Here is a 115,343-nt window from a genome sequence, read left to right on the forward strand (position 1 = left end):
ATGAGTGCTCGGGGCCCTGACCTTCGTAACCGTGAGGCAATAACATTACCAAACCATTACCACGCTGCCATTTAGTTTCGGCGCTGGCAATATACTGGTCAACAATGATCTGCGCACCGTTAAAGAAGTCGCCGAATTGGGCTTCCCAAATGGTTAAAGCGTTAGGGTTTGCCAGCGCGTAACCATATTCAAAACCTAAAACACCATACTCAGATAATAAAGAGTTATAGATGCTTAGTTTAGCGTCTGGATTAATGGCAGCAAGCGGTGTAAATTCATCTTCCGAATCAACCAGCGTTAATACCGCATGGCGATGCGAGAAAGTACCACGTTTTACGTCTTCACCGCTTAGCCTGATAGGATAACCTTCTTTTAATAAAGTTCCATAAGCAAGCAACTCGCCCATAGCCCAGTCAAATACCTTGGTTTTGTTTACCATGGCGCTGCGGTCTTCAAAAAGCTTTTCAATCTTTTTGAAAAACTCTTTATTAGGAGGTAATACAGTTAGTTTATTACCTATTTCCAATAACTCCTCTTCGGCTACAGAAGTATCAACAGCTCTTACTAACTCTTTGTGACTTGCCAGGTGCAGGCCGCTCCAGGCACCTTCAAACATGGCGATGGTATCGGTAAACCTTTCTTCTGATTTTACTTCGTCGAGTTTTTGCTGTAACTCATCTTTAAAGGCTTTTTCGATGCCTTTCAGGTACTCAGCATTAATGCTGCCTTCGTCAATCAGTTTCTGATTGTAGATTTTAAGCGGGTTAGGGTGCGCATCGATGGCCTTGTACAACAATGGCTGGGTGAATTTAGGCTCATCAGCTTCATTGTGGCCATAGCGGCGATAACAAAGGATATCGATAAAAACATCCTCATTAAATACCTGCCTGTATTCCATAGCCAGGTTTACAACGTAAGCCAAAGCTTCAACATCGTCACCATTTACGTGGAAAACCGGCGAAAGCACAGTTTTGGCAACATCAGTACAGTAAGTACTTGAACGCGCGTCTTTATAGTTAGTGGTAAAACCTATCTGGTTGTTGATAACCAGGTGAATGGTACCACCAGTGCGGTAGCCATCCAGTTTTTCCATTTGTAAAACTTCATATACGATACCCTGACCGGCAATTGAAGCATCACCATGGATCAGGATCGGAGCGATCTTTGAATGGTCGCCGCCATATTTAAAGTCGATTTTTGAACGGGTAATACCCTCAACAACCGGATCAACAGCCTCCAGGTGCGATGGGTTAGGGCAAAGGCTCAGGTGAACTTTTTTGCCGCTTTTGGTAAGTACGTCGGTTGAAAAACCTAAGTGGTATTTCACGTCACCACCAAAAGGTGATTCAGAATCGTAATTTTTACCTTCAAACTCAGAGAATACCTCTTTATAGGTTTTCTCCATGATATTGGTCAACACGTTCAAACGACCGCGGTGCGCCATACCAATGATGAACTCTTCGATACCCAAGTCGGCACCTTTTTTAATTACCGAGTCCATTGAAGGGATCAGCGCTTCCGCTCCTTCTAACGAGAAACGTTTTTGACCAAGGAATTTGGTGCCTAAAAAGTTTTCGAAAGTTACGGCTTCGTTCAGTTTGCTAAGCATTTCCTTCTTTTCATCAAGTGTGAAAGAAGGTGTATTGCGGCGGCTTTCCATCCGCTCTTCAAACCATTTTATTTTAATAGGGTTGCGGATGTATTTATATTCCGTACCTATTGAACGGCAGTAAGTATCCTCAAGCAACTGGCGGATATCGCGTAATTTGGCAGCGCCTAAACCAACTTCAACACCAGCGTTAAAAACGGTGTCAAGGTCTGCATCGCTTAAACCAAAAGTTTCAAGCTCTTTGCCTGGGAAATAATGGCGGCGTTCGCGAACCGGGTTTGTTTTTGCAAACAAATGCCCGCGCGAGCGATAACCATCTATCATGTTTAATACGTTGATCTCCTTTAAGAAATGTTCAGGAGTTGCTTCGCCAACAGCAGACGGCGCAATTGCGGCAGAGGCGTCAGTGTCTTTACCAAAATCAAATCCTTCAAAGAATTTTTGCCATCCGTAATCAACCGATTCCGGTTCCTGTTTGTACTGTTCGTATAGGGAAGATATGTAGGCAGCGTTTCCGCTATTTATATAATTGAGACGATCCATGTGAAATTGTCTTTAAAACGGTACAAAAGTAAGCATATACCCCTATATACTTCATAATTAATTGTAAAGAAATTTAACCACTATTAGGCTTATTTTATCTTTTGGGGTGAAAACTCAAATTATGGCTTGTTGTTTTGCTTTAGATAGAAAATATTTTGATGCGGATAATATTTAGGCGCTAACCAGGTCTCCTGCCTCATCTATAGACGATGGTTGCCAGGTGTTAACAAAATCGGTTTTGGCTTCAAGCTCTTTAGGAAGCTTGGTGGCAATGGCGTATTTGCTTTCTTTGGCATCATTAACACCGGCAATAAATGCCCAGTTGCCCCAGTTGCTGGCCGGCGAGTAATCAATCAGCTTTTCTTCAAAGTAAGCGGCGCCCTGGGTCCAGTCGGCCTTGAGGGTATTTACAAGATAGCCGGCAACTACCTGGCGGTTTTGATTGCAGATAAAACCGGTAGCGTTAAGCTCATGCATGGCGGCATCTATCAGCGGCACGCCTGTTTCGCCATTTTTCCATTTCTGGAGCAGTAGCTCAGCATCGGGCGCGAGGTCCTGCACTTCATCTTTGGCTTTGATGAATTTTTGCCCGTGCTTTTTAAACATGAACCTGAAATAATCGCGCCAAAGCAGTTCAAGCTTTAACAAGTTACCATTGCTGCCATACTTCTGAATTTCCCAGTAAACCTGACGTGGCGAAATACAGCCTATGGAAAGCCATGGAGAAAGTTTTGAAGAAAACTCGGTACCATTGCGACCGTTTTTTTGTTTTACAGCGATATCAAGTTGCGAAAAGTACTTATGCATTTGTACCAGCGCGGCAGTTTCACCTCCCTGGAAATATTCGGCAGCACGGGGGTCATCAACCGGCTCGGTTAAGCCTAACTGCTGCAAGGTTGGTAATTCACCCGCATCTGTAATTTCAGGAACGCTGATATGATCAGGAGTTGGCACGCATGAACGAACATTGCTGTCGCGCTCCACTTTCTTTTTAAAAACCGCGAAACTGTCGGGAATATCTTTTATCGGGAAAGGAAGATCTTCCTTATGGTACATGGTATGGCCGATAAAATGCTTGAGGTTAAGCCTCATTTTCCACAGGGCCGCTTCAACCTCTTCAGAAATGTTGGTTTCTTCATAAGCCACTTCACGGTGATGGTAAACCTCATTTACGTGATATTCTTCGGCAAGCTGCGGGATCACATCGGCAGGGTTACCAATGCGGATCATAAGTTCGGCACCAAAGCCCTGTAAGTTTTTCCGGAGATCGGCAACGGCTTCCAATAAAAACCTTGCCCTGAAGCTCCCTGTTTTTGGTGCGCCACTTGATGTGGGCTGAAAATAATAAGGATCGAAACAATAAACCGGCAGTACTTTATCAGCCTTGCGAACAGCTTCTAACAAAATTTCGTTATCGTGAATACGCAAGTCATTTCTAAACCAAACCAGAATAGTTCTATCACTCATAGTTAAACAGGGGGTTAACTGAATAATGCAGTATGCAAATTTGCAATTTATTTGCGTTTTATGCACATTTTGCCACAACATTATGACACCATCCAAACATTTAATTATTTTATTAAACTAAGTAAAAAGCTTTTAGCCGACTAAAATAATTAAGCCCCGAAGGTATAATTGTGTAAATATACGTAATTGCATCCAACTAAGTTATACCACCTAACCCCATAGCTGTCACCCATCAACCCTTAAATGAACCCCGCCTTATTGATCAGATTTGATCTTAGCCCGGATAACAGAATCTTTTTGGACAGGGGTAAGCTTGTAATTGAATTGAAACAACGCACCTTCAAAATCACCGTACGATGGATTGGGAATAACAATATACCTGCTGCCAAATTCTTTTTGGAGCTTTTGGGTGGTTATTGTCCTGTTATCCTCCCCTGGATGGTTATCATACAGCATATCGAAATCGGGCAGGTTGTCGCCGCAAAGCAGCAGGATACGATGTGTTTTTAAAACATTAAGTCTTCGTGCTTCCTTACTGGATGTTGTGGTTTTCAGTAGTAAATGCTCATCGTCGGCAAAAGGCAGGTTATACAATTGCAGATTTTTTAGTGTACTTGCCCGCTCGTTTTCGTTACGGTTGGTGATGTAAAATATGGTAATACCTTTTGATGCCGCGTATTTAAAAAAGGCAGGCGCACCGGGTACGGTATCGGCTATGGCTTTATCTGTCCACTGTTTCCAGGTGGCGTCGCTGTAATCTAAATTTTGCAGGGCGCGGTGCGCATCATAAGGACTGTTATCCAGTAAGGTTTCGTCAATGTCGGTGACAATGGCCAGCGGTTTATCGCCGGGATTTTTAATACCCTCATCAACCCTAAGCCTGGCTATATTATAAGCTTGGAAGCACAATGCCTTGTATTCTGCCGCACGTTGTTGCCATAATGAAGCCCAAATTTTACCGTCATTAGTAATACTGGTATTTGAACCGGTAGTTTTTTTAACTGATGAGCAGGCGCTGAATAATAACAGACCTGAAAGTAAATAGCTATAGCTTTTTTTCATGATGGTTGATTAAAAATGCTGTCGGTGTGGAGGGATTGTCATCCTGAGCTTGTCGAAGGACGCGCGCAGAGGCCCAACCCGCTATGCTTCGACTGGCTCAGCATCACACCCGTTTTTTATTATGTCATATAAAGCCTGTCGAAGACCCGTGCGGTGGGGCCTGCCCACTATGCTTCAACAAGCTCAACATGACAAGTCACCTTATAACAACTCCGGTTTTATTTTATCCTTAAACTCCTTGGCAAATTTATTGAGTTTTGGCTGGATAACAAACGCGCAGTATGACTTGTTAGGATTATCGTTGAAATAATTCTGATGGTAGTCTTCGGCGCTGTAAAACTCAGTTGCCGGGGTTATTTCGGTAACAATAGGATCGTCAAAAACATGCTCGTTAGTAAGCGTTTTGATCATTGCTTCTGAAGCCTGTTTTTGCTCATCATTATAATAGAAAATAGCCGAACGGTATTGTGTGCCTACATCATTGCCCTGACGGTTTAGCGTTGTTGGGTTATGGGTTTTAAAGAAAACCAGCAACAATTCATCAAACGAAATCACATCGGCATCATATTCCAGGTGGATCACTTCGGCGTGGCCGGTAGCGCCTGTGCAAACCTGCTCATAAGTTGGGTTTATAACCTTACCACCCATATAGCCTGAAGTTACTGATGTTACACCTTTAAGCGATTGGAAAACGGCTTCGGTGCACCAAAAGCAACCGTTGCCGAAAGTTATTTTTTGAATGTTCATATATCCCGTTTAGTCAAAAGTAATGCCTGTTTAAACGGTTAGGTATGAGGGTGATTTGAATATGTCAATTAAATTACCAAACTTAGTGTTTAACCTTATATTAAACCTATTAATTATGAAAATTGCAGCATTAATTGCCCGTCTTTTGCTGGGCCTCATCTTCGTGGTGTTTGGTTTAAACTTCTTTTTCCAGTTCCTGCATATGGCCCAGCCGCCTATGACAGATAAAGCACAGGCTTTTAGCGGCGGATTGTTTGGTTCGGGCTATTTTTTTCAGTACATGAAGGTAATAGAAATAACAAGCGGTTTTTTCCTGCTCATTAATCGCTTTACCGCATTATTTGTATTGGTGCTGCTTCCTATTTCGCTTAATATTTTCCTGTTTCATGCCATTTTGGCACCGGCAGGTATTCCCGTTGGATCTGCCGTTATAATTTTACAAGTATTTCTGTTGTTTGCCTACCGTAAATATTATACCAGCATTTTTACGGCAACGCCAACGGTATGATCAGCCATCTCATTTAACGATAAAAAAATATGTCATTGCGAGCGAAGCGTGGCAACCGCACGGAGGCAGGGCCACCCTGTATAGTATGCGATTGCTTCGTTCCTCGCAATTGACATGATTTAAGTTTTTAACTCATTACGCCATTTCCCGTTCAAAAATCTCCTGGATCATGCCCACCTGTTCTGCGTAGATGGATTTTTTGCGTGTACCGAAATACAGTGTATTTTCTATCTTATTATATCCTTCCCAAAGCAATTTGATATTGCCGCTATCGCGTTCCTTTTTGGAAAGAAAGTCGGGGATTACCGCTATGCCTTTACCATCGCTCAGGCAGCGGATAATGGAACCCATGTTAGGCACAATAAAGTTGGGCTTAAAATCGGGGCGTTTGCCAAAGTTGATATGCCAGAAGCGTCGGAGATGTTCCATATCGCCCGATGAACCGTACCAGGTTTGTGCCTTAAGCCAGGTTTGGATCTGGTTGAGGTTTTTAGTTTTTAGTAATTCGGTAAACTCTTCGGTTGGGGTTTGTGCCCCGGCCAGCACCACTATCCGTTCTTTAAAAAACGGTTTATACTCCAGGCCTTTATAGTCGCCCTTATGAGGTGTCACAATCATATCAAGGATACCGCCGTCCAGGTCGGCCAGCATTTCGGGGTATTCGCCAAATTTGATGATGACGTTAAAAGGCAGCGTAGGCAGATAGGATTCAAGCGTAAACTGAAAAGTTTCAAAGCACATCCCTATACTTATGGTGGGCACATCCTTTTCGGTGCTTTTGTGGAAGTGCCGCTCGGCTTCTTCCAATTTGCTGATAGACTCCTGGATGTAATTGTACAGGATCTTTCCTCGTTCGGTAGATACCATTTTGCGCGAAGTACGATCAAACAGTTTATAGCCTACATAACTTTCCAATGAGCTTAAATGCAGACTCACCCCCGGCTGGGAGATAAACAAGGCCTCGGCCGCCCCGGTTAGCGAACCGGTTTCATATATCGCCTTAAATGTGCGGAACCATTCAAAATTAACCATAGCTAATCTATTATAATTATAATACAAAAGTATAAATTATACTATTTTAATAGTAGATGATCGGGCCGTAATTTTGACAAGAATTAAAACACGAAAATAAATGAAGAATATATTTGTAATAAACGGCGGACAGATCTTCGGTCACTCCGGCGGAAAGTTTAACAAAACATTATTAGATACCACAGTACAATATTTTACTGAACATCCTGATTTTGAAGTACGTTCAACCGATGTTAATCATGCGTACGATGCTATGCAGGAAGCAGAAAACTATAAATGGGCCGATATCATTATTTACCATACTCCAGTTTGGTGGTTCCAGGTGCCGCATGCTTTAAAAAAATATATAGATGAGGTTTTTACCGCAGGTTACCAAAACGGTATTTACCGTAGCGATGGTCGTACAGCCGAAAATCCGGGTATTAACTATGGAACCGGTGGGCTGATGCACGGCAAAAAGTATATGCTTACCACCTCATGGAATGCCCCGGTTACAGCTTTCACGCTGCCTGGTGAATTTTTTAATGAGCACAGCGTTGATGAAGGACCAATGTTTGGTTTTCACCGGATGAACGCCTTTACCGGCATGCAGCAATTAGACAGTATCCACTTTTATGATGTAATGAAAAACGCTAATATCGAGGAAAACCTGCAACGCTACCAGGAGCATTTAAATAATCTATTTACTCAAAACAACCCAAACCATGAAAATTTACTTAACAGCCTTAGTGAAGTGTAAGGCCGGCACTACCGCCCAAATGAAAGAGTTTTTGGATAAGCTGGTAGCAGCATCCCGCCAGGAAGAAGCCTGTTTACAATACGAACTGTATCAATCAACAGCAGACGAAACCCAGTTTATTTTCCATGAAACCTGGGCCAGTCAGGAAGGGCTTGATGAGCATGTTAAGCGCGAACATTTTCAGTTATTCAGCCGGCAGATAACTGATGTTATAGATGGCCCGCTGGCGGTATATAAAACCGATAGGGTTCATTAAAGACACTTATTAACAAAAACGGCCTCGATGAAAATCGGGGCCGTTTTTGTTATTTAAATATGGATTAAAGGCGCTGTAGGCACTACCACCAACCGCAAGAAATGAAAATTCAAGATGTTTGTGTTAATTCCTTTTCTTTTTGGCTATTATTTATAATTTAGTGTCGAAAATACAATTAATCCAAACTGATATTATGTCATCAATAAAACCCCATGGTGCTAAGGTTTACCTGCGCGCGTGCCTGCTTGCTATGCTGATGCTGGCCGCCCTGAAACCTTTTGCCCAAACCCGGCAGAAACTTGATTTTGATAAAAGCTGGCGCTTTAATCTCGGCGCTGTTGAAAACGGTGAAAAAACAACGCTTAACGATAGCAAATGGCGCACGTTAAACCTCCCGCATGACTGGAGCATTGAGGGCACCTTTTCAAAAGATAACCCCGCCACGCCCGAAGGTGGTGCTTTGCCCGGTGGTATAGGCTGGTACCGTAAAACATTTACCGTTCCGGCTTCATCAAAAGGTAAACTGGTTTATATTGATTTTGATGGCGTATATCAAAAAAGTGATGTTTGGATCAATGGTCATCACCTTGGCTTCAGGCCAAACGGTTATATCTCGTTCAGGTATGAACTTACGCCTTTCTTAAATTTCGGTGGTAATAATGTTATTGCTGTTAAGGTTGATAACTCGGTACAGCCAAACTCACGATGGTATTCGGGATCGGGGATTTATCGTAATGTGTGGCTGGTTACCACTAATAAAACCGCTATTGATCATTGGGGCACTTATGTAACCACAACTGATGTTAGCAGTGCTTCTGCCAAAGTAAATGTGCAGGTGCAATTACATAATTACCAAACGAAACCCGGACTACAGATAAGCACCAAACTTTATGATGCTGCCGGTAAGCCGGTATCATTGGGTGGCGATGCTTTATCTGCCGCACAAAGTAAAGACACATCATTAACAATAACTAATACACTAACAGTTAAAAATCCGGTACTTTGGTCGGTAGAGCGCCCTTACTTATACAAAGCCGTTACCCAGCTGCTTGAAGGCAAAACGGTATTGGACGAGTATACAACAACTATAGGCATCCGCTATTTTAACTTTGACGCGGATAAAGGTTTCAGCCTGAATGGCAAACCAATGAAGATCCTGGGCGTATGTGATCACCATGATCTGGGTAGCCTTGGATCGGCCTTAAACAACCGCGCCCTTGAGCGTCAGTTACAAATGCTGAAAGCAATGGGTTGCAACGGCATCCGTACATCGCACAATCCTCCGGCACCCGAACTGCTTGACCTTTGTGATAAAATGGGCTTTATTGTGATGGATGAAGCATTTGATTGCTGGGAGTGGAAAAAAGCTACTTACGATTATCACCTGTTTTTTAAAGAATGGCATAAACGTGATTTGGAAGATCAGATCAAACGCGACCGCAATCACCCGAGCGTTATGATCTGGAGCATCGGTAACGAGATCCCTCAACAAGCAGATAGCAGCGCGTTACGTATCGCTCCGGAGCTGGCGGCCATTGTTCACAGTTTGGATAAAACCCGTCCGCTTACTACGGCAAATGACCGTCCGGATACTACCAACAAGATCGTTAAATCCGGTGCTATCGACCTGGTTGGTTATAACTATCACGAATTTGATTATGCCAAATTTCATGACCGTTACCCAGGCAAAAAATTCATAGCCACCGAAACTACCTCGGGCTTAGAAACAAGGGGATATTATGAAATGCCATCAGACAGTATCCGTGTATGGCCTACCAGCTGGGATAAACCTTTTGTAAGAGATGGCAACAATGTTTCGGCATATGATAACACCCGACCACCTTGGGGCTCAACACATGAAATGACCTGGAAGATCATGAAAAAGTATGATTTCCTTTCGGGAATGTACATCTGGACAGGCTTTGATTACCTTGGCGAACCAACGCCGTATTCATGGCCGTCGCGCAGTTCATACTTTGGTATTATTGATCTGGCAGGTTTCCCTAAGGATGTTTACTATATGTATCAAAGCGAGTGGACAAACACACCTGTACTGCATATTTTCCCTCATTGGAACTGGGAGTCGGGTAAAATGATCGATATCTGGGCATATTACAACAATGCCGATGAAGTTGAGCTTTACCTGAACGGTAAATCGGTAGGGATCCAAAAGAAAAAAGGTGACGACCTGCACGTAATGTGGCGTGTAAAATATGAACCAGGTACGCTTAAGGCTGTATCGCGTAAAAATGGCAAAACAGTTTTAACCCGCGAAATTCATACCGCCGGCGCTCCTGCTAAAATTGAACTGATAGCAGACCGTTCACAAATTAAAGCTGATGGTAAGGACCTGTCATTTGTTACCGTGAAAATATTAGATAAAGACGGTAATGTTGTGCCCGATGCCGATAATAAAGTAAACTTTAAAATTAATGGCGAAGGCTTTATAGCAAGCGTTGATAACGGCGATCCTGTTAGCCATGATCCGTTCAAGGCAGATTATCGCAAGGCGTTCCATGGCCTTGCACTTGCTATTGTTCAGGCTAAAGAAAAAGCCGGTACTATAACTTTGACTGCATCAGCCGATGGCTTACAAAGTAAAACCTTGGTGTTGACGGCCAAATAATCGTGTCGTAATTAGTATCACATAATAAGAAACGCCATTGCGAGGTACCTTGCAATGGCGTTTCTTATTTACGAATTTTCAAAAACTTCGTAAGTCTCAATTTGGATAGGCAAACTTAAGCCTTTTTAAAGCCCATGATCTTGATATTACTTACCAAAACCTTTGAACCATTTTTATATTGCATTGGTGCACTGATGTACAGATTTTTAGCAGTTGTGGGCATAAAGGCCATGGTATCGGCCAGTTTGGTTTGATCAAGATAAACCACCATGCGGTCGCCGTCAACAACTAAAGAAACATGCATTTTGCGGTTAGTAAATGTGGTTAAATCAAAGGTGCTGTTGAGGTATTTACTCAGGAACTCGCTGTTTATAGATACATCATCATTGTTATAATATTTTAGCGTAACGTAAGCGCCACCACTACTGATATAATCACGAACGCTGTTATCAGTTACAAAGCCAAAATTTACCGGATAGATATCGCTTATTTTATCAGCTGCCGCAAGGATGTCAAATTCAACAGTGAAGTGTTTTGGATAAAAAAGCTGTTTGGTGAATTTGTAGGTAGCGTTATCGGCAAGGGCCAGCCATTTGCCGCTTTCCCCGCCAACAGAAACTATCGTGGCGGACCCATTGGTTTTAAACGTTTTGGCCGAAGAACCTACCGGGATCCCCGAAAAATCTTCGGCAAATAATACGGTATCTCCCGCAACAAAATCAAATCCCGAGTTAATAATTACCTTATTGCTTTTAGGTGCGCCGGAGGTTGATGAGGAGGAAGAAGATGATGGTGATGAGGTTTTTTTATCAAAAGCATCGCTGGCTTTTTGAGCGGCTTTGTCTTTTGCTTTTTGCAGTAAGCTTCCAAATTGTGCGTTAGCATTAAAGCCCGTGACTAAACCAGCTATGGTTAATAAGCTGAGCAGGAGTTGTTTGTGCTTCATATAGATATAGTGTTTAAGTTTCAATTGCAATAAACAAAGAATAAAGTAAACTGTTTGTTAATTTTATTCACAATTGTTATACAATAGTTAATATATCTATTGCTGAAGGTAATGCACAATTTAAAGAGAGCCCAATCTTAATCATGAAGCCTGAGCCCGTCCAGTGCTTTATCAACCTTTTTGCTTTCGCCATATACAACAAATTCCAACCAGATCAAGGTCTGCATCGGTGTGGCGGGCAATTTCCGAGAGATTGTCCGTTTCATTTTTTGTCGCGAACAATCTCTGGGTATAAATGCCGATGTGAAGCCCTCTCTCTTTAGCCCGGTTAAAGGCCCGCTGTAGCTGAGCATCGGTATCTGCCTTATAAACAAGCACCGGGTATTTCATAAAGGGCATATAATTATTCCCCGATGCTGTGATAAGTTCGGCACCATGTGTATCGGGATGGGCAATAGCAACAGAGCTGGCTAAAAATGCAGTAACGTTAAGCTTTTGCCACGCTGCCAGTTGGTCTTTAATTACGATAGCTATTTTTATCTGGTTCATATCGTTAAACGGTAACTATTTCAATTCAAGCTCCATTTGAATATTGGCGCGTTCGTAAGGTGATGGCCTGCCCGCTACTTTAACAAAGCCCAGTTTATGATACAGGCTGATAGCCGGTTTTAAAATGGTATTACTTTCCAGGTAAAGCTTATGGCCACCAAGAGCTTTTGCTTTTTCAATAATAGCCTGCCCTAATAAAAAGCCTATGTTTTTCCCCTGTGCCTTTGGCGATACCGCCATTTTAGCGAGCTCAAAATCATAATCCGGATCATCCATTTTTAATAACGCGCATACACCAACCGGCTCATCGTTATAAAGGGCTACCAATATAAGGCCGCCGTTATTGATGATATAGCTGTCGGCATTGTCGAGGGCTTTATAATCGGCTTCTTCCATTTTAAAGTATTTGGAGATCCATTCTTCGTTCAGCGCTTTAAAAGCTTTGGCGTAGTGTAGCTCGTAGGGTACTATCTGTACTTTGTTGCTTTCCCTGATCTTTTGATGTTCCTGTACCCTGCGTAACAATGATTTTTGTTCGAGCAGATATTCCCATTCTTCAATAGCTTTCCACAAGTCGTGATTGGCCTGCGAAAGAATTTCTTCTACGGCGCCGGTAACATCAGCATATTGGTCTTTGATTTTTACAGCGGCATCAAGTCCTTTGGCCGAAAGGCTTACCATATTGCGGCGGCCATCGGTTTTATCTTTTTTCTCCACAACAAAGCCGTTCTTCACCATTTCGGCAATGATCTTACTTACAGAAGGGTGGGAGTGGCCAATTTCTTTGGCAATTGAAGTAATGGTAAACTCTCCGCCGTCCTGCAATACGTAAAAAACCGGGAACCATTTAGGCTGAAAATCGATATCATATAAATTGTAGATCCTTGCCGCGTCTTCACCAACGGTTTCGGTAAGCATCCTGAGCCGGCTGCCGATAGCCATCTTTCCTACTTTATTAAAAAATTCCATAAAAATAAGTAACTAATTATGTAACTGATTACGCAAATATATAATGTTGATTTAAAAAATGCAATAGCTAACTATAAATCAATGTCATCGGCAATTCATAAATGCCGGTAAAGCGGAAAGTTGGGCTAATTGCCATTGGAGATCTATAGCTATTATCGCTATTCGAGGTCAAAGACCTCGAATCCTTATGCATGTAGTTTGTAACTACATGTATAAGGCCAGTTCCATTTTTAATCCTGTAGTTGCAAACTACAGGCATAGTCGTCCGAAGTCGGGAGACTTCGGACAGCGTACAAAAAGTAAAAGCCGGGCTCATGAGCCCGGCTTTTACTTTTCTATATTGTTTTAGCTGTTATGCTAATGCTTTACCCATTAAAGGATCGCTGAAACTTGATTTTCCTGTTTCTACGCGACCGGCAAAACGTTTGGCGAATTTTTCAAAGCCATCAATCTTTGTACTAAAATCATACCAGCCATGACTTTTGCTTAGGTTCAGGGCAATGGTTGTGCTTGCTCCTGCTTTCACAGCAACTTTATGATCGCCGGTTTTATAGCCGTGGTCTGTTATGGCTATATTTTGTGCTTTGCTGGAATGGTTGGTAAGCTTCAAACTAACATTCCCCGTTAGCTTACCGTTAACCTGCTCATATTCGGAAACAATATCCACCAGCGGATCGGCCGCATTGCCCTGGTATTCGCGGAAGAAACCGTTAGGGCCATAGGTACGCAAATGGTATTCGCCATTCTCAAATTCATGTAAAGGCCAAACATCGGCAAGGGTATCTCCAGCTTTAACGGTATAGGCCCAGGTGCGCAGGTCTTCCATTTTTTGCGGATCGTTCATGGTTGCGTATTTGCCGGGAGCATATACGTTAAATGGCGAACCTAACGCGTTTGAGCCAAATGCCTTGTTACTTGCATTAAATTTGATCTCAAACGATTTTTTATCAGCGCTCAGTTTACCATCGGCATACAGTTGGTAAGGCAGGGCCGATGACGGTTTAATACCTTTTTCCTGCTGAGGCATATATGGCGACGAATGCGGATCTTTATTGATCTGGGCGATCTCATCGGCAGTAAGCAATTTATAGTCTGACGGGAGTTTTTTGAATTGCGCTTTGTGAATGCTTTCTAAAAACGCCTCCCTTGCAACAAATTCGGGGTTTTCGATCTTCTCGCCGTTATACGGACGGAAAACGCTTGAAAGGTCACCACAAACCGTACGACGCCATTCGCTGATGTTAGGCTCAGTTACTTTTTTGCCTGTTTTGTGGCTTAAAAAGTTTTCTAAAAATTGTAGTGTCGAGGTATGGTCAAACACCTCTGAGTTAACCCAGCCGCCTCGGCTCCACGGCGAAGCAACTACCAGCGGAACACGAAAGCCTAAACCTATTGGGCTTTCGCGATCAAACACTTCGGGGAAGTTATTGCGGGCTTTTTCCTGTTCTAACGTAACAAACTCAACGCTTGGGTCAATTCCTGCTGATACTTTACCTGTACCCGGTTTATGAGGGTTTGGAGCGGTAAATGGCGGAACGTGATCGAAATAACCGTCATTTTCATCATAAGCTAAAATGAAAACCGTTTTTTTCCAAACATCAGGGTTTTGTGTAAGGATGTCTAAAACTTCGGATACGTACCATGCACCATACCAGGCCGAGCTTGGGTGGTCAGAAAAATGTTCAGGAGCCGATAACCAGCTTACTGTAGGTAACTGACCGCTCTTTACATCCGCACGGAACTGGTGCAGCACGTCGCCTTTGGGTACTAAAACTTCGCGCTCGGTACCTTCATCATTGTATTTTAACGGGCTCAGCGTACGATAATGCGGATCGTTAGTATTGGTTACAAAACCTTTTTGGTGCAGGTTTTTTTCGCGCTGCGACAGGCCGGCAAACTTGTTAGGATCAAGGCTTGCCATATCCTTTTTGGTGTTTTCGAGGTCGTGCTGTTTTTGCTTAAGCTGTTTTTGCAAATGGTCTATATGCGCATCGCCGGCAGGCAAAGCGGCAATTTGCTTTTCTACGGCAGCTATCTCATCCGGCAAAACAGTTGATTTTTTTTGCAGATGGGCTATGTGTTTATCGTACAGTTTAATGTTGTACTGGCCAAAAAACTCCAGCGGGTTATCCTGGAAGTTAGATAACCACGGATCTTCTTCGCCCTCTAAACCGGTATCAATGGCAATTTCATTCTGGTAATGTTTCCATGATATGTTATGATCTTCCAAACGCTCGGGGAAGGTGGCCCAGTTCAGGGTTCCATAATCCATATCATCGTTCCAAACGTGAGCGAGCGAATTTTCATGCTGCTCTGCGCGGATGGTACCACTCCAGAAATATAACCTGTTAGGGTTGGTACCTGTTAACGACGAACAAAAATTTTGATCACAAACGGTAAAGGCGTCGGCAAGAGCATAGTAAAATGGGATATCCTCACGGTTGTGGAAACCCATGGTTAAGGGCATGTTGGAGTATTCCTTAATACTGTTGCGCTTAACATTAAGCCATTGATCAAATTTGCCATCGTTACGGGCATTAACCTGGTTGCCCCACGAATGTGGCAATGAGCTCATCCAGGTTGCTTTGGTGTTTTTAATATCAAGGTGGAAAGGAGCATAGGTTTCGCCTTTTTTGTTTGATTGCAACCAAACTTTGTTTTTGTTAGGCAGATCAATAGCCCGCGGATCGTTATAACCACGTACCCCTTTAAGCATCCCGTACGTATGGTCAAACGAGCGGTTTTCCTGCATCAGGATCACGATGTGCTCGGCATCCATATAGGTGCTGCCCGGTGCCGGGTTAATGGCCATCGCTTTTTGAATAGACTCTGGTAAAACACTGGCTAAACCAGCTGCTCCGGTTAATAACGCTGCTTTTTTAAGAAAATCTCTCCTTGAATCAGACATGTGTATCTTTTATTTAATTCATGGTCTATGGATGATAGATCATGGTGTTTTTAGTTTTTGGGTCAATGGGTGATGATCGGTAAATCCCAGTTGTTTTTAGGCCTTCAAGATATAGCAAAGTTTTTAAAATCTATGATCCATGAACTATCAACTATGACCTAATTATCTTTCCGCTGCGCGATCACCTGTTCGCAAAGGCCAAATGATAACGTCATACCGTTACCTCCCAGGCCGTTAATCACGGTAACTCCGGGCTCAATATCCACTATCAGTTCGGATGCGCCGTTGGTCATTTTAGGGTAGATACCGTGCCATGACTGCAGCATTTTCCAGTCTTTAAAATTGGCGAACGTATGTAAGTATTCGATTATTAAATTATTAATAAATTCTTTGTCGAAAGGGTCATGAACCAGGCCATATTCGTGCGAATCGCCGATGGTAAGTTCGCCGCTGCCATTTTGTGATACCATTACGTGGATACCCCATTTCAGATGCGTAGCATATTGATCTTCATAGCGTTTTCGCAAGGCCGGTAATGATGCCGCCGCCTGAAAGCCAGGGTAATGGATCATAGATAAACCACCGCATAATGACGGGCCAATGCGCCATTCATCGGGTTGGGTAACCAAACGCATCATTTGCAGTTTGCATTTAGTGATCTGCGTTTGGGCGAACAGCTCTGGATATAATGTTTCAAAATCGGCGCCACTGCAAACGTAAATCTCGTCGGCTTCCCAGCTTCTGGTGCCCGAGCTTACTTTGGGATGTTCGATACGGCTGATGGCGGTGTTCCAGTGAAATTCAACACCAAACTTTTCGGCAAGGTATTGAGCTACCTGCCCAACAGCCACGCGCGATTCAATGATCATTTCATCGCTGCTCCACAACGCGCCTTTTAAACCATCGGTATTTACTGCTGCTGATTTGTGTACGGTAGCCCCCGGATCAAGCACCGCGCAATCACGGTATTTGTGATTTACCTCAACATATTCTTCAATTGCCTGCAATTCATCATCGTGATAGGCAAGGTGTAATGAGCCAACTTCATCATGCCAGATCCCGGCTTCGGCGCAAACTGTTTTCCAGATGCTTTTTGATAACATGGCGCGTTCGTACATTGGGCCGGTAGCCTGGCCAATGGGCCATACCATACCAAAGTTACGGATGGAAGCGCCCACCGCACGTTCATTGCGCTCAAATACGGTTACTTTATAGCCACGAACGGCCAGCGCACGAGCAGTAGCTAAACCTACTATACCTGCGCCAATGATGATTGCACTCTTGTTATTGTTCATTATATTGTTTCATTAGGTCATTGTGTCATTGGTCATTTTTTGACTTTGAACTCATGACTGTGGACTTATCGCCTGAAAATTTATCTGTTCTTCGTTGTCTTCACTTAACTTTTTTTTATCACGAGCGGCACTTTGTAAAAAGTACACGAGCGATAAAATACCGCAAATACCTCCAACCAGGGCCACAATCATTACGCCTTCCTGAAAAAAGGTTCCCCAGCTTATGGTTGGGCGGCCGAGTTCTTTTACCAGTAAAATGCTTACGCTGCCCAGGTAACCCATCGAATCGGCAACGTACATGATGAAGCCTACATTACTTTTATAGTGGAACGAGGCAATCATCCTTTCAAAAAATATGGCGTTATAAGGTACGTAGCCCAGGTAAAGGCCAAGGCCAACACAGGTCATCCATAAAGTTGGGCTTATCATTTTAAAGGTAAACATGATGGTTGATATACCTACCAGCACACATCCGCCAATGATCATCAGGTGGATGATACTAAAGGCGCGTAAGTTTTTACGTACAAGGATGAGCAAGCTCATAGCTACAAGCACTACCAATGAAATTTTAATATCGGTAGTAGTAAAAATGCTGTTATCCTTAATGCCCAGGCTGGCCCAGATCTCTACCTCAAAATTATCGCGCACATCGCGCATGATGGTGAGCAGCACATAAACGATGAGCGTAAGTATAATGCCGGGTAAAAAACGAATAATGAATTGTTTACGCTCGGCGGCATTCATTGGCGTGCGTTCGGCGCGTAAACGTTTATCCTCGGCAGTAGGCTGGGGGATGAGTTCCATGCAACCTACAAAAAACAATAGTGGTAATGCAAATACAGCCCCGGTTAAAAAAGGCATGTAGTATTCATTTACGTGAAAGCTGCTTATTAAAGTACGGCCGGTTGTTTTCACAAAGCCCGACGCGAAAATGAGGCTGATAGATAATACCGACGCCATAAATTCGGTTGAACGGCGGCCTTCAAGGTAACCAAACACAAGGCCCCAGATCAGGCCCAATGGGAAACCGTTAATAAAAAGAAAGGCGATATTCCAGGGGGCGGGCACAAAGGCAAAGGCAAGGAGGGCGGCCCACGCAATACCTATCAGGGTTAAAATATAGCGTGCCCGGGTTTTGCTGTTTACCTCGGCTATAAATTTTATGCCGTAAAACTTACTGCTCATATAGCCTATAACCTGGGCTATAACCAGCCAAACCTTATAATCTACATGAAAATACTCATGACCTGTAAAAGTAGCCGCTGCAAAGGCCTTACGAAATGCATACATGGAAGTATACGTTCCGAAAGCCGAAACCGCTGCCAGAACTGAAATTAATGCATAGGGCCATTGGGCTACTTTTGCACGTAAACTTTCAACCAGTTTCATACAGCTAACACTAATTTTATGCTCATAAAAATAAATATAATTGTTTAGCAATACTAAACTTTTTTTATTAAGATTAAACTAAATTAGTGTTAAGGTTTGGTTAAGGGGGAGGTTGTTAGTTGATTAGGTTGATTAGGTGAGTAGTTTATTTTATCTGTAAATCAGATGCCCCAAATGCATATATCTGTAATCTTCGCTATAATAACCATTCACTTAATCAACCTAAGTAACCACTCACTAATCTACTTCTTCTCCTCAAAAAAATAGACAACAAGCATACTGGCTGTGGTGTTTCCCGTATTTTTTGGCGTATGTGGTATCCTACCGTCAAAAAGCATGCTATCTCCCTGGTTAAGGGTTATAAGATCATCATCAAACTGGTATGCTATCTCGCCCGATAATATATATTTGTATTCAAAAGCTTCAGTTTCAACAAGCGGACGCGTAGCATTTGGCTCAAGCTCAAGTATTACTATATCAACAGTACTTTGGCTTATTGATTGTGTAAAAATACGCTGGTAGTGAAAACCATCGGCATGTTCTTTTTCAAAGTGATCATATTCGTGTTTCCGTTTTACCAAAACAGGCATGTGATCGCTTTTTGAACGCATGTCTTTAAAAAACTCGTTCAAGTCTATTTCCAGGGCTTTAATAATATCTATTAATACGATAAGCGAGGGAATGGTGCGGCTGTTTTCAATTTGTGAAATGAGGCCTTTACTTACGTTGGCCCTTACGGCAAGTTCCTGTACGGTTATATTTTTGTCGCGGCGGCGTTCTTTTATCCGGTTACTGATCTGTATCAGTATGTCTTCTTCCATTATTTGTATTGTTATAGCAGGTTATTCGCTGCGCAAAGTAATTAATAGGTGTAGTTATCCAAAATGATTTTTTTGTTACCACTAACATTACTACTTTCTTTTTACGAACAAAAAACGTCTGGGTTTAAGTTATTCGCTGATTATTACCTGTGTTAACAAATTCTTAAATGTAAATACATGTGCCTATAATTCACAAACATTTAATATTTTAATAACCTTTATCCTGTTTATTTGCACCTGAAAAATTTTAAGATATGGCACCATCTCAATATAATCCGAAAGCTGTGGTTGACGAAGTATTTTCGTTATACGAAAAATTTGGTGACGCCGATTATATAGGAGAGCCTGTTTCCCAACTGGAACATATGTCGCAGGCTGCCGCCCTGGCCGAAGCCGAGGGTTATGACGACGAAGTGGTGCTTGCCGCATTTTTCCATGACATAGGCCATCTTTGTGCCGATGCCGAAGAAGCGGGCAGCATGGATGGCATGGGCAATGTTGATCATGAACGCCTCGGTGCCGACTACCTGCTTGAGCGCGGTTTTTCTGAAAGGGTTGCTAACCTGGTACAAGGCCATGTAATTGCCAAAAGATACCTTACCTACAAATACCCCGAATATTATAACCGTTTATCTGATGCCAGCAAAGCAACCCTCGAATTTCAGGGCGGTGTGATGACCGCTGAGGAAGCTGCCGAGTTTGAACTGAACCAGGATGCAGAGCTTATCATCAGGTTACGCTACTGGGATGACATGGCAAAAGAGACACACGTGCCTGTAAATAATATAGATCACTTAAAAGCTATGGCCCTCGCACATCTGCAAGTGGTAAATGAATAAATAACATATTAAGTTTTTGTGACTAATATATAACCTGTTTGTTACAAAAATCGCCTGCTTAACACAGGGTGAACATCAAGTTAAGTATAGCTTAATATTAAATTGGTTTACTAATAATAAACAAAGTTTAGTATTGCTGTATGAAAAACTCAAATATTTCACCCTTAAACTTTAGCAGATGAACAAGATTTACCAGAGATTAAGAGCCGTAATAACGGTTTTATTATTTTGCGTAGCTCCATCTATCTTATTCGGACAAACCAAAATAAGCGGTACTGTTACCGATGACAAACACCTGCCACTGCCGGGCGTAAGTGTAAAGATCAAAGAACAAAACAAAGGCACTGTTACTGATATTGAAGGCCATTACAGCATTACTGCAACTGCCGGTCAAACACTTATTTACTCGTTTGTTGGTTATGCCCCTGTTTATGTAGTGGTTGATAACAAAACAACTGTAAACGTAAGCATGATTGGCGACAGTAAAGCACTGAACGAGGTTGTTGTAACCGCGTTAGGTGTTAAGAAAGAAACCCGCCGCATTGGTTACTCAACACAATCGGTAAGCGGCGCCGATGTTACTACTGCCCGTGACCCTAACCCTATTACAGGTTTAACAGGTAAAGTAGCCGGTTTATCAGTAGGCCCATCTGCCGAGTTACTGGGTAATCCTTCTGTATTGATCAGGGGTAACTCAGTTACTTTATACGTAGTGGATGGTTTCCCTATTAATACTGATACTTATAACATCAGCCCTGATGATATCGAAACTTATACCGTGTTAAAAGGCCCATCGGCTGCGGCACTTTACGGTAGCCGTGCACAAAATGGCGCGATTTTGATCACCACCAAAAAAGGCGAGAAAAACAAAAGAGGTTTAACTGTTGATATAAACAGCAGTACCGTTATGAATACCGGTTTCCTTGCATTCCCCCGCACTCAAAACACATTTGGCCCGGGCGAAAACACCTTTTATACCTTTGTTGACGGTAAAGGTGGTGCTCCAGGTGGTGTGGATAGCGATTACGACGTTTGGGGCCCTTATTTTGCAGGCCAGCTGATCCCTCAGTACGACAGTCCTGTTGTCAATGGCGTACGTCAGGGTACTCCATGGGTTGCGCGTGGTAAAGACAACCTGAAAAACTTCCTGAAAACTGGTTACCAAACCAATAACAACATTTCATTAGGTTCGGTTGGTGAAACTTATGTAACCCGTTTTTCGGTTTCACAACAACACCAAACAAGCTATATCCCTTCTCAATACCTTGATATAGCCAACGCTAACTTCTACGGTCAGTTCACTCCGTCAAAACGCTGGAAATTTGAAGCAAACGTTGATTTCAACAGACAATCAACTGATAACTTCCCAGACGTACAGTACGGTCCTAACAGTATCATTTATAACATTGCTGTATGGACTGGTGCCGATTGGAATATCAACGCACCTGATATCAAAGCCATCTGGCAGCCAGGTAAAGAAGGCGTACAATCGGTATTTGCTGAGTACACCCGTTACCATAACCCTTACCTGTTAACTGAAAAATGGACCCGTGGTCATTACAAAAATGACATTTACGGTTATTTGTCAGGTAACTTCAAGATCAACGATAACTTAAACGTTACTTTACGTTCGCAAATTGATACCTATAATATCCTGCGTACTGAAGACCTGCCATTTTCGGCCCACCCTTACGGTCGTGAAGGTAACCAGGGCGATTACCGCGAAGACCGCCGTAACTTGTTTGATAACAACACCGAGTTATTTGTTAACTACAACTATACGATCAAAAACTTTGTGAACTTATCAGGTTTAGTTGGTTCAAACCTGCGCAGCTTTAACTATAACTCAAGCTGGACTTCGACAGATTATTTGAACGTACCTGAAGTTTATGCTTTCAGCAACTCAAAAAATGCTGTACAGTCAACCAATTTCTCATCACAAGAACGTGTATTAAGCGGTTACTACTCAATTGACGCTACATTTGGTAAATATGCTACCTTATCAAGCACAGGCCGTATCGATAAATCATCGGCTTTCCAAAACGTAACTACTTATTATTATCCAAGTATATCTGCAGCAACGGTGATCTCTGATTACGTTAAACTGCCAGAGATTATTTCATTCTTAAAAGCAAGGGCATCTTACTCAACAGTAAAAGCTGATGCTTCAAGCGCTACAATTGGCCCTGCTCCTTTTAACGCTATTTCGGTTTACGGCGGTTCAACAACTACCAGTAACCCTAACTCAAACCCATTATTCTTAAACCCGCTTGGTTACGGTAGTACTTATAACTCACCTTATAATGGCCCAAGCTATCAGCTTAATCCGTTTTACTTAACCAGCAAACCATATAACAGCCAGCCGGCAGCTTCTGCATCTGACTTTTTATATCAGCCAAACATCAAAACTTCAACCCGTGTTAACTACGAAGAAGGTTTCGATATCAAATTCCTGCAAAACCGTTTAGGTTTATCGGCTACAACGTTCCAATATATTGACGGTCCGCAGATTTTGGCTAACTCAATATCAACCGCTACCGGTTACACCACTTTATACCTGAACGCTTTAAAAACCAAGAAAACCGGTTACGAGTTTTCATTAGAAGGTACACCTATTAAAAACCTTGGTGGTTTTGGCTGGAATGTTTTGGTTAACGTATCAACATTTAAAGATATTTACGAAGAGTTACCTCCAAACCAGCAGACTTACCAAACCTTCTTCAAAAAAGGCGACCGCGTAGATAAATTATATGGTACCGCTTTTGCAAGAACTCCTCAGGGTCAAATCATCAACGATGCTGCAGGTAAACCATTAGCATTACCTGTTCCACAGTATTTAGGTAATGAAAATGCAAAATACCAGTGGAGCTTTGCCAACAAACTACATTACAAAAACATTAATTTCGGTTTCCAGTTTGATGGCTCGGTTGGTGGTGTGATCATCGACTATATGCACAACAAAACCATGCGTGGTGGTTCAAACATCGAAACTGCTACAGGTGCTTTGGGTGATGCCCGTTATAAAGACTGGCAAAACTTTGGTAAAGCAGGCTATAACGGCAGCTACGTAGGCGAAGGTGTAACCGTATCAAACGGCGCGGCTATTAACTATGACCCTGCTACTGGTAAAATCACCAACTACGGTGCTTTGCAATATGCTCCTAACAAGCAAACTGCGCTGGTACAGGATTATGTAAGTAAATACTACAATGTTGATGAGTCAAACCTCATGAGCAAAACCTTCTCAAAACTTCGTGAAGTAACAATTGGCTATGATTTTCCTAAAACATGGCTTGATAAATCATTTATCAAAAAGGCATCGGTATCAGTTTATGGCCGTAACCTTTTATACTTCTACGGAGACAAACGCTTCAAGGATGTGGATTTAGATCAGTATAACTATGCTACTTCTTCAACTGTATTGCAGTCGCCTACAGTACGTAGCTATGGTTTTAACTTAAATGTATCATTCTAATAAAACATACGATTGATTATGAAAAAGATATTTAGAATTTTAATACTGCCGGCGTTTGCATTGCTAACAGTAACCGGATGTAAGAAAAGTTTTGAGGACCTTACCAAAAATAATAATGTGCCAAGTGTTGTGCCTGCATCATTATTATTTAACGGTGTCCTTAACAAAATGGCCGATTTGCCGCAATCAAACAACGAGATTTATGGCCAGTATTATATTTATAACTATGATTACTATGGTAACAACCGTTATGACGGCTTTGCAAACGGCGGCGACAATTACTACAATACGTTAAAAAACGTAATTGTAATGGAGCAGCGTGCTGCTGCAACCGGCGGTGCCGCAGTAAACCCGTACGAAGCTTTGGGTAAATTTTTCAGGGCTTACTTCTTCAGTAAAATGAGTCTGGAAGAAGGTGATATCCCAATGACCGATGCATTGAAAGGTTTGGATAACCTTACTCCAAAATATGATACGCAAAAAGATGTAATGGTACAGTGTCTTGCATGGCTTGAGTCGGCAAATACCGATATGGCTGCACTTATTGCTAACCCGAATGCAGGTGGTACAGGTGTTGGTGCCGCATTATCAAACGATATTTATTTTGGTAATGATCTTTCAAAATGGCAAAAAACAGTAAACACTTTTCACGTAAGGTTATTGCTTGAATTGAGCAAGAAAACTGCTGATATTGATATTAAAGGTCAGTTTGCTGCTATTGTTGGTAACCCAACTAAATACCCGTTGATGAGCAGCAACGATGATAACCTGCAATATAAATTTGTAGCGCCAAGCAACTATTATCCTCAAAACCCTGATAACTTTGGTCAAAATGGTTCAAGGCAAAATTCATCGGCTACTTATGTTGGTTTACTTACCAGCTTAAAAGATCCGAGGGTTTTTGTTACTGCCGAGCCTTCACGTTACCTGGTTGATACCCTGAAACAAAGCCCAACAAGTTTTGATTCATTTGTTGGCGCCGATCCGGGCCTTGACCTTGGTGTAATGTATAACAACGCAACTTTACAGCGTTATTCATTCATCAACCGTAAACACTTCTATTCAACTTATATCGGTGAGCCAAGCATCCAGATCGGTTACCCTGAACTGATGTTCAACATTGCCGAAGGTATTAACCGCGGTTGGGCTTCTGGTAATGCTGAAACTTATTATGTTAACGGTATCCAGGCATCATATCAGTTTTATGGCCTCCCAACAGTTGCCGGCCCAAGTATATACTCAGCTTATTTTTACAGGCCAGGTGCAACCAAAGGCCCTGCCGATCAATCAAGCTATGACGTGTTCCCGGTTACTGTAAACTGGACAACCTATTACGCACAACCAACAGTGAAATATGCTGATGGTACAACTGGCCTTACCCAGATCCTGCAGCAAAAATACCTTGCTATGTTCCGTCACTCGGGTTTAGAGGCTTATTTCAACTACCGTCGTACCGGCGTGCCAAACTTTACTACCGGTCCGGGTACAGGTAATAGCAGCCGTATCCCTAAACGTTTCGAGTATCCAACATCAGAGCGTACAGTTAACGCTACAAACTATAACGCTGCATTAACCGCTCAATTTGGCGGCAGCGATGACATTAATGGTGTTATGTGGTTGCTTAAATAACCACAGCTTATACGTTTTAATTAATCTGCATAAAGGCCCCGCTAATCTGGGGCCTTTATCATTAAATACAACAACTATGAAAAAAGCTATTTTATTTACGTTATTCGCTATGTGTTTTTCGGCGTTATATGCCCAGCACAAAACACAAAATGTAGTTATCGTTACTATCGACGGGCTGCGCTGGCAGGAAGTTTTCCGCGGTGCCGATTCGGCCATTATCAATTCAAAAGATACTCAAGATAAAAACGCTGCCCGTAAAAATTTCTGGACAGATGCGTCTGTAGATCGTCGTAAACTGCTGATGCCTTTCTTTTGGAGTACTTTAATTGAAAAAGGTCAGCTTTATGGTAACCGCGATTTGGGTAGCAAAGATGAAGTGGCTAATCCTTATCATTTTTCATACCCGGGCTACAATGAAATATTTACCGGTTTTCCTGATAAAAGGATGAATACCAACGATGGTATCTATAACCCAAACATGAATGTGCTTGAGTTTTTGAACAAACAAAAAGGCTTTGAAAACAAGGTAGCAGCATTTGCATCCTGGGAGCGTTTTTCGCAGATCCTGAGCCCGAAGCGCGCCAATATTTTGGTTAACGCTGGTTTTATGCCGCTGGAAGTTGCTGGTATGAACGATCGCCTGAAACATCTGAATGAGTTACAGTTGGAGGTGCCGCGTTACATCAGCGATTCAACCCGGATCGATTTCCTGACGTTTGAGTTTGCCAAAAACTATATGATGCAATACAAGCCGCGTGCCCTGTATGTTTCATTTGACGAACCGGATGATCTGGCCCATGCAGGTAACTACGGATTTTACCTTGACCGTATCAAACAGGAAGATGGTTTTATAAAGCAACTTTGGGATTACATCCAATCGGAGCCTGCTTATAAAAACAAAACTACATTGATCATCACCTGCGATCATGGCAGGGGCGACGAGCCAATGAAAAAGTGGCACGATCACGGATCGGACGTGGTACATTCAGAACAAACCTGGTTTGCCGTTATTGGTCCGGATACCCCGGCTTCAGGCGAAATGAAACAAGGCGAAACAACCTATCATAAACAACTGGCCCAAACTATAGCCGGTTTATTAGGCTTTGATTTTAAGGCTGCTGCAGGGCACGAAGTGGGTGATGCTATTGGGAGCGTTACCGGAAAAAAATAAATTAACATGCGTTTTCAATTATTAACAATTTTGGGTTTACTGTGGCTGCTTCCCGGTGATGGATGGCAGCCTAACCCGGCCCCTGTTTCAAAGCATAAATTTATTGTTGCCGCTCACCGTGGAGATCATGTCATTTATCCCGAAAACACCATAGAGGCGTACAAAGAGGCCATAAAAAATGAGGCAGACTATGTAGAGATTGACCTGCGTACAACCAGGGATGGTGAGTTGGTAAGCATGCACGATGGCAGTATTAACCGTATGACGGATGGCAAAGGTCAGCTAAAAGATTTTACCCTCACCGAGTTATTGCAGTTGAAGGTAAAGAGTAAGGATACTACGAGTAAAGAAGTATACCGGATTCCAACCTTTAAGCAGATCCTGCAGATGTGTAAAAACAGGATAGGTATTTATCTTGATTTTAAAGCTGCCGATCCTGAACAGGCCTATCAGATGATCAAAGAATATGGTATGGAAAGGCAGGTATTGGTTTATATTAACAGCGCTTCCCAATTTACGGGCTGGCGTAAAGCCGCCCCCAAAATGCCGCTGATGTTAAGCCTGCCGGACAGTGTTAAAAATACCGTCGGCGTGAAAAATTTCATTGAACAGTACCATCCTGATATTCTTGACGGATCTTATAACCAGTACACCAGTGATATGGTAAACTTGGCCGGGGAGTACCACATCCCGGTTTGGCCAGATATCCAAAGTGCAGGTGAAGGTCCGGCAGATTGGAACAAAGCCCTCGCCGCAGGCTTGAAAGGTTTGCAAACAGATCATCCAGCGGCATTGGTGAAATTTTTGAGGGAAAAGGGGCTGAGGTAAAAATAAGTGTAAGTATAAATCATGTCATTGCGAGCGAAGCGTGGCAATCGCACGGAAGCAAAGTCGCCCTGTATAGCATGCGATTGCTTCGTTCCTCGCAATGACATTTATGTTTATTTCTTAACCTTCATTTAACACGGCGAGGCTACCTTTGCAATAAAATAATAGCCTATGACCTCGCGCCGCGAATTTTTTGGCACTGCCTTAACAGGTGTTGCCGCCTTAAGTCTTCTACCTGCCGTTAACAGTTTTGCTGCCGAAAATAACCGGTACAGCCGCGCTACCAAAGCCAAACTAAAATTAAGATTTGCTTTGGCATCTGATATCCACTACGGTCAGCCGGAAACTGATTTCGCTTTACATACCGGTAACATGATTAAATGGCTTAACGAGGATCATAGCAAAAACCACCTGGATTTTGTGATCGTAAACGGCGACCTGGTGCACAATCGTCCGGATCTGCTCCCGGAGATCAAAGCCAAATACCTTGATAAATTGAATGTTCCTTATCATACTATCCCCGGTAATCATGACTTTGCCGATGCTACAGTTTGGAAAAACGCTTTCGGCTACGAGGATAAATACACGGTAGAATTTGGTGATATCGCTTTTGTTCTGGCTCACACAGCTGATACTAAGGGTATCTATACCTGCCCCAATAATGCCTTCCTTAAAGCATCGTTAGATAAATTTACTGATAAGAAGATCGTTTTTGTTGTGCTGCACATTCCGCCTACCAAATGGGTTAAGAATGATGTATTTGTTGACTGCCCCGAAACTATCCAGTTGTTACACGCTTATCCTAATGTAAAAGCGGTATTTCATGGCCACGATCATTTACTGGATGGCGTGCGCTACACTGATAAATTGCCCCACTTTTTCGACTCGCACATTGGTGGCGATTGGGGTACTGATTATAAAGGTTACCGCATTGTTGAAGTGGATGAGCAAAATGCCATCTACACATATCAGGTAAACGCCAGCCAAAACCCAGTGTTAAACTCGGCTAAACTGTAGTAGTATTTCGAATTTCGGAATTTCAATTTCGGATATTTGTATGGTGAAGAAGGCACAAGTTAGCCCTGCCCAGACCATCGCACAAAACTTGCGCCAGTGAGAGCCAGTGAGAGGTCACCCTGAGCCTGTCGAAGGGTTGCGCGTAGAGGCCTCACCCACCATGCTTCGACAAGCTCAGCATGACACCTTTTTTTTGTTACTACAACAGAGTTGAAGATATTTATTTCTCCACCGGGTATTTCAACTCTATTTGCTCCCGGGCCTTATCTATCATGGCTATCATTTGCCGGGATAGTTCATGCGGGAGTATTTGGCTTTCGGTTTTACCTTGTTTAATGAGCTCGCAAAAATGGATGATCTCATAGTTAAGTCCTCCGGAGGTGAATGGCTCATCAAGTTGTACCGTGCGGCCGTCGAGGTAGCTGATAGTTGCCTTTGCAGGGTTCCACCAGTTTTTGTGGATGGTTATGTGTCCCAGTGTGCCCACTATTAACGCGTCGCCTTTGCCGTGCATATCAAAGCCACAGTATAATTGCGCGTATCCGTTTTGGTGCAGTGTTTGGAAAATGGCAAACATATCAATTCCGGTTTCGCCAAACCTGCCCATGGTTTGGATATCCTGCATGGGGCCGAGCCAGTCGAGTGCTAAAAAAGCTTCATAAATAGCGATTCCCATCAGGCTGCCGCCAACAAGTTCGAGGTTATAATTTGGATGATCGGGTGGGCAATCGGCCACGGCTGATCCAGCGCGAACATATCCTACTGGTCCGATGGGATCATTAGCCAGGTATTCCTTCAGCTTGCCATACAGCGGGTAAAATGGAGGTTTCATTCCTTCCATAAAAAGCAAGCGGGTTTGCCGGGCAACAGCAAGCACCTCATCCAGTTCGGTAAGGTTAACGGTTACCGGTTTCTCGCAAAGCACATGCTTGCCTGCTTTAAGGGCTGCGATACTGTAAGCGGAATGACTGTCGGGAAGTGTAGCTATATAAACAGCGTTGATATCGCTTGCAAGCAATTCTTCAACACTTCGGCAAGCAATGCCACCATATTGCGCAACAAAGGCATCAACGGTTTCGGGCCTGCGCGAATAAGAAGCCACAAGTTCCACATCCGGAACAGCTGCAAAGCCCTGCATAAACCTGTGCGCTATACGCCCGCAACCTATAATGCCCCATTTTATCATAGTTCTAAGTCTGAAGTCTATTTATGATCGTCATTGCGATGAACGAAGCAATCCCTGGTTAGCAGGGCCGCCTTGTACAGTTCGCGATTGCTTCGTGCCTCGTAATGACGTCTTTTTAGTTAATTATCGAAAATATAGCTTTAAATGCAAAAGTCCCGAGTAAATAATGTTTTATTACCTACTCAGGACTTTTAGACTTAAGACTCTCGACTTAGAACTTAAGGCTTCCGATTTATTGATATTGGATATAAATCGGGTATGGTTTGTATCTTGATAAAACCTCCTCTGGTGTTAACATATGATGAGGAGCTTTTTTGATATCATTTTTATAAAACAATTTAAAGCCTGTAAACTGAACTGGCTCCTGGTTAATGAAGTAACGGTAAGTGCCGGTTTTCAAATCAGGTTCGCCCCAACCGTCCATATCCATTACCAGCTGAATTTCAGGATGTAACTTAATGTTTTTATAGTTAGTAACCATCTTTTTGGTAAAGCGGTGAACGATAAGGATCTTTGGCGGTAAGCCGTTTTTCTTAACAATTTTGGTAAGGTAGTCTGATACATAGTTGATATCATCTGCATCATAGGTGCCTATCTTTCTGCCCGGGTGGGTACCGTCTTTCATTGAAAACTCAGGGTCCATACCGAAGTGTACCTGTGGTAACTCAAGGTATTTTTCAAGCAATGGCAACTCAGCACGGATGTTGCTTAACGCAACCTGAACGTCTAAGAAAACGATAGCATGAGCTTTTTTAGCCAACACCAACACACTGTCAATTTGTTTAAATGGCATACGGTAACGGAACTTTCCGTCTTTACCGCCATCGCCCTGGGCAACTACTGCAATATAATGCAACGCTGGTTGAACAGGCGTTTTAGGATCGGCTTTTTCCCAATGTTTTACTTCACCTTTCAATTTGGCAAGCATTTCGTTTGGCGGTAATTCGCCCAAAATACCCATCTTCTTTGAATAAAGGTTACCATAAAAAGCAACTACACGCTTAAATGGCAAAATAGCACCACCTATTGGATAAGGCGTATTTTTAACAGGCCACCTGCCGCTTGTATCACCATGGGCGTTGAATTTCATCAACGAATCGTACAGTTTTTTATCGATAGGAGGGTAGGTAGATTTTTTAACGCTTAAGGTATCTGCTGCCTCGGCCTGGGCCGAATCACCTTTAACTGCAGCGGCGGTTTTTTTACCGTCTGTTTTGGCACTGTTGCCATTTTGTGAGCAGCTGTTTAAAAGCAAAGCTGCCGACGCCACAAATGTAGCGGATAGTACAAGCGTTTTTAATTTCATTTTTTTAACGTTCAATATAATGCAGGTGTATGTGAGGCTTATTTAATTAAATTAATTTCCAGCCACTTATATAGCAGCAATTGTGTTGGTTCGGTTGCGGCCAAAGATAGATATTGGAAATTAATTACTTTTAATTTTATGAAACTTTCCAAAAACGCCTAAAGGCAGCTTTGGTCCGGCTGTGGCCTGCAGGTAAAGCTCGCCAATTTCGAGGTTTTGTACCTGCGGGAACGAGCTTTTAATGAGGTTTTCAACTATTACAGATGAGAAGCCAAGTGAGTAAGTATTCAGGATCAGGAAGTGCTCTTCAGGGTCGAGCAGTTGGGTTACGTCACGCATCATCTCGGTGATATTATCTTCCAGTTTCCATTTTTCGCCGTTAGGTCCGTTGCCATAAGCCGGCGGATCAAGGATGATTCCGTTATATTTTTTACCGCGTTTCAATTCGCGTTTGACAAACTTCAAAGCATCTTCAACTACCCAGCGTATATCTTTAAGCCCCGAAATTTCTTGGTTTTCGTTGGCCCAGGTTACCACTTGTTTTATCGAATCAACGTGGGTAGTATCGGCACCTGCCGCCCTTGCAATTAAGGAAGCACCGCCAGTGTAGGCAAACAGGTTAAGTACTTTGGGCTCGGGAGTTTTAAAGCGTTTTACATTTTGGCTGATATAATCCCAGTTCACAGCTTGTTCGGGGAAAATGCCAACGTGTTTAAATGAGGTAAGCCCCAGTCTGAATTTAATAGCCGCTTCTTTGTTTTTGTATTCGATATGCCAGCGGTCGGGAGTTTTAAGATCTTTTTTTACCCACTCGCCGGTAGTTGCCGAACGGCCTTTAAATTTAATATGATGTAAGCGCTGCCACTCAGAAGCGGGCAGGGTTTTGTTCCACACCGCCTGTGGTTCCGGGCGGATTAATATGGTGTTCCCAAAGCGTTCCAGCTTTTCAAAATCGCCGCAATCAATCAGTTCGTAATCTTTCCAGTGCGTTGGGGTAAGTAGTTGGATCATTCTTATTCAGTTTGCAGTATGCTGTTGGCAGTTTGCACGCCCCAGTCAATAAATTGGTTGCAAATATAGTTATTATAAATACATGCAGATAACTCTGCACATGCTGCTTACTGCCACTGAAAACTGCCAACTATAAAGAGGCCTTCGCTGCCCTCATGAACGGACTGGCAAATACAAAGTTGTTAAGTTCTTTGTTATCGGTTTTAGCTATTTCTTTATTTGATCCTTCCCACCACTTTTTGCCCTGGTGCAGGAAAATAATATGATCACCAATACCCATTACCGAGTTCATATCGTGGGTTACCACTACGGTTGTAATGCTGTATTCCTGCGTAAGTTCGGAGATCAGTTCATCTATCAGGATAGAAGTTACAGGGTCAAGGCCTGAGTTAGGCTCATCAACAAATAAATATTTAGGCTGCATGGAAATGGCGCGGGCAATACCAACACGCTTTTTCATACCGCCAGATAATTCGGAAGGATATAATTTATTTTTGCCTGTAAGATTAACCCTCTCCAGGCAAAAGTTGGCACGGTCAAGTTTTTCGCTTTTTGATTGATCTGTAAACAGGTTAAGCGGAAACATGATGTTTTGCTCAACGGTCATGGAGTCAAAAAGGGCCGAGTTTTGAAAAAGCATACCTATCTGGGTGCGGATAGGGACACGTTGCTCGAAATTCATATTGGTGAAATTTTCGCCATCAAAAATCACCTCTCCCTTAGTTGGTTCATGCAGGCCTACTATACACTTAAGTAAAGTGGTTTTACCGGAACCGGAACCGCCGATGATCAGATTGTTTTTTCCAGGCTGGAAAGTTGCAGTTATGCCCTTCAGAACTTCGTTTTCACCGAAGGTTTTATATACGTCTTGTATTTCGATCATAGTAACAGGCGTGAAATGATAAGGTCACAGAATAGGATCATGATACAGCTCCACACAACCCCGCGCGTTGCTGATTGGCCAACCTCAAGTGATCCGCCGTTAACATAAAAGCCCTGATATGAGCATATTGATGTAATCACAAAACCAAAAGATATCGCTTTAACGGCACAAACCGTTGCTATTACAGGGTTAAATCCATCAGTAAGCCCTCTGAGGTAATCATTGGTTGATACATCATTTGATGCCCAGCAGGCAATATAGCCACCGGTTAATCCTAATCCTACAGATACGATAACCAGCAAAGGGATCATGGTAACCCCTGCAATAATTTTGGGTGATATCAAATATCCCGGCGCATTTACGCCCATGATCTCCAGCGCGTCTATCTGTTCGGTAACGCGCATGGTACCAATTTGCGATGCCATGGCCGAACCTACACGGCCGGCCAGTACCAGCGCCGATATAGTTGGACTAAATTCCAGTATAGTTGAATCGCGGGTAATGCCGCCTACTACTGTTTTCGGGATAAAATCGCTGATAAGCTGGAAGGCGGTCTGGATGGTAGCTACCGCGCCAATAAAAAGCGAAATGATAGCAACAATGCCCAGCGAGCCAATACCCACCGAAACCATCTCTCGCATGATCTCGGCCCAGTATACACTGAATTTTTCGGGTTTCCTGAAACTTAAACGCAGTAAAAGTATATATTTTCCTAAGCTATGAAACATGCAGATGTATAAAAAATCGGTTAAAAATACGCTTTTTACCTTTAAGCCTAAATGGTCAGGTGTTAAAACAAGTCATTTAAATTCAATTTTATAAGCGCTTCAATTATTCTGCTTACGTAAATTGCGGGCATAAAGCTTCAGTAACTATAAAAATTAATTTAAACAATATGAAAAACGTACTCATCACCGGTTCAACTAAAGGCATGGGCCGCTCAATCGCAATTGCTTTTGCTAATGAAGGATTAAACGTGGCAATTTGTTCGCGGAATGAGCAAGAATTATTAACTTTTAAAGATGAGTTGGAACAAATTGATCCGGGAGTGAAGGTTTTTGCTATGAAAGCCGATGGCAGCAAAAAAGCCGAATTGTTCAGATTTGCCGCGGCCGCCGAGGCTGAGTTCGGTTTTATTGACGTTGTGGTTAATAACCTGGGAACGTATATCCCTTCAAGTATATTGGATGATAAAGAAGATACCCTCCAGATCCAAATGAATACTAACTTAATGCCTGCCTATGAACTGTACCGCTATTTTGGCAGAACCATGGCAAAAGCAAATAAAGGACACTTCTTTAATATATGTTCGGTAGCAGCTATAAATCCTGTTCCACAAGCGGGCAGTTATACTGTAACAAAATATGCGCTGTTAGGTCTAACAAGAGTAATGAGGCTCGAGATGCAGGAGCATGGTGTAAAAGTTACTGCCGTAATACCCGGATCAACGTTAACGGATTCATGGAAAGACGCGGTGGTGGATAAAGATACCATGGTGCTGCCCGAAGACATAGCGTCGGCAATCATCAATATTTACAGAATGAGCCCCGGAGCCAATGTCGACGAAATCATCATCAAACCTGCGCCGGGCCAGTTATGATAAATCAACTTTAAACATAAACGAACATAAATTATGGAAAAGAAACTTCATCGCGATGAACACCGAAAGGTAATAGGCGGTGTTTGCGCGGGCCTTGCCGAGCATTTCGGCACGGATGTGGCAGTTATCAGGGCGATATTTTTAGTAACGCTTATTTTAAAAGGCTTCAGCTTACCTATATATATAGTATTGTGGATAGTGCTGCCAAAAAAGGGCTACAATTTTACACCGGGTGTTGACTATAGGGTGCCACCACAGGATAACCCTTTTATGAATGATCCTAAATTTGGCGGCCAGCCTTTTAATCCTCCGCCATTTGTAAATCCGCCTAAAAAACAGGCTTCAACAGTGGGGCTGATATTTGGCGTGGCCATGATCCTTTTGGGTTCGGTGTTCCTGCTTAACGAGCTTGACCTGATGCCCGATTGGGATTTTGAAAACCTTTGGCCTGTAATGCTGGTAGGTGCCGGCATAGCACTTATTGTTTCCGGAGCAAAGAAACAGCCCTGGGAAAAACAAAACTGGCATGCTAACGAGGTAACTGATGTTCCAGAGGCAGAACCTACTAAAGACGAGACAGAAACTAAAGATACACCTCCAACTATATAATATTATGAAAAGCGATAAACTTGTGCCAGGCGCTATCCTGGTGTTGTTGGGAGTAGTATTCCTGCTGGATAACTTCCACGTAATAAATTTCGACTGGATGAACATCCTGTACCTGTGGCCTATATTTTTAATTATGGGCGGTATCAGCCTGGTGTTTGCCGGCAACCGGTCGCCACTGGCTACCATCCTGAAACTTGCAGTAGTAATTGGCTGCTTTGCCCTGCTGGTATTTGGCAACTTTGGTAAACGCTACCACTTTTGGCCAAACGCCTGGACCTTTCACAGCGACGATTATAATGATGATAACGACAGTGATGACAGCGATACCACAAATACCGACCAGGGTGTAGTAAAAATTGGCGGCGATAAAACTTTTAGGGAATCGTACTCGGCCGATATTAAACATGCCCGCCTTAATATCAGCGGTGGCGGAACCATATACAATTTAGCCGACAGTACTGCCGATTTATTCAGTGCCCAAACGCAGGAGCTTTATGGTAAATACACTTTTAACCACAGTAAAGATGATTCGGTGTATGTGCTTAACCTTAATCTGAAGAATAATAAAGGTTTTCATTTTGACTCAAACGACCGTAAAAACAATAAAGCCGACATCAAATTAAACACAAATCCGGTGTGGGATATTGATGTAACTACGGGCGCGACAGATTTAAATTTTGATCTTTCAAAATTCAAAATAAAAACCTTATCTTTAAAGGGCGGAGCAGCATCATTTGATGTGAAGCTCGGAGCCCCTGTTGGAAGCACAAATGTAGAGGTTTCAACCGGTGCATCTGAGGTTATTATAAGCGTTCCGAAAGACGCTGCCTGCCGTATCACATCCAATACCGGCCTCTCATCAAATGAGTTTGCGGGCTTTAGTAAAAAGAGTGATAACGACTACGAAACCGATGGCTTTGATGCCGCTAAAAACAGGATCCTGATACACATGAGTGGCGGTATCTCTGATTTTAAAGTAAACCGATATTAACCTAAATCCTGAGTAAAAAGATACCGGGACATAATACAACAATAATGAATTGCCATCCGCTCCATCAATTTGATGGAGCGTTTTTTTTGTACCATATTGTAGCGGTGATTCAGGTTTTTGTCATTTAAGGCAAGGCGGGGGGGAAAAAGTGTTAAATTGAAAACCTTTGGAACAAAAAATAAGTTTAATTTACAGCACAAATAATCTACTATGAAATACCAATACCTTATATTATCTGCATTACTATTTTTAGCCTGTACTGTAAATGCCCAGACCACTGTAAAAGGCACCGTTGTTGAATCGGGTAAAAACAACAAACTGGGTGATGTTTTTGTGCGCGACAATCAAAACAGGCAAATGACGCTTACCGATAGTAAAGGTAATTTCAGCATCCGTACCGAAACCGGCCATACGCTTGTTTTCAGCTCTCCCGGGTATGTATCAGATACCTTATACGTTACCGATTTTACCAACAAGAAAATAGAACTGGTTGCCCAGACCATCGCATTGAGGCAGGTTAACATCAGCGCCAAACGTGAAGCATTTGATGCCCATAAAGAATATCCTGAAGTATACACCCGCGCCAAAGTTTATCCGCTTTCACCTACCTCGTGGTTTAGCAAGGAAGCCAAGGATGCCCGCCGTTTGAAAAAATATTTTAAGCACGAAGAAGAAGAACGCCATGTTGACGAAGTATTCACCATGAACTATGTGCAAAGCATTATCCCGCTGCGCGGTCAGGAACTGGAGAATTTCATGACCCTGTACAGGCCATCATACGCGTTCATCAAAAACAACAATGGCCCGTCGTTGGCGGTTTACATCAACGATTCGTACAAGAAATACCAGGCTTTACCTGCCGATAAACGTACTTTGCCCGATTTGAAAGAATAGTTTTTGGATGGATGGCTTTTAAAAAAGGTTAAAAATAAGAAAGCGTCATTGCTGTAACGAAGCAATGACGCTTTTTGTTAATGGCTTAATCAATCAGCCCAGACGCTGATATCATTATTGATGATCTTTTGATAAAGCAGTTCGATCTGGCTTTTCAGGATACGGTCTTCTGATAGTGGGGGCAGGTTATCGATATCAAAATACTGCACATCCAGCACATCAAAACCTTTATTGATCTCCGTAGTAACAGCTTTGCAGTAAAATACCATTTTATATACATAAAAAGGCTGTGGCGGGTGCGGGTGCATTTTTTTATCAAATACAGCCAGTAACCTGTCGGCAGTTACCTGCAGACCGGTTTCTTCCCAAAACTCTTTGATAATGGTTTCTTTGGGCGTATAGCCAATATCGCCCCAGCCACCTGGCAACGACCATTTGCCATCACCACTTTCACGGGCCAGCAGAATCTTATTATCCGGCGAAAGCAGGATTCCCCTTAAATCAACTTTGGCGGTAGGGTAATCTGCAGCTTGTGGAAACAACAGGTTAATGGTTTCGGTGCCGTAGCCGCTAACCTCCTCAAACATTTTAGTGCTTAGGTGCTGCAGTTCCTGGTAGCGTTCAATATCATATTCGTTTTTGGCGTACAACAGGCCGGTATCAGCAACAGAACGTAGTTGGGTTATGAGGGAAAGTAGATTGGTGTTGGGCATAAAGTATGATCAAATTATGTGATTGTGAGGAGGAACGACGAAGCAATCGCACGGATGCAGAGCAACTCTGTGCAGTTCGCGATTGCCACGCTACGCAATGACATGGGTGTATAATTCCGAAATCAAACTATCCTCTGCCTAAAAGCTCGTCAAGTTTGTTGCGTTCGGTTTGGAGTTCGCGGGCAAGTTTCTTTTCTTTTTCGTTGGCTTTGGCCTTGAAAGCTTTGTATTCTTCGTCAAGCTCTTCGTAAAGTTTGATGCGGTATTTGGCTTCGCGGCTGTGAGCACCTGAGCGGGCTATCACTATAACGGCAACAACACCAAAAACAATTACCAGTCCCCACATCACCAGGTTGTAGGTTGCCTTGGTAAACGGAATACCCAGCAAGCTGATCTCATCGCGCTTAGCATTTGATTCGTTGAGGGCCTGCTCTTTATTATTGGCATCAGATTTAAGGCTTTCAACATTTTTACCCTGTTCGGCAAGACTGGCTTTTGCTTCTTTAAGCTGGCGACGCTCGGTGTTAAGGGTATCTTTCATGTTTTTCCACAGGGCGGCAACCAGCGGCTGCTGATAGTGGTATAATTTGCTGAGCAGGTATTGATACTGCCCGTTGAGGCTTTTATCTTTTTGCAGGGCCGAGTCGGCAGCTGTTGCCCTTGGCTGTGCGTAATAAGTTGGCTTAGCAGGTGCCGGGGGCGTTACTGCCGGGTTTTTAAGTGCTGCCGGGCTCGATTTTACAATGGGCGGAATAGCATTAGGCTTTAAAGTAGCGGGCTTCTTTTTGGCAGTAGTGTCCTGAGCAAAGGTTGCTGTAACACTGCCCGTTATCATCGCTATTAAAACCGTTATCGTAAGTAGTAAATGCTTGTTCATCAAGTGTAAAATTAGGTATATGCTATTAACAAAACAGGATATATACGGTTTTTATTATATACATACTGCTATTTTGAGGCTAAAATAAGCTTTCGTACGTAATTAACCTACTCATAGTTATATTAGCGGCATGAATATAGGTATTATTGGTTTGGGCGATATGGGCCGTCTGTACGCGAAGGCTTTCGCCAAAGCAGGTTACACAGTTTCGGGCTGCGACCTGCCCGCCAACCGCGAAAAACTTGAAGCAGAACTCGCGCCTTTTGGCATTACTGTTATGGATCATGGCAGCGATGTGGCGCGGATCAACGACCTGATTATCTATTCGGTTGAGGCCGAAAGTATGGAGCGTGTAGTGGCCGAATTTGGCCCTTCAACCAAGTACGGCGCCATTGTAGCCGGGCAAACTTCGGTTAAACACCCTGAGATTGCCACCTTTGAAAAACACCTGCCTGCCGACGCCCAGATAGTTACTTTTCATGGTATGCACGGCCCCGGTTTTGAACCCGCGGGGCAAACGCTGATTCTGATCCCGCACCGCTCAACACCCGATGCTTACCAACGGATGTATGATTTGTTTACGGCTATTGGCAGCAACATAGTTGAAATTGCTGATTACCACGAGCACGACCGTATCGTTGCCGATACGCAGGCGGTAACCCATGTTGGTTTTGAAAGCATGGGCACAGCCTGGAAATCTGCCGGATTTTTTCCCTGGGAAAATGCCTCATATATAGGTGGTATTGATAATGTCAAGATCCTGACCACCCTGCGTATATTCAGCTACAAGGCACACGTTTACGCCGGGTTGGCTATTCTTAACCCTTATGCCCGTCAGCAGGTGAAACGTTATGCCGAATCGGAATCGGAATTGTTTAAGCTGATGATCAAAGAGGAAGCCGACGCGTTTAAGCAGCGTCTTTACCGTGCGCGCGACTTTGTTTTCCACGAAAGCCGTAAACCTATTATGCTTAATGATACGGTGATGAAAGAGTTTTCGCTCTCACAGCATGCCGATCATCAAAAGCCAAACTCGCACCTGAGTATCCTGAGCATGGTTGATGCCTGGTACCACCTCGGCGTTAACCCGTATGATAATCTCATTTGCCAAACCCCGCCTTTCCGCCTGCGTTTAGGTATTGCCGAATACCTTTTTAAGAATGAAGAACTGCTGGAAGAATCGTTGGAAACAGCCCTGTATGATAAAACCATCCGTGGCGATGATCTGGAATTCCATTCGGCGGTGAGGGAATGGTCGGCCATTATTGGGTATGGCGATATGGAGGGTTATAAAAAACACTTTAATGATACCCAGGCTTTTTTCAGCCACCGGCTTGAAGAGGGGAAAGCCCAAAGTGCGGAGTTGATCCGCAGGTTGATGATGGAATAATTTTGATTTGGGAATTCGGATGTTGGATTTCGGATTGATTATCAGGTGTTCAATTTTTTAAAGTGTGAACACTTGTTGTTTTTTGATTTTTATTGTTGTTGATAATCAGTAGTTTATAAAATGTATAAAAGCGTTTATTTGCCGTTTTGAACGTGATGGAATTGATGGTCAGCCTGTTATGAAATTACTTCCCCAAAAGTTGAACATCCTATTTTTTGAAAATTGAACACTGACAGGACGGTGTCAGTAAATAGCCAATGACGCAAGGCTGGTTAAGTTGAAAGCTTAACTTATTTTAGGACGAAGTTACGCTATCGCTAAACTTCGACCGGTGGAGGTGGTGGTGCGGCGTAGGATATAAATTTTTTGTTTGAACTTCTTTGTTCGGTATATTTAAGACTTATTTATTAGCACCTGAACTTTACATGCGTCAGTCTGAGGCCAAGTTTAAGCATATCTTTTTACCTTTTATTGTTATTGGCTTTAGCACTATATTAATTTACACCTTTTTGCACTGGCTGTTGGTTATCAGGTATGGTGTTGTTGCGCTGAAGGATAAGGATGCTGATTTTCTTATTCCAGGTATTGCAGGTCTGGTATTGCCTCAGCTTTTGCTTTTTCCTAAATTGAGACAATTAAAGGCCTATAAAGCAACAAGCCGCGATCCTATAGTGCTTTTATTAATGGTAGGTGGTTTTACATTTGCTGTCCCTATTTGTATTGCTCAAAATTATCTTGAATCGGCTACCGGTAGGCTTACCCGACTGGACAGCATGAGCGAAGTACACTATTTGCCGCCTACTAAGTATTATACTGTCAGGCAGATGTATCCTAACAAAAATATGGCGCACATTAAAGTGATATTTTCAGTTGGCGGTAAAAACAATGTGGACTTTAATATGGATGCCTATACAGCGGTGCCTGTTTTTGACCGTATTTATCCTGATACCAATCGCATAGCCGCCATGCGCAACAGAAACCCGAAAGCGCTGGTGATCATTAATGATACACTGCGTAACATGCAAGTGCTAAAAAAATTACCTGCCGATTCGGTACGGATAATGCGTTATGTCAATCCTTCCATGGTAATGCCCAGATACGGCGATTCTGGTAAGTACGGTGCATTAGCCGTGGTAACCTGGAGATATAAGTTTAAAAGGCAGCCTGCCGTTATTAAAATAGCGCCCGCCGCCTGGTTTGTGCTCAAGTACCATAAAACTGTTAGTAACAATTTAACTGTGGCCGAAAAGAAGGAAGAATTTGCCTTTTTTGCCAGGAAATGCGATGCTACTTTTAAGGATGAACCTTTAACCAAATTTACATACCTTACCCGTTTATCCGATGATGGCGATGTTGCCAATTACCAGGCAGCTATAAATTCACGCAATGATGTTGCAGAAGGTGAGCAAACCATGCTTTCGCCGGTTTACGAACCGTTCGAGAGCCGGAATGGAAATAGGCTGGTGTGGATCTTTGCGTCATCCATCATTGGCTTAATGTTGTATTGGGTTTTTTTGGAGTTATTTAGGATCAAAAATTTGAAAAATTTTGAGATGAGATTTTTAAAAAAGGAACACAGAGCCGATGAACAGAAAACTGCTTTAAGGGAATAGTAATAGGGTTTTGTTAATTTAAGAACATCGCGCATACAGACCTCTCGAGCCCATTGCTACCGCAAGCCTTCTCGTTTGTGGGCATTGTGCTAAATTGTAAATAGAAAGTTTTAAGTTTTTTGAAGCTCTCTTTTCGACCACAGCATGAATTCGGCGTTGTCTGTGCACGACATAGATTTTGCGGCATTTTCGAAGTTAAACCCTTCGTATTTAGAAACTATATCATAAATATCTTCAAAGCCTTTGGCGCCTTGTGGAATCATGCATCTGTTATCATCGCCAACCAGAGTTAGCCATACGTCTGGTAGCCACGGCCCTTCATCTGTGTTAATCAGTAGTATTGTGTGAATGTCATCCCATTTGATTGAGCCTGTAAGTGTAAGCCATTGGGGATGATAAACACTAATGGTTTCTTGGGTTATTGTTACTACATAACTATCCTCGAGTTGAGGCGCTTTAGCGCCGAATAACCTTTTTAATAGATTCATTTGAAATAAAAATTACCTCCGACTTATTTGCTATTGTGTTACTTGTTATAAATAGCCTCTGTAATTTACAAACATTACCTTCAATCCAAATATTTCCCTCATCTAAATCTCCCCATATTACCTTATATTAGAGTAAGTTTTCTTAACCAATCAATTATAGCCTCCCGGTTCCTCATTTATCATTTAAAATAACCGAAGATGAAAAAGGTATCGCTGTTATTCGTGTTTCCTGTAGTGTTATTTGCTACGTATTTGTTCGCGTTTCAGGGTAAAAGGACGGTGGTGCCGCGTGTCATAAAATCCTCAACACCGGTGATGTGTGGATCGGGTATAATGGGAGAGGTGGATACAACCAGGAACGGCAAATTTATCCAACGCCTGCCCGGATGGGGACATCATAGCTACGCTATAACCACCAATAACGATAGTGCCCGGTTTTACTTTAACCAGGGTTTAACCATGTACTATAGTTACCACGTGAAAGAGGCCTTTGCTTCATTCAAAGAGGCATCGCGCTTTGATCCTTCGGCTGCTATGACGTATTGGGGACAGGCCTTAAGCCTGGGCCCGTATTATAATGCCGGTGGTCCTTATGTTGCACCTTCGGGCTTACCGGCTGTTTTAAAGCAAATGAATGCCACCGCCGGGAATGCTCCCGAAAAGGAAAAAGCGCTAATTGCGGTGATGAACCAGCGCTATCCGGAGGCTGGTACCAAAGCCAGCGATAACGAAGCCTATGCCCAGGGTATGAAAAAACTGATGCAGACTTACCAAGCCGATGCCGACCTTAAAATGCTATACATTGATGCTGTAATGCTTATTCATCCCTGGGATTTTTGGGCGCCCGATGGTACCGACAAACCATGGACGTCTGAACTGGTTACGCTGTGCAAAGGCGTTTTGGCTACCAATCCGGATCATCCGGCGGCACTGCATTATTATATCCACCTGACCGAGGCTTCGCGTAATCCGGGCGTGGCGCTGGCCAATGCGGGGGCTTTAAAAAAGTTGTTCCCGGGTATTGGGCATATGGTACATATGTCGAGTCATGTATACCAGCGTAATGGCTTGTATTTTCAGGGGGTAGATGCCAATGAAAAAGCTGCCAAATGTATTGTTGTGTATTCGGATATGGAGAAAAATTTAAAGCTTACAAAAATCAACTCGCACTTTTACGCGGTTGAAACGCTTTGCGCCTTTAACGGAGCCATGTACGGGCGTGGGATGGAAGCTGCACAACGCTGCCGCAATGCGGTAAAACCTTCGGCCGGGGATACTTACGCGCAATATCTTTATATGATGCCCGTGATTACCATGGTGCGCCTTGGCAAATGGCATGAGTTGCTGAACGATAGCATCGGCCCCAACACCCAGTGGGCCTATGCACGTGTGCTGTACCATTTTTCGCGTGGATTGGCTTTTCTTTATACGGGCAAACAGGATTCGGCAGTTGCCCAGTTGGCATTATTGCGCAGCCGGTTAGATGAACCTTCCCTGAAACAGCGGCACATCCCTTTTAATACTGCATTGGATGGTGCAACCGTTGCCGAAAATATACTGGATGGTGCCATTTTGCTTGGCCGCAATAAGTTTGATGACGGTATGGCCGCGTTTAAAAAAGCAATTGCCGTTGAAGATAACATGATCTATTCTGAACCTGCCGAATGGCCACTTCCGGCACGGCAATTTATGGGGGCTTATCTCCTTAAAACAGATTATAACCCGCAGGCCGAACAGATTTACCGCGAAGACCTGGAACGTAACCCGGGTAACGGCTGGTCGATGCTGGGGATGTATCAGAGTTTAAAAGCACAAAACCGAACAGATAAGCTGTCATACTATAAGGCCGGTTTTACACGTTCGTTTTCGCATGCCGATGAGGCGCCAACAAGTTCGGTAGTTACAAACTGATAAAATGAGGCTGCTGACGGGGCGCTGTTAAATGTGGTTAATATGATATATTAGCTTTGTTAATTAACAGAAAGCCTTGTCATGAACCAAGTTGTTAGCCGGATTAAATTTTTATTTATTCCTTTTTTGCCTATAGCAGTACTGGCTATAAGTACTTACTCATTTTTATTCTGGTTAATATGTGTCAGGCTCAAAATCCTCAACCTCAGGGATGATATTGGCAGTCCGATGGTGCTTATGCTCGTGTTTGTTTTAGTATTGCTCCTGCCTCGTTTTAAGCGCTTTAGTAATACAAGTCCAGCCTTAATGTCAAGCTTGTTTATGGCCTGGGGAGCTATGGTTGCGCCGTGTATCCCCATTCAAAGTTATATTAAGGCTGTAACTGCAAAGCTCATAGTACTTGACCATGTAAGCCAGTTTAATGACTATCCACCTGATTATTATTATCAGCTAAAGAATTTTTATATCGATAAGCAGTTTACCCGTTTTAAAACAACGGTTAAGGTTAGCGGTAAGCGTCATGATTATCTCGCTATTAATATTTTCGCGGTGACTCCGCTTTTTGACAATAGCGGAGCAGCAGGGATTACGAATACCGAAAAGTCAGGAATAGCCTGGCTGGGGGCCGAATACCCTGCGGTTATAGACAATAAGTTGCCGCAGCCTGAAAAAGATGAACAATATAGGGCAGCAATTGAGGGGGGCAAGCAGAGTTTACAAAATAAAAATCTTTATGATTTTAAATACCTTGTCAGGCTTGAGCCAGCTGAGAGCGAAAACTACATCGCGGCGGTGCGTTCAAAGGATAGTTTAAATGACGTACAACCTGTGATTTTTTTACCAACCGATATTTCGCTTGACGATGTCAGAAAGGACAAACTGTTTTCAGTGTTTTTGGCATTTGGGTTAGGCAGTTTAGTATTTTTGATAGCGCTTATTGTAACGCCTAAAAAATAGATTGGGATAGGTTTCATAGGATAAATAAACCTTATTTAAAAGCAAGTTTGCGTATCCCACCTCTTCACTTTATACAAGGTTAACGCAAAAAGTTTCAATAAATTTCGCTGAAAAAAATATACTTCAAAAAGCTGTTTTAAGTAAAAATGGGCATATACATTTGGTATATAAACCTCATTTATCCCTACATTTTATGATTCCGGAAAGCAAAAAAGCAGCCGTTAGTAACGCCTTGCAAGTAACTTTTGGCGTGCCCGAATTTGATGATCTTCATGAGCTTACCGCGGGGCTCTCCTCGGCGCTGGTGTTTAAAATGACAGTGCTCGGAAAGCCATATTTGCTTCGTATCATTACCCGCACCGATGCCATGGCCGATCCTACGAATGAGTACGCCTGTATGAAAGTGGCAGCCGATGCCGGGATTGCACCTCATGTTTGGTATACCGATGTGAATGACCGGATTGCGATTACGGATTTTATCGAAGCCAAGCCTTTTGAGCTGAATGACGCTAAAGTAAAAATCCCGGCCTTGCTCCGGAAACTGCACGCGTTACCGCCCTTCCCGTTCCGGATGGATTATATTGATAAAATAGGGGAGTTTATGGAGAAGTTTCAGGCGGCCGAAATAATGCCTGCCGATATGACTGCCAATATTTTTGATCTTTATAAAAAAATCAAGGACATATACCCGCGAAATACTGAAGACCTGGTAGCCTGCCACAACGACCTCAAGCCCGAAAATACATTATTTGATGGCGAAAGGGCATGGCTGGTTGACTGGGAAGCCGCCTTTTTGAACGATCGTTATGTTGACCTGGCTATTGCCGCTAATTTCGTAGTGAGGAGTGATGAAGATGAGGCCGCTTTTGTAAAAGTATATTTTGGTGAAGAGGCTAATGAGTATCAGCAGGCCCGATTTTTTTTGATGAGGCAGTTACTGCATCTGTTTTACTTCATTGTGTTTATGCTGTTGGGTAAAACGCAGGGCCGGATAATTGATTTTAACATGCCCAAAACCGGTTTCAGGGAGTTTCATGACCGGATCTGGGCAGGAGAGATCAGTCTGGCAAATATGGACGCCAGATTACAGTATGCTCTTGTGCACAGGGAACGGTTATTACGCAACATGCAGTTAAAACGGCTTCAGGATTCGCTGGAGTTGGTGTGGTTGCACAAATAAAGCAATTGTTATTATAAATGTTTAAATTTGAATTATGACAACGCTTACAATCGAAATATCTGAAAAGGCAGGGAAAACGCTGGCCGAACTGGTTGAGCAGTTGGGAGGGAAGGTTATTTCTGTAAAAGAAAGCAAAAAATCAAATAAGGAAACGAAAAAAAAGCAGTTGTTGGATGATCTGGAAGAGTCGGTGAACTTTGTGAAGTTGCATCAGCAGGGTAAGGTTGATGCAAAAACGATACAGGAATTACTTGATGAACTTTAAGATCCTGCCAACGCCGCCATTTGTTCGTGAATTAAAAAAGCTTGCAAAAAAGCATCTTTCTTTAAAGGATGATCCTAGGCTCCCGCTGCTGCCCGGCTCCAGCCTGGTGGCGCCTATTTAACGGCCTCTGGCCGAAGTAGGTTTGCAGGCCAGAGCCCCCGGGGGGATATATAGATCACTTTTTGTTTGAGCATTGGCAGAGGGCAGTTTACGGCTTCATTTTTAACAGGTAAATTTCATTTTTGCCGGCAACTTTGAACTTCTCATTATTATCGTAGTTGTAAAAAGGTTCGGCAATTTCTACGTCGGTACTTTGAAAGCTTCTGCCAAGTACCGCCTGTGCTTCTTCCAGCGTATAAAGGTGATGGTTGATGTCGAATATAAAACCATAGGCAGACTTTTGCAGATCTTTAAAGGTAACCTTACCGGCTGGTATACTAAAGTGTATGGGTACCGAATACTGCACGCGAACAAACCGGCCGTCTTGTATGCCTGGTTTCCAACGGGGGCTTTTCTCTAAAACAGTAGCTGCCTCGGCTTCACAGCCGGCACCAATGCAATTTATTGGAGTAACATTGGTTACGCGCCCAATACTATCAACCACAAATGTTACCACTACGCTACCGTTAATGCCTATTAGGCGTGCTATATCAGGATATTTTAGGTTCCTGCTTATGTAATTGGCAAAGGCTGGCAAGCCACCAGGAAATTCAGGAACTTGCTCTACACTGGTGAAAACACCTGTGCTTCGGGGCTTTTTTACGGTATCAGTATACATGCTTGTATTGGCAAATGCAAAATGGCACATAAACATGATGGCCACTATTAGGTAATAAGGTTTCATGTGGTAAAGATAAACAGTGTTTTCTAATTTAGACAATGGTGACTTCTGTCATGATAATTGCCCGCAAATCCCACCAGATCTTAAAAAATTTCCCCGGCTCCTCGTCAATTTTACGCCGCGAACCCGGCAGTGCTGATGCAATCGCTTCAAAACCGACCTAAAAAGTCAAAAAATTAAAGCGGCTAATGCTTAGCGACATACCTTTCAAACATATGTTAAAACGTGGACGCAAAAATTATAAAAAAATAACTTACTAACTATTTGATAATTAATACAAAGTTTCTATCTTTGCCGTCCCTTTCGGGGGAGAAATATGCCTTGAACGAAGCCCTACTGCTTCGATGGGCACAAAAACAATTAAAAAAATGTCAGGAATTATTGGTAAAAAAGTAGGAATGACCAGCATTTTCGACGAGACAGGGAAGAACATTCCTTGTACGGTAATCGAAGCTGGCCCTTGCGTGGTAACACAAGTTAAGTCTGTGGATGCAGACGGGTACGCTGCTGTTCAGTTAGCGTATGGCGACAAAAAGGAAAAAAACACTTCTGCCCCTTTAAAAGGACACTTCCAGAAAGCCAACACCGCTCCAAAGCGTAAATTGGTTGAATTCAAAACTTTCGAAGATCAAAAATCATTAGGCGACACCGTTACTGTCGAGATTTTTGCTGCGGGAGATTTTGTTGATGTGGTAGGTACCTCAAAAGGTAAAGGTTTTCAGGGTGTGGTAAAACGTCACGGTTTTGGCGGTGTGGGTATGCAAACTCACGGTCAGCACAACCGTTTACGTGCGCCAGGTTCTTTGGGTGCGTCATCATGGCCATCACGTGTATTTAAAGGTATGCGCATGGCAGGTCAAACCGGAAACGCTCGCGTTAAAGTACAAAACCTTGAAGTAGTTAAGGTTTTCGCTGAGCAGAATCTGTTAGTAGTTAAAGGTTCCATCCCCGGAGCTAAGGGTTCATTCGTAATAGTGGATAAATAAGATGGAAGTTAACGTATTAAACGTATCAGGTAAACAAACAGGTGCCAAGGTGCAGCTTCCTGAGTCGATTTTCGGTATTGAGCCAAATGATCACGCTATCTATCTTGATGTTAAGCAATATCTTGCTAACCAACGTCAGGGTACACACAAATCAAAACAGCGTAATGAGATTGCAGGTTCAACCCGCAAGCTATATAAGCAAAAAGGTACAGGCGGTGCCCGTGCCGGTGGTATTAAATCACCATTATTTAACGGTGGTGGCCGTGTATTCGGTCCGCAACCACGCGATTACAGCTTCAAATTAAACAAAAAGCTTAAATCACTGGCCCGTAACTCTGCTTTATCATACAAAGCAAAAGATAACAACATTTTAGTGTTAGAGGATTTTAATTTTGATAGCATCAAAACTAAAAACTACATTAAGTTGGAGGCCGATTTGAATGTTACTAATGATAAAACATTATTAGTAGTAGCAGGCGCTGAAAATAACAATGTGTATTTATCAAGCAGAAACCTGAAAAAAAGCAAAGTAATTTCAGTTGAGCAGCTTAACACTTATGATGTGTTAAACGCAGGTAAACTGTTGCTTACTACAGGTGCTGTTAAAACTTTGGAGGAAGCATTAGCTAAGTAATTATGGAAATTTTAAAACAACCCCTACTTACTGAAAAAGTTACTCAGTTAACTGACAAGCTTAACCGTTATGCTTTCAAAGTTGATCACAGGGCTAACAAAATTCAGATTAAAAGTGCCATTGAGGCAATGTACGGTGTTAACGTTACAGCGGTAAACACCATGAAATACGTCGGCAAACTAAAAACTCGCAATACTAAAGCAGGCGCCGTTCAAGGCCGTTCAGCTACTTACAAGAAAGCGATCATTACGTTGAAGGACGGAGAAGTAATTGATTTTTACAGCAATATATAATATAAGACATGGCAGTAAAGAGATTTAAACCGGTTACTCCGGGTACCCGCTTCAGAGTTGATGTATCTAATTCAGATATTACAACAAACGTTCCTGAAAAATCGTTGGTTGTATCAGCTAATACAAGATCGGGCGGACGTAACAACAGCGGTAAAATGACTATGCGCTATTTAGGTGGTGGTCATAAACAAGCATACAGGCTGATTGATTTCAAACGTAATAAATTCAACATCCCGGCAAAAGTTGCAACTATCGAGTACGATCCTAACCGTTCGGCACGTATAGCGCTGTTACATTTTGTAGATGGCGAAAAAAGATACATGATTGCTCCGGAAGGCTTAACAGTTGGTACTATTGTGGTAGCAGGCGAAACCGCTGCTCCTGAAGTGGGTAACACGTTACCTTTAAAGAACATTCCACTTGGTTCAATCATCCATAACATAGAGTTAAACCCAGGTCAGGGCGGTGTTATTGCCCGCAGCGCTGGTACTTACGCTCAACTTTCAGCACGCGATGGTAAATATGCTATCATCAAATTGCCTTCAGGCGAAACACGTATGATCTTGTCAACTTGCTTGGCAACCATCGGTACCGTTTCAAATGGTGAGAGAGCAAACGCGGTGTTAGGTAAAGCAGGCCGTAACCGTTGGTTAGGCCGCAGGCCAAGGGTACGTGGTGTAGCTATGAACCCGGTAGATCACCCTATGGGTGGTGGTGAAGGCCGTGCCTCAGGTGGTCACCCACGTTCACGTAAAGGTTTATTGGCTAAAGGCTATAAAACTCGTGACAAGAAGAAAACATCGGATCGTTACATCATTGAAAGAAGGAAGAAATAATGGCTCGTTCAATAAAAAAAGGACCTTACATCGATCATAACTTAGATAAGAAAGTTATGGTGCTGAATGATGCAAATAAAAAATCAGTTGTAAAAACATGGTCACGTCGTTCCATGATCTCTCCTGATTTCGTTGGTCATACATTCGCTGTACACAACGGTAACAAGTTTATCCCTGTGTACGTAACAGAAAACATGGTTGGTCACAAGCTGGGAGAGTTTGCACCAACCCGTACATTCCGCGGACACGCAGAAAAGAAAAAATAACAGGCAATGGAAGCAACAACAAAAATTAAAAAGTCTGTACTAATCAGGCAACAAAAAGAAGCTGCTAAAGCTGTGATAGGTGGCGCTTCTGTTGCTAAGTTACAGGACTGCCCAACTTCACCACGTAAAATGCGTTTGGTGGTTGACTTGATCCGCGGTGAAAACGTTGAGAAAGCGTTATACATATTAAAATTTACTAACAAAGAAGCTGCTATTCGTGTAGAGAAACTTTTGTTATCAGCCATCAAAAACTGGGAAGCAAAAAACGAAGGCAAACGTGTTGAAGACAGCAACCTTTTTGTTAAGGAAGTATCTGTAGGCGGTGGCCGTCAGTTAAAAAGGTTACGCCCTGCTCCGCAAGGAAGGGGATACCGTATCCGCAAACGCTCAAACCACGTAACACTTGTTGTGGATAGTAAAAACGAAAACAATTAATTTGAAATGGGACAGAAAGCACATCCAATAGGTAACAGGTTAGGAATCATCAGAGGTTGGGATTCTAACTGGTTCGGTGGTAACAACTACTCCGACAAATTAGTTGAGGACGAAAAAATCCGCAAATACCTTTCAGCTCGTATTGCTAAAGGTGGTGTATCTAAAGTAGTTATTGAGCGTACTTTAAAACGCATTACCGTAACTATCCACACTGCCCGTCCGGGTATTGTGATCGGTAAAGGCGGTCAGGAAGTTGACAAGATCAAAGAAGAGTTGAAAAAACTTACTAAAAAAGAAGTTCAGATCAACATTTTCGAAATCAAACGTCCTGAGCTTGATGCACAATTAGTAGCAGAAGGCATTGCAAAACAATTAGAAGCACGTATCTCTTTCCGTCGTGCCATGAAAACCACAATTGCTGCAACCATGCGTATGGGTGCAGAAGGTATCAAGGTAATGACTTCAGGCCGTTTAGGTGGCGCTGAGATGGCACGTAGCGAGCAATATAAAGAAGGCAGGATTCCTTTGCACACTTTCCGTGCTGACATTGACTACGCATTAGCAGAAGCATTAACTACCTATGGTAAAATAGGTGTTAAGGTTTGGATCTGCAAAGGCGAGGTTTATGGCAAACGCGATCTTTCTCCAAACATTGGCGGTACCAGCAGCGCAAGCGGCAAAGGTGGCAGGCCAGAAGGCGGTGCACCAGGCTTTGGTGGCCGTGGTAACGAAAGAGGCGGCGAGCGCGGCGGTGAGCGTCGTGGCGACAGGAAACCAGGTGGCGACCGCCGTGGTGGTGGTAACAACAGGCCAGGTGGAAACCGTCCGGGTGGACAAGGTGGAAACCGCCCAGGTGGCCCAGGTAAGAGATAATAATTAAAGTACAAGACAAATATCGAATAACGATATAAAAGCTTAAGAAAATGCTACAGCCAAAAAGAACGAAGTTCAGAAAGATGCAAAAAGGCAGGATGAAAGGTTTAGCCACCCGTGGTGCTGAACTTTCATTCGGATCTTTTGGTGTTAAATCACTCGAAGCGGCATGGATCACCAGCCGTCAGATCGAGGCTGCACGTATCGCTGTAACACGTTTTATGAAACGTGAAGGACAGGTTTGGATCAGGATATTTCCTGACAAACCTGTAACCAAGAAACCTGCAGAGGTACGTATGGGTAAAGGTAAAGGTGCTCCTGAATACTGGGTTGCGGTAGTACGCCCCGGAAGGATCATTTTTGAAGCCGAAGGTGTGCCTTTGGAAGTTGCTAAAGAGGCTTTACGCCTTGCAGCACAGAAATTACCAGTGCAAACTAAATTTATTGTACGTAGGGATTACGTAGAAGCATAAATTGAGGAGTTAGTTGAAAAGTTGTAAAGTTTTAATGTTGTGAAGTTGATGCCGAATTTCACCCATCATTAATAAAACGATACAACGTTTAAACTTGCCAACAGACAACAAATAACAAAGAAAAATGAAGAACTCAGAAATTTTGGGCCTATCAACTGAAGAGATTGTTGCTAAAATCAGCGAGGAAAGGGCTACCCTTACCAAATTGAAATTCGCTCACGCAGTTTCGGCTATTGAGAACCCGTCCCGTATAACCAAAGTACGCAAAGGAATTGCTCAGTTAAATACTGAATTAACAAAACGTAAAGCGGCGGCCGCTTCTGAAAAGAATTAATTTTTTAAACATTAGTAAAAATGGAAAGAAATTTAAGAAAAACACGTACCGGCCTTGTAGTTAGCAATAAGATGGAAAAATCTATTGTTGTGGCCGTTGAGCGTAAGGTGAAACACCCTATCTATGGTAAATTCGTAAAGAAAACTACCAAATTCAAGGCTCATGATGAAAACAATACTTGTGGCGTAGGCGATACAGTATTGATCATGGAAACCCGCCCGCTGAGCAAAACCAAAAACTGGCGATTAGTTGAAATTTTAGAAAGGGCTAAATAAGATGGTACAACAGGAATCAAGATTAACAGTAGCCGACAATAGCGGCGCTAAAGAAGTTTTAGTGATCCGTGTATTGGGTGGTACCGGTAAAAGGTATGCATCAATCGGCGATAAAATTGTGGTTACCGTAAAAAGCGCTTTACCATCAGGTAACGTGAAAAAAGGTACCGTATCAAAAGCCGTAGTTGTGCGTACTAAAAAAGAGATCCGCAGAAAAGACGGTTCATATATCCGTTTCGACGATAACGCAGCTGTGTTGTTAAACAACCAGGACGAGCCAAGAGGTACACGTATCTTTGGCCCTGTTGCAAGGGAACTGCGCGAGAAACAATTTATGAAAATTGTATCATTAGCACCGGAGGTATTGTAACATGGAAAAGAAAGTAAAATTAAAGATCCGTAAAGGCGACCTGGTTAAAGTTATCGCCGGCGATTCAAAAGGATCACAAGGCAAAATCGTTGAGGTTTTGGTAGATAAAAACAGGGCTATTGTTGAAGGTGCCAATATGGTATCTAAACATACTAAACCTAATGCTGCTAACCCTAACGGCGGAATTGTTAAACAAGAAGCTGCTATACATATTTCAAACCTAATGCTGGTTGATCCTAAAACAGGTAATACAACCCGTGTTGGCCGTAAAAAGAACGAAGCCGGCAAATTAGTAAGGGTAGCAAAAAAATCAGGGGAGGAAATTAAGTAATGACTTACGTACCAAGATTAAAATCAAAATACAAGGAAGAAATCCGCACCGCACTGAAAGATAAATTTCAGTACAAAAGCGTAATGCAGGTTCCTAAATTGCAGAAAATTGCCATTAACCAGGGTGTAGGTGGTGCTACTACCGACAAGAAATTGATCGAAAACACCATCACTGAGTTAACTACCATTACTGGCCAGCAGGCAGTATCTTCAAAATCTAAAAAAGATATCTCAAACTTTAAATTGCGTAAAAATATGCCGGTTGGCGTACGTGTTACCCTGCGTGACAACACAATGTATGAGTTTTTGGATCGTTTAATCGCTGTTGCCCTGCCACGTATCCGTGACTTCAAAGGCATCAACGATAAAGGTTTTGACGGAAGAGGCAACTATACATTAGGTATTACTGAGCAAATTATCTTCCCTGAGATAAATATTGATAAAATCAATAAAATCCAAGGTATGGATATTACCTTTGTAACCTCCGCAACAAACGATGTTGAAGCATTGGAGTTGTTGAAACAATTTGGTTTACCATTTAAAAATCAAAATAGCAATGGCTAAAGAAGGTGTAAAAGCACGTGAAGTAAAGCGCGCAAAATTAGTAGCTAAATACGCTGAAAAAAGAGCTGCTTTAAAAGAAGCTGGCGATTACGCTGCTTTAGATAAATTACCAAAAGCATCATCACCGGTAAAATTGCACAACCGTTGCAAATTAACCGGCCGCCCTCGTGGTTATATGCGTCAGTTTGGCATTTCACGTGTTACATTCCGTGAAATGGCTCTTGAAGGCAAGATCCCGGGAGTGAAAAAAGCAAGCTGGTAAGCAGCTAAATATTTAGAGATTAGAGATTTGAGGTTAGTGATTAGGTTCGCTAACCTCTTATCTCTAATCTCTAATCTCATGAATTAACCGATGGAAGGTCGTTAGGGATGTTACCTAAAGGAAACCACCATCATAACACAATAAAATGAATACAGATCCAATCGCAGATTATCTTACAAGAGTAAGGAATGCTATTAAAGCCAACCACCGGGTTGTTGAAATTCCTGCATCAAATCTGAAGAAGGAAATCACTAAGGTGCTTTTCGACAAAGGTTACATTGCAAATTACAAGTTTGAGGAAAACGGTCCTCAGGGCACTATCAAAGTTGCTTTGAAATACCACCCGATAACTAAAATTTCTGCTATCCGCAGCATTTCGCGCATCAGCAAACCAGGTTTGAGGAAATACGCAGGTATGGAAAACATGCCACGTGTACTAAATGGTTTAGGTATCGCCATCCTGTCAACTTCTAAAGGCGTTATGTCTGATAAAGAAGCTCGTCAGCAAAATGTTGGTGGTGAGGTTTTATGCTACGTTTATTAATCGAAGAAATTTAAGCAATGTCAAGAGTAGGAAAAGCACCGATAGCACTGCCACAAGGAGTAACCGTTACAGTTGCAGCAGATAATGTTGTTACTGTAAAAGGTCCTAAAGGCCAGTTGCAACAGGCAATTGATAGCGATATCACTATTGCACAGGAAGACGGTCAGTTACTGGTTCAACGCCCGTCTGATCAAAAACGTCATAAAGCGTTACATGGTTTATACCGCGCGCTTTTAAATAACATGGTAATTGGTGTAACCGAAGGTTACAAAATAACCCAGGAATTAGTGGGTGTAGGTTACCGTGCTACCAATACCGGCAATACATTAGATTTAGTGTTGGGTTTCTCTCACCACTATGTATTTGAATTGCCACAAGAAATTAAAGTTACAACCACTGCTGATAAGGGTAAAAACCCAACCATCATCCTTGAGTCAATTGACAAACAGTTAATTGGTCAGGTAGCAGCTAAAATCCGTTCATTACGTGCTCCAGAGCCTTACAAAGGTAAAGGTATCAAGTTCCAGGGCGAGATTTTAAGAAGAAAAGCAGGTAAATCAGCATCTAAAAAATAATCGTCATGGGAGCTAAACTATCAAGAAGAGACAGGATTAAAAAAGGCATCAGAAAACGCCTTTCAGGATCGTCAGAGCGTCCTCGCCTGTCAGTATTTAGAAGTAATAAAGGTATTTATGCGCAGATCATTGACGATGTAACCGGTAAAACTTTAGTTTCAGCATCATCTTTATCAAAAGATTTTGCCGCTGAAGGTACAAAATCAGATCAGTCAACAGCTGTAGGTAAATTAGTAGCTTCAAAAGCTATTGCCGCAGGTATTAAAGATGTGGTTTTCGACAGGAACGGTTACCTGTACCATGGCCGTGTTAAGTCATTGGCTGAAGGTGCACGTGAAGGTGGTTTAAACTTTTAATCGAAAAGAGAAATGTCAACAATCAACATAAAAAGAGTAAAAACAAGCGAGATCGAATTAAAAGACCGCTTGGTAAGCATACAGCGTGTTGCCAAAGTAACCAAAGGTGGCCGTACTTTCAGCTTCTCTGCTATCGTAGTAGTAGGTGATGAAAACGGTGTTGTAGGTTACGGTTTAGGTAAAGCTAAAGAGGTAACTGAAGCTATTGCTAAAGGCATTGATGATGCTAAAAAGAACCTGGTAAAAGTTCCAATCATTAACGGAACTGTACCTCATGAGCAAATTGGTAAATTTAGCGGTGGTTTTGTTTTCATTAAACCAGCAGCTAACGGTACCGGTGTAATTGCAGGTGGTGCTATGCGTGCCGTATTAGAGTCGGCAGGTGTACACAACGTATTGGCAAAATCAAAAGGTTCATCAAACCCGCACAACGTGGTAAAAGCAACCGTATCGGCATTAGCCCAGTTACGTGATGCAAATACAGTAGCACAACAGCGCGGTATTAGTTTAGGTAAAGTATTTAACGGATAATCAGTCATGGCTAAGATCAAAATAACACAGATTAAGAGCGTGATCGACAGAACGGAACGCCAGAAAAAAACAATCGAGGCTTTAGGCTTGCGTAAAATTAACCACAGTGTGGAAGTTGAGGCTACACCTGCTATAGTTGGGATGGTTAGGAAAGTGAACCACCTGGTAGCGGTTGAAAATATTTAATATCATGAATTTAAGTAATTTAAAACCTGCAGAAGGTTCAACCAAAAATAGAAAAAGAATTGGCCGTGGTACAGGTTCTGGCCGTGGCGGTACGTCAACCCGTGGCCACAAAGGCGCCGGTTCACGTTCAGGTACCAGCACCAAGGTGGGCTTTGAAGGCGGTCAGATGCCTTTACAGCGCCGTGTGCCAAAGGTAGGCTTTAAAAACCCTAACCGTGTTGAGTACACAGGTGTAAACCTTGACGTACTTCAGGAATTAGTAACAAAATTCTCGCTTACAAGTGTTGATTTTGATACTTTGAAAGAGCACGGTTTAGCATCACGTAACGACCTGGTTAAGATCCTGGGCCGTGGTGAGCTTACTGCCAAATTAGAAGTTAAAGCACATGCATTTACTGCTACAGCCCAAAAAGCTATTGAAGCTGCAGGTGGTACCATAGTTAAGTTATAATTTCGATGAAGAAATTTTTCACCACATTATCCAATATCTGGAAAATCGAAGATCTGAGAGTGCGTATTACTAACACACTCTTATTTCTTTTAATATATCGTGTAGGCTCATTCGTTGTTTTACCCGGCGTTAACGCTGCGATAGCATCAACCCAAAAGGCAGAAGGATTAGTAGGATTGCTGAATATGTTTGCAGGAGGATCGTTTTCACGTTCCTCTATTTTCGCGTTAGGTGTTATGCCTTACATTTCGGCTTCAATTGTGGTGCAACTGCTGGGTATTGCCGTTCCGTATTTTACCAAATTGCAAAAAGAAGGTGAAAGCGGACGCAACAAGCTAAACCAATGGACCCGCTATTTAACAATAGGTATTACCTTTTTACAAGCTATAGGTTACCTTAAATCGCAGGTTGCTGCTGATGCAAGGACTATTGCTGATCCGTTCACCTTTATCTTCCTTAACACTTTCGTGTTAACTGCAGGCACATTATTCGTAATGTGGTTAGGTGAAAAGATCACTGACAAAGGTATCGGTAACGGTATATCACTAATCATCATGGTTGGTATCATTGCTCAGTTACCGGGCGCTTTTGCTACCGAATTCATTTCGCGTAATGGCGGTGCCGGTGGTTTGATCGCATTCATTGTTGAAATTGTAGCGCTTATTGGCGTGGTAATGTTTACTATACTGATAGTACAGGGAACCCGTAAAATTTCGGTACAATACGCTAAACGTATTGTGGGTAATAAACAATATGGCGGCGTGCGTCAGTATATACCTTTAAAGGTAAATGCTGCCGGTGTAATGCCAATCATATTTGCTCAGGCATTAATGTTTATCCCGCAAACTGTATCGCAGTTTTTCCCTAACGTATCATCAAATGGTATATTGATAGCTTTGGCTAACTATAACTCATGGGAGCATAACCTGTTGTTTGGTATCCTGATTATCCTGTTCACTTACTTTTACACCGCTATTACGGTTAACCCTAACCAAATGGCAGATGATATGAAGAAAAATGGTGGCTTTATTCCGGGCATCAAACCAGGCCGTACTACTGCCGAGTTTATTGATGGCGTAATTTCAAGGATAACTTTACCAGGATCTGTATTCCTGGCTATTATAGCAATCATCCCGGCTTTGGCCAGTTTGGTTGGTGTATCTCCAATATTTGCAAGGTTTTTCGGCGGTACATCGCTGATCATCCTGGTAGGTGTTGTGCTGGATACATTACAGCAAATAGAAAGTCATTTGTTGATGCGCCATTATGATGGTTTAATGAAAACCGGACGTATTAAGGGACGTACAGCTATGCCTGCCGCTGCCGGTACCAGTCCGACAGCGATTTAATTAGTAATGTCAAAAATCCATTATAAGTCTGTCGAAGAGATAGAACTCATAAGAGAAAGTTCTTTACTTGTTTCTAAAACACTCGGAGAGATAGCTAAGGTTATCGCTCCGGGTGTTAAAACAATTGAACTGGATAAGCTTGCCGAAACCTTTATACGGGATAACGGCGGTGTTCCTGCCTTTTTAAACTATCACGGATTTCCTTACTCACTATGTATCTCCCTGAATGATCAGGTGGTACATGGCTTTCCCGGCTCGCACGTTTTAACCGAGGGCGACCTGGTATCAGTTGATTGTGGTGTTATTTTAAATAAATACTACGGTGATTCGGCTTATACCTTCGCTATTGGTGAAGTAAGCGACCAGGTTAAGAAACTCATGCGTGTTACGCAGGAGTGCTTAAAACTGGGCGTTGAGAAAGCGGTTGTGGGTATGCGTATTGGTGATATAGGTTACGCTGTACAGGAGCATGCCGAAAAGAACGGATTTGGTGTGGTGAAGGAACTTGTAGGCCATGGTGTAGGTTTAAAGCTGCACGAGAAGCCGGAAGTGCCTAACTATGGCAAACGTGGTGCAGGTATCAAGCTGGAAGAAGGGATGGTGATAGCTATCGAACCGATGATCAATGCCGGCCGTGCCGGTGTTAAATTCTGGGATGATGGCTGGACAGTTTCAACTTCAGACAAAAAACCTTCGGCGCATTATGAGCATACCGTAGCGGTACGCAAAGGTACTCCAGACATTTTATCGACGTTTGATTACGTAGAAAATGTTTTAAAAGAAAAAAATAATAATTAAATAATTTTTTATTAATTTTGCATCCCGGTTTTAGGGCGGATAATTAAGTAATAATCAACAAAATATGGCTAAACAATCTTCGATTGAGCAAGACGGTACAATTAGAGAGGCATTGTCGAATGCAATGTTCAGGGTTGAACTTGAAAATGGTCATGAGATTATAGCGCACATATCGGGCAAAATGCGTATGCACTACATTAAAATTCTTCCTGGCGACAGGGTGAAATTGGAAATGAGCCCATACGATTTAACAAAGGGTAGAATAACCTATAGATATAAATAAAAAGATGAAAGTTAGAGCATCCATCAAAAAGCGCAGCGCTGATTGCAAGATCATCCGCCGTAACGGGAAACTTTACGTTATTAACAAAAAGAACCCGAAGTTTAAACAACGCCAGGGCTAATAACAATTACTGAATTGGAGAATGTTGAATTACTGATGATAGCGATTCGATAATTCAATGATTCGATAACTCAATAAACACAAGAAATATGGCAAGGATTTCAGGTATTGATTTACCAAAGAATAAAAGAGGAGAAATCGGACTTACTTACATTTACGGTATCGGCCGTTCAACAGCTCAAAGGATTTTAGCTGAAGCTGGCATCGACGTAAATATCAAAGTACAAGACTGGACCGATGAGCAATTAGCTGCTATACGTGGTATCATCAACGAGCAAATTAAAGTTGAAGGTGCTTTACGTTCAGAAGTACAGCTTAACATTAAACGTTTGATGGATATTGGTTGCTACCGTGGTACACGTCACCGTAAAGGTTTACCATTACGTGGTCAGCGTACTAAAAACAACTCACGTACCCGTAAAGGTAAACGTAAAACAGTTGCTAACAAGAAAAAAGCTACTAAATAGTGATTGGTGGTTAGAGGTTAGCGATTGGCTTGTTGCCGCTTGATAACCTTTAATTCATTAGGAATACCTCATTTGAAAATTATAATTAATGAGTCCGAGTTATTCGTTAATTCAGTAATTCATTAATTCAAAAATTAAAAAAATGGCTAAAGCTAAAAAAGTTACCAAAAAACGCATTGTAATTGTTGAGCCAATTGGCGAAGCACACATCAATGCTACTTTTAACAATATCATCATTACCCTTACCAACAAAACCGGCCAGGCTATTTCATGGTCATCTGCCGGTAAAATGGGTTTTAAAGGTTCAAAGAAAAATACTCCTTACGCTGCCGGTCAGGCTGCTGCCGATTGCGGTAAAGTTGCTTATGATTTAGGTTTACGTAAAGTTGAAGTATTTGTAAAAGGCCCTGGTGCTGGTCGTGAGTCAGCTATCCGTACTTTGCAAACTGCAGGTATCGAAGTAACTACGATTAAAGATATTACACCGCTTCCGCACAACGGTTGCCGTCCTTCAAAAAGAAGAAGAGTTTAATTAACATATTTTTTAAAGCTAAGATTCTGCAGCTTTAGGCTGTATGATACTTTAAGAACACACAAAAATGGCCAGATATACAGGACCAAAATCCAAAATTGCCCGTCGTTTCCGTGAGCCGATCTTCGGTCCGGACAAAGCGTTAGAACGTAAAAACTATCCTCCGGGCATGCACGGTGCGTCAAAACGCCGTGGAAAGCAATCAGAGTATTCAACTCAGTTGCAAGAGAAACAAAAAGTTAAATACACTTACGGTGTATTAGAACGTCAGTTCGAAAACTTATTTCACCGCGCTTCAGCTAAAGAAGGTATCACAGGCGAAAACCTGTTGAAATTCTTAGAAGCACGTTTAGACAACGCTGTTTTCCGCTTAGGTATTGCTCCTACCCGTTCAGCAGCACGTCAATTGGTTAACCACAAACACATCACTGTTAACGGTGCTGTTGTAAACATCGCTTCTTATGCATTAAAAGCTGGTGACGTGGTTGCAGTACGTGAAAAATCTAAATCATTAGAGGCTATCACTACTTCCGTAGCCGGTAGAAGAATCAACAAATACAGCTGGTTAGAGTGGGATGCGAATAACTTAACAGGTAAATTCCTTAACTATCCTAACCGCGATGAGATTCCTGAAAACATCAAGGAAAACCTGATCGTCGAGTTGTACTCAAAATAATAAGATATTGGATATTAGATGTGAGATTTGGGACTTGTTCTCAAATCTCATTTCTGGTTACATACGTAAACAAATCAATTATAAGAATGTTCTTAGGTACCAGATAGTTGAAAGCAGGCGTATAAATGCCGCGTATCTAATATCTCAAATCTCAGATCTATTAATTAGTAAACAATAAATAAAGGATATAAATGGCAATTTTAGCATTTCAAAAACCAGACAAGGTTATCATGCAAAAAGCAAATGATTTTGATGGTACGTTTGAATTTCGTCCGTTAGAACCAGGCTTTGGTGTAACCATTGGTAATGCTCTGCGTCGTATCTTACTTTCATCACTTGAGGGTTTTGCTATCACTTCTGTACGTTTTTCGGGAGTAACGCATGAATTTTCAACCATCAAAGGTGTTGTTGAAGACGTAACCGAGATCATCCTGAACCTTAAACAAGTTCGTTTTAAGAAAACAGGTGAATCTGGCGACAGCGAGAAAATATTTGTTATTGTAAATGGCCAGGATGCATTTAAAGCAGGAGATATTACTAAATTCTCTAACAACTTTACTGTATTAAATCCTGATTTGGTACTGTGCAACATGGACCCATCAGTAACGCTTGAAGTTGAGCTTACTGTAGGCAAAGGCCGTGGTTACGTACCAAGCGAGGAAAATAAAAATCCTGACGCTAACGTTGGTGTTATAGCTATCGATTCGATCTATACCCCGATCAAAAACGTAAAATATACCATCGAAAACTATCGTGTTGAGCAAAAAACCGACTATGAAAAATTAGTATTGGATATTGCTACCGATGGTTCAATCCATCCTGAAGATGCTTTGAAAGAAGCAGCTAAAATCCTGATCCAGCACTTTATGCTGTTTAGCGATGAAAACATGATGCTTGAAGCACAGGCTAAAGAAGAAACTAAAGAAGTTGACGAAGAGATCCTGCACATGCGCAAGATCCTTAAAACCGAATTGGTTGATCTTGATCTTTCTGTACGTGCCCTTAATTGCCTTAAAGCTGCTGATATCCGCAGCCTGGCTGATTTGGTATCGTATGACGTTGCTGACATGTTAAAATTCAGGAACTTTGGTAAAAAATCGTTAACTGAAATCCAGGATCTGGTTAAATCAAAAGGCTTATCTTTTGGTATGAACCTGTCTAAATTTAAGTTAGACGAAGAATAAGATATGAGATGTTAGATTTGAGACACGAGATTTTCTCACCTCAAAATCTAACATTTTTTTATTTGTAATAAACGGGATCAGGATAGCAGATCTGTAAGCTTAGCTTTCACGTCTAATATCTCATATCTCAAATCTAACATTTAAGCGAAAGCATAATTCCGAGGGCTTGAGCCTATCGCCCAACGGTATGCACGTGAAATAAATAAAACAATGAGACACGGAAACAAAAACAATCACTTAGGCCGTACTACCAGCCACCGCAAAGCGATGCTGGCTAACATGGCAACTTCGCTTATTTTACACAAGCGTATCACTACAACATTAGCAAAAGCAAAAGTTTTACGCGGTTATGTTGAGCCACTTTTAACAAAATCAAAAAACGATACTACGCATTCTCGTCGTACAGTATTTAGCTACCTTCAGGATAAAGATGCTACTTCAATCCTTTTCCGCGAAGTTGCTGAAAAAATTGCTAACCGCCCAGGTGGTTACACCCGTATCATCAAGTTAGAAAACCGTTTAGGCGATAACGCTGAAATGGCAATCATTGAGCTTGTTGATTACAACACTGTTTACGGTGCTGACGCTGCTGCTCCTGCTAAGAAATCAACCCGTCGTCGTGGTGGTTCTGGCGCGAAAGCTAAAACTGCTGCTCCTGTAGCTGCAGAAGAAGCTGTAGTAGTTGAAGACGTTAAAGAAGAACCAGCTGCTGAAGCACCTGCACCTTCTGAGAACGAAGAAAATGCTGAAAAAGGCGAATAATTAATTATTCATCTTAACAGATACTAAAAGCGGCCTGCTCATTGAGCGGGCCGCTTTTGTTTTAATCAGGCTCTTTTATCTGTAAGTGCTCTGTTTTGAACAGACAATGTAAATGTGTGTTTTGCCAGCCAGTGATGCTTTTTACTAAATCTTTAACTCCTGGTATTGTTTTAATCTCCTCAGGCTTACAAAAGTTTCATTGTTTGAAATTTTACAATTTTTGTATAAATTTCTAATAATCAGTTGATTAGTTGGTATTTTTTGGTTTATTGTAGTTAAATTTAAGAGGTAATGTAATCAAGTTTAACCCTTAAATCCTAAAACAATGAAAAATCTTTTGATCGTGCTTTTGGTACTTTTAGCCGGTGGTACATGGGCACAAGCCCCTAAGAAAAACGGCATCATTTACAAGGAACATCCATATATCACCATTGTTAACAAATCAAACGATCTGTTTATTAAGCAGGATTGGGCCGGCCTGGCGAAATTATACGCTGACACGGCGATATTTTACGACCCGACGAGTACAAAGAAAATCTCTTTTGCCGAGGAAAAGAAAGCCTGGGCTGCTATAGCTAAAGACTGGGGAGACATCAAAATTGTTAAAGTAGGTTACCCCGATGGCCTTCAATATGATAAAGACCCTTTTACTGTGCAATCATGGTGGACGATAACTACAGTAAACAAAAAGACAAAGAAGACTGCTAAATTTCATTTGGTCCAGTTTGATGAATTTAATAAGGCCGGGAAAATAGCTGTTGAGATAGCTTACTATGATCAAACGCCACTTATCAACGCTTCAAAATAATTAAATACACGTATTAGGGCTATAAAGACTTACGGTATCTGTTGTGGATTAACCGTAGGTCTTTTTTATTTGCCTATTTTTTTAATTGATAAGTTAATAGTCCTTCAATATCATTAATCAAACTGAAGCCGCATTTATCAAGGATCTTTCGCGATGGCAGATTATCGGCATAAGTGTGGACGATGATGGCCTGTACAAAATCATGAGTAAACGCCCATTGGGATAGTAATTTTAAAGCTTCGGTGGCGAAACCTTTGTTATGATGGTTAGCATCAATCATATAGCCTATTTCCGCTTCTCCTGCTTCATTAGGATATCCGGCGAAGCCCATTCCTCCGATGATGGTATTGGTGCTTTTAAGAACGATTTCCCAGGCAGTAAACCAGAGGTGTTTGTCGGGGAATGCAAGGGTATTGGGCAGCCAGAAATTATCAAAAGCCTCGTCAATTTCTTTGACATATAATGGATCGATCAGCATAGCAGATGGATTTAAGCCTAATGAAAGCTCCAACAGTTTACGATCTTGTTTAAGTAATAATAATTGCGCGCGTGTTAACGGTATCATTTGCAACCGTTGCGATTGAATAGAAAACATGGAATGTTTGGAATTAAATAACAATAAAAAATCAGTTCGCTTTTTAAAAGTGAATGTACAGCCAATAGGAATGTGGCTGTTTGTTATGCAATTCCAGGCAATGTGATGAGCCTGTTGGGTTTGTTAAGTAACAGAGGCGGTTATTTTATGATATAAAAATAAGGTTTTTAATTGGAAAGCTTCAGTGATTGTCTGAACTCGAATTAAACGAATTAAAGAATTTTTAGAATTGGCTTAGCATTCGGTCAATTCTTTAATTCTACAAATTCCGGTTCAGATCACTCATCAATATAAAACTTAATATCATTAAACCGGCTACGCCCTTCGCGTACAAAGTTGCCATCGATATTATAGAGCACGTCGCCAAAAAGAGTACGGCCTTTCCTGATTAGGTTATCGTCGATGTTGCAAACTACATCGCCAAACATTCCTTGTCCTTTTTTTACTATTTTGCCGTCTATGGTATATAAGATATCACCGAAACGACCTTGTCCTTTCCGCACGTAATTGCCATCGATGGTGTAAAGCACCGTTCCAAACTTGTTATTGCCTTCCCTGATATATTTCATGGCGATTTTGTAATTGCGTGTTTCAAATTAACAGATAAACTGACAAGTTACAAGTCTGGCAACAACCTTTTGCCTTTCACCTTTTGCCTTTTACCTCATTCCTCCTGCCAACCTGTCATCGCAAAGTAAGCTATCCTGTCGCCTTGTTCACAAACTGACAATAAAAGGCAATTTTTACTGCCATTGGCATATTGGCACACGCATTGATAAATAGCGGTGGTAAGTAAACAATAAATCAAAAAAGAAAAACAATCATATATGTCTAAAATAATTGGAATCGACTTAGGAACAACTAACTCCTGCGTTGCTGTAATGGAAGGTAACGAGCCTGTAGTTATAGCTAACAGCGAGGGTAAACGTACTACGCCGTCTGTAGTAGCTTTTATTGATAATGGCGAACGTAAAGTTGGTGATCCTGCAAAACGTCAGGCTATCACTAACCCTACAAAAACCATTTCGTCAATCAAACGCTTTATGGGTAACCAGTTTAGTGAAGTTACAAGTGAAGCGGCACGTGTACCTTATAAAGTAGTTAAAGGCGACAACAACACTCCACGTGTTGAAATTGGCGACCGTAAATATACTCCACAAGAAATTTCTGCAATGATTCTTCAAAAAATGAAGAAAACTGCTGAAGATTTCTTAGGTACCGAAGTAACTGAAGCGGTTATTACCGTTCCTGCTTACTTTAACGATGCTCAGCGCCAGGCTACTAAAGAAGCCGGTGAAATTGCAGGCTTAAAAGTACGCCGTATCATTAACGAGCCTACAGCTGCTGCTTTGGCTTACGGTTTTGATAAAGCACACAAGGATATGAAAATTGCTGTGTTTGACTGCGGTGGTGGTACGCATGACGTATCTATCCTGGAGTTGGGCGATGGCGTTTTCGAAGTAAAATCAACTGACGGTGATACTCACTTAGGTGGTGACGACTTTGACCAGGTGATTATTGACTGGTTGGCAGAAGAATTTAAAAGCGACGAAGGTATTGATCTGCGTAAAGATCCAATGGCTTTACAACGTTTAAAAGAATCGGCCGAGAAAGCTAAAATTGAGTTATCAAGTTCAGCACAAACTGAAATCAACCTGCCATACATCACTGCTGTTGATGGCATGCCTAAGCACTTGGTTAAAACTTTAACACGTGCTAAATTTGAGCAATTAGCTGATACCTTGATCAAGCGTACTATTGAGCCTTGTAAATCAGCTTTGAAAAATGCTGGTTTAAGCACTTCTGATATCGACGAAGTGATTTTGGTAGGTGGTTCAACCCGTATCCCTGCTATTCAGGAAGCTGTACAAAAATTCTTTGGTAAAGCTCCTTCAAAAGGTGTAAACCCAGATGAAGTTGTGGCTATCGGTGCTGCTATTCAGGGTGGTGTATTAACCGGTGAGGTTAAAGACGTGTTGTTACTTGACGTTACCCCGCTTTCGTTAGGTATCGAAACTATGGGTGGTGTAATGACTAAATTAATCGAGTCAAACACTACTATCCCTACTAAAAAATCTGAAACTTTCTCAACCGCCAGCGACAGCCAGCCATCAGTTGAGATCCACATATTACAAGGTGAGCGCCCAATGGCTGCGGGTAACCGTACTATCGGCCGTTTCCACCTGGATGGTATTCCACCAGCACCTCGTGGTGTACCACAAATTGAAGTTACTTTCGATATTGATGCTAACGGTATCCTGCACGTATCTGCAAAAGATAAAGCGACAGGTAAAGAGCAAAAGATCCGTATCGAAGCTTCTTCAGGTTTAACTGATGCCGAGATCAAAAAGATGAAGGACGAAGCTGAAGCTAATGCTGATGCTGACAAAAAGGCAAAAGAAGAAGTTGAAAAACTGAACGCTGCCGATGCCCTGATCTTCTCGACAGAAAAACAATTGAAAGAGTACGGCGATAAGATCCCTGCTGATAAAAAAGCTCCAATCGAAGCTGGTTTAGCTAAATTGAAAGAAGCTTATTCAGCTAAAAACTTTGACGCTATCGAAGCTGCACAAACCGAGCTTAACACTGCCTGGACTGCTGCATCTGAAGATATGTACAAAGCTTCTGCCGAAGGTGCTCAAGGTCAGCCAGGTGATGGCAACCCAGGTGCCGGTGCGCAGGATAACTCTGACACCGTTACAGACGTTGATTTTGAAGAAGTGAAATAATAAGTTTTATTTCGATAATATAAAGCCCGGTTTGGTTAATTCCAGACCGGGCTTTTTTTGTGAGATGGGGAGGCGGGTTTGGTCTGGATATAGAAGTAGGAGGCACCTACGGAGCCATTGTTATATCTTCCCAATGGAGCTATAAACATGGTACTCCTATGGAGTTTTAAAAAAGTACAGTAAATGCATAACAGGATTATGTCAAAATCGGTAAACTTTTTCTAGGAAGAGAACCCAATTAAAATAGAACTCCGGAGGAGTACCATGTTTGTAGCCAAAATAACCGGCTGCTTTGGCTCCGTAGGCGCCTCCTACTGTATTATACCAACAATGTGGTCTGTTCAATCATTTTTCTATAAAATCAAACAAATACTTTTCTTCAAACGGAACTTCAAATTTTTCCAATAATTCTAAATATTCCTGTTTGAATGTGCGTTTCTGATGATGGATTTCTTGGTTTTGAATATATTTTATCACAGAGTCAATATGTGATTGTGAATACGAGAAAACTCCGTAACCCTCTTGCCAGCTAAATTTACCCCGCATCCAATTTTTGCTATTGATAAACTCATTACTCTCAACCTTAATTTCTTTTGCAAAATCCGAAATTAACAGACTTGGCTTGAAACCCACAAAAATATGAACATGGTCAGGCATACAATTTATCGCAAGTAATTTTACTCCTCGGTTCTGAATTAACGCCGTGATATATTTATGCAATTCTTCTTTGTTATTTTTTGATACGAGGCTCTGCCTGTCTTTAACAGCGAAAACGAATTGAAGATAAATTTGCGAAAAGGTATTGGCCATTATTAAGATGCTTGACCGAATGTAATTAGTATCATAATAATTTCAAAATAACGAATGACAATTATAACCTTACCTCAATATCCCCGCTTTCATTCCTCATTACCCCATCTTTCAACTTAACTGCCCCAAACCCATGCAAAACAAACTTCAACTGCATAAATCGTGATTTAAACGATCCCTCAACCGCCGATAAACTAATACGCTTTTCTACAGGATTAAAACTGATAACGCGTTTATAATAAACGCCCCGCTCGTAATCATACGACACACCATCATCTTCATAATAAACAAAGCTATTAGGCTCGTTTCCATTCCAGATATGGATCTGCAATATGCCATCTCCGGGTTCATTGGTGCTTTGCACAACACTTTGCATTGGAATAATGCTTCCGGCTTTTATAAACACGGGCAAGTCTGTCAGCGGAGCAGGCACATTCACTATTTGTTCGCCATCATAAAATTTGTCATTGCTTAGCCGGTACCAGGAACCTTTGGGTAAATAGATGTCCTCATTAAGTTTAGTACTCTCTACCGGGGCAACCAGCATGGCATCGCCAAACATAAATTCATTTTGAAAACGCTCGTCAAAAACGTTTTCATCGGTTGTATGCTCAATAGATAATGTACGGTTTACCGGCAGGCCGGTTTGGGTTGATTGGTAAAAGCTGCTATACAAATAGGGGAGGAGTTTATACCGCTGCTCAATATCTTTTTTAATGATCTGCTCATTGTCTGTGCCCCATTCCCATGGCTCACGCATTTTACTGCCCTGTATGGCATGATTGCGAAACATTGGAGTATACGTACCCAGTGAATTCCAGCGCACCATCAGCTCGGGCGTTGGGTTACCACTGAAGCCGCCAATATCTACACCAACGAAAGCCATGCCTGTAATGCCTAAACTGTTCACCAGCCGGGGGCCTAATAGCATATGGGCGTCGGTGGCGGTGTTATCGCCCGTCCACACGGCCGAATAACGCTGTGTGCCGGAGTAGGCGGCACGGGTTAATACAAACGGTCGTTTGTTGCCCAGGATCTTCCTGGTGCCATCATAAGTTGCACGGGCCATTTGCATGCCGTAGGCGTTGCGCACCTCCGGCATAAACTTATCGCCAAATTTAACTATCCACGGAATGTTTTGCCCCCATGCGGCAGGTTCGTTCATATCGTTCCAAAAACCTTCAACGCCGGGACTGGTAAGCGCGGTAAAGGCTGCACCCCACCACTCGCGGACATCTTCCCTGAAAAAGTCTGGAAAATGGCAGCGACCGGGCCAAACGTAACCGGTATAGTTTTCGCCATCGGGGTATTTGGCAAAATAATCTTGTTCAATGCCCTCGTCATATTCTTTGTAACCCTCTTCTACCTTAATACCCGGATCAACAATGGTAACCAGTCTGAAGTGCATAGCTTTTAGCTGATCCAGCATTTGCTTGGGTTTAGGGAAAGTCTTTTTATTCCAGGTAAAGATCTTGAAACCGTCCATATAGTCGATATCGCAATACATGACATCGGCAGGGATTTGTTTTTTGCGGAAGGTTTGGGCTATGTTCAACACCTCATCGGCACTCATATAGCTCCATCGGCATTGCTGATAACCCAGGCTCCAGAGCGGCGGCATTTCCATCCGGCCGGTAAGCCAGGTATAATCCTCAATAATTTTGGCAACTCCCTGCGCTCCGAAAAAATAATAATTCAAATCACCACCGTCGGCGCCAAACCAGCTTGTTTCCTCATCTGTAGATGCACCGAAATCGAAATAACTTTTATAGGTATTGTCGAGAAAGAGGCCGTAGGTAAGGCCACTGTGTAGCCCTATAAAAAACGGAAATGTTTTATAAAGCGGATCAGATTCGGGGGTATGGTTGGGGGCATCGGTATTCCAGTTTACGTAAGCAGAACCGCGCCTGTCAAGGTTGCCGGTTTTTTCGCCAAGGCCGATAAATCTTTCGCCTTCGAATATACGACGATAACAGGTTACCCGTTCGCCCTGCCAGTTGGTGCCGAAGCGGGCATCATCTTCACTAAGTGAAATCCCATCGACAGTAAAAAAATTAAACCTAAGTGGCGATTTCTGGATGCTAAGCTTTAATGCCGACGTGGTTATATCAATATTGGCAGAGGATTCATCGAAATCAAAATCGGCCAGCGGCTGCCTGATCACCGCGAAGGAAGTATCTGCCGGATTAAAATTTCTGCTGATGTTTACCCGAATAATGGTTGGACTGTAGATGTAAACTCTCGCTTCGGCTTCGGCGGTTTTAATGATTAATATGCCATCCTGTTGTTTGAAGCCCTGTACGTTACCTGCTATTTGAAAATTCATGCCTGTGGTGTACCCGGATAGATAGGATACTTAAAAGCAACGTTGTTTGGTTGGGTTGGTTTTGTAAAATGTGAGTTTGCTTGCTTACTTTTAACGGCGCTAAGGTTATTTAATGAAGTTACTTCAAGATATACTATTACCGATATATACACTAAGCAGAACAAAAAGGGGCGCCGACTCGCAAGGCGCATCAAGCCTTGCGAAAAGTATTGCTGCCGCAATGTTGTTTTTAAGTTTCAATCTTATCCGGGATTTGTTTGTACTGTGCTTCATCAATAAGAGAACTTATAATGCCAACGGGATTATTTTTAATAATGATCATTATGTTTTGATTGGCGTAGCATTATGCTTGGGCATTTTTTGTACTTCCACTAAATCATGGGAAGATGAACATCAAAGAACTGAATCAGATGGTTATGCACTTGCCGTGCCTTTAATAATATTAACGATGTTGATATTAGGGGCTGCAAGCATAAACCTGAAGGTGCATGATGTTTTTAAATAACCTGTTATTGCTTTAGCCCGACCAATCGGTTAATCTGACCGATCAACTCCCCGTAATTTTCGACCAACTCGTAAAATATTGATAATTAATGCGTTTTGAGCGTTCGCCGATTGCTTTTTGTGATTGGTCTATATTTATAAAGCGCTGGTATAACACTTTTTAGCAGTTAAAATTAATGTTGTTCATTTGATCATTGAAAATAACAAACACAAAATATTTAACATACTTAAAAGCTCAAAATCATGAAAACTTCAATAAAATTATCAGCATTATTCTTCTTATTAACCGCAGGTGTTTTTGCTACTACAGCCGCTAAAGCAGCCGATGTAACCCCAAAAGCTAAAGAGGTAGTATCTTTCCGCGCACTTGACCACGATCGTGGTGTTAAACTAACTATCGCAAAATCAGATGCCGGCCGTTCATTTGTACGTGTTTATGGCAAACATAACGAGTTGTTGCTGAAAGATGTAGTATCAACCAAAACTGATGTTGAAAGAGGTTATGTTTTAACCGAACTTGAAGATGGCGATTATACTATGGAAGTTAAAACAGGCAACCAGGTAGTTAAGAAAAACCTGCACGTATATGAAGAAAACGATCAAAAAACATTCTTTATTTACCAGGACTAATTTTTAATTAAGCATATCAATAAAAAAGCTCCCGTTCGGTTATCCGACGGGAGCTTTTGTTTTAAGAATCAAAAATATTTAGTCCCAAAGTTTTTGAGGATAAACACCGTTAGCTACAAGATCAGAAATGCTTTTTTGAACAATAGGCTTATCTTCTTTGTAAGTAACACCAAACCATTTTGAACCTGTAGGGATCACTTTAAATGCAGCTGTACCATCTTTAATCAATTTATCGGCAGCCAACGGAATAAAGAACTCTGATTTAGGGTTATTTTCGTTAGCAGCAACAAAGTCTACAAACATTTGCTCGCTTTGTTTAAAGATAGCTGGAGTAAAGCCCCAGAAGTTCATTGATACGCGGGTATCATTAGGAAGCGGGTGCTCGCCGGTTGCGTCTTTATAAGCTACGCTGCCATCTTCTTTAAAATAAACTTCGGTACGTTCGCTAATTTCAACCATGTTACCGGCATCATCAACTTTACATACACCGCGTGATACCGAACCGTAATCAGAAAGTGTACGGTCAATCTGGTATCCTACCAGCGAATACAGGTCGTCTTTAACTTCGGTGGTTAAGAATTTAGCCATTTTTTCAAACGCGTCATAACCATAATAATCATCAGCATTAATTACACAAAAAGGCTCGTTAACCTGGTTGCGTGCTGCAAGTACCGCATGGGCAGTTCCCCACGGTTTAGCGCGTTCTATTTGTTTATCAATACCAAATGGTTTAAGGTCAAAACTTTGAAATACATAATCTGTTTCAACACGGCCAGCCAGTTTTGGCTCAAAAATAGCTTTAAAGCTATCGGCAAACTCTTCGCGGATGATAAAGGTTACTTTACCAAAGCCGGCTTTAATGGCGTCGTATATTGAATAATCAATAATGGTTTCGCCATTGGGGCCAAAACCGTCAACTTGCTTCATGCTTCCGTAACGGCTGGCCATACCTGCCGCGAGTATCAATAAAGTTGGCTTCATAGTAGATTCTTGGGGATTTTTAATATTTGGGTTGCGTTTTAATTTTTTATGAGAGAAATGAATATTAGCCCGAATTGTTTTACGGGTTATATTAACTTTTTGTTATTTGATATACCTGAAGTCCTGACCTGCATGTATGTTTAACAGCGATTCGTATATTAAACGGATCACATTGTCAACATCTTCCTTGTGGATCATCTCTACAGTGGTATGCATATAACGTAGCGGCAATGAGATTAATGCCGACGGAACGCCGTCATTTGAATACGCAAAAGCATCGGTATCGGTACCTGTTGAACGAGATGAGGCCTGGCGCTGGAACGGAATGCCTGCTTTTTGGGCGCTTTCTATAAGCAATTTATTCAGGTTATTTTGTACGGCAGGGGCATATGACACTACCGGACCTTTACCACAGGCCAAATCGCCCTGGGTAATTTTATTGATCATTGGTGTTTGCGTATCATGCGTAACATCGGTAACGATAGCCACATTAGGTTTAATTTTATGGGCAATCATTTCGGCACCACGTAAACCAATCTCTTCCTGTACTGCATTAACTATATATAAACCAAAAGGTAGTTTTACATTGTTTTCTTTTAGTAAACGGGCTACTTCGGCAATCATGAAGCCGCCTGCACGGTTATCAAGCGCGCGGCCAACATAATAGCGGTCGTTAAGCACCATAAATTCATCCTCATAGGTAATCACACAACCTACGTGGATGCCCAGTTTTTCAACCTCTTCTTTTGAAGTACAGCCGCAATCTAAAAAGATGTTTTTTAATGTAGGGGCCTCTTCTTTATCACCACCCAGGCGGGTATGGATAGCAGGCCAGCCAAAAACAGCTTTTACTACGCCATTATCAGTATGGATGTTTACACGCTTTGAAGGAGCTATCTGGTGATCTGAACCACCGTTACGGATCACATATATTAAACCATCGTTAGTAATGTAGTTTACAAACCACGAAATTTCATCGGCATGGGCTTCAATAACTACTTTGTAATCGGCCTTAGGGTTAATGATACCAACCGCTGTGCCGTAGTTATCAACATAATGTGTATCGATATAAGGTTTCAGGTATTCGAGCCAAAGCTCCTGGCCTTTCCACTCAAAACCGGTAGGCGAGGGGTTGTTAATATATTTTTCAAAAAACGTGAGTGAAGTTTCATTTACAACAGAAGTATGCTGTGGGGCGTCAGATTTCTTTTTAGCCATGTCGGATTGATGTCAAACTAAGTGTAATACAGCAAATATAATAAAGCTCGTGACATTGCGCTAAAATTAAGACGGATATAAACTGAGTATTAAATATGTACGATTGACATTAAACGTTTTTGAAAATATTTAGTCACAATGAAGGCGCTTGTTTGTTTTGATACAAAAATGACCGGCTATTTCATAATGCTTTCATGCTTATGTTATACCTTTCCGCGATATTTAATTTTTAATAAAGTGAAACTATTCAGGCTTACTTGTATCTTATTTGCTGCTTGCTTTTTAGCCGCGTGCAGTGTTCCTCAATATGTAAACGTTCCGGTTGATTATGCTCCGAAACTGAATTTTAGCAGGGGAAGGACAACTATAGTGGTTGTTAATCATTATATGCCCGATTCGACCCGTAACCGGGGCAAGCGTGTATTGGCTACGTTTAAAGCCGCTGCTTATACCGCTATTAATAATGCTGCCATTCAATTGCACGCTTTGCCGGGTGTAAAAGTAGTTAGGCTGGTAGATTCGGTTAATTTTACTGCCAATACCGACTCGGTTAAGTTTTTGGCAAAAAAATATAAGGCTGCCTATGTGCTGGCTTTCGAGGATTTTAAAGGCGAAACCAAATGGAAACAGGACAATTATAACGGTGTGCCATCTGTTTACCGTGCAACGGTTATCACTACCAGCTTTACCCTTTACGAAGCAAACGGCCTTTACTCTAAAAAGCTAAATGGCGAAGGCGAGATCTATGATAATAACGCTTATGGTAGTGCGTCAAGCCTGCTTGCCCATGGTGGGCCTTTGTTTGATGCCATCAGAACTTCGGCTTTAGATGCACTTAAGGATTACCTGCCATATACAGATTATCACGACAGGCCGCTTTATGCCAACGGCGATCAGTTAAGCAGTTCAGTCGAGCTGATCAAAGCCGGAAAGTTTGATAAGGCGTTCCAGATCCTGAACCCCCTTATTGATGGTCCCGACCTGAAGCTTGCCAGCAGGGCTGCTTACAACCTCGCGGTAGTGTATGAAGCCCAGGGTGATATTGAAGCCGCGCTTGATGTGGCCAAAGTATCCAATCAAAAACAACCTAATGATTATGCTAAAGCCATTATAGTTGATTTGATGAAAGAATAAAGCGCCCAAACCTAAACCAACCTTATTACAAATACCTTGAAAACTTTATTAATCATTTGTGCGCTTGCCGCCCTGGGGTTGGCATCCTGCGGTGTCGATTATCAACTTACCGTGCCGGTTAACTATGCCCCTAAACTGGAACTGGGACATGACGAAACCAGGGTTGTAGTGTTAAACCGGTTTACGGTTGATTCGGTAGCGAATAAAAATAAGCGTAAACGCAATGTGTTAAAAGGCGGCTCCTACAGCGCTATTGCAATGGCCGCCAAACAACTTGATATGCTGCCGCATATTCAAACAACCGTACTTGCCGATTCTGCCAATTTATCTGCCGATACTACACCGGTAAAAATGCTTGCCGAAAAGTACAGTGCCAATTACGTTTTAACCCTTGATTCGCTAAGTGCTGATATACCCATGGAGCTTGTTGACACCATGGAAGTATATACTACGGTGGTTAACGTGAAATTTACGCTGTATGAAAGCAATGGCAATTACTTTAAGATATTGAGAGGTAAAGCAAAAGATTATCATTCGGAGAGCCGTTATTACGGCATATTGGCAGCCCTGCTCGTGCATCCTACGGTAAAAGGTAATGGGCAGGCAATAAACCAATCGGCAGGGAACGCGGCTATTGACGCTATTAAGGATTATTTGCCATCTACCTTAACTAATCAGCGACCGCTTTATGCTGATAACGACAGCCTGAAAGCAGCTATTAACCACATGGTCGCGAAGCGGTATCATGAAGCCTTTAAAATACTGAACCCCATTATTGATGGGCCCGACCCCAAACTGGCCAGCCATGCGGCCTATGACCTTGCCGTATTGTATGAGGCACAGGGCGATATCGAAGAAGCCCTTAAAGCGGCGAAATTATCAAACGAAAAGCAACAAAATTTTCGGGCAAACGCCATTATTCCGTCTCTTGAGCAGGAGTAAGCGGTTTTTCGAGGATCTCGTAATCGAATCCGTTTTTTGAAAATAGGTTGCCGGTGTGGCTAAAGCCCGCTTTAAGATAAAAGTTAATGGCAGACAGCCTTGCATTGCACCACAAGCGGGTGCCGCCGTTTGTGGTGGCAAAGTCGGTTATATGTTGTAATACCAGGCGGCCTATTCCCATGTTCTGCATGGTTTCGTCAACAGCAAATTTCCTGAACTGCCAATCGGTACCTTTATCAAAAAGAGATATCACCGCTATAATATTGTTATCCTTAAACGCAGCAAAGTGATAGCCGTGGTTATCCTCCTCCATTTCCATTTCATAAAGTTTGCTTTCTGGATACAAAACGCGCTGCCTCAATCGCCAGGTAAGCTCCGGACGAATTTGCTCTATAGATACTTCTGACATTTTTAATTTCGGATGTTCGATTTCGAATTTGGTAAATGAAAGCCCAAAAGTAAACAAATAAGATATTTTACTGTGTAAACAGCAACCTCGGCTCTGGCGGTAGCTCAATGGCATTAAGTTAAAGGAAATCCCCCAGAGGGGGTAAAGGTTTGTAGCAATAATATACCCAAAAACAACCGTGCCATAGGTACGGAACACCGGAGTTGTGTACCTATGGCACACTAAAAATCAGGTATATCTTACTGCTACAAACCTTTTGCACCTCTGGTGCAGCCTGTCAATCTCTTAACTTAATGACATTGGGCGGTAGCTCAACACCTATGCCGGAAAAAAGATTCTTAATTTGTAACAGGGCTTTGTTTTTAGCGTCTATGTCATAAAGCTTTAGTTTTTTGCATGTGTTAATAAGTGTTAAAAAACGGTAATTGTATTGTAAGAATAGCTTTTGCTTAGTTAAGCCGATGGTTTAACAACGGATTTTTATATATTTGTATTGATGAAGATCAGGAATAAGAAAATATGGGTAGTGGCGCTGTTCATGACCGTCTTTGTAATAAAGATGGGCATTTCGCTTGCTCCCTTGTTTTCATGTCTTGATAACAAAACGGTAAGCGCGGTGATCCTTCAGTTAGAGCAGGAAAGCAAAACTGAAAAGGACAGCCCGGAAAAAGACTTGATGAAGGAGAAAAAGACCTTCGATGCGTATGATTTCCACGCCATCAACTTCATCACCTTCATTACCGAATCCAAGGTTCTCCATAACCAGGAAAACGCATTATATAAACAGGTATATCACCCTGTAGTCCCTACGCCCCCGCCAAACGCATAAGATGAATTTAACCGGATACTTCCCTATCCGGATAGCAATGCTTTATAATTCATTTTAAAATTTTACTCAATCTTTCATTCTTATGCAAATCAAGCAAGGTGAGTCTGCTATGGGCAATCTCAACCTGAAAAAATATTTTTTGTCCAAAAACTTAAAAAGGGACATTCCGTCAAGTCTTGTAGTATTCCTGGTGGCATTGCCGCTGTGTTTAGGTATAGCGCTGGCATCGGGCGCGCCACTTTTTGCCGGCCTGTTAACAGGTATTATTGGCGGTATAGTGGTGGGTACGCTTAGCGGTTCGCAATTGAGCGTTGCCGGTCCGGCCGCTGGTTTAACAGTAATTGTACTTAACGGAATTACATCATTAGGTGCTTACGAAACCTTTTTGCTGGCCCTGGTGATTGCCGGCGCTTTCCAGATTATACTGGGTATAATTAAAGCCGGTACTATCGCCAATTACTTCCCGTCATCAGTTATTGAGGGGATGCTTGCGGCCATCGGGATCATTTTGATCATGAAGCAGTTTCCGCACGCGGTGGGCTATGATGCCGATTTTGAAGGTGATGAAGGCTTTAGGCAGGTTGACGACCATAATACTTTTTCGGGTATAACGCGGGCTTTTGCCCGTATTAATTACGGCGCGGTGATCATAGCCCTGGTTTCTTTGGCATTTATGATCTACTGGCCGAAGTTTAAAAAGTTGGCTATAGTTCCTGCTCCTTTATTGGTAGTACTGGCCGGCATAGGCTTAAGTCTTGCCTTTTCGGGAACAGGCCTTGCCTTGCTTGATAAGCAGTTTGTACGTATTCCGCTGGTAAACAGCAGTGCCGAATTTTTCGGGCTGTTTAAATCGCCGGATTTTAGCCAGATAGGCAACAAACAGGTTTGGATAACAGCTGTCACTATTGCCATTGTGGCCAGCCTGGAAACCTTGTTAAGCCTTGAAGCTGTAGATAAAATAGATCCTATTAAACGCATATCGCCAACCAACCGCGAACTACTTGCTCAAGGTGCGGGCAATATAGTGAGCGGTATGCTTGGCGGCTTACCCATGACTGCGGTTATCGTTCGTTCATCGGCCAACGTAAATGCCGGTGCGCGTACTAAAATGAGCGCTATCATACATGGTATATTCTTATTGGTTGCATTATTGGCAATACCGTCTTTAATTAACCATATCCCGCTGTCGTGTCTGGCAGCGATCCTGCTGATGACTGGGTATAAACTGGCTCGTATAAGCCTTTTCAAGCACATGTGGCATCAGGGCTTGAGCCAGTTTATCCCTTTCGTAGTTACCATAGTAGCCGTTGTTATGACCGATTTGCTTATTGGTGTAGGCATAGGTATGCTGGTGGGGATCTTTTATATTCTGCGTACTAATCTGCGTAACCCTTATTTCTATCATCTGGAGAAAAACGGCAGCAAAAAAGTTATCAGAATTAAGCTTGCCGAGGAAGTATCCTTCCTGAATAAGGCTGCCATACAGGTAACGCTTACCAGTTTACCGCAAGGCGCCGAAGTGGTGATTGACGGATCAAGCTCAAGGTATATTGATCCTGATGTGCTGGAGATCATCCACAATTATAAGCACAATGCCTATACAAAGGGCATCATAGTGCAATTGAACGAAGTAAAAGAGAAGTACGATGTACCTCCTTTGAAAGAAATGGTTTATAACCCCAACTAAATTTAAAAGACAATGTCAACACAAGAAAATACAAACGGCAAAGCCGTAATAGATATTAACAATATTAAACTGGCCCAGGCAAACAGCTATAACAATTTAATTAAAAATAACGCTGCCTGGGTTGAGCGCAAACTGGCCGAAGACAGCGAGTTTTTCACTAACCTGGCCAAAGGCCAAAGCCCGGAAGTGCTGTGGATAGGCTGCTCAGATAGCCGCGTACCTGCCAACGAGGTAACCGGTACCAAACCAGGCGAAGTGTTTGTCCACCGCAATATCGCTAACGTATGCGTACACTCGGACATGAACATGCTGAGCGTGCTTGACTACGCGGTTAACGTACTTAAGGTAAAACATGTTATTGTAGCCGGTCACTACGGTTGTGGTGGTGTTGCTGCCGCTATGAGCAACAAACAATTTGGTTTAATTGACAACTGGCTGCGCCACATTAAAGATGTTTACCGTTTACATGCCAAAGAGCTTGACGCTATTGCCGACGAAGCTGACCGCGTTAAACGCCTGGTTGAACTGAATGTGAGCGAGCAGGTTTATAACCTGTGCAAAACCACCATTATTCAAAACGCGTGGAAAGAGCGTCATGACCTTGAGGTGCACGGCTGGGTAATTGACCTGGCCAGCGGCCTGGTTAAAGACCAGCAGGTAACCAGCAGCAGCCCGCATAACTTAGGTTATGTGTACGAGTTTGCTACTGACGAGGTGGCTGCACACTAAATATTATTTGATTAGGGCTTCCGACGCTGTAAGGGGCGAAGGGAGGTTTGATTGTTAAGTTGATCCCGGTACTTAGGAAGTGGCCGGGATTTTTTTTGCATTGGTATTTTAATATTTACAAATTGAGCCAATGACGTATATTTATCACATGAAAATATTTGCGTTATCGGCTTTCTTGATTTGTTTAGTCTCATTTTGTAGTGCTCAAAGCAATGATATTAAACAGGTGCCTGACACAGCCGCAAATACTGTTTTTAGTTCGGCAGAGAAAATTGCAGAATTTCCGGGTGGCATAACTGAGTTTACTAAGTTCATCGATAAGAATGTAAGATATCCGGAAAAAGATAAGATCGCTAAAATTGAAGGACGGGCTATCGCGACTTTTATTGTTGAGCGTGATGGTAGCCTTACTGACATCAAAATACTAAAAAGCCCTACACCCGGAATGGAAGCAGAAGCTTTGCGTTTATTGAAACTCTCGCCTAAGTGGCAACCGGCAATGCAGAATGGCCGTGCCGTGAGGTTTCAATTTCCGGTGGCTATCTCCTTTAAGTTGCCAAAATAATAACTTATACAACTTACTTGTTTAAATTATTATCCGTCGCATCAAACAAGCTGATATAAACGCGGTTAAGTTTTTTGTAATTTTAACTGAAACCTCTGCCGCGAAATATTTATGCTTAAAGCTGTAAAAGAACAACGTACGCTGAAAGAAAACCTGATGCTGGCCTCATCAACCGCGTTTGTGGCCGGGGTTACCAACGTGGCGGGAATGCTGGCTTTTCTGGCCTTTACGTCAAACATCACCGGGCACGTAGCCAACCTGGCAAAGCACATTGTTGAGCAAAACTATCACCAGATGATCATTTTTGTGGTTTGGCTCATGATGTTCTTCGCTGGCGCTTTTATATCCAGTTTTATCATCCGCTCCTTTGAAGACAAAAGCCGCTGGAAGGCCAACTCTACGCCGATGATAGTTGAGGCAATTATTTTGCTGGCGGTAGCTATTTATGGTCATAATTTTTACCAGGAAACACAATTGGAGCGCGAGATTGTGATCAGCGCCACGTTGTTTTCGATGGGATTACAGAATAGTCTGGTTTCTAACATTTCGGGCGGGTTGATCAAATCCAGTCATTTAACGGGTTTGTTTACCGATCTGGGCAGTGAGGTTGCCGAGTGGTTTCATCCCCGTACAAAAAACACCGAGGCGGCCGGTAATAAGATATTGATCAGGTTTACAGTACTCGGCTTTTATTTATTCGGTGGTTTGGCGGGCGGTTATTTCTTTAACCTGTACGAGTTTGCCATTTTTTATTTTATCCCGGTTATTTTGCTCACCATCATGTATTATGACGTTTCGCCGCTTGCATTGCATAAACTAAGCCGTATGTTTGCATCGGGCAAACGCCAAACCGCATCTTAAAACATCAATCTTAAAAAATTATGAGTTCTCAAATTCATGACACCAGTCACATCACCTACGAAGGGTTACTGGAAGGAAACAAAAAGTTTATTGAAGGCGCTTTAGCCGAAGATCCTGAATACTTTGATAAGCTTGCTAACGGTCAAAAACCACCGGTATTATGGATTGGCTGTGCCGATAGTCGTGTTCCTGCCAACCAGATCACCAATACCGCTCCGGGCGAGATTTTTGTACACCGTAACATTGCCAACATGGTTATCCACTCGGATATGAACATGCTGAGCGTGCTTGACTATGCCGTAAATGTGTTAAAAGTAAAACATGTGATTGTTACCGGTCACTACGGCTGTGGTGGTGTTAATGCCGCTATGGGTAATAACCAGTTCGGCCTGATTGATAACTGGCTGCGCCACATTAAAGATGTTTACCGTTTACATGCCGATGAGCTTGACGCCATTACTGATGAAACCGAGCGTAGTAACCGCTTGGTTGAGCTGAATGTAATAGAAAACGTAAACAACCTTTGCAAAACATCCATTGTACAAAACGCCTGGAAAAACGGTCAGGACCTTTCTGTACACGGCTGGGTTTACAGCCTGAGCACAGGTGTTATAAACGATATGAAGGTAAGCACATCCAGTAACGAGAAGATGGATGCTGTGTTTAAGTTTAAATAAAGAAGAGTTCATGGTTGATGGTTCATAGATCATGGCCTCAACCGTTTTAAATAAAAATGGTTCATGGTACATTGCTGTTAAGCTATGAACCATGAACCATTATCTATGATCTAAAACTACACTTCCTTAGCCAAAAACGGATACCTGTAATCTTTCGGCGGATCAAAGGTTTCTTTGATGGTACGTGGTGATACCCAGCGTAACAGGTTGATCATTGATCCGGCTTTATCATTAGTGCCCGACCCCCTTGCGCCGCCAAATGGCTGCTGGCCAACTACTGCTCCTGTAGGTTTATCATTAATATAGAAGTTACCGGCCGCGTTACGTAAACGGGTAGTAGCTTTTTCGATAGCATACCTGTCCTGCGAAATAATTGAGCCGGTAAGCGCGTAGATTGAAGTTTTATCTACGATGTCAAGGATCTCATCAAATTTATCGTCTTCGTAAACGTAAACAGTTAATACCGGGCCAAAAAGCTCCTCGCACATGGTTACGTAATACGGATCTTCAACTTTTAATACAGTTGGCTCAATAAACCAGCCCTGGGTTTTATCATAGTTACCGCCGGCAACAACTTCAACACCTTCGTCGGCTTTGGCAGCATCAATGTATTTAGCCAGTTTATCAAACGATACTTCGGTGATAACGGCATTTACAAAGTTTTCAAAATCCTCTACCGGACCTATTTTAAACGAGGTAATATCACGCTGCATGTTTTCTTTTACCGCAGGCCATAATGAAGCCGGGATATAAGCCCTTGAAGCAGCCGAACATTTTTGTCCCTGGTATTCAAATGCGCCACGAACAAGTGCAGTGCTTACTACTTCGGCATTAGCGCTTGGGTGGGCAAGTACAAAGTCTTTACCGCCGGTTTCGCCAACAATACGTGGGTAGGTTTTGTATTTGTGGATATTGGTACCGATAGTTTGCCAGATGTTCTGGAACACTTTGGTTGAACCGGTAAAGTGGATACCTGCAAAATCCGGGTGGTTAAAGATCACCTCGCCAGCAACAGGGCCATCAACATAAATCAGGTTGATAACGCCATCAGGCACGCCGGCTTCTTTAAATATCTTCATGATCACGTTGGCAGCATAGATCTGCGGGTAAGCTGGTTTCCAAACCACCACGTTGCCCATCATGGCAGCTGATGCAGGCAGGTTGCCTGCAATAGCGGTAAAGTTAAATGGGGTGAGCGCGAACACGAAACCTTCCAGCGGGCGTTGCTCCACACGGTTCCAAACGCCTTTGCCTGATACAGGCGGCTGTTGTTTGTAGATCTCGGTCATGTACTCTACGTTGAAACGCAGAAAGTCGATCAGCTCACAAGCCGAATCGATCTCAGCCTGGTAAGCGTTTTTAGACTGGCCAAGCATGGTAGCTGCGTTGATCTCGGCGCGGTATGGTCCGGCGATAAGCTCGGCAGCTTTCAGGAATATGGCAGCACGTTGTTCCCAGGCCAGGTTTTCCCAGTTGGCTTTGGCTGCAAGGGCAGCGTCAATAGCAGCGGTAACATGGCTGGCGTCACCTTCGCTGAAGGTAGCCAGTAAATGTTTATGATCATGCGGCGGACGGATTTCCAACTTGGTGTTGGTACGTACTTCTTTGCCGCCAATGTACATAGGTATATCGATTTGTTGGGCACGACCAGCCTCAAGAGCTGCTTTAAGCGCCACACGCTCCAAACTCCGCGGACCGTAATTTAAAACGGGCTCATTTACCGGTGCCGGAACATTAAAAAATCCTTTAAGCATAGATGGGTAATTTATGTTGCCGCAAAGATAGGGATTTTGCAATTGAAGGTGGGATAGGGGAATGTCAAAATGTAGATGGGGTGATATCTTAATTTGTTTATTACAAAGTTTAAAATGATAATTATATATTTAAAATATTATAAACAAACCTTATCAGAGTATGAAATATGAAACCTTGATAAATATATTAGAGCGGATCCGCAACGAAGCCCCTCCAAAGTATAGATTTTATTATCCAGCTGAAGACGACATTGAGAAATTAAATCAAGCTCGAAGTAAGGCATTTATTCATCTTTATTTGAAAGTTAAATTTGGCCTGCTTGATTTTGAAGAGCGCGAACATTTTATTACCGATGGGGCCAATGACGGGGGGATTGATGGTTATTTTATAGATAGGGAAGAGAGAAAGATTTTTTTTATCCAATCTAAGTTTAGAACGAATAGTAAGAATTTTGAGAATAAGGAAATCACTTTATCCGAGATACTTAATATGGATACGTCTGAAATATCGGAGGGCAATATCAAAAATGAAGATGGAATAGAATACAATGGGAAAATTAAACAACTAATTAGGGAAATTAGTTCGATTGAAGATATAGGGAAATATAATTATCATGTGATAATTTTAGCAAATCTTAAAATTGATAAACCATCAAAACTAAAAGCGCTGACCGGTGGATTTCCTTGTACTATTTTTGATTTTGAAAGATGTTATAATGAGTTGATATTTCCCGTTGTTACTGGAACTTTTTACAATTTATCTGAATTAGCTATAAATATAAATTTAAGTGATAAAGGTTCAAGTTCAAAAGTTAGTTATAAAGTAAAGACAGAGTTTAAAGAATGCAATATTGCTGTATTATTTGTGCCGACTTTAGAAATTGCGAAGATTCTATATAAATATAAAAATTCTATACTAAAGTTTAATCCGAGAAGTTATCTTGATTTAGCCAGTAGCACAGTTAATAGAGCAATTAGGGATACAATAGTAAATAGAACGACAAATGAATTTGCTTTATTTAATAATGGGATTACGATTCTTTCTGATAAAACTTATTATAATGAAAATGTAGGTGTAAAAGATCGAGCACAACTTACAATTACAAATGGTCAAATAATTAATGGCGGTCAAACAGCATACACCTTAAGTCTCATATACGATTTATACGTAAAAGAAGGTAAGGATCCGAGTACGGTTTTGATTGATAAAGAGGTTTTGTTAAAAGTGATAACATTTGATAAGGACGAACCAGATACTGATAAGAAGTTGGAACTTATTGAAGCTATATCAAAGGCTACAAATCAACAAACGGAAGTTACTGAATCCGATAGGAGGTCGAATGATAAAATACAGATCGAGATTCAGGAAAAGATCTTTCAAGAATTTGGTTATTATTATGAACGAAAAAGAGGCGAGTTTGGTGACGGGATTAGGAATAAATACATTGACAGGTCTATGATTATAAATCGAGATCATTTTTTAAGACTTTGCTTATCTTGTGATCTGAAGCCTGCTCAAGCAAGACGAAATAGCGAAACCGCCAATTTTATTCAATCGAACTTTGAGAATACCTTAAATGATTCAAGTAGATATAGAGAATATTTCTATGCTTATACTTGCTTTAAAGTGTTAGATGAAATTCAATCGGCTTTAGATAGGGATTCAAAAAATATCCAGGGGGAGTTAAATTATGGGAATGCACTACGATATGGGAAATATTGTGTGGTTTCAGTTGCCTCTAAATTTTTTGACAACAAAATAGCAAGTGAAAGTTTCTATGAATTTGCAGATAGATCAGTAAGAGAAATATTGGGCAAGTGGATGAGTTTTGAAAAACATATCGAAAATTTAAATCACAATAAAATTTATTTTAGAGAGATGGTTGATTACGAAAATCAGCAAATGAGAATTGAATTAAATTATACAGGATATTACAAGGGGCGGACGCTAAATGAGGACTTAATTAATTATTTTAAATGATTATAGTCGATGGTCTCTCTATTGAAATAAGTTTGGCAAAACAAGAGAATGTTTATGATTATAGAAATACTTTCTCATGCAACTCACCCCAATAGATCACTTCTACCTCACTAAAGAGGAGCCCAACAAAAGCTGCCTCCTTGCCCTGCGCGATATTATCCTGGCACAAGATCCTGATGTCACCGCCGAGTGGAAATACAATATGCCTTTCTTTTATTATAAAGGCAAAATGTTTTGCTACCTGTGGGTGCATACCAAAAAGCAGTGGCCGTTTTTAGGTATGGTTGAGGGTAAGCACCTGCACCATCCCGATTTGACATTTGAAGATCGCGCCCGGATCAAGATCATGATTTTTAATCCCGAAGAGGATTTGCCTGTTGATACCATCCGGTTTATTTTGAATGAGGCTATCGATCTGTACAGATCGGGGTTAATTAAATTGCCGAAGAGAAAGCAGTAGGATCCAATATGAAAAGTTTTGTCATGCTGAGCGCGTCGAAGCATGGCGGGCAGGCCTCTGCGTGTGACCCTTCGACAGGCTCAGGGTGACAGGCCACAAAAAAGCCCCGGCATCGCAGAGCGATACCGGGGCTTAAAATTTTAAAGTACCCCCTTTAGGGGGGCGGAGGGGGCTACACCACCATATTAACAATGCGGCCTTTAACCACAATCAGTTTTTTAGGGGTTTTGCCGTCCAGGTATTTTTGTACATCGGCGTTAGCTAAAACGGTTGCTTCTATTTCTTTAACGTCAAGGCTTAACGAGATGCTCAGGTTCATTTTCATTTTACCATTGATAGAGATCGGATAAGCAAACTCGTCTTCAACCAAATATTCTGCATTGAATTTAGGGAATGGCGCATATGATAAAGTACCATCGGCATTACCTAACAGCGACCATAACTCCTCGCAGATATGTGGCGCATATGATGACAGGATGATCACCATATCCTGCAAAATAGCGCGGTTGTTGCATTTCAGATCGGTAAGCTCATTAACAGCGATCATAAAGCTTGAAACCGAAGTGTTGAAGGAGAAACGCTCAATATCTTCCTCAACCTTTTTAATGATCTTATGTAATGATTTCAACTCGGCTTTTGACGGGGCTGCATCGCTTACGCCAAATTCCCAGGCATCATTATGGAATAACCTCCAAAATTTACGCAGGAACTTGAACACACCCTCGATACCATTGGTATTCCAAGGTTTGCTCTGCTCCAGCGGACCTAAGAACATTTCGTACATGCGTAAAGTATCGGCACCAAAACGGCCGATGATGTCGTCCGGGTTCACTACGTTGAACTTTGATTTTGACATCTTTTCAACTTCGACACCGCAGATGTATTTGCCGCCTTCAAGTATAAACTCGGCATCAGCAAATTCCGGACGCCATTGTTTGAATTTTTCGATGTTCAGGACTTCATTCTCCACAATGTTAACATCAACGTGGATCGGTGAAGTTTTATATTGTTTAATTAAACCGTGTGATACTAAAGTATTAGTTCCGCGACCTTCTTCATCAATCAGCCTGTAAACAAAATTACTACGGCCCTGGATCATGCCTTGGTTAATCAGTTTTTTGAAAGGCTCTTCTTCCACAACAAGGTCAAGATCCTTCAAAAACTTATTCCAGAAACGGCTGTACAACAGGTGACCGGTAGCGTGTTCGCTGCCGCCGATGTAAAGGTCAACGTCTTTCCAGTATTCAATAGCCTCGTGCGATGCAAACTCTTTATCGTTTTGGGCGTCCATATAACGGTACCAGTACCAGCTTGAACCAGCCCAGCCTGGCATAGTGCTTAGTTCATAAGCCAAACCGCCCTCATATTTCCAATCTTCGGCGCGGCCCAGTGGTGGTTCGCCGGTTTCGGTAGGGAGGTATTTGTCAATTTCAGGTAGCAACAATGGCAGATGGCTTTCGTCAATTAAGTATGGCAAGCCATCTTTAAAGTAAACCGGCACTGGTTCACCCCAGTAACGCTGACGGCCAAAAATGGCATCGCGCATCCTGAAGTTAACTTTGGCTTTACCAGCGCTAATCTCTTCCAGTTTGGCAACCACGGCAGCGGTCGCTTCTTTGTATGCTAAGCCGTTGATAAAGTCCGAATTGATGTATTTACCTTCTTTGGTTGGGTCGGCTTCAGTTTCGATGTTTTGAATATCGAGGATCTGTACTACCGGCAAATTAAAATGCTTTGCAAACAGGAAATCACGCTGATCGCCCGATGGTACCGCCATAACCGCCCCGGTTCCGTAACCTGCCAAAACGTAATCGGCAATCCAGATAGGGATTTGCTGACCGTTCAGCGGGTTAAGTACGTAGCTGCCGGTAAACGCGCCAGATACGGTTTTGGCGTCAGCCATCCTGTCCAGTTCCGATTTCTTTTTGGTTTGAGCGATGTATGCTTCGATATCTGCCTTTTGCTCGGCTGTGGTTAATGAAGCTACCAGTTCATGCTCAGGGGCAATTACCAGGAAAGTAACACCGAAAATGGTATCAACACGAGTAGTAAATACTTCGATGAAATCGGTATCCAAAGCGGCGTTATGACCTGATTTGTCTATGGGGAATTTTACTGATGCTCCGGTACTTTTGCCTATCCAGTTCCTTTGCATTTCTTTCAAAGGTTCCGGCCAGTCAATAGTGTCCAGGCCTTGTAATAACCTTTCGGCATAGGCAGTAATGCGCATGCTCCACTGGGTCATCTTCTTTTGCTCAACAGGGTAGCCGCCGCGCTCGCTAAAGCCGTCTTTTACCTCGTCGTTTGCCAATACGGTACCAAGGGCCGGGCACCAGTTTACGGTGCTTTCGCGCAGGTAAGTAAGGCGGTATTTTAACAGTTCGTCCTGCTGTTGCTGGTTGCTGAACGCTTTCCATTCATCGGCAGTAAAACTTAAAATTTCATCATCACAAACGGCATTGATACCTGCAGAACCTTTAGTTTCAAAATGCGCAGCCAGCTTATCAATTGACTGGGCTTTGTCGGCATCTTTATTATACCAGCTGTTAAACAGCTGCATAAAGATCCACTGTGTCCATTTATAATAGTCGGGCGAGCTGGTACGAACCTCGCGGCTCCAATCGAACGAAAAACCGATCTGATCAAGCTGGCGACGGTAGGTAGCAATATTATCTTCGGTAGTTATGGCAGGGTGCTGACCGGTTTGAATAGCGTATTGCTCGGCAGGTAAGCCAAAGCTATCATAACCCATTGGGTGCAACACGTTAAAGCCTTTTAAACGTTTGTAGCGTGCAAAAATATCTGAAGCGATATAGCCCAGCGGGTGCCCAACATGCAGACCAGCCCCTGATGGGTAAGGGAACATATCCAGCACATAATACTTGGGTTTACTGCTTTTGTCTTCGGCTTTGAAGGTTTGGTTTTGTGCCCAAAACTGCTGCCATTTTTGCTCTATCTCTTTAAATTGGTAGTCCATTTGATTTTTTACGCGTATGAGGTTGCGAAATTAAGCATTTCCCTATTAGTTTAGTAGTTATTAATGGATTAGTTGCAGGAATTGTGTGCGGAACGGCATGATTTTATGTGGTGCTCTCAAGAGTAACGGTTATTAAAGATGGATAAGGCCTTGAAGTAGAAATGGCATGCCGTATAGTTGACTCACCCGGTCTACGCTACGCTGGACCACCCTCTCTCCGGCTTCGCCGCAAAGAGGGAAAAGAAAATAAAAAACAAAACCGCCCTCTTTACGCTTGCGTGGAGAGGGGTGACAAGCGTAGCGATGTCGGGGTGAGTAGATATGCGCGATGATTTGCACAATTATGTATTTTGCCGGTATTGCACTCCACAACACTACCTAACCTTTTGCACTACCATTTCGTACAAGCGGATGTAAACGAGATTATAACCCTTCTACCCTTAAATATTTTCAAAATTTCTTTAATTAATTGATAATAAGTTAAATTTGCACCCGTAAAATCCTAAACATGAAACACAACTACAAAGTTATAGTATTGCTGCTTGCCGGCATTATTGCCATTTACACCTCGTGCCATAAGCTTAATATGGCGCCTGCCAATCAAAGTACCGTAAGTAAAAAAGAAGCCAGCGTGCAAATTGCACAAAGCCTTGTTGGTATTTTTAATCCTGAAAATGGCGGCTTTGATTTTAAGAATGGCTTAAGCATGCCAACCGACCTTACCCTGAACAAAAAAGGGAAGATCAAAGTACAATCGGTTGATCCAAAACCCGAGTGTGGTGCTAAAAAAGATACCACCATTTCGCTTAATTTAGATGAAAGCGATACCTCTAAGCTTGACATCTGGGCTAAGGTTAAGTACGAGCTTACCTGCACTAACGGCATTCCATCGGGTGTTACTGCTAACGATAGCTTAAACATGACTATGGTAAGCGGCGAATATAAGTTGCTTTTAAAAATGGGCGAAAACCTGACGCTGAGAAGCCTTAATCCGGGTGTTGCACACGCGCAATATTCATTTGATGGCCCGGTGAATTATTACGCTAAAGTTGATTATACCAAGCCAACAACCGACAATCCAAATGTTGAAGGTACGTTTAATTATAATTTTAAATCAATTGTTGTTGATCCTAACAAAGACCCTGATTTTATTTTAAGCGGTAGTGCCACCTTTGCAAGTAAAGGTAATATCGGCAAAAACACCTGGAATTATAAAGGAACCATAACCTTTTTAGGTGGCCATAAAGCTAAGATCACTATTGAAGGTACAGTTTATACCGCCGACCTGATGACCGGCGAAGTAAACTAATCCAGTAAAAAATAGAAAAGCCCTGCTTCTTTGAATAGGAAGCGGGGCTTTTTTATGTGCAGTACTTTTCTATCGGTATTAAAAGCCCCATTTAGAAATAAGGTGGCATAGTTTTTAGTGATTGCCGGACTGGGGAATTAGTTCCCCGTTTTTATTCCTCAAAGCGGGGAATTTAGATAAGAATGGCTTTATTTTAAAATGCTATAAGAGCTTGTAAAGCTGAGTTTATTTTCGCTTTGTTCAGATAATCAGGATGAAAGCATAAAATGTGGTGTTTTGCAAAAGTTATTTTGGCAATGGTATGCTTGTTGCCAAAATAGAGCGAAAAGGCTCTAAACTTAAATCTTATATCACATTTATGAAATTAAATCTACGCGGCTTACTCCCTTTCCTGGCAGGTGTGGCTGTTCTTTATTCTGCCTGTACTAAATCAGGAGCTGTAAAACCCGATACTTCAAATGTAAAAGCAAGCGATAACGTAGCCAGCTCCGCAATTGCAGATAACCTTGCAAAATCATTAGCGGGTTCATTTGGTGGTTCCAGCGTTAAAGATGGCGTTGCCCCTTCAATTAATTCATCATCTAAAGTTAAAGTACAAAGTACCTATAGTTGCGGTTTTTATGTAGATACCGCCCTGAACTATGTATTTAACCAGGGTGATACCTTAAAGGCAACTAAAACCGGCGGCGTTCAATACTACTTTGTATGCGAGAATGACAAAACTGTTGGTTATGATTCAATTGATTCGTTAAATACCGTAGGCAGTGGGCCTGGTTTCTCTTACGTGTATAACATCGTTCAAAAATACAAGGTAAGGGGCGTTAACACCAATAATTCCAATTTCTCGATGGAAGGCCCTATGAAAGCCTATGCCGATAATGAATACCCGAGGTACAAAACTTTCAGCAGGGTTCACAACACTTATGTGTTCAGCAAACTTTATATACACGGTGACGATAACTTTGATATCACCAGCGGTACCGCAACCTTCCATTCGGAAGGCAAAACAAATGGTGGCGGCTGGGATTACAGTGGTACTATCACGTTCCTGGGTAACCACAAAGCTAAACTTACTTTCCTTAACAAGACATTCTTAGTTGATTTGTTAACCGGTACATCAACACCGGCTTAATAAAAAAGACCTTTCAGCCAAATAAGTTCATGCCCTGTGCCGGTTTTTCGGTACGGGGCTTTTTTGTGGGCGAAAATTAACTTGCTATATTGCTGCACTAACCCGTAGCTACCCCTTTAGGTTGTCGGGAGATAAACCATGAAACGCCTCTTATCAAACTTAACTTTCCAGGTTCTTATCGCTATCGCCCTTGGGGTTGTTGCCGGTCTTTATGTCAAAGGTTTTGCACCCACTGCCGATCTGATCAGCAAGACATTTATCAGTCTTATTACCATGCTGATTGCCCCTATCATATTTTTAACCATTGTACTGGGCATTGCCGGTATGAGCGATATGAAAAAGGTTGGCCGGGTAGGTGGTAAGGCATTGCTTTATTTTGAGATTGTGACCACCTTCGCGCTTATCATAGGCGTAACGGTGGCCAATGTCATTAAGCCGGGTGCCGGGTTTGAAAACCATGCCGCCAAAATGGACACCACCAAATTAGCGGTATACGAAAAAGCCGCTGCCGAAATGCATTGGGGCGATTTTATAGCACATATAGTCCCTTCAAATATGTTTGACGCTTTTGCCAAAGGCGATATTTTGCAGATCCTGTTTTTTGCCATATTGTTTGGTTTTGGCCTGAGTAAAATGGGTGAAACCGGGCAAACCGTAATCCAATTGTTTGACAAGCTCTCGAAAGTGTTTTTTAACATCATGAAAATAGTGATGAAGGTAGCACCAATAGGCGCCTTTGCTGGGATGGCTTTTACGGTGAGCAAATACGGCATCCAAACACTGAAGCCGCTGGCCCTGCTGATGGGCTCGGTTTACCTGACCATGTTCCTGTTCATATTTGTGATATTGAATATTATTTGCAGGCTGTTCAAATTCAGTCTTTGGGAGTATCTTAAATACATCAGGCAGGAGATATTGATTGTATTGGGCACATCCTCGTCCGAGTCGGCATTACCAGCTATGATGGAGAAGATGGAAAAGTTTGGATGTTCCAAATCGGTAGTGGGTTTGGTGATCCCTACCGGGTATTCTTTTAATTTGGATGGTACTACTATTTACCTTTCCATGTGCGTGATATTTTTGGCGCAAGTATTTAATATCCCGCTTTCTTTAGGCCAGGAGCTAACCATAATCGGGATACTGATGATCACCTCAAAAGGAGCAGCAGGCGTTACCGGCAGTGGCTTTATTGTACTCACCAGTACGCTTACCGCCATCAAAATAATCCCGGTTGAAGGTTTGGCGATACTGATCGGTGTTGACAGGTTTATGTCAGAAGCGCGGGCTATTACCAATGTAATAGGCAATGGCGTGGCTACCATTGTGATAGCGAAGAGTGAGGGAGAGTTTACCCCCCAACCCCCTAAAGGGGGAGTTATCGAGTAATTATGACGATATAAAATATGTACACCATTTTGAAGGTTACAATTGGTTTAGTGGGCTTAGCGTTTACGTTAGTCAATTTTATTCCAGGCGTTTCAGGTAATAAGCTGAAGCTAAAAAAGGCAGCGATAATATTTTTTACTACGTGGCTGGTTGTTGTTCTGATTTCTGTAATAGAATTCACAATGGTTAAAAAATAGCGTTTTGCGAATCTTTGAGTTCGGATTTTGTCTGAACCGGGATTTAATGGATTTTTTTGTTTCCCTGGGATTTTTGTCTGAACTCGAATTAAACGAATTATTGGAATTTATTGAATTTGCTGAGCATTCCGGCAAATCATGAATTCCGGTTCAGACAAATATTCTGTTAATTCTTAAATTCTGAAAATTCTGATTCTGACAACTGCGTTAGGGATAGCAGCGGATACCGGCCTGTGATTAAAGCCTGTGCAGTATGAGCGGATAGCCCGGCCGGAGGTAACGCCCTTGTTATNGAGCATTCCGGCAAATCATGAATTCCGGTTCAGACAAATATTCTGTTAATTCTTAAATTCTGAAAATTCTGATTCTGACAACTGCGTTAGGGATAGCAGCGGATACCGGCCTGTGATTAAAGCCTGTGCAGTATGAGCGGATAGCCCGGCCGGAGGTAACGCCCTTGTTATCGATTTGCAGTAGGTAGGTTTCAGCAGGCAGTTTCTTCTTTAGGTTACAGAATAAACACTCTTTATCACAAGAAAATACAACCTCCTAAACATATATTCCCCTGTAGACCCGCCTAACGATATAATAGCCCGGTATTCACCAAAGTCACTTTTATGTTAACATATAAATTTAGATTACAATAGGGTTTGACATTCGGGCAAAAACTTTAGCTTTGCCGTACTAAAACGAAAAAACCAATGAGTGTACTCGTAAATAAAGATTCAAAAGTTATTGTACAAGGTTTCACCGGTAAAGAGGGTTCATACCATGCCGAGCAAATGATTGCTTATGGAACTCAGTTAGTTGGTGGTGTTACACCAGGTAAAGGTGGCCAAAGCCATTTGGACAGGCCGGTATTTAACACAGTTAAAGATGCTGTAGTTGCAACCGGTGCTGATGTATCCATCATTTTTGTACCTCCTGCTTTTGGCGCTGATGCCATTATGGAAGCTGCCGAAGCCGGCATTAAGGTTATTGTTTGTATTACCGAAGGTATCCCTACAAAGGATATGATTGCGGTTAAAGAATATTTATCAGATAAGGATGCGCGCCTGATTGGCCCTAACTGCCCGGGTATCATCACTGCTGATGAAAGCAAAATTGGTATCATGCCAGGCTTTATCTTCAAAAAAGGTAATGTTGGTGTGGTTTCAAAATCAGGTACTTTAACTTACGAAGCGGTTGACCAGGTTGTTAAAGCCGGTTTGGGTATCACTACAGCTATCGGTATCGGTGGCGACCCTATCATTGGTACGCCAACCAAAGAAGCTGTTGAGTTGTTAATGAACGATCCGGATACTCATGGTATCATCATGATTGGTGAAATTGGTGGAAACATGGAAGCTGATGCTGCACGCTGGATCAAAGCAAACGGTACTAAACCGGTTGTAGGTTTCATCGCAGGTCAAACAGCGCCTCCGGGCCGTCGTATGGGCCACGCAGGTGCTATTGTTGGCGGTGCCGATGATACTGCTGCTGCTAAAATGAAGATCATGGCCGAGTGCGGTATCCGCGTAGTTGAGTCGCCAGCTGAAATTGGTGCTGCCATGGCAGAAGAATTGGCTAAGTTAGCTTAGTGCTTAAGGCGGAAAGCCGAAAGCGAAAAGCTTTTTAATATTTGAAAATCCCGGTCATTGTTTGGCCGGGATTTTTTGTTTGATGTCGTAATAAAATCATGTCATTTTTTGCTCTTGCGCTCGTTTGTAACGAATGCTTAATATGGTTTGGCGATTGTATCGCCGGTTGCGTTATAAACGCAAGCCCAGTTACGCACTCGTTACAAACGAGCGCGAGTATAAGCGACTCTGCCTCCGTGCGATTGCCACGCTTTCGCTCACAATAACATGTTTTTAGGAATAAGCTTCAATAATCACGTTTTCTGTTTTTTCTTCTTTGCAGCCGGGAAAAGCACGTTGTTTAAGATCAGCCTGTAGCCGGGAGAATTGGGGTGTAGCTTAAGATCTGTCGGTGGGTCGTTTACGGCATGCTGATAATCTTCAGGGTCGTGACCACCGTAAAAGGTCCATTGACCTTTGCCGTATTCACCGTGGATGTAGCGGGCTTCGTTGGCGGTTTTCATTTCGCCCATGATGGTAACGCCGGGCTTAAGCATACTTTTGTTGTAGGCTGTGGTTAAGCCCATAAAGCCTTTAATCACTTTGTCATGATCTTGCGTAAGCATACTGGGCACCACATCCCATTTGGCCGAAAAATCAAACAGCGTAAAGAAATCACGTGTACGGTCAACTTGTCGGGTGGTAGTTACATCAATATTGCTGAATGAATGCGAAATGGGGTTCATATCCAGCGTAAAATTCTGAAAGGCGAAAGTTTGACTAAAGTCGAGTTTTGATTGCGCGTCCTGATCGGCGGCGTCACCGTCAAACATACGTTCGCAGATATCGGTATTTGCGGCGGATAGTGCGATATCAAAAGTATCGGTACCAGAGCACATGGCAAACAGGAAACCACCGCCTGCGCAAAAGTCTCGGATGTTTTGTGCTACAGCCAGTTTCATTTTGGATACTTTGCCGAAGCCCAGTTTATGGGCCATGGCCTCCTGGATCTTGATATCGTCGGTATACCATTGTGCATAACGGAAAGCACCGTAAAACTTGCTGTACTGGCCGGTAAAGTCTTCGTGGTGCAGGTGCAGCCAGTCGTACTTGGGCAGTTCGCCGTGGATCACTTCTTCGTCGTAAACCAGGTCGTACGGAATTTCGGCGTATTTCAAAACCAGGGTAACGGCATCATCCCAGGGCAGTTTGTTTTTAGGGGAATAGACTGCCATTCGCGGCGCTTTCTCCAGTTTAACCAGATCCATATTTACTGAAGGGTCGCTTACTTCGGTTATGATTTCATTGGCTTTAGCATCGGCAATAACCTCATAGCTTACCCCGCGGATCTTACACTCTTCCTCGACCTTAGGCCCGTATTTCATCATGAAACTACCGCCGCGGTAGTTGAGCAGCCAGTCAACCTCCTCGCCGTTTTTGAGCACCCAAAAGGCTATACCGTATGATTTGAGATGATCTTTTTGCTCATCATCCATCGGGATTAATATAGAGGCAGCCTTTACCGTAAAAGGTAAAAGGTAAAAGGCGAAAGGCAAAAGGAACTTGAGCTTTGTGAGTAAAAGACGGAATGTATGAGTTGAAAAGTTATAGCCTGATGATTTATTCACAATCCTTGTTGATTTATTATTGCCGGGTTATCAAATGTAACGAATAAACGGCTAATGTATTTTAACCATTTTTAACACATCAGGGCTTCGGGCATCGGCTATGTTGTTTTAGTTTTATAGCGGCATTAATCCTGGCCTTAAATGAGTTTATCTGTTATTATCAGAAATGTTTTCCTTGCAGTTGTCGTATCGATATCCTGCTTATCTGCAAAGGCCCAAAGCGGCAATCCGGGAATGCGCCTTAATCGCGAAGTGTTAATTAAAAAGCTAATGCAGGCTGATAGCAGTCTTGTTTTTAAACGCGATACGGATATTAGTCTGCTACCTAATTATGTTGCTATTGATGCCAACGGAAGCCAGGCACAGTTAATTGGCAAGCCCGACGAGCTGATGATAGCTAAGTGGACCTACGTTTTTACTGCTGATGAAAAAGTAAACCTGGTCGAACTGCAAAAACTGGCTTGGTTTGCTAACACGCTGGGCGACCAGGAAGGGATCGACTGGTTTTTTGCCCAGCTGGCCGAATTAGGGAAAGATTATAAAAAGCCCATTTCGGAGATCAAGATGTTTGACTCAAAAAGAAAGGGCGAGATTACGTATTCGCCCAAAGAGAAGACTTTTATCATGACGTTTACGCCCTGGTAAATTACGAGGCATCACCCATGCATGCGCCGTAGGCGCTACCTGTTTGTAGGACATCATATTTCAGAATCATTTGCGCCGTTAGGTGCTACCCTAATCCAAATTGCAGGGGTAGCCTCTACGAGGCAAAAGACTGTTGTTGTTATTTTGCTACAAACAGGTATCCCCTACGGGGAATTAGCTCATGATAGCAGGAACATACTGAACCTCGGACTATGCAATAGCCTTAATTTCATTAACCTTTCGCCTTTAACCTTTCAGTTTTAACCTTTTTCTTTAATCCTCAATTTTATTACCTTTGCCAACTGTTTTCTAAAAAAACAAAAAAATGAGCAAAGCAATAATCAAAACCGAAAAAGGCGACATGACCGTAGAATTTTACGATCAGGATGCCCCTAATACCGTTGCTAACTTTAAAAAATTAGCAAAATCAAACTTTTATGATAACGTGATATTTCACCGTGTTATCCCTAATTTTGTGATTCAGGGTGGCGACCCAACCGGTACCGGTGCAGGTGGTCCTGGCTACAAAATTGATTGCGAGCTTACTGGCAACAACCAATACCATGACCGTGGCGTGCTTTCAATGGCTCATGCTGGCCGCAACACAGGTGGTTCGCAGTTTTTCATTTGCCACAGCCGTGACAACACTGCTCACCTTGACCGTAACCACACCGTTTTTGGTAAAGTGATTGAAAACGTTGAGGTAGTTGACGCTATTCGCCAGGGAGATAAGATTTTAACCATCGAAGTTATAGAAGACTAAGTGAATAGTTGACAGGGCGGATGATTTAGCTGTTATCAAGGTAAATCATCCGCTTCGTCAATCCGACTAACAAAAAATATATGAATTTACAGGGAATTGTATCAGTATCAGGAAAACCAGGTTTATGGAAAGCTTTGGCGCAAAACAAAACCGGTTATGTGCTGGAAAGTTTAGACGCGCAAAAAACAAAGCTGATAGCCAACCTTTCTACAGCTAAATTAGCTGCCTTAAGCGAGATCACTATTTTTGGCGTTGAAGATGATATCAGGTTAACTGATGTACTTGAGCGCATGAAATCAGCATCAAACGTACCTGATGTTAAAGCCGACGGCAAAGCATTGCGTACCTTCTTTTACGAAGTAGCACCAGATCATGATGAAGAGAAAGTTTACTCATCTGATATTAAAAAGGTAATAGCCTGGTTCCAGATATTAAAACCGCTTCCAATTTTTGAAGAGGCCGATCCAACCCAAGCGCCAGCCCCGGTTGCAGAAGAGCCGGTTGCCGAAACAGTAACTGCTGAACCGGAAGCCGAACCTGCTGCTCCAAAAGCAAAAGCTAAAAAAGCCACAAAAAAAGCCGAATAATCGGCTTTTTTTATTTACAAAGATTTTCTTCTTTTACTCTGTATCGGTATAAGCATCTCCCCCAATAAATATCATGGTATTGGTTGGGTGCGCGGGTGAACCTGTAGCCCCAAAGGCGAATGATTTTTTGATAACCTTGCTGCCGTAATTGAGTTCGATTGTATTACCGTAAACTTTATAGGTGCCGCCTTTAAATCCTGTTTTTTTCCAGGCAGTAGCACCCGGCGTCATAACGCCACCATTTGATCCTTCGGCAAAATGGGTATCGTCAATAAAGCTTATCTTTTTTATCACGAGTGCGTTGGTACCATTGCCATAATCGCCGCCGCTTACTTTTTCATAGCCCTTTTTTAGTTTAACGGCGCCTGTGTAGGCATATGCCGGGAACCAGTTGCCTGCACCTAATTTGTAATCGTGGCTTTTACCCTCGTTGTTGATGAGAAGGAATGTTGCACCGTTTTTTTTCCAGGTTCCCCAAGCCTTTGGGCGACTGCTTTTGGATGCTGCTACATCCAGCGTTTCAAGAGGTTCATCGCCTATATCAAAATATTCGCCGTTTTTAAATAATACAACAGGTTCAAAGGCTATGGCGGCAGGATAACCACTTACCGCCCTGAAATACCATCCTTCAACAGTAGGAGCGACGGTTGTTGATTTGTGATTGGCGCCTCCGTTTTTTGGATTAACGGCGGCGCTTAAATGTAATGTGAAGCTTGAAATAGCGAGGCAAATTGCCAGGTGTTTAACTTTCATGTCATTTAATGTTTTGGTTAACTGTATTTGTTAACTCCAACATTAATGATTGGTTTGCAGGAACTTGATTAAGCTTTTGTTAAAAGCTATGCATCCTGCGCATCATAAACAATTACCTTTTCCCAAAGGTGACTACAGTTTTTGATAAACTCCAGGTGGATAGGGTGGGTTTGATAAGTTGCCTGCCCGGCCAGGTCACTGAAAAACATTAGCTCGGATACCGCCCATGAATTATCAACCACGTCACGTTTTTCGGTACTGGCTACAATACCAACACGCAGTTTGCGCACGGTTTCAATTTTGGCAAGGGTTTTTACACCTGCCACCAGTTTATCACGGTCTTCAACCGATCCTGGGTTTTTAAGCCAGAAAAATACATGGTGAATTATTGGCCATTCTTCTTTTTGCTCTTTCAGTGATATTGCCGATGCGGTAACTGTTCCGGCTGCCAGTACCGCTGTTGTGGTTATAAATTTTCTTCTGGTTGATTTCATAAGAGGTTAAATAATCGCCTTTAAGGTAGCAAGAATTATTAAATAAACGTTTGTAAGTTGTTTTTGGATAGCGTCTTGTTTTTGAAATTTAGCTCCCGCCGGTTACCCCAACACCATAAAGTATCGCGGCTTCAAGTATATTCATATTTATATCTTTCAGCGCTTTAAACTTAATGCAATATCCGGTTACGCTGGCCTTACCAATTTCTTTCCCGTAGGTTTGGGCCAAGTAAGTCTTGTCCTTAATGCCGAGGACATAAACGGAGATACCGGTTGTGTTTGCGCTGATGCCAATTTGATAAAACTCTTTGGTTGTACCGTCGGCATATTTTATGTTGTATGATCCGTACCCGATATTGGGGTTACTAACAACTTTATTCTCGCTGTCCCTGCCGTCTAAAAACCATAATTTGCAGCCTGGCAGCAGCTCTAATATGCGCATGTGTAAAGTTTGCATGTCAGTACGTTTTGGTTCGGGCTGACCAGCGACATACGCTTTGATTTGTTCTTGAACGTCCATGCTAAATTTCTTTAGTTCATCGTTTTTATTTTAAACCGGGGTATTACTTATCTCAATCAAAATACATCCAAAACATAAAGCAGCCCAATAATGGGTATTACATTTAAAAATATTATCAGACCGATATTTTGATCCTCCTTTTCTCTTTTTGCGTAACGTGGAAGATATATGAGGAAAGCGATATAGTAGAAGAACGGAAGAAGAAAAATTGTAAAGAGTAATTTTCCGGCCGGGCCTATAAGCTGGCCCCATCCCAATATAACCGGCCACGCTACCATTCCGGCTATTTCAAGAATGGTGATAAAGGAAAGTACTTTTAGCGTTTGGGCTTTGCTCATCTTCAGGCGATAGTTTCACCATAAAAATAAGAAAATCAGGGATTTTAAGAAAGATATTGATCTTGTTTTATATAAAGGATAAAGGCCCTATACTTTGTATAAAATAAGATTGCTGTAAGACAAAATATGCTCTTTATAAAAATAAGATGGCCGCGATAACCGGCAATACATTAAAAAAAATAACCGTCCCTATATTTTGATCGTCGGCCGCTTTTTTTGAATATCTTGATAGAAAAATAATGAAGATGGCGTAATAAATAAAAGCTATCGCGAAAATGGGTATTACAACAAATACTCCCAATCCTACAGGATGCGTGGAAATGATTTCAATAGGCCAAGCAACCGATATTATGAGCTCGATAAATGTAATAATGGAAATAATTTTTAAGGCCTTGGCTTTGTTTATCTGTAAATTGACCATATCTCTATAAATATAGATAAATCAATTCAAGTAACGTCTACAAACACTCCGGCTGTTTGCATTCCTCTTCCGAAAATTCGGGTTCAAAGGTGCTGTGGCTGATATCCAGATGCTCCAACCGGTGACGCAGGTCGTGCTTGATATTATCAAAATCGGCCATCGACTCGGGTTTGATCACGAGGTGGGCGGTGAGCGCGTTTTCGGTGGTGCTGAGCGCCCAAACGTGCATGTGGTGTACATCAACTACGCCTTTAGCTTTTTTAAGTTCAGCTTTGATCTTATCCAGGTCCATTTCGGCTGGTACGCCGTCCATTTCCAAACGCAAACTGGCAATAAGCAGGCTCCAGGTTCCGCGCAATATCACAATACCTATTATAAGGCTCACCACGCTATCAATCCAGTACAGTTTGGTAAAGTATATGATAAGACCTGATATCACCACTCCTAAAGACACAATGGCATCAACAGCCATGTGCAGGTAAGCGCCTTTAATATTGAGGTCGGTATCTTTATCTTTAACAAACAACCATGCAGTAAAGGCATTAATAGCAATACCTATAAAAGCAACCCAGGCCATTGTTCCGCCTGATACCACTTCGGGGTTCATGAAACGGATAATGGCTTCATAAATAATAAAGCCAACGGCAACAAACAGTATTACGGCGTTAAAGAAGGATACAATGATGGTTGACCGTTTATAGCCGTAGGTGTATTTACTGTTGGCGCTTACTTTGGTGAGTTTAAAAGCAAGCAGGGCCAGCGCAAGCGAAGCTACATCGCTCAGGTTATGGCCTGCATCTGTTAGCAGGGACAGCGAATGCGTAATAAAGCCTGTAATGGCCTCAACCACAACAAACACTGAGTTGAGCACAATACCCCAAATAAAAGCCGAATTTAAATGATCGAGCTTAGGGGCGTGATCATGGTGATGGTGCCCATGCCCGTGCGAATGTGAGTGTGAATGATCGTGACCTGCTGACATTTAGCAAAGGTAGGGAAAATGTGCAGATGTGCAGATTTTAGATGTGCAGATTCATTTGTTGTTCATGTTCTGAACCTTGATTAACTTGATTTTAGGATTTCATGAATTTGGTTATGAGTATAAATTATCAGGGTAATCCTTAAATCCCTAAAATCATGGTTCTAATCACTCATGATGATAAGGCTCACCCTTCATAATAGTATATGCCCTGTACAATTGCTCCACAAAAAACAGGCGTACCATCTGGTGCGAAAACGTCATGCGCGAAAGGGAGATCTTGTCGTTAGCCCGCTGATAAACGGAATTATCGAACCCATAGGGGCCGCCTATAATGAATATCAAATTGGCCGATGTGGTAACTTCCTTTTTGTTGATATAAGCTGCAAACTGGGTTGAGGTAAACTCTGAACCTTTTTCATCCATCAGGATCACAAAATCAAGCGGAGTGATTTTTTTGAGGATCAGCTCGGCTTCTTTGGCTTTTTGCTGTTCGGGACTGAGGGCTTTGGTGTTCTTAAGCTCGGGGATTTCGGCAAGCTCCAGTTTGGTATAATGTTTTAGCCGTTTTACATATTTATCTATGCCTTCTTTCAGGTAGGCATCCTCAGTTTTGCCAACAGTAAGGAACGTGATCTTCATATCTGCAACAAATAAACGTTTATTTAAAATATATGTGTTTATTTTGGTTGAATTTATCTGCAAATGGAACAAACAATTATCACAGATTACACCCAAAGGGCAAACCTCGCCGCGGCCGAAGCCGCTAAATATAAAAGTCTTGCCAATAGCTACTCACTGATGCGGTTGGGTATATTCGCTATGGTGGCTTTAACAATTGCCGTCGCTATCCACTACGACAATTTCAGCATCATAGCCGTAGCCTTTGTGTTACTGGTTTTTGCTTTTGCCTGGCTGGTATCGCGCCAAAGTGCTTTTGAAAAGCAAAAACAGTATTATGATGACCTGCAGCAGGTAGATGAAAACGAGATCGGCAGTATCCAGGCTCACAGCAATATTTACAACGATGGTGCCCGTTACGCCAACGACAAACATTTTTATACGTCCGATCTGGATATATACGGCAACGCTTCATTATTTCAGTTAATAAATCGCGCAGCAACTACACCGGGGAATAATAAACTGGCGGGCTGGCTTAATGCCCCGGCAAGCAAGCAAACTGTATTGCAACGGCAGGAAGCTGTTAAAGAAATAGCCGCTAAAAACAGCTGGAAGTTGGACCTGCAAACACGTCTTGTTTTCGCCATCAGGCAGGATATCAATCAGCTTAAAAACCTGTTTAAGTATTTACATATTCCCCTGGACATGCCCGGCGAAAAGTGGCTCGCCGCTTATACCAAAATAGCCCCTTACCTTTTTACGGCGTTGTTGATAGTGGCTTATTTCTATTCACCGGCAAAGCTTGTGGCAACAGCTATCGGTCTGTTTAATATGGGCGTGGTATTTTCAAAAGCAGCCTACATTCGTAAGGCCGATTTGATTGCAGGTAAAATAGGGGATACTTTATCTAATTATGCCGATGTGTTTAAATGTATTGAAGATCAGCAATGGCAGGCAGGTTATAACGACTCTTTGGCCAAACAATTAAAAACTGATAAAACATCGGCCAAAATAAAAGAGCTGGGCCAGCTGATCAACAAGCTTAATTATCACCTCAACCTTATAGTTGGCTTTGTACTCAACCTGTTTTTTTTATGGGATATCCGCCAGATCATCGCTATTGAAAACTGGAAGCGCCAAAACCAGGACAGTCTTGAGACCGCTTTTGATGTTATTGCCGAATTTGAATCGCTCCTGAGCCTTGCCGGTTTAGCTGTTAATTACCCCGAATGGAGTTTTCCCGTAATTGATGACCGGCCCGGTTATACCCTCACGGCCCAGGCCATAGCCCATCCGCTTATTGATGTTGCTAAACGGATAGAGAACGATTATGAACTGGATAACACTTTTAAGGTGGATATCATCACCGGGTCAAACATGGCCGGTAAAAGCACTTTTTTACGTACGGTAGGTATCAATACCGTGCTGGCCTTAAGCGGAGCGCCTGTGTGTGCCAAAAGCATGCAGGTATCGGTGATCACCATGATCAGTTACATGCGGATCAAAGATTCGCTTAATGAAAGTACCTCAACCTTTAAAGCCGAACTCGACCGCCTGCAGATGCTGTTAGGTGCTGTTGAAAGCGAGCCTAAAGTATTTTTCCTGATTGACGAAATGCTGCGTGGTACTAACTCTGTTGATAAATACCTTGGCTCGAAAGCGGTTATAGAGCAGCTGATCCGTAAAAAGGCGGTAGGCATGGTTGCCACTCACGACCTGCAGATAGCCCATCTCGAAGCTAAATACCCTGATTATGTCCGCAACTTTTATTTTGACATCCAGGTAGTGAACGGCGAAATGTTGTTTGATTACAAGATCAAACACGGCGAATGCAAGACTTTTAACGCCTCGTTATTGCTTAAACAAATAGGGATTGAGGTGGATGCGGAGTAGTCAGAAGCGGAATTTTGTCTGAACTCGAATCAAACGAATTTTAGGAATTTATCGAATTTTAAAATTCTGTCAATTCATTGAATTCAACAAATTCGAGTTCAGACAAAGCTCCCATTCAGAAAAAAAGCCGGAAGCATTTACGCTTCCGGCTTTTTTTCTGATTCTAACAGTCTTGACTCTTGAAGCCTATCTGCCTCCAGGGCCACCCTGACCACCGGCCTGATCGCCTTGTTTTTGGTCGTCGTTGTTAACGCCTTTTTTCTGCTGATTAGGATTGCTGAAACTTAACTTACCAAAGCTGTAGCTAAACGTGATACCGAATGAACGGAATGGGAATGCTGTTGAGCTGGTTTGTGTAAAGCCAGGGCTGTTGATATTTTGATCAAAGTGTTTATCCCTTGCAAATGGCTGTACGGTGTTGAAGCCGATAGCCAGTTTTTTATCCATAAACTGCTTTTTGACACCGAATGCATAGATGCCGAACGATGGGTTTGTACCCTGAATGGTCCTGCGTGATGAGTTGGTGAAACCAAACAACTCGGCAAGGAAATTATGCGGGAACTGGTACGATGCACTGCCGAAAGCAGAGTATTGCAAATAGGTACCTGTTGCCGATGAATTTGAAATAAACACGCCTTGCGGACTTGGGCTGTAAGTAAACGCGTTAATGCTTGCGCGGATAGTTAACGGTTTAACAGGGTTTATTGAACCAAAGAAGCTTGCGCCAATTGAATTGTTTATACCAATGTTTGAATACGTGGTACGTGTTGCAATAACCGGTTTACCGTTAATAGTATCGGTAATTGGTTGTGCTATACCTTCAATAAGGCCGCTGGTATGTTTGTAATAAACCGAGAAGTTAAGCACCGATGATTTGACGAAAGTATTGTAGTTCAATTCAACAGTTTGTGAAATCTCAGGTTGCAGGTTAGGGTTACCTACAGTTTGGTTTTGTACGTTGCTACGGTTAATGAAGGGGTTCAAAAACTGTAAGCTTGGACGCTGAATACGTTTGCTGTATGACAACTTAATGGTGTTTGAGCCAAACTGTTTCTGCAATGTTAAGCTTGGGATATAAGTTGTATAGCTTGCAGTAAATGGCTGCAGCGTTTGGAAACCAGAGCTGCCTTCTTCCTGGAAAGGATTTTGCGGGTCGCCTTTGATCCTGGTGTTTTCAATACGGCCACCAACTAAAATAGAATAGCTTTTAGGCAAAGTAAATGTTAATACAGAATAGCCCGCGTATACATTCTGATTGTAATCGTACAGGTTTGAGTTTAACGCGTCCCTAACCGGGTTATTGCCATCGGCATCGGTATTAAATATATCATAGTTACTATTGATGCGGCGTTGGATAGTTTTGGCACCAGCCTCAATTTTTAACACTTTATTTACCGGTAAAGTATAATCTGCCTGCCCGGTGTACTCATTGTTTTTACCATTGTTATCACCAACCTGGCTTGGGTTTACCGCGGTAAATAAGCTGGTATAGTCGGTTGTGATATCGCTATGGCTCCACTGACCTGAAACTACCAACTCGTGGCCTTCTTTCTTGAATTTGTGGGTATAATCGATATTCCAGTCAAAGCCGCCAAAATGGTTGTGTGAGGTGGTTCTGCCGATATAATCTAACGAGCTGCCATTCAGTGTACGATTGTAATCACCACCGCCATTGGTGTTAAAACCACCATCATTTAACCTGAAGGTACTGTTGATGCTGTTAAAAGCGTTAAATTCGTAACCCGCAGTAACCGAACCAATAGCACCATGCCTTTTAATTTTGCTCGATGTATTGTTGTGGTTATGCAGCTCAACAGCCGGATCAGTTCCGCTTGCCGGGGTGTTGATCACCTGGTCGAAAGTAGTTAACGAGGTTTGTGGCCAGGTTAAGTTACCACCGGCATTAATACCTAAGCTGAAACGGTTTTTGTTGTAGTTAACGTTCACGTTGCCGTTGTTTTGACGGGTACCTACACCACCACTTACCGAGCCGCTAAAGCCTGATACATTTTTTTGTTTGGTGATGATATTGATGATACCGCCCGAACCTTCAGCATCGTATTTTGCAGATGGAGAAGTTACAACTTCAATGCTTTTGATCTGATCGGCAGGGATGGTTTTCAACACGTCGGCCAAACTTGCAGATGTAGCACCTGATGGTTTACCGTTGATAAGCACTTTAACGTTCTGGTCTCCGCGGATAGATACGTTACCGTTAATGTCTACGTTTACCAACGGCACTTTCTGTAACACGTCGGTAGCGTTACCGCCGGCTGCTGTAAGGTCTTTTTCAGCGTTGTAAACTATTTTGTCAATCTTATTTTCAATCAGAGCAGCCTGACCAACTACCGCAACTTCTTTCAGCGCGTGAGCTCCCGGCGAGATAAAGATCTGGCCCAGTTTATTATCCGGTTTTGAGGCGGTAGTAGTAACCGGCTCAATGAATTTTGTTGGGTACCCAATAAATGAAACTGCCAGTTTATAGGAGCCAGCCTTTACATTATCCAGCTTAAAGTTTCCTTTTTCATCAGTTAAAACACCGGTTATTGGCGATTTTCCGCCCACACGGTATAAGCCCACCGTGGCATAGTCCAATGGTTTTTTGGTCAGTGAGTCAATCACAGTACCAGATATCCTACCCGTTACCGAAGGGCCTCCACCTCCAACTCCAAACTGAGCCTGAGCCGATAACGCAAAGCAGAATAATGCAATAAGTATGTAAAAACGTTTCATTTAGTATTATTTTGGTAATTGGAGGCGAAATTACCCTAAATGTTACACGCTTAAATTTTATTTTTTTATAAAAAGTGCAATTGTCATGTATTAGTTACACTAACATGATACAAACCGTAGATTTTACAATAGGCGTTTAAACTGGTGTTTACAATAGGCTGACAAAAGAGGGAAATGGAGGGCGAATTAACATGTCATTGCGAGCGAAGCGCGGCAATCTCGTAGCCAATGCATGTTCGATATGCATAACCACGAGATTGCTTCGTCGTTCCTCCTCGCAATGACATAAGATTTGAATTGAAGGGATAATGCTTACTCCGTAGTTACCCTCAAATTTAAAGTATCGGCCTGCATAGCGGTGAAAATGCCCAGACCGTTAACAACGTTGGTTGGCGTATTTACCAGGTTTTGGGAGCTGCCACGGGTGTTACTGGTTAATACGTTAATATACTCATCATTTACCCTCAGCAATATCACTTTATAATGGCCGTAGTATTTGAAGGTAGTTTGCGTGATGTTATAAATCGAAGCACGTTCGGTGTTGATCTCAAAGCTTGGGGTTCTGTTGCTCCTAACGGCTATGATCTCGAAAGGATTGCTATCGATATTCTTGAAAAGCAGCATGTGCTGCAACGAATCGGGGTTTGTCCAGGTAACGGTTGCCCTTACTTTATCATTATAAGCCTGGTCAAGCGCATTAGGTTCATGGAATACGCTATCAGTTAGTTTAAAACCGGCAGGCTTGCCCGGCATAATTGTCGATGCGCTTACATTGATGTTATTGTAAGTAAACTGCATGGTGTACGTCTTGTTAGCCGTTATGAAAGTAGTATCGCTGTAAGTGTAAGTGCCATTGGCGCCCTCGGTAAGTTTAACGGTTTGCGCGCCATTACTCACGTTTATGGTTAAGCCGGTAATGACAGCCCCGTAAGTAGCCGTGTCGGTAAGGTCTTTTTGTTGATACACTTTTAATGATAACGGCTGACCAGCAACCAGGTAGGCTTCAACAACCGGTTTGTTCACCGTGTTTACGTCAAATGAGTTTTTTTTGCAGGCCGATGCCGTCATGAGGCAGGCGGCTACCAATGCAAGGTATGTATATCGAATGTATGTTTTTATTTCCATCTTAAGCTTAATGTAACGTTAGGGGTAAAACCGAGGTAGTTAACATCGGTGGTGATAACCTGGTTGTTTTGCATCTGGTATTCGCGGTACCAGGTATTTACGTGGTTGTAAACGTTGAAGAGCGACAAACCAATCGAACCGATTTTATGTCCATCTATTTTCAGCAGATCATAGGATACCGACATATCCAACCGGTGATAGGCCGGTAAGCGTTCGGCATTTTTATCGCTGATATTAAGATAGGTGATACCGTTGCCATCAACTGTTTTAATGCTATAGCTTGATAGGGGAGCGGTATACGGGTGACCGGTACTGAACAGGAATGTTGCTGCAAAGTTCCACCGCTCGTAATGGTACATGTTGATAGATTTAAACTCGTGACGAACATCCTGATCAGCATCATAGTAATAGTTCCCAAATGCCGAGAATTTGTTCTGGGCCTGGGCAAGGGTATAGCTGATCCAGCCGGTATAGCGCCCCATCTTTTTCTGTACCAAAAACTCAACGCCTTTAGCCCGGCCGGTTCCTTCATAAAAGTTTTCGGTAACTGTTTGCGTTTGGTTTTGATTGACATCCATCCTGAAACCACCGCCGGCAGGTTGCGTTTGCCTTACGGTGTACTGGGTAAGGCCGCTAAGTGTTTTGTAATATCCTTCAACACTAAATAAAAGCTCATCAGTTTCATAACTGGTGCCTAATATAAAATGCCTTGACATGCCAACCGGAATATTGCTGTTGTTGGATAATACCCAGAAATTGCGGTTCCCGGCCAAAATGTCCTCGCGGATCACCTGGTTTTCAAACTGGTAAAACTGCCCGGTTGCACCTTTGATGGTAAGGCGGTCGTTAACACTATAACTTGCCGACAATCGTGGTTCAAAATAAGGTTTTGCTGTAGGGCCGAAATAAGAAGTACGCAAGCCCGGCTGAATATGGAATTTACTGTTTGGGTCGATAGCCAACTCGGTGTAGAAACCGGCCAGCACCGCGTTATTATGCTGATTGATGAGTTTACTGGTATCGTTTTGAGTATACTCATAGTCTATTTTTTTGTAGGATACAAAACCGCCGAAGAGCAACTTGTATTTGTTGCTGGCCGTCCATTCCCATTCAGATTTATAGCCTACATCTTTCAGATTATTAGTTTCCAGGGTGCCGTTGCTTAGGGTATGCGAAATACCGTTGGTGTCGATCTGTGCAAAACCAGAGGTGCTTCGGTTCCTGTCGTTAAAGTAAGACGAATAGGTAATGTAGTTGTTGGAGTATAGTTTTTTATTCCACTGCCTGAACCATTTGATACTACTGCCCAGGTTGCCGTACTTGGTATAGTCAGTAATATTGATGCCACTACCGCCCGACGACAGGAACGACGGAAGGCCTAACTGCCTGCTATTATCCGTTTTATCGGTACCGGTGTACAAGCTCCATGATACTTTGTCGTTTGGACTGATGCTGTAGGTATACTTGGCATCAAAATCATAAAAGTAAGAGCTTGGAGTGATCTGGTTGGCGAAACCTCCACCTCCAAAACCGCCCCGGCCTCCGCCACCACCGGGGCCGCCGCCCTGGGTAGTTGATGTTTGGTTAAACTGGTTAAAGATCTTGTTATAAAACGGCCCCTGGTAGGAGCGCCTAACTGCTAACAGCAAGGTTGATTTATCTGACAGCGGGGTTTCGAGGTAACCACCGGCGCTGAGTAAACTTAAATCGGTACCTATATTGGTTTCGTTCTTGTTGCCCTCTTTGCCGTTGAGTTCGGTAACACTTGAAAGCCTGCCGCCATATTTGGCCGTAAAACCGCCTTTGTATAATTGCACATCTTTGATGGCGCTGGCATTAAAGGCGCTAAAGAAACCATAAAGGTGATCGACCTGGTAAATGGTAAAGCCATCCAGCACAACCAAATTCTGATCGGGGGTACCACCACGCACATAGGCGCCCGATGATGACTCATTAGTGCCGGCTACGCCGGGCATTAGTTGAAAGGCACGTAACACGTCCTTATCGCCCATGGTTGGCAGCTTATCCAAATTGGCCGGCGAAAGTTGTAACACACCAACCTGCCTGCTATCGGTATTCATAACGCCACTTTTTTTGCCGGTAATAGTAACCTCGTTTAAGCTGTTAAGCGATGAGTAGAGGCCACAGATCAGCGGCGAATTCAGCTTTTCACTGCTCAGCCTAAAATAATCTGTTTGATAGCCGGTGTAGGATACCTCCACTACCGATGTATCCGAAGGTACCCTGAACATGGTAAAATAGCCATCGGCATTGGTCATAACATTGAGATCGGTGCCCCGAATCTTGACCGTAGCCGAGGGGAGGGACTCGCCCGTTTGCTGATCGATCACCCGGCCGTTAATACTCACCAGGAAATGTTTGGGTTTAACTTTAGGCGCTTCAATTTCTTTGGCTTTTACCGCGTTGGAAGCTTGTAGCGAAAGCTTGTTGAGTTTCTGCAATCTGGCCAGATCGTCGGTATTTTGGAGGATGTAGATAGTTCCGCTTGATTCTATCCAGTAATGGAGGTTGTTTTCATCGCAAACCTTGGCTATTACTTCTTTCAGAGGTTCTTCAAAAAAGTGTTCTACTACGTCCATTTCATGCAAAGGCTCCCGCTCAAATACGATACGGACCTTGTAATCCATGGCCAGAGTATCAAATAACTGATCAAGCGGGCATGAAAAAAAATGATTGACTACAATTTTTTTTAGTTTCTGCTGCGTTTGCTGACCATGAGTCACCATACCGCAAAACACGAACGAGGTTATTAACAATAGGGAAAATTTCTTCATGTAGGGGTATATATTCTTTCGATGCCGAAAATGCACCTTGTTTTGAAGCACCTCAAATAAAATCGACCATGAGAGGCTTTGTGTCGACAAATAGCCCGGATGTGTGGCAGGGGTTTTTGAGCAGTTAGCGGCAGTTTTTAGTAGCAGATACTGTTAGTACCAGTGTTTAGCAGCAGTTGCAGTTTTTATTGTGCTTTCTGGACATGGAAGAAGATGAGGTAGGAGATAGGAAAAAAATGTCATTGCGAGGAGGAACGACGAAGCAATCGCATGCTATACAGAGCGGCTACGCTTCCGTGCGATTGCCACACTTCGCTCGCAATGACATGGTTTTTGGTATGGTTTTACACCTTCGTCGCTATCCGAAGTCTCTGCCTTCGGATAATTATGCCTGTAGTCTGTGACTACAGGCTATTAAGGTGACAAGATTATGATTTTAGTAAACCTGTAGTTGCAAACTACAGGTTTACAAGTTCGAGGTCGCAGACCTCAAACAGCACCACATGTTTTTTGTGGGGTTTACACTTTCCCTATCATCCGGTTAATCACATCCCTGTAGCCATCGCTTAATGGTATCTCAGTATTAATAAGTTTAATACGGGCGCGGCGCATTTGAGATACGTGGTCCAGATTTACAAGATATGATTTATGTACACGGAAAAACTGATCGGGAGGTAGTTGCAGTTCAATAGCCTTGAGGCTGATGCGTGACAGCACCGGCTTTTGCTGATTGATGAGGTGTACTTTGATATAATCTTTAAGGCCTTCAATGTATTCAACCTGGTCAAAATTGATTTTTACAAGGTTATAATCGGCGTGCAAAAAAAAGTAGTTTTTACTTGTAGGCTGCTGCGGCACATAGCTGCGGCGAAGCTCGTACAGATCAAGCGCCTTGTGGCAGGCTTTCAAAAAGCGGTCTAAGGGTACCGGTTTCACCAGATAATCAACCACGTCAAGCTCAAAGCCCTCTACCGCGAATTTTTCATAAGCGGTTACAAAAATCACCATAGGCTTATGCGTAAGGCTCCGGATAAGTTGTAATCCGTTAATGCCGGGCATGTATATGTCGCTGAAAATAAGGTCTATTTGTTCTTTTTGCATAGCTATGATTGCCTCGCCTGCGTTACGGCACCGTGCTACTATCTGTATGGTGTTCACGTGCTTCAGGTTATCTTCCAGCAAGTCGAGCGCCAGCGGCTCATCATCAATTATTAAACATCGCATCATTTAAGTTCCAATTGCAGCATAACTATATATGCCTGCTCGTTTTTATTTATATATAAGTTATGTTTACCGGGGTATAGCAGTTCCAGTCTGCGTTTAACATTGGCCAGGCCAATACCCGAAGCATTATCTTTATTGGTTTCGGTGGCATTGTATACATTCTGCACACTGAAGCGCAGGTTTTTATCGTCGCTAAACAGGGTAATAGCTATGGCTGGCTTCTCAATATCTCCCGTACCATGCTTAAAAGCGTTTTCCACAAATGGGATCAGCAGCATAGGTTCAATGGATTTTTCAGGGGCTTTAATATCTGAGCTGAAGCTGACTTTCACCTGATCACGAAAACGGAGTTGCTGTAGTTCGATATAGCTGCGGAGATAATCTTCCTTTTGCTGTAACGTAACCCTTTCGGCGTCGGTTACATAAAGCATATAGCGGAGTAGCTTGGAAAGCTGAATCAGCGTAGGTTCAACTGCTGATGGGTTTAAACGGGAAAGTGCTACAGCGCTGTTAATCACATTAAAAATAAAATGCGGACTGATCTGCGAACGTAAAAAGGCCAGTTCAGATATCAGTGAAGCATTATCGATATCCTTTTTCTTGTTGATGGCTTTAAACTGATCGGCCAGGTAGTGATACGCGAAGCTGCCGGCAGTGATAGACAGCAGTGGAAAAATAACGAGAAAGGGGGCCTGCGGCCGGTGATGCTGGCCCATCCACGGAAAATGTGGTACGGGAAAAAAATGCCGTACTTCCATCAGTATCACATTAAAGACTACAAATGAAGCTATCAGCGCGAAGAAATAAAGCCAGATATTGCTTTTTAAGATTTTTGGGATGAGGAGAAACGCGTTAAGGTAAAACTCGGCAGCTAGCACAAAATTAAAACTAATGATATGGCCTAAGGAAAAAGCCGGCTGTGGAAAACCACGCATATCTGGTCTGGAAATGATGGGCGTAAAAATAATCAGCGCCCAAAACAGCAGATGGATACAAATTTCGATGATCAACGCCGGTTTTATCCTTTTAAACATATGATGCTAAGGTAGCCCCATTTTAAACCCGCATTCAATGTAATAGACGAGGGGGCAAAATGTGCCGACGAAAGTACAGTATCTGTTGCGTGGAAACCTAACTTTTGACATGCTTTAAGGCATATTTAACATCTATTAACATTTAAAGCCAGTTGGTTGAAAACAAGCATGTTTGCTGTGTAAAAGCAGCCAGATTTTCCGTTAAATTTGTTCATCAATTAATTACCTATGTCAATAACAAAACCAATTCTCCGGATTTTTGATTACGATAAAGCCATTGAGTTTTATATCACCTGGCTTGGTTTTAAAACCGATTGGGAACACAAACCCGAAGGCGTACCAGTATACATCCAGATTTCTCTGCGTGATGTGATACTTTACCTGTCCGAACATCATGGCGATGCAAGTCCGGGAAGCCATATAGCCATTGACGATTTTACCGAGCTGAAAGATTATCATGCCCATCTCATCGCAAAAAAATACAAATACAATCGCCCGGGTTTGGAAGTACCCGAATGGAACGACAAGGCTATCATGATGACAGTTCATGATCCGTTTGGTAACAGGCTAACGTTTAGCGAGGAATTAAAGGGATAAGATAAAAGCCGCCAAAAGCAAAGGCCCGAAATAAGTTTAGTTTATTTCGGGCCTTTGTGATATTGAGGGATTTTGATTAGTTATAGAAAGTCCACGATACGCCAAACTTCAGGATAGCATCCTGTTGAGGATAGCGGTTAACCGTGTAATAACCCTTGCTCCAGGCGCGCTGATTAATGTAATCATAAGCAAGAAACAGGTTAGTACGCTGTAGTGTAGCCTTAAAGTAAACACCAAATATAGGGTACGACGAGAAGGTTACGTTGGCTCCGTTATAAAACTGGCCTAAGCCGGGTGCATATGAAGGCGCAACGTATTCTGTATTATACCTGCCGTTTAAACCAAAGCTGGCATTTAATACGTTAAGTAAAACCTTGTTAATGTACAGGTTGCTGTAGGCATATACTTCGGGTGTGCGAAGCGTGTTTTGATAATCGGTTTTTTGGTATACCACATAGTTATCAAAATGCAGGCTCCGGTAACTGAAATTTTTACCCAGACTTATTTTTAACAGGTTAATAGAGCTGTTAAGCTGTGCCGGGCGCACATCACTACCACCATTTGGCGCTGTGAAATACAGGTAATTGCTAATTAAAAAGTATTCGGCCTTTAAATCAATTTGCAAGGCATCATTAATGTAGTTGAACGATGCGCTGGTAGTTTTTTGATTGCTGAAATCGTTATGGAAAATATAATGGTTGGAGATCCAATTATTATATACCAACGGCGGCGAACTGTTTTGTGAGTAAGCCTCTAAAATGATTTTTCCGGTTTTATTGCCACCTGCCAGGGTAAGTTTGGCATCGTAAAGATAATTGCCAAAATCGCGGCCCTGCGCAATCTGCCTGAAATCGGCATCAAGGGCAATCCGATCGCTGAAACGATAACCCAGTTTGGCCTTCAGCGTAATATCCTGGAAAGTATTGTGCTGCACCTTGTCCTGGTGTATGTATTTTACCCCGTACTCGTTAAGCGTAGTATCGCTAACATATTGGTTGTAGGAGTAAAAATCGTGTACCAGACCAAGATCGAGCTTAAGCTCATTCTTTACAAACTTTACCGATTTACTGCGGAGGTAAAAACTGTACGAAAATTCATTCTGAATATGCGTCAGCACTGTCGAATCGCGCGAGCGGTTATTGCTGTAGTAGTAATCGGGAAATACATTATAGGTATCAACACCGCTTTGTTTATAAAGATACCTGCTGTTGGATATATGCAGGGTGTGTGATACGCGTTGGGTAGGGAGGATCTTAGAATTGTCCTTACCCTTGTTCAGGCTGTCTATCCGACCTAAATAATAAAATTGTTTAATATAAAGCCCTTTATCGTTCCAGTTTTCATAACTGTAGGGCAAACGTACCGCCGCCCTGTCTTTTGAAAAGGCATTGTTTACATTGGTACTCGTAAATACCGAGTCGTTAAGGATACTACCGGTTTCGGGTGCTTTAAGGTTGTTGAACAACAGGTTGGCCAACAGGTTATAACGCTTGCTTTTTGATTCGTACCAGGTAAAAATAGAGGCGTTAAGGTCGCTTACGTTTTGGCCCAATACGTTGTTGTAATTGTAAAACCCTTTCGATCCGTTGAAATTCAGGTTAAAACCGAAGTTCCAGTTGGGTTTGATGTTTTGTGTATGGAGGATATTAAACAGCTGGATAGCCGAACCACCGAAAGCATTATACAAGGTAAGCCTGGTAAAGGGCACCCGCGTATTATAGTAATTGATATCCTGCGGTTTAAGCGCGTAAATATCAAGCGCGTGCAAACCGAGGTCAAAACCGATGGTACGGCTGGGTTCAAAAAGCAAAGGCCGTTGCGACAACCCGATATTACCCAAATGTATCCTCGGACTCCGCGGATCAATCAGCGGACTGTAGATCTCAAAGTTGGTAATACCGGTATCAATCTTAAATAGTTGCGTACTGTCGTTTAGCAAACGCTCGTTAGTAACGCGGATAAATTTGGAACTGAAAACTACCGAATCCTTTTTGTTTTCTTCCTTACGCCTTAAACTGTCAAGTAGCTGATCGTCGGTCATCTGTTTTTCCTGACGGCGCGCGGTGTCACGGGTAGGCAGGTTGCGCGGATTAGTACGGGTGCCATACTGTGCAAAGGC

The 115,343-nt window shown here is 42.4% G+C and carries 115 protein-coding genes (2 of these 115 cut by a window edge); 72 read left to right on the plus strand and 43 right to left on the minus strand.

The features are described from left to right. The 4 genes from DUL71_RS21350 to msrA all read right to left on the minus strand — a co-directional run. Positions 1–2,152 carry the 5' portion of a 2-oxoglutarate dehydrogenase E1 component gene (locus DUL71_RS21350; RefSeq protein ID WP_114939974.1) on the minus strand. The gene continues 665 nt to the left of window position 1, outside the view, so only the first 2,152 of its 2,817 coding nucleotides appear in the window; the start codon lies at positions 2,150–2,152; its stop codon lies off the left edge, out of view. Positions 2,153–2,323: 171 nt separating this feature from the next. Beyond that, positions 2,324–3,619 (minus strand): DASH family cryptochrome, encoded by a 1,296-nt coding sequence (locus DUL71_RS21355; RefSeq protein WP_114939975.1) that lies wholly within the window; start codon positions 3,617–3,619, stop codon positions 2,324–2,326. A gap of 255 nt (positions 3,620–3,874) precedes the next feature. After that, positions 3,875–4,681, minus strand: a complete 807-nt coding sequence (locus DUL71_RS21360) for a 5'-nucleotidase, lipoprotein e(P4) family (RefSeq protein WP_208645624.1) — start codon at positions 4,679–4,681, stop codon at positions 3,875–3,877. 201 nt (positions 4,682–4,882) lie between these two features. After that, positions 4,883–5,428 (minus strand): peptide-methionine (S)-S-oxide reductase MsrA, encoded by a 546-nt coding sequence (msrA, locus tag DUL71_RS21365; protein WP_114939977.1) that lies wholly within the window; start codon positions 5,426–5,428, stop codon positions 4,883–4,885. Between the two features lie 115 nt (positions 5,429–5,543). Between msrA and DUL71_RS21370 the strand changes: the two genes are divergently transcribed. After that, a complete protein-coding gene (locus tag DUL71_RS21370) occupies positions 5,544–5,936 on the plus strand; it encodes a DoxX family membrane protein (protein WP_161964480.1) in 393 nt (130 codons plus the stop codon). A 135-nt stretch (positions 5,937–6,071) separates the two neighbouring features. Here the strand turns inward: DUL71_RS21370 and DUL71_RS21375 are convergent, their stop codons facing one another. Further along, positions 6,072–6,968 (minus strand): LysR family transcriptional regulator, encoded by an 897-nt coding sequence (locus DUL71_RS21375; RefSeq protein WP_114939979.1) that lies wholly within the window; start codon positions 6,966–6,968, stop codon positions 6,072–6,074. Between the two features lie 100 nt (positions 6,969–7,068). On the opposite strand from DUL71_RS21375, the gene DUL71_RS21380 reads away from it, so the two are divergent. From DUL71_RS21380 to galB, 3 genes are all read left to right on the plus strand, one after another. Further along, a complete protein-coding gene (locus DUL71_RS21380) occupies positions 7,069–7,707 on the plus strand; it encodes an NAD(P)H-dependent oxidoreductase (protein ID WP_112574549.1) in 639 nt (212 codons plus the stop codon). Then, positions 7,673–7,963, plus strand: a complete 291-nt coding sequence (locus tag DUL71_RS21385) for a putative quinol monooxygenase (RefSeq protein ID WP_114939980.1) — start codon at positions 7,673–7,675, stop codon at positions 7,961–7,963. The genes DUL71_RS21380 and DUL71_RS21385 overlap by 35 nt, the downstream gene beginning before the upstream one ends. A 193-nt stretch (positions 7,964–8,156) precedes the next feature. Further along, on the plus strand, positions 8,157–10,589 hold the full coding sequence (gene galB / locus DUL71_RS21390) for a beta-galactosidase GalB (protein WP_208645625.1): 2,433 nt from the start codon (positions 8,157–8,159) through the stop codon (positions 10,587–10,589). A gap of 115 nt (positions 10,590–10,704) precedes the next feature. On the opposite strand, the gene DUL71_RS21395 is transcribed toward galB, so the two are convergent. From DUL71_RS21395 to DUL71_RS21425, 7 genes are all read right to left on the minus strand, one after another. After that, positions 10,705–11,535, minus strand: a complete 831-nt coding sequence (locus tag DUL71_RS21395) for a hypothetical protein (RefSeq protein ID WP_114939981.1) — start codon at positions 11,533–11,535, stop codon at positions 10,705–10,707. Positions 11,536–11,706: 171 nt separating this feature from the next. Next, positions 11,707–12,084: a DUF2000 domain-containing protein gene (locus DUL71_RS21400; protein ID WP_114939982.1), complete on the minus strand. Its 378-nt coding sequence runs from the start codon at positions 12,082–12,084 to the stop codon at positions 11,707–11,709. A gap of 15 nt (positions 12,085–12,099) precedes the next feature. After that, positions 12,100–13,053 (minus strand): bifunctional helix-turn-helix transcriptional regulator/GNAT family N-acetyltransferase, encoded by a 954-nt coding sequence (locus DUL71_RS21405; RefSeq protein WP_114939983.1) that lies wholly within the window; start codon positions 13,051–13,053, stop codon positions 12,100–12,102. 352 nt (positions 13,054–13,405) lie between these two features. After that, positions 13,406–15,961, minus strand: a complete 2,556-nt coding sequence (locus tag DUL71_RS21410) for a phosphocholine-specific phospholipase C (RefSeq protein WP_114939984.1) — start codon at positions 15,959–15,961, stop codon at positions 13,406–13,408. Between the two features lie 158 nt (positions 15,962–16,119). Beyond that, a complete protein-coding gene (locus DUL71_RS21415; RefSeq protein WP_114939985.1) occupies positions 16,120–17,256 on the minus strand; it encodes a TIGR03364 family FAD-dependent oxidoreductase in 1,137 nt (378 codons plus the stop codon). 51 nt (positions 17,257–17,307) lie between these two features. Beyond that, the gene (locus DUL71_RS21420; protein ID WP_114939986.1) at positions 17,308–18,645 is read right to left on the minus strand and encodes a DUF5690 family protein; all 1,338 of its coding nucleotides are present in this window, start codon (positions 18,643–18,645) and stop codon (positions 17,308–17,310) included. A 242-nt stretch (positions 18,646–18,887) separates the two neighbouring features. Then, positions 18,888–19,466, minus strand: coding sequence for a helix-turn-helix domain-containing protein (locus tag DUL71_RS21425; protein WP_114939987.1), 579 nt, complete (start codon positions 19,464–19,466; stop codon positions 18,888–18,890). A gap of 254 nt (positions 19,467–19,720) precedes the next feature. Between DUL71_RS21425 and DUL71_RS21430 the strand changes: the two genes are divergently transcribed. The 6 genes from DUL71_RS21430 to DUL71_RS21455 all read left to right on the plus strand — a co-directional run bounded on the left by DUL71_RS21430 (position 19,721) and on the right by DUL71_RS21455 (position 28,425). Next, positions 19,721–20,305, plus strand: coding sequence for a phosphonate degradation HD-domain oxygenase (locus DUL71_RS21430; protein WP_114939988.1), 585 nt, complete (start codon positions 19,721–19,723; stop codon positions 20,303–20,305). A gap of 178 nt (positions 20,306–20,483) precedes the next feature. Beyond that, the gene (locus DUL71_RS21435) at positions 20,484–23,780 is read left to right on the plus strand and encodes a SusC/RagA family TonB-linked outer membrane protein (RefSeq protein WP_114939989.1); all 3,297 of its coding nucleotides are present in this window, start codon (positions 20,484–20,486) and stop codon (positions 23,778–23,780) included. A gap of 18 nt (positions 23,781–23,798) precedes the next feature. Further along, positions 23,799–25,409, plus strand: coding sequence for a SusD/RagB family nutrient-binding outer membrane lipoprotein (locus DUL71_RS21440; RefSeq protein WP_114939990.1), 1,611 nt, complete (start codon positions 23,799–23,801; stop codon positions 25,407–25,409). Between the two features lie 76 nt (positions 25,410–25,485). Further along, on the plus strand, positions 25,486–26,580 hold the full coding sequence (locus DUL71_RS21445) for an alkaline phosphatase family protein (protein ID WP_161964481.1): 1,095 nt from the start codon (positions 25,486–25,488) through the stop codon (positions 26,578–26,580). A gap of 6 nt (positions 26,581–26,586) precedes the next feature. Next, complete coding sequence (locus tag DUL71_RS21450) at positions 26,587–27,408, plus strand: glycerophosphodiester phosphodiesterase (protein ID WP_114939992.1); 822 nt, start codon at positions 26,587–26,589, stop codon at positions 27,406–27,408. A gap of 171 nt (positions 27,409–27,579) precedes the next feature. Further along, a complete protein-coding gene (locus DUL71_RS21455; protein WP_114939993.1) occupies positions 27,580–28,425 on the plus strand; it encodes a metallophosphoesterase family protein in 846 nt (281 codons plus the stop codon). Between the two features lie 220 nt (positions 28,426–28,645). On the opposite strand, the gene DUL71_RS21460 is transcribed toward DUL71_RS21455, so the two are convergent. The 5 genes from DUL71_RS21460 to DUL71_RS21480 all read right to left on the minus strand — a co-directional run bounded on the left by DUL71_RS21460 (position 28,646) and on the right by DUL71_RS21480 (position 33,539). Next, positions 28,646–29,611, minus strand: coding sequence for a Gfo/Idh/MocA family protein (locus DUL71_RS21460; protein WP_114939994.1), 966 nt, complete (start codon positions 29,609–29,611; stop codon positions 28,646–28,648). A gap of 232 nt (positions 29,612–29,843) precedes the next feature. Then, positions 29,844–30,917: a DUF4148 domain-containing protein gene (locus tag DUL71_RS21465; RefSeq protein WP_114940217.1), complete on the minus strand. Its 1,074-nt coding sequence runs from the start codon at positions 30,915–30,917 to the stop codon at positions 29,844–29,846. A 120-nt stretch (positions 30,918–31,037) separates the two neighbouring features. Beyond that, positions 31,038–31,928 carry a class I SAM-dependent methyltransferase gene (locus DUL71_RS21470; protein WP_114939995.1) on the minus strand — a complete coding sequence of 297 codons (891 nt, stop codon included), beginning with the start codon at positions 31,926–31,928 and terminating at the stop codon, positions 31,038–31,040. A gap of 130 nt (positions 31,929–32,058) precedes the next feature. Next, positions 32,059–32,811 (minus strand): ABC transporter ATP-binding protein, encoded by a 753-nt coding sequence (locus DUL71_RS21475; RefSeq protein WP_114939996.1) that lies wholly within the window; start codon positions 32,809–32,811, stop codon positions 32,059–32,061. Further along, entirely contained in the window at positions 32,808–33,539 is a 732-nt protein-coding gene (locus DUL71_RS21480) for an MlaE family ABC transporter permease (RefSeq protein WP_112574530.1), read from the minus strand. The genes DUL71_RS21475 and DUL71_RS21480 overlap by 4 nt, the downstream gene beginning before the upstream one ends. A 167-nt stretch (positions 33,540–33,706) precedes the next feature. Here DUL71_RS21480 and DUL71_RS21485 point away from each other — a divergent pair, with 167 nt between their 5' ends. The 4 genes from DUL71_RS21485 (at position 33,707) to DUL71_RS21500 (ending at position 36,905) form a co-directional block, all read left to right on the plus strand. Continuing rightward, positions 33,707–34,411 carry an SDR family oxidoreductase gene (locus DUL71_RS21485; protein WP_114939997.1) on the plus strand — a complete coding sequence of 235 codons (705 nt, stop codon included), beginning with the start codon at positions 33,707–33,709 and terminating at the stop codon, positions 34,409–34,411. Between the two features lie 33 nt (positions 34,412–34,444). Then, the gene (locus DUL71_RS21490) at positions 34,445–35,020 is read left to right on the plus strand and encodes a PspC domain-containing protein (RefSeq protein ID WP_114939998.1); all 576 of its coding nucleotides are present in this window, start codon (positions 34,445–34,447) and stop codon (positions 35,018–35,020) included. A 4-nt stretch (positions 35,021–35,024) separates the two neighbouring features. Further along, complete coding sequence (locus DUL71_RS21495) at positions 35,025–36,011, plus strand: LiaI-LiaF-like domain-containing protein (protein ID WP_114939999.1); 987 nt, start codon at positions 35,025–35,027, stop codon at positions 36,009–36,011. Positions 36,012–36,221: 210 nt separating this feature from the next. After that, positions 36,222–36,905: a carboxypeptidase-like regulatory domain-containing protein gene (locus tag DUL71_RS21500; protein ID WP_114940000.1), complete on the plus strand. Its 684-nt coding sequence runs from the start codon at positions 36,222–36,224 to the stop codon at positions 36,903–36,905. An 89-nt stretch (positions 36,906–36,994) separates the two neighbouring features. Here the strand turns inward: DUL71_RS21500 and DUL71_RS21505 are convergent, their stop codons facing one another. Both DUL71_RS21505 and DUL71_RS21510 read right to left on the minus strand, forming a co-directional pair. Then, positions 36,995–37,618 carry an NUDIX hydrolase gene (locus tag DUL71_RS21505; protein ID WP_114940001.1) on the minus strand — a complete coding sequence of 208 codons (624 nt, stop codon included), beginning with the start codon at positions 37,616–37,618 and terminating at the stop codon, positions 36,995–36,997. A 127-nt stretch (positions 37,619–37,745) separates the two neighbouring features. Further along, complete coding sequence (locus DUL71_RS21510; RefSeq protein ID WP_154402452.1) at positions 37,746–38,495, minus strand: hypothetical protein; 750 nt, start codon at positions 38,493–38,495, stop codon at positions 37,746–37,748. A gap of 130 nt (positions 38,496–38,625) precedes the next feature. Here DUL71_RS21510 and DUL71_RS21515 point away from each other — a divergent pair, with 130 nt between their 5' ends. Both DUL71_RS21515 and DUL71_RS21520 read left to right on the plus strand, forming a co-directional pair. After that, on the plus strand, positions 38,626–39,885 hold the full coding sequence (locus tag DUL71_RS21515) for a prephenate dehydrogenase (RefSeq protein ID WP_112574523.1): 1,260 nt from the start codon (positions 38,626–38,628) through the stop codon (positions 39,883–39,885). A gap of 425 nt (positions 39,886–40,310) precedes the next feature. Continuing rightward, on the plus strand, positions 40,311–41,498 hold the full coding sequence (locus tag DUL71_RS21520) for a hypothetical protein (protein WP_114940003.1): 1,188 nt from the start codon (positions 40,311–40,313) through the stop codon (positions 41,496–41,498). Positions 41,499–41,608: 110 nt separating this feature from the next. Here the strand turns inward: DUL71_RS21520 and DUL71_RS21525 are convergent, their stop codons facing one another. Continuing rightward, on the minus strand, positions 41,609–41,986 hold the full coding sequence (locus DUL71_RS21525; protein ID WP_114940004.1) for a hypothetical protein: 378 nt from the start codon (positions 41,984–41,986) through the stop codon (positions 41,609–41,611). A 198-nt stretch (positions 41,987–42,184) separates the two neighbouring features. Here DUL71_RS21525 and DUL71_RS21530 point away from each other — a divergent pair, with 198 nt between their 5' ends. The 4 genes from DUL71_RS21530 (at position 42,185) to DUL71_RS21545 (ending at position 46,299) form a co-directional block, all read left to right on the plus strand. Next, the gene (locus tag DUL71_RS21530; protein ID WP_208645626.1) at positions 42,185–43,897 is read left to right on the plus strand and encodes a hypothetical protein; all 1,713 of its coding nucleotides are present in this window, start codon (positions 42,185–42,187) and stop codon (positions 43,895–43,897) included. Positions 43,898–43,978: 81 nt separating this feature from the next. Continuing rightward, on the plus strand, positions 43,979–44,854 hold the full coding sequence (locus DUL71_RS21535) for a hypothetical protein (protein ID WP_114940005.1): 876 nt from the start codon (positions 43,979–43,981) through the stop codon (positions 44,852–44,854). 193 nt (positions 44,855–45,047) lie between these two features. Beyond that, positions 45,048–46,034 carry a phosphotransferase gene (locus DUL71_RS21540; RefSeq protein WP_114940006.1) on the plus strand — a complete coding sequence of 329 codons (987 nt, stop codon included), beginning with the start codon at positions 45,048–45,050 and terminating at the stop codon, positions 46,032–46,034. 34 nt (positions 46,035–46,068) lie between these two features. Beyond that, entirely contained in the window at positions 46,069–46,299 is a 231-nt protein-coding gene (locus DUL71_RS21545; protein ID WP_114940007.1) for a hypothetical protein, read from the plus strand. Between the two features lie 208 nt (positions 46,300–46,507). On the opposite strand, the gene DUL71_RS21550 is transcribed toward DUL71_RS21545, so the two are convergent. Next, positions 46,508–47,143: an energy transducer TonB gene (locus DUL71_RS21550; protein ID WP_114940008.1), complete on the minus strand. Its 636-nt coding sequence runs from the start codon at positions 47,141–47,143 to the stop codon at positions 46,508–46,510. A gap of 365 nt (positions 47,144–47,508) precedes the next feature. On the opposite strand from DUL71_RS21550, the gene rplC reads away from it, so the two are divergent. The 30 genes from rplC (at position 47,509) to DUL71_RS21700 (ending at position 63,693) form a co-directional block, all read left to right on the plus strand. After that, positions 47,509–48,126 carry a 50S ribosomal protein L3 gene (gene rplC / locus DUL71_RS21555; RefSeq protein WP_112574561.1) on the plus strand — a complete coding sequence of 206 codons (618 nt, stop codon included), beginning with the start codon at positions 47,509–47,511 and terminating at the stop codon, positions 48,124–48,126. Position 48,127: 1 nt separating this feature from the next. After that, positions 48,128–48,760: a 50S ribosomal protein L4 gene (rplD, locus tag DUL71_RS21560; protein ID WP_114940009.1), complete on the plus strand. Its 633-nt coding sequence runs from the start codon at positions 48,128–48,130 to the stop codon at positions 48,758–48,760. Positions 48,761–48,762: 2 nt separating this feature from the next. After that, the gene (rplW, locus tag DUL71_RS21565; protein WP_090529282.1) at positions 48,763–49,053 is read left to right on the plus strand and encodes a 50S ribosomal protein L23; all 291 of its coding nucleotides are present in this window, start codon (positions 48,763–48,765) and stop codon (positions 49,051–49,053) included. 8 nt (positions 49,054–49,061) lie between these two features. Next, complete coding sequence (gene rplB / locus DUL71_RS21570) at positions 49,062–49,889, plus strand: 50S ribosomal protein L2 (protein ID WP_114940010.1); 828 nt, start codon at positions 49,062–49,064, stop codon at positions 49,887–49,889. Further along, positions 49,889–50,155, plus strand: coding sequence for a 30S ribosomal protein S19 (rpsS, locus tag DUL71_RS21575; RefSeq protein ID WP_022832979.1), 267 nt, complete (start codon positions 49,889–49,891; stop codon positions 50,153–50,155). The genes rplB and rpsS overlap by 1 nt, the downstream gene beginning before the upstream one ends. 6 nt (positions 50,156–50,161) lie before the next feature. Next, positions 50,162–50,590 (plus strand): 50S ribosomal protein L22, encoded by a 429-nt coding sequence (gene rplV / locus DUL71_RS21580; protein WP_112574513.1) that lies wholly within the window; start codon positions 50,162–50,164, stop codon positions 50,588–50,590. 6 nt (positions 50,591–50,596) lie between these two features. Next, complete coding sequence (gene rpsC / locus DUL71_RS21585; RefSeq protein ID WP_112574512.1) at positions 50,597–51,463, plus strand: 30S ribosomal protein S3; 867 nt, start codon at positions 50,597–50,599, stop codon at positions 51,461–51,463. Positions 51,464–51,513: 50 nt separating this feature from the next. Then, positions 51,514–51,936, plus strand: a complete 423-nt coding sequence (gene rplP / locus DUL71_RS21590) for a 50S ribosomal protein L16 (protein WP_090529269.1) — start codon at positions 51,514–51,516, stop codon at positions 51,934–51,936. A gap of 124 nt (positions 51,937–52,060) precedes the next feature. Next, entirely contained in the window at positions 52,061–52,270 is a 210-nt protein-coding gene (gene rpmC / locus DUL71_RS21595) for a 50S ribosomal protein L29 (RefSeq protein ID WP_090529266.1), read from the plus strand. 20 nt (positions 52,271–52,290) lie between these two features. After that, the gene (gene rpsQ, locus DUL71_RS21600) at positions 52,291–52,545 is read left to right on the plus strand and encodes a 30S ribosomal protein S17 (protein ID WP_090529263.1); all 255 of its coding nucleotides are present in this window, start codon (positions 52,291–52,293) and stop codon (positions 52,543–52,545) included. A gap of 1 nt (position 52,546) precedes the next feature. Beyond that, positions 52,547–52,915, plus strand: a complete 369-nt coding sequence (gene rplN / locus DUL71_RS21605; RefSeq protein WP_090529260.1) for a 50S ribosomal protein L14 — start codon at positions 52,547–52,549, stop codon at positions 52,913–52,915. 1 nt (position 52,916) lies between these two features. Continuing rightward, complete coding sequence (rplX, locus tag DUL71_RS21610; RefSeq protein ID WP_112574511.1) at positions 52,917–53,246, plus strand: 50S ribosomal protein L24; 330 nt, start codon at positions 52,917–52,919, stop codon at positions 53,244–53,246. After that, the gene (rplE, locus tag DUL71_RS21615) at positions 53,246–53,809 is read left to right on the plus strand and encodes a 50S ribosomal protein L5 (protein ID WP_112574510.1); all 564 of its coding nucleotides are present in this window, start codon (positions 53,246–53,248) and stop codon (positions 53,807–53,809) included. Before rplX ends, rplE begins: the two co-directional genes overlap by 1 nt. Next, entirely contained in the window at positions 53,802–54,071 is a 270-nt protein-coding gene (rpsN, locus tag DUL71_RS21620) for a 30S ribosomal protein S14 (RefSeq protein ID WP_090529250.1), read from the plus strand. The genes rplE and rpsN overlap by 8 nt, the downstream gene beginning before the upstream one ends. Before the next feature lie 145 nt (positions 54,072–54,216). Beyond that, positions 54,217–54,615, plus strand: a complete 399-nt coding sequence (rpsH, locus tag DUL71_RS21625; RefSeq protein WP_091215977.1) for a 30S ribosomal protein S8 — start codon at positions 54,217–54,219, stop codon at positions 54,613–54,615. Between the two features lie 17 nt (positions 54,616–54,632). Further along, positions 54,633–55,190, plus strand: coding sequence for a 50S ribosomal protein L6 (rplF, locus tag DUL71_RS21630; RefSeq protein ID WP_114940011.1), 558 nt, complete (start codon positions 54,633–54,635; stop codon positions 55,188–55,190). A gap of 5 nt (positions 55,191–55,195) precedes the next feature. After that, positions 55,196–55,546, plus strand: a complete 351-nt coding sequence (gene rplR / locus DUL71_RS21635) for a 50S ribosomal protein L18 (protein WP_112574509.1) — start codon at positions 55,196–55,198, stop codon at positions 55,544–55,546. Between the two features lie 12 nt (positions 55,547–55,558). Continuing rightward, positions 55,559–56,077 carry a 30S ribosomal protein S5 gene (gene rpsE, locus DUL71_RS21640; RefSeq protein ID WP_090529238.1) on the plus strand — a complete coding sequence of 173 codons (519 nt, stop codon included), beginning with the start codon at positions 55,559–55,561 and terminating at the stop codon, positions 56,075–56,077. A gap of 6 nt (positions 56,078–56,083) precedes the next feature. After that, positions 56,084–56,263: a 50S ribosomal protein L30 gene (gene rpmD, locus DUL71_RS21645; RefSeq protein ID WP_022833274.1), complete on the plus strand. Its 180-nt coding sequence runs from the start codon at positions 56,084–56,086 to the stop codon at positions 56,261–56,263. Between the two features lie 4 nt (positions 56,264–56,267). Further along, the gene (rplO, locus tag DUL71_RS21650; RefSeq protein WP_112574508.1) at positions 56,268–56,714 is read left to right on the plus strand and encodes a 50S ribosomal protein L15; all 447 of its coding nucleotides are present in this window, start codon (positions 56,268–56,270) and stop codon (positions 56,712–56,714) included. Positions 56,715–56,719: 5 nt separating this feature from the next. After that, positions 56,720–58,063, plus strand: coding sequence for a preprotein translocase subunit SecY (gene secY, locus DUL71_RS21655; protein ID WP_112574507.1), 1,344 nt, complete (start codon positions 56,720–56,722; stop codon positions 58,061–58,063). Positions 58,064–58,069: 6 nt separating this feature from the next. Further along, positions 58,070–58,861 carry a type I methionyl aminopeptidase gene (gene map / locus DUL71_RS21660; RefSeq protein ID WP_112574506.1) on the plus strand — a complete coding sequence of 264 codons (792 nt, stop codon included), beginning with the start codon at positions 58,070–58,072 and terminating at the stop codon, positions 58,859–58,861. A 64-nt stretch (positions 58,862–58,925) separates the two neighbouring features. Next, positions 58,926–59,144, plus strand: coding sequence for a translation initiation factor IF-1 (gene infA, locus DUL71_RS21665; protein WP_022833270.1), 219 nt, complete (start codon positions 58,926–58,928; stop codon positions 59,142–59,144). Positions 59,145–59,148: 4 nt separating this feature from the next. Continuing rightward, positions 59,149–59,265, plus strand: a complete 117-nt coding sequence (gene ykgO, locus DUL71_RS21670) for a type B 50S ribosomal protein L36 (RefSeq protein WP_022833269.1) — start codon at positions 59,149–59,151, stop codon at positions 59,263–59,265. An 88-nt stretch (positions 59,266–59,353) separates the two neighbouring features. Continuing rightward, the gene (gene rpsM, locus DUL71_RS21675; protein ID WP_091215993.1) at positions 59,354–59,731 is read left to right on the plus strand and encodes a 30S ribosomal protein S13; all 378 of its coding nucleotides are present in this window, start codon (positions 59,354–59,356) and stop codon (positions 59,729–59,731) included. Positions 59,732–59,873: 142 nt separating this feature from the next. Beyond that, positions 59,874–60,263, plus strand: coding sequence for a 30S ribosomal protein S11 (gene rpsK / locus DUL71_RS21680; protein ID WP_114940012.1), 390 nt, complete (start codon positions 59,874–59,876; stop codon positions 60,261–60,263). 67 nt (positions 60,264–60,330) lie between these two features. Beyond that, complete coding sequence (gene rpsD / locus DUL71_RS21685; protein WP_090529221.1) at positions 60,331–60,939, plus strand: 30S ribosomal protein S4; 609 nt, start codon at positions 60,331–60,333, stop codon at positions 60,937–60,939. 191 nt (positions 60,940–61,130) lie between these two features. After that, positions 61,131–62,123, plus strand: a complete 993-nt coding sequence (locus DUL71_RS21690; RefSeq protein WP_022833265.1) for a DNA-directed RNA polymerase subunit alpha — start codon at positions 61,131–61,133, stop codon at positions 62,121–62,123. Between the two features lie 210 nt (positions 62,124–62,333). Next, a complete protein-coding gene (gene rplQ / locus DUL71_RS21695; protein WP_114940013.1) occupies positions 62,334–62,885 on the plus strand; it encodes a 50S ribosomal protein L17 in 552 nt (183 codons plus the stop codon). A gap of 325 nt (positions 62,886–63,210) precedes the next feature. After that, on the plus strand, positions 63,211–63,693 hold the full coding sequence (locus DUL71_RS21700) for a nuclear transport factor 2 family protein (RefSeq protein WP_114940014.1): 483 nt from the start codon (positions 63,211–63,213) through the stop codon (positions 63,691–63,693). A 73-nt stretch (positions 63,694–63,766) separates the two neighbouring features. Here the strand turns inward: DUL71_RS21700 and DUL71_RS21705 are convergent, their stop codons facing one another. Then, complete coding sequence (locus DUL71_RS21705; protein WP_161964482.1) at positions 63,767–64,258, minus strand: GNAT family N-acetyltransferase; 492 nt, start codon at positions 64,256–64,258, stop codon at positions 63,767–63,769. Between the two features lie 308 nt (positions 64,259–64,566). Beyond that, positions 64,567–64,857 carry a hypothetical protein gene (locus tag DUL71_RS21710; RefSeq protein ID WP_114940016.1) on the minus strand — a complete coding sequence of 97 codons (291 nt, stop codon included), beginning with the start codon at positions 64,855–64,857 and terminating at the stop codon, positions 64,567–64,569. A 258-nt stretch (positions 64,858–65,115) separates the two neighbouring features. Here DUL71_RS21710 and dnaK point away from each other — a divergent pair, with 258 nt between their 5' ends. Beyond that, entirely contained in the window at positions 65,116–67,017 is a 1,902-nt protein-coding gene (dnaK, locus tag DUL71_RS21715) for a molecular chaperone DnaK (protein WP_112574498.1), read from the plus strand. Between the two features lie 345 nt (positions 67,018–67,362). Here the strand turns inward: dnaK and tnpA are convergent, their stop codons facing one another. Both tnpA and DUL71_RS21725 read right to left on the minus strand, forming a co-directional pair. Beyond that, positions 67,363–67,827, minus strand: a complete 465-nt coding sequence (gene tnpA / locus DUL71_RS21720; RefSeq protein ID WP_114940017.1) for an IS200/IS605 family transposase — start codon at positions 67,825–67,827, stop codon at positions 67,363–67,365. Between the two features lie 61 nt (positions 67,828–67,888). Next, positions 67,889–70,153 (minus strand): glycoside hydrolase family 31 protein, encoded by a 2,265-nt coding sequence (locus tag DUL71_RS21725; protein ID WP_114940018.1) that lies wholly within the window; start codon positions 70,151–70,153, stop codon positions 67,889–67,891. A gap of 112 nt (positions 70,154–70,265) precedes the next feature. Here DUL71_RS21725 and DUL71_RS21730 point away from each other — a divergent pair, with 112 nt between their 5' ends. Together DUL71_RS21730 and DUL71_RS21735 are read left to right on the plus strand one after the other, a co-directional pair. After that, positions 70,266–70,658 (plus strand): hypothetical protein, encoded by a 393-nt coding sequence (locus DUL71_RS21730; RefSeq protein ID WP_114940019.1) that lies wholly within the window; start codon positions 70,266–70,268, stop codon positions 70,656–70,658. A 242-nt stretch (positions 70,659–70,900) separates the two neighbouring features. Next, positions 70,901–71,287 (plus strand): hypothetical protein, encoded by a 387-nt coding sequence (locus DUL71_RS21735; RefSeq protein WP_114940020.1) that lies wholly within the window; start codon positions 70,901–70,903, stop codon positions 71,285–71,287. 78 nt (positions 71,288–71,365) lie between these two features. Here the strand turns inward: DUL71_RS21735 and DUL71_RS21740 are convergent, their stop codons facing one another. Beyond that, positions 71,366–72,268 (minus strand): nucleotidyltransferase family protein, encoded by a 903-nt coding sequence (locus tag DUL71_RS21740; protein ID WP_114940021.1) that lies wholly within the window; start codon positions 72,266–72,268, stop codon positions 71,366–71,368. 102 nt (positions 72,269–72,370) lie between these two features. After that, positions 72,371–73,486 carry a M42 family metallopeptidase gene (locus DUL71_RS21745; protein WP_114940022.1) on the minus strand — a complete coding sequence of 372 codons (1,116 nt, stop codon included), beginning with the start codon at positions 73,484–73,486 and terminating at the stop codon, positions 72,371–72,373. Positions 73,487–73,723: 237 nt separating this feature from the next. On the opposite strand from DUL71_RS21745, the gene DUL71_RS21750 reads away from it, so the two are divergent. Continuing rightward, positions 73,724–74,620 carry a DUF6340 family protein gene (locus DUL71_RS21750; RefSeq protein WP_146750099.1) on the plus strand — a complete coding sequence of 299 codons (897 nt, stop codon included), beginning with the start codon at positions 73,724–73,726 and terminating at the stop codon, positions 74,618–74,620. A gap of 36 nt (positions 74,621–74,656) precedes the next feature. After that, a complete protein-coding gene (locus DUL71_RS21755; protein ID WP_114940024.1) occupies positions 74,657–75,562 on the plus strand; it encodes a DUF6340 family protein in 906 nt (301 codons plus the stop codon). Here DUL71_RS21755 and DUL71_RS21760 read toward each other — a convergent pair. Beyond that, positions 75,537–75,971 carry a GNAT family N-acetyltransferase gene (locus DUL71_RS21760; RefSeq protein WP_114940219.1) on the minus strand — a complete coding sequence of 145 codons (435 nt, stop codon included), beginning with the start codon at positions 75,969–75,971 and terminating at the stop codon, positions 75,537–75,539. The two genes, DUL71_RS21755 and DUL71_RS21760, sit on opposite strands and share 26 nt — an antisense overlap. A 496-nt stretch (positions 75,972–76,467) precedes the next feature. On the opposite strand from DUL71_RS21760, the gene DUL71_RS21765 reads away from it, so the two are divergent. The 6 genes from DUL71_RS21765 to can (DUL71_RS21790) all read left to right on the plus strand — a co-directional run bounded on the left by DUL71_RS21765 (position 76,468) and on the right by can (DUL71_RS21790) (position 81,319). Further along, the gene (locus tag DUL71_RS21765) at positions 76,468–76,800 is read left to right on the plus strand and encodes a hypothetical protein (protein WP_114940025.1); all 333 of its coding nucleotides are present in this window, start codon (positions 76,468–76,470) and stop codon (positions 76,798–76,800) included. Between the two features lie 82 nt (positions 76,801–76,882). Continuing rightward, positions 76,883–78,487: a SulP family inorganic anion transporter gene (locus tag DUL71_RS21770; RefSeq protein WP_425270980.1), complete on the plus strand. Its 1,605-nt coding sequence runs from the start codon at positions 76,883–76,885 to the stop codon at positions 78,485–78,487. A 12-nt stretch (positions 78,488–78,499) separates the two neighbouring features. Further along, complete coding sequence (gene can / locus DUL71_RS21775) at positions 78,500–79,216, plus strand: carbonate dehydratase (RefSeq protein WP_114940026.1); 717 nt, start codon at positions 78,500–78,502, stop codon at positions 79,214–79,216. Between the two features lie 226 nt (positions 79,217–79,442). Next, positions 79,443–79,781, plus strand: coding sequence for an energy transducer TonB (locus DUL71_RS21780; protein WP_161964483.1), 339 nt, complete (start codon positions 79,443–79,445; stop codon positions 79,779–79,781). A 111-nt stretch (positions 79,782–79,892) separates the two neighbouring features. Beyond that, a complete protein-coding gene (locus DUL71_RS21785) occupies positions 79,893–80,642 on the plus strand; it encodes a YoaK family protein (RefSeq protein ID WP_114940028.1) in 750 nt (249 codons plus the stop codon). Between the two features lie 20 nt (positions 80,643–80,662). After that, positions 80,663–81,319, plus strand: coding sequence for a carbonate dehydratase (gene can, locus DUL71_RS21790; RefSeq protein ID WP_091216057.1), 657 nt, complete (start codon positions 80,663–80,665; stop codon positions 81,317–81,319). Positions 81,320–81,435: 116 nt separating this feature from the next. Here can (DUL71_RS21790) and pruA read toward each other — a convergent pair whose 3' ends face one another. After that, a complete protein-coding gene (gene pruA / locus DUL71_RS21795; RefSeq protein WP_114940029.1) occupies positions 81,436–83,073 on the minus strand; it encodes an L-glutamate gamma-semialdehyde dehydrogenase in 1,638 nt (545 codons plus the stop codon). Positions 83,074–83,233: 160 nt separating this feature from the next. Here pruA and DUL71_RS21800 point away from each other — a divergent pair, with 160 nt between their 5' ends. Further along, positions 83,234–85,054 carry an AIPR family protein gene (locus tag DUL71_RS21800; protein WP_114940030.1) on the plus strand — a complete coding sequence of 607 codons (1,821 nt, stop codon included), beginning with the start codon at positions 83,234–83,236 and terminating at the stop codon, positions 85,052–85,054. A gap of 76 nt (positions 85,055–85,130) precedes the next feature. Further along, entirely contained in the window at positions 85,131–85,514 is a 384-nt protein-coding gene (locus tag DUL71_RS21805) for a DUF1801 domain-containing protein (RefSeq protein WP_114940031.1), read from the plus strand. Positions 85,515–85,686: 172 nt separating this feature from the next. Here DUL71_RS21805 and leuS read toward each other — a convergent pair whose 3' ends face one another. Continuing rightward, a complete protein-coding gene (gene leuS / locus DUL71_RS21810; protein WP_114940032.1) occupies positions 85,687–88,491 on the minus strand; it encodes a leucine--tRNA ligase in 2,805 nt (934 codons plus the stop codon). 508 nt (positions 88,492–88,999) lie between these two features. On the opposite strand from leuS, the gene DUL71_RS21815 reads away from it, so the two are divergent. The 4 genes from DUL71_RS21815 (at position 89,000) to sucD (ending at position 94,095) form a co-directional block, all read left to right on the plus strand. Next, entirely contained in the window at positions 89,000–89,800 is an 801-nt protein-coding gene (locus DUL71_RS21815; RefSeq protein ID WP_114940033.1) for a hypothetical protein, read from the plus strand. A 358-nt stretch (positions 89,801–90,158) separates the two neighbouring features. Beyond that, positions 90,159–90,932 carry a hypothetical protein gene (locus tag DUL71_RS21820; RefSeq protein ID WP_146750098.1) on the plus strand — a complete coding sequence of 258 codons (774 nt, stop codon included), beginning with the start codon at positions 90,159–90,161 and terminating at the stop codon, positions 90,930–90,932. A 138-nt stretch (positions 90,933–91,070) separates the two neighbouring features. After that, positions 91,071–92,318, plus strand: a complete 1,248-nt coding sequence (locus DUL71_RS21825; RefSeq protein ID WP_114940034.1) for a dicarboxylate/amino acid:cation symporter — start codon at positions 91,071–91,073, stop codon at positions 92,316–92,318. A gap of 898 nt (positions 92,319–93,216) precedes the next feature. Next, positions 93,217–94,095, plus strand: a complete 879-nt coding sequence (gene sucD, locus DUL71_RS21835; protein ID WP_091218750.1) for a succinate--CoA ligase subunit alpha — start codon at positions 93,217–93,219, stop codon at positions 94,093–94,095. 293 nt (positions 94,096–94,388) lie between these two features. Here the strand turns inward: sucD and DUL71_RS21840 are convergent, their stop codons facing one another. Then, entirely contained in the window at positions 94,389–95,570 is a 1,182-nt protein-coding gene (locus DUL71_RS21840) for an asparagine synthetase B (RefSeq protein WP_114940221.1), read from the minus strand. 273 nt (positions 95,571–95,843) lie between these two features. Here DUL71_RS21840 and DUL71_RS21845 point away from each other — a divergent pair, with 273 nt between their 5' ends. The 3 genes from DUL71_RS21845 (at position 95,844) to DUL71_RS21855 (ending at position 97,697) form a co-directional block, all read left to right on the plus strand. Next, positions 95,844–96,347 (plus strand): hypothetical protein, encoded by a 504-nt coding sequence (locus tag DUL71_RS21845; protein ID WP_114940036.1) that lies wholly within the window; start codon positions 95,844–95,846, stop codon positions 96,345–96,347. A gap of 325 nt (positions 96,348–96,672) precedes the next feature. Further along, a complete protein-coding gene (locus DUL71_RS21850) occupies positions 96,673–97,110 on the plus strand; it encodes a peptidylprolyl isomerase (RefSeq protein WP_112575798.1) in 438 nt (145 codons plus the stop codon). Positions 97,111–97,190: 80 nt separating this feature from the next. After that, on the plus strand, positions 97,191–97,697 hold the full coding sequence (locus DUL71_RS21855; RefSeq protein ID WP_114940037.1) for a DUF5606 family protein: 507 nt from the start codon (positions 97,191–97,193) through the stop codon (positions 97,695–97,697). A gap of 33 nt (positions 97,698–97,730) precedes the next feature. On the opposite strand, the gene DUL71_RS21860 is transcribed toward DUL71_RS21855, so the two are convergent. From DUL71_RS21860 to rlmH, 6 genes are all read right to left on the minus strand, one after another. Continuing rightward, positions 97,731–98,450, minus strand: coding sequence for a hypothetical protein (locus DUL71_RS21860; protein ID WP_114940038.1), 720 nt, complete (start codon positions 98,448–98,450; stop codon positions 97,731–97,733). Between the two features lie 86 nt (positions 98,451–98,536). After that, positions 98,537–98,944: a Dabb family protein gene (locus DUL71_RS21865; protein WP_114940039.1), complete on the minus strand. Its 408-nt coding sequence runs from the start codon at positions 98,942–98,944 to the stop codon at positions 98,537–98,539. Positions 98,945–99,032: 88 nt separating this feature from the next. Then, complete coding sequence (locus tag DUL71_RS21870) at positions 99,033–99,464, minus strand: DUF1801 domain-containing protein (RefSeq protein ID WP_114940040.1); 432 nt, start codon at positions 99,462–99,464, stop codon at positions 99,033–99,035. A 56-nt stretch (positions 99,465–99,520) separates the two neighbouring features. Next, positions 99,521–99,802, minus strand: coding sequence for a hypothetical protein (locus tag DUL71_RS21875; protein ID WP_114940041.1), 282 nt, complete (start codon positions 99,800–99,802; stop codon positions 99,521–99,523). A 458-nt stretch (positions 99,803–100,260) separates the two neighbouring features. After that, positions 100,261–101,205, minus strand: coding sequence for a cation diffusion facilitator family transporter (locus DUL71_RS21885; protein ID WP_114940043.1), 945 nt, complete (start codon positions 101,203–101,205; stop codon positions 100,261–100,263). A gap of 165 nt (positions 101,206–101,370) precedes the next feature. After that, positions 101,371–101,844: a 23S rRNA (pseudouridine(1915)-N(3))-methyltransferase RlmH gene (gene rlmH, locus DUL71_RS21890; RefSeq protein ID WP_110585913.1), complete on the minus strand. Its 474-nt coding sequence runs from the start codon at positions 101,842–101,844 to the stop codon at positions 101,371–101,373. Between the two features lie 63 nt (positions 101,845–101,907). Here rlmH and DUL71_RS21895 point away from each other — a divergent pair, with 63 nt between their 5' ends. Further along, entirely contained in the window at positions 101,908–103,716 is a 1,809-nt protein-coding gene (locus tag DUL71_RS21895) for a MutS-related protein (protein ID WP_114940044.1), read from the plus strand. 186 nt (positions 103,717–103,902) lie between these two features. On the opposite strand, the gene DUL71_RS21900 is transcribed toward DUL71_RS21895, so the two are convergent. The 5 genes from DUL71_RS21900 to DUL71_RS21920 form a co-directional block, all read right to left on the minus strand. Next, complete coding sequence (locus DUL71_RS21900) at positions 103,903–106,449, minus strand: TonB-dependent receptor (protein WP_114940045.1); 2,547 nt, start codon at positions 106,447–106,449, stop codon at positions 103,903–103,905. A 312-nt stretch (positions 106,450–106,761) separates the two neighbouring features. After that, positions 106,762–107,574: a DUF4249 domain-containing protein gene (locus tag DUL71_RS21905; RefSeq protein ID WP_114940046.1), complete on the minus strand. Its 813-nt coding sequence runs from the start codon at positions 107,572–107,574 to the stop codon at positions 106,762–106,764. Next, entirely contained in the window at positions 107,565–110,369 is a 2,805-nt protein-coding gene (locus tag DUL71_RS21910; RefSeq protein ID WP_114940047.1) for a TonB-dependent receptor, read from the minus strand. Before DUL71_RS21910 ends, DUL71_RS21905 begins: the two co-directional genes overlap by 10 nt. 519 nt (positions 110,370–110,888) lie before the next feature. Continuing rightward, positions 110,889–111,593, minus strand: coding sequence for a LytR/AlgR family response regulator transcription factor (locus DUL71_RS21915; RefSeq protein ID WP_112575809.1), 705 nt, complete (start codon positions 111,591–111,593; stop codon positions 110,889–110,891). Continuing rightward, a complete protein-coding gene (locus tag DUL71_RS21920) occupies positions 111,593–112,627 on the minus strand; it encodes a sensor histidine kinase (RefSeq protein ID WP_114940048.1) in 1,035 nt (344 codons plus the stop codon). Before DUL71_RS21920 ends, DUL71_RS21915 begins: the two co-directional genes overlap by 1 nt. A gap of 228 nt (positions 112,628–112,855) precedes the next feature. On the opposite strand from DUL71_RS21920, the gene DUL71_RS21925 reads away from it, so the two are divergent. Further along, positions 112,856–113,224 carry a glyoxalase superfamily protein gene (locus DUL71_RS21925; RefSeq protein WP_208645627.1) on the plus strand — a complete coding sequence of 123 codons (369 nt, stop codon included), beginning with the start codon at positions 112,856–112,858 and terminating at the stop codon, positions 113,222–113,224. Between the two features lie 76 nt (positions 113,225–113,300). Here the strand turns inward: DUL71_RS21925 and DUL71_RS21930 are convergent, their stop codons facing one another. Next, positions 113,301–115,343, minus strand: the 3' portion of a protein-coding gene (locus DUL71_RS21930) for a putative porin (RefSeq protein ID WP_244228810.1). 57 nt of this gene lie beyond the right edge of the window; the window shows 2,043 of its 2,100 coding nt (coding positions 58–2,100); its start codon lies off the right edge, out of view; its stop codon occupies positions 113,301–113,303.

The organism is Mucilaginibacter endophyticus, assembly GCF_003351025.1.
Classification (GTDB): domain Bacteria; phylum Bacteroidota; class Bacteroidia; order Sphingobacteriales; family Sphingobacteriaceae; genus Mucilaginibacter; species Mucilaginibacter endophyticus.

Coding starts and splice junctions, on each gene's coding strand:
- DUL71_RS21355 (WP_114939975.1), bottom strand. CDS start 3,619: ATGAGTGATAGAACTATTCTGGTTTGGTTTAGAAATGACTTGCGTATT.
- DUL71_RS21360 (WP_208645624.1), bottom strand. CDS start 4,681: ATGAAAAAAAGCTATAGCTATTTACTTTCAGGTCTGTTATTATTCAGC.
- msrA (WP_114939977.1), bottom strand. CDS start 5,428: ATGAACATTCAAAAAATAACTTTCGGCAACGGTTGCTTTTGGTGCACC.
- DUL71_RS21370 (WP_161964480.1), top strand. CDS start 5,544: ATGAAAATTGCAGCATTAATTGCCCGTCTTTTGCTGGGCCTCATCTTC.
- DUL71_RS21375 (WP_114939979.1), bottom strand. CDS start 6,968: ATGGTTAATTTTGAATGGTTCCGCACATTTAAGGCGATATATGAAACC.
- DUL71_RS21380 (WP_112574549.1), top strand. CDS start 7,069: ATGAAGAATATATTTGTAATAAACGGCGGACAGATCTTCGGTCACTCC.
- DUL71_RS21385 (WP_114939980.1), top strand. CDS start 7,673: ATGAAAATTTACTTAACAGCCTTAGTGAAGTGTAAGGCCGGCACTACC.
- galB (WP_208645625.1), top strand. CDS start 8,157: ATGTCATCAATAAAACCCCATGGTGCTAAGGTTTACCTGCGCGCGTGC.
- DUL71_RS21395 (WP_114939981.1), bottom strand. CDS start 11,535: ATGAAGCACAAACAACTCCTGCTCAGCTTATTAACCATAGCTGGTTTA.
- DUL71_RS21400 (WP_114939982.1), bottom strand. CDS start 12,084: ATGAACCAGATAAAAATAGCTATCGTAATTAAAGACCAACTGGCAGCG.
- DUL71_RS21405 (WP_114939983.1), bottom strand. CDS start 13,053: ATGGAATTTTTTAATAAAGTAGGAAAGATGGCTATCGGCAGCCGGCTC.
- DUL71_RS21410 (WP_114939984.1), bottom strand. CDS start 15,961: ATGTCTGATTCAAGGAGAGATTTTCTTAAAAAAGCAGCGTTATTAACC.
- DUL71_RS21415 (WP_114939985.1), bottom strand. CDS start 17,256: ATGAACAATAACAAGAGTGCAATCATCATTGGCGCAGGTATAGTAGGT.
- DUL71_RS21420 (WP_114939986.1), bottom strand. CDS start 18,645: ATGAAACTGGTTGAAAGTTTACGTGCAAAAGTAGCCCAATGGCCCTAT.
- DUL71_RS21425 (WP_114939987.1), bottom strand. CDS start 19,466: ATGGAAGAAGACATACTGATACAGATCAGTAACCGGATAAAAGAACGC.
- DUL71_RS21430 (WP_114939988.1), top strand. CDS start 19,721: ATGGCACCATCTCAATATAATCCGAAAGCTGTGGTTGACGAAGTATTT.
- DUL71_RS21435 (WP_114939989.1), top strand. CDS start 20,484: ATGAACAAGATTTACCAGAGATTAAGAGCCGTAATAACGGTTTTATTA.
- DUL71_RS21440 (WP_114939990.1), top strand. CDS start 23,799: ATGAAAAAGATATTTAGAATTTTAATACTGCCGGCGTTTGCATTGCTA.
- DUL71_RS21445 (WP_161964481.1), top strand. CDS start 25,486: ATGAAAAAAGCTATTTTATTTACGTTATTCGCTATGTGTTTTTCGGCG.
- DUL71_RS21450 (WP_114939992.1), top strand. CDS start 26,587: ATGCGTTTTCAATTATTAACAATTTTGGGTTTACTGTGGCTGCTTCCC.
- DUL71_RS21455 (WP_114939993.1), top strand. CDS start 27,580: ATGACCTCGCGCCGCGAATTTTTTGGCACTGCCTTAACAGGTGTTGCC.
- DUL71_RS21460 (WP_114939994.1), bottom strand. CDS start 29,611: ATGATAAAATGGGGCATTATAGGTTGCGGGCGTATAGCGCACAGGTTT.
- DUL71_RS21465 (WP_114940217.1), bottom strand. CDS start 30,917: ATGAAATTAAAAACGCTTGTACTATCCGCTACATTTGTGGCGTCGGCA.
- DUL71_RS21470 (WP_114939995.1), bottom strand. CDS start 31,928: ATGATCCAACTACTTACCCCAACGCACTGGAAAGATTACGAACTGATT.
- DUL71_RS21475 (WP_114939996.1), bottom strand. CDS start 32,811: ATGATCGAAATACAAGACGTATATAAAACCTTCGGTGAAAACGAAGTT.
- DUL71_RS21480 (WP_112574530.1), bottom strand. CDS start 33,539: ATGTTTCATAGCTTAGGAAAATATATACTTTTACTGCGTTTAAGTTTC.
- DUL71_RS21485 (WP_114939997.1), top strand. CDS start 33,707: ATGAAAAACGTACTCATCACCGGTTCAACTAAAGGCATGGGCCGCTCA.
- DUL71_RS21490 (WP_114939998.1), top strand. CDS start 34,445: ATGGAAAAGAAACTTCATCGCGATGAACACCGAAAGGTAATAGGCGGT.
- DUL71_RS21495 (WP_114939999.1), top strand. CDS start 35,025: ATGAAAAGCGATAAACTTGTGCCAGGCGCTATCCTGGTGTTGTTGGGA.
- DUL71_RS21500 (WP_114940000.1), top strand. CDS start 36,222: ATGAAATACCAATACCTTATATTATCTGCATTACTATTTTTAGCCTGT.
- DUL71_RS21505 (WP_114940001.1), bottom strand. CDS start 37,618: ATGCCCAACACCAATCTACTTTCCCTCATAACCCAACTACGTTCTGTT.
- DUL71_RS21510 (WP_154402452.1), bottom strand. CDS start 38,495: ATGAACAAGCATTTACTACTTACGATAACGGTTTTAATAGCGATGATA.
- DUL71_RS21515 (WP_112574523.1), top strand. CDS start 38,626: ATGAATATAGGTATTATTGGTTTGGGCGATATGGGCCGTCTGTACGCG.
- DUL71_RS21520 (WP_114940003.1), top strand. CDS start 40,311: ATGCGTCAGTCTGAGGCCAAGTTTAAGCATATCTTTTTACCTTTTATT.
- DUL71_RS21525 (WP_114940004.1), bottom strand. CDS start 41,986: ATGAATCTATTAAAAAGGTTATTCGGCGCTAAAGCGCCTCAACTCGAG.
- DUL71_RS21530 (WP_208645626.1), top strand. CDS start 42,185: ATGAAAAAGGTATCGCTGTTATTCGTGTTTCCTGTAGTGTTATTTGCT.
- DUL71_RS21535 (WP_114940005.1), top strand. CDS start 43,979: ATGAACCAAGTTGTTAGCCGGATTAAATTTTTATTTATTCCTTTTTTG.
- DUL71_RS21540 (WP_114940006.1), top strand. CDS start 45,048: ATGATTCCGGAAAGCAAAAAAGCAGCCGTTAGTAACGCCTTGCAAGTA.
- DUL71_RS21545 (WP_114940007.1), top strand. CDS start 46,069: ATGACAACGCTTACAATCGAAATATCTGAAAAGGCAGGGAAAACGCTG.
- DUL71_RS21550 (WP_114940008.1), bottom strand. CDS start 47,143: ATGAAACCTTATTACCTAATAGTGGCCATCATGTTTATGTGCCATTTT.
- rplC (WP_112574561.1), top strand. CDS start 47,509: ATGTCAGGAATTATTGGTAAAAAAGTAGGAATGACCAGCATTTTCGAC.
- rplD (WP_114940009.1), top strand. CDS start 48,128: ATGGAAGTTAACGTATTAAACGTATCAGGTAAACAAACAGGTGCCAAG.
- rplW (WP_090529282.1), top strand. CDS start 48,763: ATGGAAATTTTAAAACAACCCCTACTTACTGAAAAAGTTACTCAGTTA.
- rplB (WP_114940010.1), top strand. CDS start 49,062: ATGGCAGTAAAGAGATTTAAACCGGTTACTCCGGGTACCCGCTTCAGA.
- rpsS (WP_022832979.1), top strand. CDS start 49,889: ATGGCTCGTTCAATAAAAAAAGGACCTTACATCGATCATAACTTAGAT.
- rplV (WP_112574513.1), top strand. CDS start 50,162: ATGGAAGCAACAACAAAAATTAAAAAGTCTGTACTAATCAGGCAACAA.
- rpsC (WP_112574512.1), top strand. CDS start 50,597: ATGGGACAGAAAGCACATCCAATAGGTAACAGGTTAGGAATCATCAGA.
- rplP (WP_090529269.1), top strand. CDS start 51,514: ATGCTACAGCCAAAAAGAACGAAGTTCAGAAAGATGCAAAAAGGCAGG.
- rpmC (WP_090529266.1), top strand. CDS start 52,061: ATGAAGAACTCAGAAATTTTGGGCCTATCAACTGAAGAGATTGTTGCT.
- rpsQ (WP_090529263.1), top strand. CDS start 52,291: ATGGAAAGAAATTTAAGAAAAACACGTACCGGCCTTGTAGTTAGCAAT.
- rplN (WP_090529260.1), top strand. CDS start 52,547: ATGGTACAACAGGAATCAAGATTAACAGTAGCCGACAATAGCGGCGCT.
- rplX (WP_112574511.1), top strand. CDS start 52,917: ATGGAAAAGAAAGTAAAATTAAAGATCCGTAAAGGCGACCTGGTTAAA.
- rplE (WP_112574510.1), top strand. CDS start 53,246: ATGACTTACGTACCAAGATTAAAATCAAAATACAAGGAAGAAATCCGC.
- rpsN (WP_090529250.1), top strand. CDS start 53,802: ATGGCTAAAGAAGGTGTAAAAGCACGTGAAGTAAAGCGCGCAAAATTA.
- rpsH (WP_091215977.1), top strand. CDS start 54,217: ATGAATACAGATCCAATCGCAGATTATCTTACAAGAGTAAGGAATGCT.
- rplF (WP_114940011.1), top strand. CDS start 54,633: ATGTCAAGAGTAGGAAAAGCACCGATAGCACTGCCACAAGGAGTAACC.
- rplR (WP_112574509.1), top strand. CDS start 55,196: ATGGGAGCTAAACTATCAAGAAGAGACAGGATTAAAAAAGGCATCAGA.
- rpsE (WP_090529238.1), top strand. CDS start 55,559: ATGTCAACAATCAACATAAAAAGAGTAAAAACAAGCGAGATCGAATTA.
- rpmD (WP_022833274.1), top strand. CDS start 56,084: ATGGCTAAGATCAAAATAACACAGATTAAGAGCGTGATCGACAGAACG.
- rplO (WP_112574508.1), top strand. CDS start 56,268: ATGAATTTAAGTAATTTAAAACCTGCAGAAGGTTCAACCAAAAATAGA.
- secY (WP_112574507.1), top strand. CDS start 56,720: ATGAAGAAATTTTTCACCACATTATCCAATATCTGGAAAATCGAAGAT.
- map (WP_112574506.1), top strand. CDS start 58,070: ATGTCAAAAATCCATTATAAGTCTGTCGAAGAGATAGAACTCATAAGA.
- infA (WP_022833270.1), top strand. CDS start 58,926: ATGGCTAAACAATCTTCGATTGAGCAAGACGGTACAATTAGAGAGGCA.
- ykgO (WP_022833269.1), top strand. CDS start 59,149: ATGAAAGTTAGAGCATCCATCAAAAAGCGCAGCGCTGATTGCAAGATC.
- rpsM (WP_091215993.1), top strand. CDS start 59,354: ATGGCAAGGATTTCAGGTATTGATTTACCAAAGAATAAAAGAGGAGAA.
- rpsK (WP_114940012.1), top strand. CDS start 59,874: ATGGCTAAAGCTAAAAAAGTTACCAAAAAACGCATTGTAATTGTTGAG.
- rpsD (WP_090529221.1), top strand. CDS start 60,331: ATGGCCAGATATACAGGACCAAAATCCAAAATTGCCCGTCGTTTCCGT.
- DUL71_RS21690 (WP_022833265.1), top strand. CDS start 61,131: ATGGCAATTTTAGCATTTCAAAAACCAGACAAGGTTATCATGCAAAAA.
- rplQ (WP_114940013.1), top strand. CDS start 62,334: ATGAGACACGGAAACAAAAACAATCACTTAGGCCGTACTACCAGCCAC.
- DUL71_RS21700 (WP_114940014.1), top strand. CDS start 63,211: ATGAAAAATCTTTTGATCGTGCTTTTGGTACTTTTAGCCGGTGGTACA.
- DUL71_RS21705 (WP_161964482.1), bottom strand. CDS start 64,258: ATGATACCGTTAACACGCGCGCAATTATTATTACTTAAACAAGATCGT.
- DUL71_RS21710 (WP_114940016.1), bottom strand. CDS start 64,857: ATGAAATATATCAGGGAAGGCAATAACAAGTTTGGAACGGTGCTTTAC.
- dnaK (WP_112574498.1), top strand. CDS start 65,116: ATGTCTAAAATAATTGGAATCGACTTAGGAACAACTAACTCCTGCGTT.
- tnpA (WP_114940017.1), bottom strand. CDS start 67,827: ATGGCCAATACCTTTTCGCAAATTTATCTTCAATTCGTTTTCGCTGTT.
- DUL71_RS21725 (WP_114940018.1), bottom strand. CDS start 70,153: ATGAATTTTCAAATAGCAGGTAACGTACAGGGCTTCAAACAACAGGAT.
- DUL71_RS21730 (WP_114940019.1), top strand. CDS start 70,266: ATGAAGTTACTTCAAGATATACTATTACCGATATATACACTAAGCAGA.
- DUL71_RS21735 (WP_114940020.1), top strand. CDS start 70,901: ATGAAAACTTCAATAAAATTATCAGCATTATTCTTCTTATTAACCGCA.
- DUL71_RS21740 (WP_114940021.1), bottom strand. CDS start 72,268: ATGAAGCCAACTTTATTGATACTCGCGGCAGGTATGGCCAGCCGTTAC.
- DUL71_RS21745 (WP_114940022.1), bottom strand. CDS start 73,486: ATGGCTAAAAAGAAATCTGACGCCCCACAGCATACTTCTGTTGTAAAT.
- DUL71_RS21760 (WP_114940219.1), bottom strand. CDS start 75,971: ATGTCAGAAGTATCTATAGAGCAAATTCGTCCGGAGCTTACCTGGCGA.
- DUL71_RS21765 (WP_114940025.1), top strand. CDS start 76,468: ATGAAGATCAGGAATAAGAAAATATGGGTAGTGGCGCTGTTCATGACC.
- DUL71_RS21770 (WP_425270980.1), top strand. CDS start 76,883: ATGCAAATCAAGCAAGGTGAGTCTGCTATGGGCAATCTCAACCTGAAA.
- can (WP_114940026.1), top strand. CDS start 78,500: ATGTCAACACAAGAAAATACAAACGGCAAAGCCGTAATAGATATTAAC.
- DUL71_RS21785 (WP_114940028.1), top strand. CDS start 79,893: ATGCTTAAAGCTGTAAAAGAACAACGTACGCTGAAAGAAAACCTGATG.
- can (WP_091216057.1), top strand. CDS start 80,663: ATGAGTTCTCAAATTCATGACACCAGTCACATCACCTACGAAGGGTTA.
- pruA (WP_114940029.1), bottom strand. CDS start 83,073: ATGCTTAAAGGATTTTTTAATGTTCCGGCACCGGTAAATGAGCCCGTT.
- DUL71_RS21800 (WP_114940030.1), top strand. CDS start 83,234: ATGAAATATGAAACCTTGATAAATATATTAGAGCGGATCCGCAACGAA.
- DUL71_RS21805 (WP_114940031.1), top strand. CDS start 85,131: ATGCAACTCACCCCAATAGATCACTTCTACCTCACTAAAGAGGAGCCC.
- leuS (WP_114940032.1), bottom strand. CDS start 88,491: ATGGACTACCAATTTAAAGAGATAGAGCAAAAATGGCAGCAGTTTTGG.
- DUL71_RS21815 (WP_114940033.1), top strand. CDS start 89,000: ATGAAACACAACTACAAAGTTATAGTATTGCTGCTTGCCGGCATTATT.
- DUL71_RS21820 (WP_146750098.1), top strand. CDS start 90,159: ATGAAATTAAATCTACGCGGCTTACTCCCTTTCCTGGCAGGTGTGGCT.
- DUL71_RS21825 (WP_114940034.1), top strand. CDS start 91,071: ATGAAACGCCTCTTATCAAACTTAACTTTCCAGGTTCTTATCGCTATC.
- sucD (WP_091218750.1), top strand. CDS start 93,217: ATGAGTGTACTCGTAAATAAAGATTCAAAAGTTATTGTACAAGGTTTC.
- DUL71_RS21840 (WP_114940221.1), bottom strand. CDS start 95,570: ATGGATGATGAGCAAAAAGATCATCTCAAATCATACGGTATAGCCTTT.
- DUL71_RS21845 (WP_114940036.1), top strand. CDS start 95,844: ATGAGTTTATCTGTTATTATCAGAAATGTTTTCCTTGCAGTTGTCGTA.
- DUL71_RS21850 (WP_112575798.1), top strand. CDS start 96,673: ATGAGCAAAGCAATAATCAAAACCGAAAAAGGCGACATGACCGTAGAA.
- DUL71_RS21855 (WP_114940037.1), top strand. CDS start 97,191: ATGAATTTACAGGGAATTGTATCAGTATCAGGAAAACCAGGTTTATGG.
- DUL71_RS21860 (WP_114940038.1), bottom strand. CDS start 98,450: ATGAAAGTTAAACACCTGGCAATTTGCCTCGCTATTTCAAGCTTCACA.
- DUL71_RS21865 (WP_114940039.1), bottom strand. CDS start 98,944: ATGAAATCAACCAGAAGAAAATTTATAACCACAACAGCGGTACTGGCA.
- DUL71_RS21870 (WP_114940040.1), bottom strand. CDS start 99,464: ATGGACGTTCAAGAACAAATCAAAGCGTATGTCGCTGGTCAGCCCGAA.
- DUL71_RS21875 (WP_114940041.1), bottom strand. CDS start 99,802: ATGAGCAAAGCCCAAACGCTAAAAGTACTTTCCTTTATCACCATTCTT.
- DUL71_RS21885 (WP_114940043.1), bottom strand. CDS start 101,205: ATGTCAGCAGGTCACGATCATTCACACTCACATTCGCACGGGCATGGG.
- rlmH (WP_110585913.1), bottom strand. CDS start 101,844: ATGAAGATCACGTTCCTTACTGTTGGCAAAACTGAGGATGCCTACCTG.
- DUL71_RS21895 (WP_114940044.1), top strand. CDS start 101,908: ATGGAACAAACAATTATCACAGATTACACCCAAAGGGCAAACCTCGCC.
- DUL71_RS21900 (WP_114940045.1), bottom strand. CDS start 106,449: ATGAAACGTTTTTACATACTTATTGCATTATTCTGCTTTGCGTTATCG.
- DUL71_RS21905 (WP_114940046.1), bottom strand. CDS start 107,574: ATGGAAATAAAAACATACATTCGATATACATACCTTGCATTGGTAGCC.
- DUL71_RS21910 (WP_114940047.1), bottom strand. CDS start 110,369: ATGAAGAAATTTTCCCTATTGTTAATAACCTCGTTCGTGTTTTGCGGT.
- DUL71_RS21915 (WP_112575809.1), bottom strand. CDS start 111,593: ATGCGATGTTTAATAATTGATGATGAGCCGCTGGCGCTCGACTTGCTG.
- DUL71_RS21920 (WP_114940048.1), bottom strand. CDS start 112,627: ATGTTTAAAAGGATAAAACCGGCGTTGATCATCGAAATTTGTATCCAT.
- DUL71_RS21925 (WP_208645627.1), top strand. CDS start 112,856: ATGTCAATAACAAAACCAATTCTCCGGATTTTTGATTACGATAAAGCC.